Origin of the sequence: Neoalteromonas flava (genome assembly GCF_002807685.1) — a bacterium.
In the GTDB taxonomy this organism is placed as follows: domain Bacteria; phylum Pseudomonadota; class Gammaproteobacteria; order Enterobacterales; family Alteromonadaceae; genus Alteromonas_E; species Alteromonas_E flava.
Genome location: NZ_PEAX01000001.1, coordinates 692,058 through 807,400 on the forward strand (window position 1 = coordinate 692,058; position 115,343 = coordinate 807,400).

Sequence of the window (115,343 nt, forward strand, 5' to 3'; positions counted from 1 at the left end):
AGCCGTTAGACTCGCGAGCTAGCGGCAGAAACACTCAATTTCAACTAACAAATCATGGCGACAAATATCGGCTAACGTGAATACCATATCGACATTCGGATAGCGCGCTTGCAACCACTGCTCGGTTTGCTCTTTATGCTCCGGATAGCGCAAGTAAACCTTCAATGTGCGCAGCTGGCGTTCATAGGGGTTAGCGGTTTGCAGCAGATGCTCTATATTACTGGCAGTTACTTCAAGTTGTCGCTCAAGATCACCCTCTGCAACTGTCTTGTGACCAATGATGCTGGCGGTTCCAGAAATAAACAAAAAGGGTGTTTCACGCAGTTTTAAGGCGGTTGCACGGGTAAATGATGGACTACTTATCCCGTACTGACGTGGGTAGTCATACGCATTTACCTGCTTGTCGTTTTTTAGGTGGATTGGTTCCGCTTTACTGGCGAATACATAAATAACCGCGCCGTCGGTATGATGCCCAAGGGCTGAAGCTGATGGAAAGCTATTCGGAGCAATCGCTAGGGATTCGAAGGCGCGCAAACGCCCGGTACAAAAACGCTTGTAAATCTCCGCATCCCCATCGCCCTTGTTGATGTTGGGTAAGTAGTTCCAAAATCGAAAAGGTAACGGGAACCCATGCGCATACATAACCTCAAAGATGGCTAAATACGCCGCACAAACGTTGGCCTCAATATCCTCACAGTCCGCTTTACTCAACCACCGCGAAACGCAAATAATGTCAGATGTCTTAGACCAAAAAGTGCCATCTGTATGGCCTCTTTCTACAGTATCCTCAGTCGTCCAGACCTCATTCAATTGCTGTCCGGTCAAATCGGCGATGCCGGAGTGGATAACACCTGTTTCGGAGGGTATGCATTGATCCGACAACGGCATTACGGCAAGAACATCTTCCCTCGCCAACAATTCAGTTGTGGGGGTATTTGAAAAAATTTGGGTTAACATGTTTTACTGTAGGAGTTTACTTCTAATCCGTTAAGAGCTGTTGTGCTTGAGAACACAACCTGACCGGCACAAAAAAATTGAGCTTCAACGCCGTATCATACTATACTAGCGCGCTTAAAATCAAAGACGCAGTAGGATTTAATCGATAATGACACAACAAACCGAAGCCGAACTTAAAATGGCTAATGTTTTAGTTGATGCCCTTAATTTAGAGGACATCGAGCCAGAAGAAATCAATCCAGAAGAACCACTTTTTGACGGTGGTCTAGAGCTTGATTCGATTGATGCTTTGGAAATTGCGGTCGCCATTTCACAAGAGTACGGCGTTAAATTAAAAGCCGAAGATGAATCTACACGGGAAGCATTTGCTACGCTTCGCAGCCTGACCCAATATGTGGAAAATCATCAGTAAATTTTGCCGGAATGGACGCTGCATATCCGCTTGTTAATCGTGAACTGAACTCTGCTTTTGCTTTTCTCGCTAGACCGATCCCCAATTTTGGTCTAGCTGCAGGGTATGTTGACGTAAAAACCTTTCTGCACCATGTCGCACTAGTCGCAGGCCAATTGCCCGACAGCCCGCATGTCATCAATATGTGCGCAAACCGCTACCTTTTTGTGGTGACGTTTTGCGCCACCATTGTTGAGGGCAAAACCAATTTATTGCCTGCCAATAAGAACAAAGTGACTCAATGCGAACTGGCTGATAATTACGGCGGTTGTTGTGTTGTCCATGATGGTGCAGAAGTAGACTCATCATTACATAGTGTGAATGTAGCTACCCTACAGTTCAATCTTACCGCAGCAGCCATGAATGATGCTGCATCATCAATACCGACAATCGTAGATAGCCACCTAGCATGCATTAGCTTTACCTCAGGGTCTACAGGGCGTTCAAAACCGAACTTAAAATATTGGCGCACCCTACGCGAAAGTAGCGCGATCAACTTTCGACACATGCTTGGCGAGATTGATAGGACCCTTTTTCAGCTGGCTACCATGCCAGCCCAGCATATGTGGGGCCTAGAAACGTCTGTATTACTTCCGATGTTTTTCGACGTCTGTCTGTGCGATGCACAACCGCTGTTTCCCCAAGACATCGTTGATATATTGCATCAGTTACCCGAGCCGAAAATGTTGGTGTCGACCCCGGTACATTTGCGCGCACTGCTTAGTGCCAAACCTGAGGCAATAAAGCTACGTACAGTATTGTGCGCTACCTCGCCGCTGACCAATGAGTTAGCAAACCAAGTTGAGTCCACCTTTACTTGTGAGCTGCGCGAGGTTTATGGCTGCAGTGAAGTGGGTTCGATGGCAGTTCGTCGCACGGCAAAAGAATCATGTTGGCGACGTTTTGATGGCATTGATTTCACGGCTAAAGGTGAAGTCACTTGGGCCAGCGCCGACCATTTGCCAGAAACTATTGAGCTACAAGACCAAATCAATGCAGTCGATGAGGATCACTTTGAACTCTGTGGCCGAACGTCAGACTTAATTAAAATTGCAGGCAAGCGCGGCTCTCTGTTTGCGATTAATCAGACCTTACTGAAGTTTGACGGATTGCAAGATGGTATTGTCATTAAATCAGACCGTGCCAGCGAAACTGCCCGCCCTTGCGCCATAGTTGCGCTGCAAGCAACCTCATCGAAGGCGGCGTTACTGGCATATTTACGCGACCATCTGGATAGCGCTTTCGTACCTCGCCCAATTTACGTTGTGGATGAGCTACCTCGAGAGAGTAACGGTAAATTGGTTAAAGCCAAGTTGGCCGAGCTGTTGGAGCAATTAAGAGGTTAAGCGAATTAGCCACCATTCAGTCGAGATCGACTAAGCGTGATTAAAGCGCTACACTAAATGCTAAACCGGCGAGTCTATTAAGTCAGGAATCCACAAGTAAACTATGCAACAAGCACGCGTTGGACGCCCTAAAAGTCAAGAAAAACGAGAAGCCATTTTACGAGCCGCGACCGAATTGTTTTTGCAGCATGGTTTCCAACAAACCTCAATGCAACAGGTTGCAGCGCGCTCAGACGTGTCTAAGCAAACAGTTTACTCGCATTTTAGTAATAAAGACGCACTGTTTTCAGCCGTGATCAACTTCAAGTGCGAAGAATACCTGATCAAAATCGAACACTTAGCCGACCATGATGGTTCATTAAAAAGCGCCTTAACTGTGGTTGCCACTCGCTTCTTAGCGCTGTTTCAAGACCAAGCAGTAGTGGATATGTTTTCGATTATTATCGCCGAAGCCAGAAATACCCCGCGTGCAGCTGAGCTCTTTTATCAGGCCGGCCCTCAGGCCAGTGTCACAGCTTTGGCTGAAGTTATCTTTAGCGCCAAAGAAACTCAACTAACGAAGAAGCAGGCGCAGTTATTAGCGATAGATTTTTACACACTGCTGAAAGGGCACTGGCATATGCGCAGTTTGATGAACTTACCTTACGTGCTGAGTGACGCCGAGCGCGAGGCTCATGTGCAAAATGTCGTTAACAAAACGCTCAGTCTGCTACAACACTACTACGTCTAAAGAAATAAAAAAGCCAGCGCATTTACATGCACCGGCCTTTTTACGGGACACAATATTGTTACTTAGAAATCGTACTTGTACGATAAACTAAAGCCCATTCCGCGCGTTTCAGACTGGAAGGTTACCCCTTCAAACTCCAACTCTTTAGATTCATCTAAAATGTTCTGCAGTTTTAACGTCACGGTTGTATTAAAGTCTGGATAATACTTATAAACCATATCCAATGAATGGAATGGTTGTTCAAAGTTATCATCGAAGAAATCAATACCCGGGATAATGATCCGCTCCCCAAATACGTTGTATACCAACGAGGCTGAATGCTCGCCATTATCCGAATCATAGCCGAGTTGCATGTTTACCACGTACTCTGAATGACCAGTTAAGCGGCGAGTCGTATTAGTGATAGCGGCCGATACGCCGGTTTGCTCTTCAATGGCAACTGGATCAAGCTTGATCTCAGAGTCACTCAAGGTAACGTTGCCGCTTAAGAATAAGTTATCCCAAATTCCATCACCGATAACTTCCAAGCCTTGCAGGAACTCGATTTCAACCCCGTATAACTCACCGGTTTCAGCGTTTGCGATCCGGATCAGCGGGGGTCCATCCTGTGCTGGCGATTGTACTGACTCAATCGGATCGGTCATATCTTTATAGAACAAACCGACTGACAGGTTATTGCCTGCTTCACGGTACCACTCCCAGCGAATATCGTAGTTTTTCACTGACGTAGTGCGCACACCCGGTGTACCTGCTATCGGATTATCCGTTAACGGATCTAGGTAAGTTGCCGAAGAAACCTCACGTAAATCCGGCCTAACTACAGTTTGACTGTAACTCGCGCGTATTTGCATGTCTTGGTCGATGAAATAGGTAATTGCTAAGGCCGGGTAGAAATCGTCCTCAACAAACGCCAATTGACTGCGATCTGCGCCATCTACAATGTCGAACTGATTAGTACGCGGGTCAAACGGCACAACTGCTTGGCGGAAATCTTCAAATCTAACTCCGCCACTAAGACGCCAAGTGTTGTCATAGAATAGATCAGCTTCAATGTAGTAAGCATCAATCTTCTGTCCCGCTTGATAATCGTCTCCTGCAATCGTGGTATCACGAATTATTGGCTGATTCGAGAAATCTGCCGAAGCCAATACTTCGTCGCTCAATATATCTGAAAATACGAAACCATTGAGTAAGCTGGAATCCACAAAAGCCCGCGTATTGACATCAAAACGGCGATTCTCTGCCGAACGTGTTTTGGTGATAAAATCAGCACCCGCTTTGAATTCCATTTCCCACTTACCTTCATAGTAAGGCAAGTTGAAGTTATAGCCGTAGTTTTCAACCCGATCGTGCAAGGTTTGGAAAGAGTAGCGCGCTGCCGTTGGGGCATTGCTTAAGCTGCTCTCCAGTTCGCGATCAAAGAATCCATCTTGATTCTCATCTTCCAAAATAAAACGTGATTGGAAGTTACCCGGTGCGTCACGATTTGAACGTCCAAGTGAGTATTTCCAGTCAAAGCCTAAGAAGCCGAGTTCAGGGAATGTATGCACACCACGCAACTGATTAGTGTACATCTGGCGCTCTTCATAGATAACTTCAACGTCACGTACTCGTTGATCGTCAACCAATTGAATATTGTTGGTGTTACCAATCTTCTCACGCAACTCATCACGAGTGTCATTAAGCGCTACCAAGCTGTAATCAATGCGGTGATTACGCTTATAGTCAATCCCTAAGTTCAATAAGCTCGACCATTTAACCGATTTCTCGGTCGCATCCACTTCGTCAAAAAAGCGCAAGAAACGAATATTCTCGCCATCACGGCTTTGCTGTTCACCTAAGAACTGCTCAGACACTTGTACCGAATTGTCGTAGCCAGCAGTGAACAAGAAACCGTAACGCAAGTCATCATTGTAATCAAAACTGTTACCCACCGCTAAATTAAAGCTGGTATCAGGATTGACACTTTCTAGCTTGGGGTCATAGTTGCGCTGCACATCATTAAACAAACCCAAAGCAACGGCAGGATCTAAATTATCAAGAAAGTTTCTACTGTCCCAACGTTCTTGGATAGCGCGTGGCGCAGCGCGGAAACCGTCATCTTGTCCTTCCCAGTCGTTACTTCCACCCGAGTATTGATAGGCATCGTCGAAGTTTTCGGTGTTGCCACCGATACTGCCACCCACGTTAAAAATAAATTGGCTGGGAATGGTTTTAAGGCGGATATCCACATTACCGCCACCAAACGACGCTGGCATTGACGGCGAAAACGCCTTTTGCACTGATAATGATTCAATGATATCGGAAGGGAATAAGTCCAGCGGAATAACGTTTCGTGTTGGATCCGGTGAAGGTACTGATGCACCGTTTAACTGCGTACTCGAATAACGTTCACCCAGACCACGAACATAAATAAACTTGCCATCAACCAGCGTTAGGCCCGTCACCCGGCGAAGTGCTGATGCAGCATCACCATCACCTGTACGCGAGATTTGCTCAGCACCGAGAATGTCTGCTACGAACGCTTGATTCTTACGCTCTTCTAAAACCGCAGTTGCGGTTCCTTTAAGGCGCGTCCCAGTGGACACAACCTCTTCAATCACCTGATCTTCATCTGCAGCAGATTGTGCGTGTGCAACGGTCGTGAATGGTTGCAACAACAACCCCGTAGCAATCGCAACCGATACGCGATTAAACGGAAAACGCTGTGCTGTCTTGCTCATTATTAACCTCATATTAAAGCGTTATTATAGCTACAGCGCATGCAAGCATGCGCTGTATTTTCACTGTGGTTAGTTAATAACAAACCTTACTCTAGACCAACTGTCCAGCCTGCGGTCCAATTAGCATCCGCTTTAACACCACCAACGAAGTCGGCATTATCGAAGAATGCATCGCCAGAGAAATCTTTAGGCGAAGCAGTGCTAATGCTGAAGATACCGTCTAGTACCGCTGCACCGTTAGCTTCAACAGAGTTACCTGCTTGTGCGTTCAAGAACCAATCTTCTAGGTTTACGTCACCATCACCGAACTTAAAGTTTTCACCGTTTTCACAGGCAACCACTGAGTTAGTAAAGGTCGTTGTGCCGTCGCCCAGGTTCGTTTGCGATTCAGAAGAACCTTCAACCTCAAAACACTCACCCATGCCAGCAGGACCTGTGATGATAAAGTTAGCGAGTTGAGCACCTGTACCTTCACGCAAGTAAACCCCCTCAGAATCATCTGCACCATCGAAATTATTGCCGATAATCGTTACGTTCGCGATGGCAGGGTTTGACTGTGGTTCAATTGCTGGGTTTGAGCCGTCATTATCGGCTTCGATTGCGCGGTTAGCATCAGAGTCGTCTGTAGCTTGCTTAACGACTACATACTGCATGCGACCTTGATAACCGTTATCCCAATCGATACTGTCATCTTGAATGTCAGTCAATACGAGGTATTTAACGTCAACGTTACCACCGAAGAACTCAACACCATCATCAGCGTTTTTATGTACTTGTAGATATTCAACCGTTGTACCAGAGCCAACGCCACCAAAGGTTACACCATTAAGTTCGTTATCAGGCGCAACCTCAAAACCACCATGCATGACGCGGACGAAGCGTAATGTACCTGAGTTGTCGTCAGTGGCAGTACCACCAAATACCGCTCCTTCCTGCACGCCTTCCACCTGCAGTGAGCAATCGCCAGTAGTTGGACACTTGTTAGATGGCGCGTTACCCAAGATAACCATACCACCCCATTGACCCGCTGCACCGGCGTTATTAACCAAGTCATCGCGTGACGTGAAGGTAATTGGCTCAGCAGCAGTACCATTCGCATTGATTTGAGAACCACGGCTAATGACCAAATAGTCATTGCCTGAAACACCAAATACCGTAACACCTGGTTCAACCGTCAAGGTAGCGCTATCAACGTTATCACCGCCCACAAAAACAGCTCCAGAAAGTGCGTATAAGTTTCCATCAGTAAGAGTCAGGTCAGACGTTATACGACCAGATACTTCACAGGTAGTCGTTACGCCGTCGACTGATGCGATGGTTGTGGTTCCCGCAGGACAGCCTGATTCAGTTACAACGACACCGACTTCACCGCCGCCGAAACCAAAGGCCCAGCCTTGACGCCAGTCAGCACCGTTATCCAGTGCACCGATAAAGTCAGTAGCTTCAAAGAAACCATCCACTTGTGATGCATCTGTACCTGCACCTAACAGTGGGCTTTCTGCTGTTGGTGTACCATCATTATTAAGGCCTACAGACTCAGAAACAAAGTTGTTGGCTTGTACATTTAAGAACCAATCTTCAAGATCTACTGCACCGTTTGCAGTGTCGGCTTTAAAGCTCTCACCATTGGCACAAGCGATAACAGAGTTGCTAATGGTAATTGTGCCATCACCTAGGTTAGCTTGTGATTCAGTTGAGTTCTCAACTTCGAAACACTCACCCATGCCCGCAGGGCCAGTCACTAACATGTTATAAATTTGTGCGCCAGTGCCTTCACGCAAGTACACACCTTCAGAATCATCTTCACCGTCGAAGTTGTTGCCGATGATGGTCAAGTTTGCAATCATTGGGTTTGACTGTGGCTCGATATCTGGCGTTGAGCCATCGTTATCCGCTTCGATACCGCGGTTCGCATCACCTGATGCGCGATCTTGTTCCACATAAACGTATTGCATCTTACCTTTAAAGCCGTTATCCCAATCGATGCTGTCGTCTTGAATGCCTGTTAGTACTAAGTGCTTAACATTAACATTACCGCCGAAGAACTCGACACCGTCATCGGCATTAGCGTGAACCTGAAGATAGTCAACCGTAGTGCCTGAACCGACACCGCCGAATGTAATACCGTTGAGTTCGTTGTCAGGAGCAATTTCAAAGCCGGCATACTTAACCACAAGATAATTTAAGGTCCCTGAATTGTCGGTCTCATCAGTGCCACCGAAGACCGCACCTTCTTGTACACCTTCAACCTGCAATGAACACTCTCCCGTGAGCGGGCATTTGTTTGACGGTGCATTACCTAAAATAACAACACCACCCCATTGGCCGGCGCCCACTTCGTCGCCCAATACGTCAGCGAAAGACGTCATAATTACTGGTGCACTTGCTGAGCCCATCGCTTCAATTTGTGAACCACGGCTTACCACTAAGTAGTCGTTACCCGTACGACCAAAAATAACCGTACCTTCTTCGATTTCTAGTACTGTGCTGTCAGTGTTATCACCACCGACGAAAACCGGACCTTCAAGTGCCCAAACTGTATCGTTTGTTAGGGTTACTTTACCGTTGGTCGCATCTGCGTCGGTTAAACGGCCTGTAATAACACGTACGCTAACGTCACGGCCAAATGCCGCTGATACTTCGTTACTAAGGAATGTACTAGCTTCACCTGGAGCAGTGTCTGTCACCGGTGGAGGTGTAGGAGTACCACCGTTATCACCATTGTTATTAGTCACGTTGTTCACAACACTGTTATCAATATCGCCTTCGCTGATGTTGATATCACCGCCACAACCGGCAAGTACCAGAGCTGTCGCGATCGCTGACGCTTTAAAAAGGTGCTTAACTTGCATTCTTAACTCCAAATCAGGGCTATATTAATTAAAAAACGCAAGCAGAGTAATAGAGCTAAGTGACACATTTGTTACAAGTGAAAAATGTCACAAAAGTTTCACATAGTGAGGGGTGAAGGAAATAAAAAAAACGCGATCAACGCTTCGCAATAGGCTCCAAAATAAAATCGGAGGCTTCAGCTTCTTGATTCGACAGTAAACGCAACTGTCGCGCCAGAATATCATCGGGAATTGGGAAATAACCATCTTCGCGCACTAATGCTTGACCTTCCTGAGAAAAGACTAAGCGTAAGAATTCACGCTCTAGAATAGGTAACGGTTGATTCGGCGCCTTGTTGATCATGATGTATAAAAAACGGGTAAATGGATAACGGCCATTCAGCACGGTTTCCTGCGTTAAGGCGACTTCTTGACCCGCGTTATTAATTAGCGCGAGTGCTTTTACCCCTGCGGTTTTGTGACCATAGGCCGCATAGCCGAGGGCGCCGCGTGATGATGCAACAGAGAGCACCACTGATGAGGAGCCGGGTTGTTCATTCACTGTGGCTCTAAAGTCGCCATCACACAATGCCATGGATTTAAACAAACCATAAGTACCCGACACTGAGTTTCGGCCAAACAAACGAATCGGATGCTCAGCACCCCAATAATCAATACCTAACTGCCCCCACTGCTCAATTGATGCTGGAGCTCCACAAAAGCGGGTTTGTGAAAAGATCGCATCGACCTGCTGCAGACTCAATGCCATAAGAGGATTTTTACGCTCAACAAATAAGGCCATTGCGTCAACGGCGACTAATAAAAGCGTTGGTGCATAACCATAATTACGCTGAAAGGCACTGGATTCACTCAGTTTCAACTGGCGACTCATTGGACCGATGGTGGCAGTACCTTCGGTCAGCGCAGGCGGTGCAGTGCTTGAGCCAGAGGCTTGAATTTGTATTTTTACATGCGGGTAATAAGTTTTGAATTGTTGCGACCAGCCTGCCACCAAGTTAGCAAGGGTGTCTGAACCGACTGAGGTTAAATTACCGTCCACCCCAGGGTAGCGCTGATAGGGCTGGGGCCCTGAATCTGACGGCTGTGCCGCATGCGTAACACTAAACCATAAGGCACAAATTAAGGCGCTAATTCTCATGCCGGCGTAACGTCTGTGGATTTGATTAACTCTGCTGAAAGAGTAAAGCCAAATTCGCTGCCTTCGCCAACCACACTGGCGATTTCTAATTCGCTGTTATGATGGCTCAATACGTGTTTAACGATCGATAAACCAAGACCAGACCCACCCGTTTTGCGTGAACGCGCTTTATCAACCCGGTAAAAGCGCTCGGTTAAACGCGCTAAATGTTTTTCTTCAATCCCGTCGCCATTATCGCGCACCGCAAACCGCACGCCATCCTTATGGCGCTTCCAATACACATCAATCTGCCCGTTCTCCGGCGTGTAATTAATCGCATTAAAGATTAAATTAGAACATGCGCTACGCAATTCTGTTTCGACACCAAACACCTCAATGTCCGCATCGATGTGGTAATTTATGGTATGCCCGCGCTCTTGATTCAGGGTATCAGCCTCATGCCGAATAATTTTTATTAACTGCGCCATATTGACCGTGTTTTCGTAGATCCGTTCTGCACTTGACTCGATCCGCGACAGGATCAATAAGTCTTCAATCAGGTTGCGCATGCGCAACGTTTGGGCACTCATTTCGGTTAACGCTTTCGCAGTAAGCGGATCATTCTCTGGGTCACTGGGCAATAGCTCTAAATATCCATTGATCACGGTTAACGGAGTGCGCAATTCGTGCGACACATTGGCAACAAAATCACGGCGCATATCCTCTAACTGTGAAACTCGCGTTACGTCACGGGCGATTAATAAAAAATGATCTTCACCGTAGCGCATGATCCGATATTCGAAAATCTTACGAATGTTGGCTGGCGAAGGCACTTCGATGGGATAACGGTAATTTCCCGCATGGAAGTATTCGATGAATTTGGGGTGTCGGATCAGGTTGTCGATTCGCCGTCCTGCATCGTCAGGCCAGCGCAATCCCAGGTCAATGCGAGCCAATCGATTGCACCAAACAATTTTCGCCTGTTCATCAAGTACCACAACCGCATCAGGTAACGCTTCAGAGCCTTCACGAAAGCGTTTAACTAATTGCCCTAATTCTTTGCGCTTTTTTCGGTTCTTGCGTGAAAGATGATAAATCCCCTCATAAATGTGCTCCCACACACCAATTGCTGTGGGAGGAGACATTTTCTTGCTGTGCCACAACCATTTATTGAGTTTAAACAACTGCGCATAATGCCACAGTAACAAACCTGCCGCGCCAATTAAGAGCACTTCCAGCATGGCGTCAACATACCAGCCGAGCACCCAAAATATTGCCACGTAACCGGTGACAATGAGTGTGGTTTTTAGCCATGAAAAAGGGTAGTACACAAAAACCTCTTGGCCGAATGCGGCGCAATGGATAGTTATATTTTAGCTGAAAACCGATAGCCTGCGCCACGTACAGTTTGGATCATACTATCATGGCCATGGCCACCGATGGCTTTGCGTAAACGACGAATATGCACATCTACGGTACGATCCTCTACATAAACGTTAGTACCCCACACGTTATCAAGTAACTGCTCACGACTATAAACCCGCTCCGGGTGCGTCATGAAAAAATGCAGGAGTTTAAATTCTGTTGGCCCCATATCGACCGGTTCATCATTGGCCGTTACACGATGTGATACAGGCTCGAGGATAAGACCATTAAACTCAATCGGTTCCTCTTTACTGGTAGGCGTCACCCGACGCATGACCGCTTTGATTCGAGCCACCAATTCTTTCGGCGAAAAGGGCTTGGTAATATAATCATCAGCGCCTGCATCCAGACCACGGATCTTGTCATCCTCTTCGCCACGCGCAGTTAACATTATTACCGGTATATCACGGGTAAATTCGTGCTGCTTGAGACTTTTAGCTAGCTGCACGCCACTTCCACCGGGCAGCATCCAGTCTAATAGGATCAAATCGGGATAAGGCTCTTTAATTTTCGCTTGAGCAATATCAAAATCTTCTGCTTCTTCCGTTTTGAAACCCGCCTGCTCCAACACCAATTTTAACATTTCGCGGATCGGCGCTTCATCTTCAACTAGCAATACCGTTCTAGACATACTTGTCGCTCTGTTCATAAAAACGCCGTTATTATTGTGACAGTGTGTGACACTTTTATTAAATTGAAATAATTCTCAAGTCAAGGCGTATACCTTCCATTGTTTCAGACAATGATTAAACTTTCGACAGCAAACCTTGTTAATTGAAGCATTTACGCATATTCTTCAAATTAACCTATCCACGTGACGAGAGATTAAGGAAGCTATGTCGTTGGGGTCACCTAGCCTTTCTCGCAAACTACTAACACGCGTTTTTTCGGTGTATTTCGTGTTGACGTTGGTTGTCACTGTGACCCAAATTATTGCCGAATATGCCAGTACAAAAGGTCAGATTGAAGATGAACTGCAAACCTTGCGCAGTACCTTCAGTGACAGTCTGACGCGCGCTATTTGGGAGCTGAATAATCCGCAAGCCATATCGATTGCACAAGGATTAATGGAACTACCCATTATAGAAGGTGTTCACATCCGTGATGAGTCTGGTACCTACGTGGTTGAATTGGGGCGAACTGCGCCACAAATTGCGGCAGCCATCGGGTTGGAGGGTTTACGCAATCACCAAGGCGGGCTTTTCAGTTACAGTTTTCCATTAGTCTTTGAGTTTTCTGGGCGCCAATCCCAAGTGGGCGATGTCGCTTTGTATTCCAGTTTTGAGATTGTACTTGACCGTATCGAAGTCGGCATTTTCTTCTTAGTCGGTAACGCCATGGTCAAAACTGCGTTTCTGATTTTTTTGTTTGTGACAGCCTTCAGGAAAATGCTTTCAGTTCCACTTAATTCAGTTACCGAGCAAATGCAAAACTTCGATCAGAATAACCTCGAAGACAGTAAGCTCAATCTGGAACTAGAGGATGACAATGAGCTTAAGCAACTGCAAATTTCTTACAACCACGTCATCGATGACCTAATTACCTCTCAGGAAAAGTTACAATTAACTCAAGCCGAGCTAAAACGCGCAAATCGTAAACTCGATGACCAAAACCTCCTGTTAGAACAAGAGGTTGCTAAGAAAACAGCGGCGATGAGTCAAATTATGTTGGACTTGGAGGCACAGAAAGACGAGCTACTGAGTCGCCAATTGGATTTGCGCCAAGAAATTGATAACCGTCAGTATGTTGAACAAGAGTTGCGTAAACGCAATGATGAATTAGCTAGTTCCATGGATACCTTGCAAGCCGCGCAGAATCAGTTAATTGAATCTGAACGTATGGCGTCGTTGGGTGGTTTAGTCGCCGGCATTGCGCATGACGTTAACACGCCATTGGGTGTTGGGGTCACTGCTGCCAGTTTCTTACAAGAACGTATCGACCGACTGCAAGAAGCATTTGAAGAAAAATCCATCACCCAATCACAACTAAGTAGTTTTATTGAAGAGGCGCGGCAAACTTCAGTACTGTTGATGAATAATCTTAATCGCGCTTCAGAGTTGATCGCCAGCTTCAAGCAGGTCGCAGTCGACCAAACTAGCGAAGCCGAGCGCACCATTAACCTGCTCGATTATTTGAATGAAATTCTGCAATCGCTAAAACCGAGCTTCAAACACGCCAAACATACGATCAATGTTACCTGCGATCCAAATTTGACGATATTTTGTGCGCCAGGTGCCATTGCCCAAATTATCACTAATTTAGTCATGAATTCGGTTAATCACGGCTTTGAACATCAAGTTAAGGGCACTATTGACATCGATGTTGAGTTGCTTGGGGATGATATCAAGCTGCGCTATTCAGACAATGGCATCGGTTTGAAGCCGGAGTATCTCGACAGTTTATTTGATGCTTTCTTTACTACTAAACGCGCTAAAGGCGGAAGTGGTTTAGGTACCCACATTATTTATAACTTAGTGACACAAACGCTTAATGGTCAAATAGAGGCTACTTCGGAGCCTGGCAAAGGCCTTCATTACATCATTCGCTTTCCGCAACGCTAAAGAAAGTACGCTTAATAATTCCAGCATCCAAGGACAAGTGAAGTGGGCTTGTGCTACCATGCGCGTCCTCAATTTTTGCAACTATTTAAAACAACATGTGGTTTAAAAATCTAAAAGCGTATCGCTTGAATACGCCCCTTTCGCTCGATCCAGAATCCGTTGAATCCAGCCTAGGCGAACTTGCTTTTCGCCCCTGCGGCAAGCATGAGACTGCCAGCATGGGGTTTGAACCTCCTTTCGCTGCCTCCGGCATGCGTAATGCCAGTATGCTATGCCATGTAGTAGAAGGTCGCTACTGGATATGTCTGAAGAAGCAAGAGCGGATCTTACCGGCATCTGTGGTGAACGCAGAACTTGCCGAGAAAGTTGCTTCTATCGAAGCAGAAACCGGCAGCCCCGTGGGCAAGAAAGCGCAATCCGATTTACGTCAAGAGATCATCACGCGTTTGTTACCACAAGCATTCACGAAAAATAGCTACACCCATGGGTTTATCGCCACGCAACATGACCTAGTATTAGTTAATGCCAGCAGTGATGGTGCCGCTGAAGCTTTTCTCGCACACGTGCGCAAGGCCTTGGGGTCGCTCCCCGTGGTTCCGCTGGTGCGCCATAGCCTGCAAGCAGCTCTCACAGAATGGGTCAGTGATAAGCCTCCACATGAGATTATTCTGCAGGACGAAGCTGAATTAAAATCAGTGAACGATGATGGCGCAATTATTCGCTGTAAACATCAAGACTTGTTCAGTGATGAAATCAAGTTGCATCTCAATTCTGGCAAATTGTTACAGAAAGTCGCTATCGAATGGGACGAGCGATTACAATGCGTTATCCAAGAGGATGGTGCCATAAAACGCTTGAAATTTACCGATGTAGTAAAGGAGCAAAATGCCGACATTCCTAAGGATGAATTGGCGGCGAAACTGGATGCTGATTTTGCGCTAATGTCGGGTGAAATCCTGGCCTTTATGGAAGCATTCAAGGCAATGTTTCAGCTTGATAAAGAAGTTTGACCGGGTCATTCCGAGCCACACTTTAGTGGCTTGACTATTAATATTGGGGGTAGACAAGGTCGCTTAGTTTAGCCCCCAACGAGCCATGATCTGTTCATACTGACCAGTCGCTTTCAGTTCTGCCAAGCCTTTTTGTAATGCCATGACTGTGTTGACTGGTGTTTTCGTTCCCGTTGCCATTTCTAAGTCTACAGTAAGTTCGTCAATGTGTAGCAACGGCTTAACTGCATCAGGATCGTGTCCAGCCGCAATGATTTCAAAAGGACTTGTGGTGAAATTCATCAACACCGCATCTACACGACCAAGAAAAAGCATTGACCACAATTGTTCGACACGCACGAATAAAGTGAGATTTTCACCTTCAACAAACCCTTTCTGCATAAGATAATTGGCTGCGCCATAGCCGCGGATAGTCGCTATTCGCAGTGACTTTGCTTGGTCAATATTATCCAGCGCCTCTAGTTGACGATTTTTTAAGCCAATGAGATGCGCATCGGCAACCCCAACTTTGCCGATCCACTGTAATGAGTCGAGCCTTTGGGGCGTTTTTAGTGCAGTCAACAGCACAATGTTCGGATGCTGACGGGCTTCAACGATAGCTCGTGCCCACGGCAAATGCGAAATCGTAGCATCGATTTGGGTTTCAGCCAGTAACGCTTGCGCGAGTTCAAATGCTGCACCTTGTGGGCGACCGTCTTTATCTAACCAGTAGTAGGGCGGAACAATTTCAGAATAAAAACGTAATTGAGGAGGAGTTTCAGCGGCACGACAAAGGGAGCTCCCGATGACAAGGGTGCAAATGACCAATAAACCTTGGCAAATTATATTGCGCAATTGAACCTCTCATATCGAAACACGCAACGCCTTAAATATAGTCTGCGTAAAGCGCTATAAAAGCAAATTAAATTCGAGTTGCGAGTTTCACAATGAAAGGCTCCACGTTCACTTGCGGCTAGGTGGAGCCAATTGATATTAGGAGAATATTACTTTTGCTTGGTCGCGCATGTCTTTAAATTCGTCGCTGTCTAACTCTTTTACATCGGCGACTACACCGCGTTGCAATGCGAGGTTGAATACAGCATCTTTCTGACTTTCCATCTGGCCACTAACGGAAGCGCCAACACGCACAAAATCAAGGTAGGTCAGATTTGCAGGAATGATTGATAAATCTTTCCAACTTGCCGCGACACTGGAAAAGTCAGTTGAGAATCCCCACGCATCCATTATCGCTGCGCCGATCTTGCCCGACATTTTGTCGATTGCATCCTCAAGAAACGTTGGATTGGCAAAGACTTCAGCATGGCGCTCAGCCTCTGTGAGAATTGGCAATACTCCAATTTTGGATACCAATGCCGCCAATGTTGCTGAATCCAGTTGCAACTCGCGTTTTTTGGTACGCTGAGTATACATCTGTAGCGCTGCCATCGTATTCGCTGCAATATCCACGGTTTTTTCCCACTCGCGTTTGAGATATTCAGCAACCACGTCATTTTTCGAAACGAAAAGTTGTTCCATCGCTAACGCAGTTGCAATGTTCTTTATCTGGCGCAAACCAATTCGGGTTACCGCTTGGCTCACGGAACTCACTTTTACCGTGCGTCCCATATAAGCGCTATTTGAAATTTTTATCATGCGAGCGCTTAAAGATGGATCCTGCGAAATGACATCTGACATTGCATTTAGGTTAATTTCAGGATCATCCGCCGCCTTCCTAACCTTTAGAGCTATCGCCGGTAAAGTCGGCAAAACCAGAGTATCGTTATTAATTTTTTCGGTAAGAATCGTTAACAGAGCGTTTTGTGTTGACATGTTTTTGCCTTATGTAACCGCGAATGGCGAGACTGACTTTTTTTGTTATCTGGTTATAGCGTAAACGATTCAGCATGACAGTCAATTGGAAAGTGCGTTTGATGCTTGATCAAAATCAACTCAGACGACGCTTGCGACAATTGCGATAGCAATACAATGACTCGCAATGCGGTTTACCTAATTTACTGAGAGACATCTAGCGGCGCATTGGATATTAGTCAAATGAGCTACAATTCAGGTATGCTAATAACTCAATATAACAATAACGACAAAAGAGAACTTTATCGTGCGAACGTCCTTTAAAACAACCCTACTGTGCAGCAGCGTAATCGCTGCCTGTGCGACACTTTTTGCGTGTTCGAAACAACCCGCTCCTGACACTAATACCGGTCCCGTTGCGGCAACGCCCAGCAGTATTGAGTATTTAGGTTCACCAGAACGACTATCCATCTATTATCCAGTCGATCTAACCGCTGATTTAAGCCATTTGTCAGCAAACCAGAAAGCGATGGTGGGTTTACTGATCGATGCGTCTGAAATAATGGACGACCTGTTTTGGCAACAGGCATTTGGTGGTGATAAAAATACTTTCTTAGCAAACCTAGAAGATAATGCCGTGCGTCATTTTGCGACGATTAATTACGGCCCTTGGGATCGCTTAGCCGGAGACCAAGTATTTTTAAGTGGGTTTGACAAAAAAGCGGCTGGCGCTCAATTTTACCCTACAGATATGACCAAGAGTGAATTTGACGCGGCAGAATTTACCGATAAAGCAGGGTTATACAGCATGGTTGAACGCGATGCCGCAGGCAACCTTATCGCCGTTCCCTATTCACAAAAATTTACTGAGGAATTAACTCAAGCTGCTAATTTATTGCGCCAGGCAGCTGAACTTGCCGACGATCAAGAATTTGCCAATTACCTTAATCTTCGTGCTGACGCTTTACTCACTGATCAATATCAAGCGTCTGATATGGCTTGGATGGATATGAAGAATAATCCAATTGAGTTGGTGTACGGTCCAATTGAAACCTACGAAGACCAGCTCTACGGTTATCGCGCCGCATTTGAATCGTATGTACTGATTAAGGATCTTGCGTGGAGCGAGCGTTTGGCTAAATTCGCGGCATTTTTACCCGCATTGCAGCAGGGCTTGCCGGTTCCAGATGCCTACAAAGCGGAAATGCCGGGCGCGAACGCCGATCTCAATGCCTACGATGTGGTTTACTACGCTGGGCACAGCAACGCAGGTAGCAAGACAATTGCAATTAATCTGCCCAATGACGAAGAAGTTCAGTTAGCCAAGGGCACACGACGCTTACAACTAAAAAATGCTATGCGTGCCAAGTTCGATCATATCCTCGTCCCCATCGCTGAAGAGTTAATCGTACCAGAGCAACGCAAGCACATTACCTTTGATGCTTTTTTTGCCAATACCATGTTTCATGAAGTTGCGCACGGCCTAGGTATCAAGAATACCCTGAATGGTGAAGGTACTGTTCGGGCTGCGTTAAAAGAGCATGCGTCTGCGCTCGAAGAAGGCAAAGCCGACATTTTAGGCTTGTACATGGTGCAACAACTTTTAGAACAAGGTGAAATCACTGAGGGTACTTTGGAAGACTATTACACCACCTTTATGGCTGGCATCTTCCGTTCTGTGCGTTTTGGCGCTTCTTCCGCACATGGTCGGGCGAACATGATCCGATTTAATTTCTTCGCTGAACAAGGTGCATTCACGCGCAACGCTGAAGGCCAGTATCGCGTAGACATGGAAAAGATGGACGCTGCTATCGCGGCACTATCTCAGACCATATTGGTTCTACAAGGTGATGGCGATTATGCTGGGGTTGCTGGGTTAGTGGCTGACAAAGGGGTCATCAAAGAACAGCTGGCAGCTGATCTGGAGCGCCTTGCACAAGCGAATATACCAGTGGATATTCACTTCGAGCAAGGCAAGCAAATCTTAGGGTTATAAATCACTCAAGTTTTTTCGGCCGCTCTGTATAGGGCGGCCAGCCCAACAGTTTGCCTGCCAATACATGCAAGTGAATGTGATAAACCGTCTGACCGCCAAATTCATTGCAATTCATCACTGTGCGAAAGCCTTCGGTAGCAAAACCCTTTTGTTTGGCCAGCTCGGCTGCAACCCAATAGAGATGCCCCACCAGCTCGCGATCGGCTTGTCCGATATCGTTGATGGTAGCGATCCGTTTTTTGGGGATAACCAAAAAGTGCACAGGCGCTTGCGGATTGATGTCATTGAACGCCAGTGCAATGTCATCTTCATAAATTATATCCGCAGGAATGCTACGGTCGATGATCTTATCAAAAATGGTTTCGCTCATTTACTCTGCTCCGAAAACGATTATCCAAACACAAACCATAGCAGGATAACACCCAGCGCCAAACGATAAATCACAAACGGCAACATACCGATCCGCGATATCCAATTTAAAAACAAGTAGATACACAAATAGGCGCTAATGAATGAGAACCCAGCGCCGTAGAACAAAGCCGTCCAATCGACGCCCTCACCTTCCTTGAGCAGATCGAGCGTAGCCAGCAAACCCGCGCCTAAAATAGCAGGGATAGATAACAAAAAAGAGAAGCGTGCAGCACTTTCGCGGTCAAAACCGAGCATCAAGCTGGCTGTCATCGTAATACCAGAGCGCGAGGTTCCGGGGATTAACGCTAAAATTTGAGCTACACCGATAAAAATCGCATGTCCCCAGCGCATTTGTGACATTTTACGGCTCAACTTGGCTGTTGCGTCCGCGTACCACAGCAATAAACCAAAGCCAATCGTTGTTGCAGCCATCACTAATGCAGTTCGCGCATTCACTTCGATCCAATCTTTGAGTAGAAAGCCAACCACAATGATAGGTAAGGTCGCAATAACAATTGACCAGGCAAGTCGACTGTCATCCGATTGTTGACGAGTAAAGCCAGATTGCACAAAACCTACGGTCAGACGCATAACATCTTGGCGCAGGTAGATAAGCACAGCGAGGAGACTGCCAACATGCACCGCCACATCAAAGGCCAAGCCTTGGGTTCGCCAACCCAACAGTTCCGCAGGCAATAATAAGTGCGCAGAGCTGGATATGGGCAGAAATTCAGTGATCCCCTGAATGATGGCTAAAATGATAATTTCAAATAGCGTCATAACGTGGCGAACTCCAGTCGAAAACTACGGGCCATAATTTTTGTTTACTCTTATCGTATGCTTGCCACATTTGCTGATAAGTTTCACCCAATACGGGATGTTGATGCTTGGGTACTAGCTCAGCCAGCGGCTGCAAAACGAAGGCATTGTGAAGTATTTCTTCGCGCGGCAATACCACTGGCGAAGAAATTACTAATGAATCATAGGTGAGTAAGTCTAAATCCAGTGTGCGCGAGGCAAATTTCTTTTCACTGCGCTTGCGGCCATTGTCCTGTTCGATTTTCTTCAGCACTTGGCACACTTCTATGACCGACTTATCGGTATATGCGCCAACCACAAGATTATAAAACGCTGCGCCAGCGAACCCCACCGACTCACTTTCGTAAACCGACGAGACCTCAATATCAGCGAACATTTGAGACAAAGCGTTAACACCCGCACGGGTGTGTTTTTCACGTTCAATATTCGAACCTAGGCTGATTAATATGTAATGTTCGTTCACTGACCACGCACCAATCGCACAGCAACCACTTGAGCCTGCGGCAAAATGCCGGGCTTTTCAATCGTCATGTCAACACGAGTTAGCGGATACTCTGCTAAGAGTTTATCGCACAGTGTCTGCCCTAGTGCTTCTAACAATTCGAAATCACTGCCTGCCGCCACTGCTTCTAAGGTTGCTGCCACCGCTGCATAATCCACGGTATCGTTAACGTCATCGCTATGACAGGCGCGAGTAAGATCAGCGTCCATGACTAAGTCAACTCGAAGCTTGGTCAATTGGGTTCGCTCCCAATCATAGACCCCAATAATAGTCTCCAGCTCCAACCCTTTAATCAGTATTTGTTCCATGTTAAATCATACACTTGCGCACGTTAACCGCCAGAGGTTTGCAAGACTGCTCAGACTAGTCTTACTGGCGGCTTTCTTGTAATGTGCCGGTAGTTTAACTTGAACTCATGAACGATGACATGGTTGCATTGATAATTTTACTGGTTTGTGTGGCCTACCTGTGCGGTTCTCTTTCCAGCGCAGTGATGATTTGTCGTCTGTTTCAGTTACCCGATCCACGCTTTACTGGCTCAGGCAATCCCGGCGCAACCAATGTCTATCGCATTGGAGGACCAATCCCCGCAGTGCTGGTATTGGTCAGCGATATTCTTAAAGGCACTCTACCTACGTATGGAAGCTATTGGCTCGGCGTTGAACCCCTTTACCTAGGACTGATCGCAATTGCCGCCTGCTTGGGACATATTTTCCCACTGTTTTTTGGTTTTAAAGGTGGTAAGGCTGTCGCAACTGCCTTTGGTGCGATGCTCCCTATTGGGCTTGGTCTTGCGGGCTTATTAATTGTATGTTGGATAGCGGTTGTCGCATTGACCGGTTATTCTTCGCTTGGTGCTTTGGTCGCCGTTGGATTAGCGCCACTTTTTGTTTGGTTTATTAAGCCAGCCTATACGCTGCCAGTGGCCATGCTGAGTATTCTGATTATCGCCCGCCACCATGAGAACATTGCGCGTTTATGGCAAGGTAAAGAAAGCAAAGTGTGGCAAAAAGGTAAAGCGCGCGAATAATACCAACGGTTCGATTAAATCGGTAATAGGCTGTCGAGCGGCCAACGCGGCTTTGCCTTGCAGTCATAAGTGGTGCGCTCTCCTGCGAGCAGACGTTGGGCTCCCGCGTACGCAATCATTGCGCCATTGTCGGTACAAAACGCTAAGTTTGGGTAAAACACTTCGCCCTTCAACTGCTGCATTAAATCAGCCATTTTCTCGCGCAGGACCAAATTGGCGCTGACGCCACCAGCGATCACCAAGCGGTTACCGTTAACCTGTTTGAGCGCACGCTTGCACTTTATGATAAGCGTGTCTACCACCGCCTCTTGAAAGGCATACGCAATATTAGCCTTGGTTTGTTGATCCTCAGCGGCATCACGGATGGTATTGGCGGCAAAGGTTTTTAAGCCACTGAAACTAAAATCCAGTCCAGGGCGATCGGTCATTGGACGTGGAAATTGATAATGGCCAGGCTCACCTTGCTCAGCCAATTTCGCCAACATTGGGCCGCCAGGGTAGTCCAAACCCAGCAGTTTTGCGGTTTTATCAAAGGCTTCTCCGGCCGCATCATCGATAGATTCACCCAATACTTCATAATTACCGAGCCCTTGCACATTAACTAGCATGCTGTGACCGCCCGATACGAGTAATGCAACGAAAGGATATTGCGGCTGCTCTGCTTCGAGCATGGGGGCCAACAAATGTCCTTCCATATGATGCACCCCAACGATCGGGATATCCCACGCATAGCCTAACGCTTTGGCAACTGACGCTCCCACTAGCAATGCTCCCACGAGGCCCGGCCCTTGGGTAAAAGCAATACCTTCGATATCCTTGGCTTGCAGCTTAGCGTCATCGAGCGTTTGTTGGATAAGAGGGAGGATTTTGCGCACATGGTCGCGAGAGGCCAATTCAGGCACTACACCACCATAGTCAGCATGCAACTTCACTTGACTATACAAGCAATGGGCTAACAAGCCTTGTTCGGTATCATAAATGGCAATACCGGTTTCGTCACATGAGGTTTCTATTCCTAAAACGCGCATCTTTTTTCTTACCTACAATCAACTTTCGCGCGTAGTGTACGTGTTTGGCAGTTTTTAGCAAATACGACTTTACTTCTGCGTCAGATATGATTAGAATTTCGCACCATTTTTAACCCGGGTGGAGTTTTCTCCTCAAATTAATGCCCGGTAGAACACATTAAATTTTGAGGTGAAATCTTAGATGCCTATCGTTAAAGTTAGAGAAAACGAGCCGTTTGACGTTGCTCTTCGTCGTTTTAAACGTTCATGTGAAAAAGCTGGTGTGCTTTCTGAAGTTCGTCGTCGCGAATTTTTCGAAAAGCCAACTTGGGAACGCAAGCGCAAAAAAGCTGCTGCTAAAAAGCGTCACATGAAAAAATTGGCTCGTGAAAACGCGCGTCGCGTAAAACTCTACTAAGATAGAACGTTTTTACGATCAAACGCGCCGTTAAGGCGCGTTTTTGTTTGTGTTGATAAAAAGGATCGCTGCATGCCGTTAATTGATGAATTAAAAGAAGCGCAAAAAGATGCAATGCGCGCGAAAGATAAATTACGTTTAGGAACAATCCGCATGGCTCTAGCAGCCATAAAACAACGTGAAATTGATGAACGGATCACGTTAACGGATAGCGATATTCTTGCTGTGATCACCAAGATGGTCAAACAACGCAAAGACGCTGCACAACAATTTGACGATGCCAAGCGTGCGGATCTCGCCGACAATGAACGCGCCGAAATAGTGATCTTGGAAACCTTCCTACCCCAGCCTCTTAGCGAAGATGAATTGGCCTATTTGATCAACCAAGCCATGACTGAAACTGGCGCAAGCGGGATGCAAGACATGGGTAAAGTCATGGGTTGGTTGAAGCCAAAAGTCCAAGGGCGGGCTGATATGGGCGCACTCAGTGGCAAAATAAAAGCCAAACTCGGTTAGTTTTACCCCTAGCGACCAGGCGCCAAAGGCGCTTGGCAGCTGATTCGAGTACTGCTACAGTTAGTCCCCTTTATTTATAGGAATCTCCTTTCTGCATGGCTGGCTTAATCCCGCGCGATTTTATTGAGGACATGATTGCCCGCACTGACATTGTGGAAATTGTGGATAGCCGGGTAAAACTCAAAAAAGCAGGGAAGAATTATCAAGCCTGCTGTCCTTTCCATAACGAAAAGTCACCCTCTTTCACGGTTAGCCAAGATAAACAGTTTTACCACTGTTTCGGTTGTGGTGCGCACGGCAACTCAGTCTCATTCTTAATGGAGTTTGACCGTTTAGAGTTTCCTGAGGCCATAGAAGAGTTGGCCCGCTATCACGGGGTTGAAGTGCCACGTGAAAAATCCAATTCGCCACAGAAACCCTCAGTCGGCAGAGAACAACTTGACGATGACTTTGCCTTAATGGAAAAAGCCACACGCTTTTTTCAACACCAACTCAAGCAGCATGCACAATCTAACCGTGTTATCGAGTATCTTAAGCAGCGTGGTCTAAGTGGCGAAACAGTTAAGCATTGGGAAATCGGATACGCCCCCTCCGAATGGGACGGTGTGCTCAAACAATTTGGTCAGGGGCCTAAACAGCAGCAACAGCTGCTGGACTTAAAACTGATCAGTGAAAACGATCGTGGCAAACGTTTTGATTTTTTCCGCGATCGCTTAATGTTTCCAATCCGCGATAAGCGTGGCCGCGTGGTCGGTTTCGGCGGACGGGTTTTCGAACAAGACGGTCCTAAATACCTGAATTCTCCAGAAACCCGGATTTTCCATAAAGGCAGTGAACTTTATGGCTTTTATCAAGCTCGCCAAGCGCACCGTAACTTGCCCCAAGTATTAGTGGTCGAGGGCTACATGGACGTTGTTGCTTTGTCGCAGCACGGTATTGACTATGCAGTCGCTGCGTTAGGCACCGCAACGACACCAGAACATATCCAAATGTTGGTGCGTGCTACCGATGATATTATTTGCTGTTACGACGGCGACCGCGCCGGCAGAGAAGCTGCGTGGCGAGCTATGGAAAATGCTCTGGCTTACTTAAAAGACGGGATCACCATGCGCTTTTTGTTTCTCCCCGACGGTGAAGATCCCGACAGCTTGGTGCAAAAGATAGGAAAAACCGCGTTTGAAGAAAAGCTTAAAGACGCCCAACCGCTGTCAAAATTTCTATTTGATCGCCTGATGCAACAACACACCACCAGCACTTCCGAAGGCAAAGCGGCGTTAAAAGCCCACGCCCAGCCTTTAATTGATAAAATTTTAGGTGAAAACCAGCGCGACATTTTAAATCAAGAGCTTAGTCGTTTATGTGGAGAGCGCGATCGCTACCAACGCGAACGTGATATTCAGCAAGCTAACGCGCGTTCAACGGCGCCGCAAAAGTCTAGCTATGGTGCCCCAAAAGCCAGTATCTCTCCCGTTCGCACCATGATCCGACTATTATTGGATAATCCAGCTCTTGCTGCACAATTGCCCGATATTGATTTTGCCTTCTTAAGTGACAGCCCAATTCTGGGCATGCCATTGCTCCAGTCTGTGCACACATTTTGTCAGCAAAATAGCCATGCCCACACAGGGATGGTACTAGAGTACTTTCGCGGCAAGCCTGAAGCCAGTCATCTTGCCAAGTTATTGCAACAAGAATTCTTAATCGATGACAGCGCTGCAAGTAAAGTCTTCACTGACAGCTTTAAAAAGTTAATCCACTGGCATTTTGAGCAGCGCATGGATGTATTAATGAGCAAAGATCGCGTCCACGGACTGAGCCAAGCGGAAAAGCAAGAGCTGAATTTGTTAATGCAGGCTAAAAAGCCCGTTTGATGACCTTGAAATTGAACATTTGATAACCATATTGTCTGGCAAGAATGGTGATTTATCTGCTATACTGGTCAATTCGCCAGAGTCCCTGTAAAAGTAAACTAAACTTACTTTCACGCTCGGCCGTAAAGGTTAGAACTGAGTGTCTGGCCGAGGCAACAAAACCATTTAGCACTCAGCGTTTCAGCTAAATGCGTATGATGACATTGAATAGCGCTATTCAAATGAGAGAAGTGTAAAATTTATGCCGCAAAACAAGCAGTCTCAGATCAAACTTCTGATTGCCAAAGGAAAAGAACAAGGTTACTTAACTTTTGCCGAAGTTAATGACCACCTTCCACAAGATATCATCGACTCGGATCAGATTGAAGATATCATTCGAATGATCAACGACATGGGTATTCAGGTATCTGAATCTGCGCCAGATTCAGACGAATTGCTCATGCAAGAAACTACGGCTGATGAAGAAGTTGCCGAAGCGGCAGCGCAAGCACTTGCCACCGTTGAAAGCGAAATAGGACGCACCACCGATCCAGTCCGTATGTACATGCGTGAAATGGGTACAGTTGAACTGCTTACTCGAGAAGGCGAGATTGAAATCGCGAAGCGCATTGAGGACGGCATCAATCAGGTACAATGTTCTGTTGCCGAGTATCCAGAGGCCATCACTTACTTGTTGGATCAATGGGACTTGTATGAAGCAGAAGAAATTCGCTTAAGTGACATTATTATCGGGTTTGTTGATCCTAACGAAGAAGACGTAGCACCTACAGCAACCCATGTAGGGTCAGAGTTATCACAGGAAGATCTGGATGACGAAGACGATGATGAAGATGACGACGACGATTCTGATTCAGAAGAAGATGATAACAGCGTAGATCCAGAGGTTGCGCGCGAAAAGTTTACTGAACTACGTGAGCAATATGTAAAAACTCGTGAAATGATCGAGAAAAAGGGCCGCGCGCACAAAGATGCTCGTGCTCAGATCAATGCGCTTAGCGACGTGTTTAAAGAATTCCGCTTGGTTCCAAAGCAGTTCGACCGAATGGTGAAGAACATGCGTGACATGATGGACCGCGTGCGTATTCAAGAGCGTTTAGTGATGAAATATTGCGTTGTTAACGCAAAGATGCCAAAGAAAGATTTCATCAAAGCCTTTGCAGGTAACGAAACTACTACCGATTGGTTAGACGTATTACTGGCTACCGACAAAGATTATGTACCTGCATTGCGCGATCAAAAAGAAGAAATTGAGCGCAGCGTCAGCAAAATGAACCAAGTAGAAGCTGAAACAGGCTTAGTTATCGCTGATATCAAAGATATCAATCGCCGGATGTCAATTGGCGAAGCGAAGGCTCGTCGCGCGAAAAAAGAAATGGTCGAAGCAAACTTGCGTTTGGTTATTTCAATTGCGAAGAAATACACCAACCGTGGTCTACAGTTCTTGGACTTGATCCAAGAAGGTAATATCGGTTTGATGAAAGCGGTAGATAAGTTCGAATACCGTCGCGGTTACAAATTCTCAACCTATGCAACGTGGTGGATCCGCCAGGCAATCACTCGCTCTATTGCCGACCAGGCGCGTACTATCCGTATCCCGGTACACATGATTGAGACTATCAATAAGTTGAATCGGATTTCACGCCAGATGCTGCAAGAAATGGGTCGTGAACCGACACCAGAAGAACTATCTGAACGCATGTTGATGCCAGAAGATAAGATCCGTAAGGTGCTGAAAATTGCCAAAGAGCCAATCTCAATGGAAACGCCAATCGGTGATGATGAAGATTCGCACTTAGGTGATTTCATTGAGGATAATACCATTATCCAGCCGCTCGACTCTGCCACTGGTGGTAGTTTGAAAGATGCTACTCAAGAAGTTTTGGCGGGCCTTACGGCACGAGAAGCGAAGGTGTTGCGCATGCGTTTCGGTATCGATATGAATACTGACCATACCCTTGAAGAGGTGGGTAAGCAGTTTGACGTAACCCGTGAGCGGATCCGTCAGATCGAAGCGAAGGCATTGCGTAAATTGCGCCATCCTAGTCGGTCAGAGCAGCTCAAAAGCTTCCTTGACGACTAAATACTTCTGACTAGTGTATCGATTCAAAAAACCCGCAAATGCGGGTTTTTTTATACTCTAATTCTCATGCATAGAAGTAGTTTATCAACTTAAATAATTAACCTAAACTAAACGAATCATCCTTTACTAGTGCATCACCTACTTTTTATGTGCCGTACTGCTCATCCGTTTCGCTTGCTACTTGGCTTGTCTCTAGCCATTACACTGACTTGTGGTACCTGCAGAGCAGCCAGTGTGGAAGAGGTCCAGCAAGCCAGAGCTAACGGCGATATAGCCTTAGCAGATGACCTCGCCCAGCAATTGTTAACACAAAGTAAGCAAATGAATGACTTGCAGATTCAAGCAGATGCACAGTATCAGCTGGGTCGCAATGCAATGGAACGCAATGTCTATCCCGATGCACAGCACTGGTTACAAGCCGCGCAAACCTTGTATCAGGATTTAGATAATCTAACGTCTTTAGCGCATACGTACCGGCAACTCGGCTTAACTTATCGTTATCAGTCGAACTATTCAGTTGCGTTAGAGTATCTGTACTTGGCTCTCGCTATATTTCAACAGAATGATAGTGAGCGAGAGCTTGCTTCGGTACATAACAGTATCGGTGTGGTTTTAGAAAAAATGGGCCAATTTAATGAAGCTGCCACCTATCACCAACAAGCACTAGAAGCGAATTATCGCCTCAACGACCAAGCAGGCATCGCTTCTGCGCTTTACAATCTGGGTGACATTCGGCGCATCATGGGCGATCTGGCCCTTGCTTTGGATTATTTTCAACAGGCGCTAGCACTCGACGAAGCCAGTGGTAATCGCAAAGATATTGCCTACAGTAGTTACAAAATTGGCTACGTGAGTATGCAGATGGGTGACTTCACCCAAGCGCGCGAATTTATGCAACGAGCCTATGATTTATTTGTGCAGATCGAAGCTCAACGTGATATCGATTGGGCGCGCTCTGGCTTGGCAGAGTTGAGCTTGTTAGAAGGTAATGTAGAGCAAGCAGCTACGCTTGCTGACACCCTGATAGGCAATGCAAAATCGAATAATTACAACAGCTTATTATTGGATCTATATTTACTTAAAATAGAAATATTAACCGCGCAACAAGCCTATGCTGACGCATTACTACTGATAGACGAAGCCCTGCCCTTCGCACAATCGATCGACGAATCACACAAGGTATCGCAACTTCTGGCGTTAAAAGTCACAGTATCAGAGCAGCAAAGTGATATTGCTCTCGCCTATTCAGCATTGAAACGTCAGAAAGCCTTAGACGATAATCTGTTTAATCAAAAGCGTTTAGATGCTATCGCCAGCACTCAGGCACAAACAGAGTTTGTTCGCCGAGCTAACCAAATTGCTTTACTGGAACAGCAGCAAGCATTGGCACAAGTTCAGGCGCAGCAGCGCAGTGAGCAGAGGCAGTTTATGTTAGCTGGCGTGATTGCTGCGCTAACAATTGGATTTCTTGCTTACTCTAGAATGATGCAAACCCGGTACACTCGTAAACTGGAAAGTGAAGTTAAAAGTCGCACTGCAGATTTACAAGCTGCTAATGAAGAGTTAGCCGCACTCAGCCTTACCGATAAACTAACAGGTTTAAAAAACCGGCGATTTTTTGAACACCAAATAACCGCAGATATCCAGTCAGTTTTGCGTAAGCACCAATCAGTACGCAATCAAAGTAAAGCGCCGATAGAGGCTGATTTATGCCTTTTCGTGATCGATATCGATAATTTCAAGGCAGTTAACGACACCTACGGGCACGTTGCTGGAGACCGCGTGTTACAACAAACTGCACACAGGGTACAGGGCGTTTTTCGTGCATCTGACTATGTTGTGCGCTGGGGAGGAGAAGAATTTGTTGCGGCAGCACGTTTCATCGAGCGGACTAAAGCTGAAGATATTGCTAATCGCCTCATTCATGATATGCAACGCCAACCCTTTGAGATTGACCAAGCCACGCAGCAAACGCTAACCTGCAGCATCGGTTTTGTGTGCTTCCCATTTAAACACAGTGATAGTGTTAGCAATGACTCCACAATGCGTGATCTGTTCAGTATCGCCGATAGTTGTTTGTATGCTGCGAAATCCTCTGGCCGAAATACGTGGGTTGGCATTACCGATGTCGCAAGCAACCCCAAATTACCACTGCCTGCCAGCATGGATGGACTTAAAGCACTAGCGGCGAAGGACTTGATAACGTTGGTTGTTGCTGAACGAGAAGCCGGAAATTCAAGCACTACTCAAGTGTAAACTAGCGCCAATCCAGAGCTGTCTAGACCGGCTCCAACAGAATTTGATATTAGGCTGGAATGATTCAGAGTGGCTTAACAATGGTTGAAGAAGTATGGTATTTAAACCGACTGATTTTTGGCAAGAATTGACAACTCCCAACCAACAAGTGTCACAGCATTGGTGGCCGCATGTGTTGTTAGTTGGAGTGATCGCCCTGCTTTCGATTCATTTTATTGGCCTAGACACCGGCCAGGTATATCAATCAGATTACTTCCGTTGGGTGCATTTAATATTTCTACCATTTCACGAGGCTGGACATATTTTCTTTGGTTTCTTTGGCCAATTTATGGGATCTTTGGGCGGCACGTTAGGACAGCTCATTTTGCCTTTGGTGTTTTGCTACGCGTTCTTTCGGCATAGGCATGATACCTTTGCTACCGCGGTTTGTGCTTGGTGGTTTGGGTTGAATTTTCTGGATATTGCACCGTACTTGGCGGATGCGCGAGCAGGCGTTTTACCACTTCTAGGTGGTAATTTTGGTCATTCCTCACCTTACGGGTTTCACGATTGGCATTATCTTCTTAATGAGACGGGCCTGATTGGCTACGACCAAGGACTCGCAACTATGTGTTTATGGTTCGGCCGGACCCTGATCATCGGATGTAATTATTGGCTACTAAAACTATTGGTTGCCGCTAAATAACTCCTATTTTTCAAGGTGGCTGTCTACCGGTGCAACAACAGGCGGCGTGCGCTCTTGCAGAAGTGGCTCATGGCCAATTTTTCCAATCGACGATAAGCGATTACGCGGGTTCACGATCGTAGGGCGCGTCAGCAGCAGATTGTTCGGATAAACAATCACTTCCCGCTCATCGGTGATCAGTTTTGCACTAAACAACGTGACGTCAGCAATGTAACCCTCGATATAATTGTCGCCGTCAATTATGCGAATGTAGTTCCCGCGTCGAAAAGACGGTTGAAATAACAAGACAAAATAACCGGTGACATTCGACAATAAAGACCAACTCGCAAATAACGCCACACCGGTTAATGTTAGCAATGACGTAGAGATGAGCAGCAAGCCACTGAAGTCGATACCCCAAACGACAAGTAGCGCCGATACTGTGACAATGCCGACGATCAAGCGAATGATATGGTAAGCCTTTTTTGCTGCTTCACTTTTAAGTTTAGAGCTGATGACTTTGCGTTCAATTAACGGCAAGGCCAATCGAGTAACAATAGTGTAAGCAATCAGTAATACACCAGACCAAATCAAATGCGACTGATAAACAGTCACCCATTGAGTGAGCTGATTTAGCCAGGGTGAATTAAACATAAAGCGCGCTCCCAACGCAGACAAATTAACGTTTGTAAACTTAAATGATTGTGCGCTCTGTTGCCCAATACAATGTGATTGCAGAGTCGCCGAACACTGATTTGAACCGATCATAGCACTTAGGTTTAGGGTTAACCAAGAAGCGGTGCTGACATATTTGTAGCAATGGGATATCTGCTGCGCTATCTGAATAGCCATAGCGGACTTGCGCGTCCGCTAGATAGCCCCCGCCTTGCAACAATGCAACCTTATTTTCCTGATAGCAGAACACGTCACTAACACGCCCACCAAGATATGCCTTGTCACTCGACCCCAGCAGAACGTCATACTCTATTTCTAAAGCCCGGCAGATATCACGCGCCAACCAGCGAAGTGCGCCGGTTATCACGATAATCTGATGCCCTTGTTGACGATGCCATTCTAACGCTTGTCGCCCCTGAGGAAAAACGCTAACTCGCTTTTGTTCGATCACAAAACGAGCAGCCTTACGGCGCAGCTTTAATGTCTTGTTGTACCCGAGCCCAACCGTTGCGGCCCACAAATAAAGAGAATTCCGCACTGCTAACTTAACATTTAATTTATTGGCTAAATGGATAAAAGGTAGCAGTGCGATTATCAACAGCTTGCGTCGCCATGAGCGTGTCAACATGAAGCGTAACCAGTGCGCCGTGCAATCCGCCGATATCAAGGTGTAGTCAAGATCAAACAAAGCAACCGTCGGTTGCTTTGTTGTTTGCTTGAGGTTAGCCATTGGCTCCTTCAGTTTTGCCTTTGTCGTAGGGAATTTCTTCCTGTAAATGTTCTACTTTTTGCGTTCTTTCCAATGGCGATGTAGTGTTGCGTGCAAACCATGCATAAGCGGTTGGAACGACGTATAAGGTCATAAATGTCGCAACAATAACGCCCGCAAAAATAACCATCCCTATCACTTCCCGGCTTTCAGCCCCTGGACCAGACGCTAAAACTAGCGGTAAGGCACTGAACACTGTGGTAAAGCCGGTCATTACTATCGGGCGTAAACGTAAACTAGCAGCCTTACGCAGTGCCATTTCAAACTCTTCGCCAGCATCACGTAACTGGTTGGCAAACTCTACAATCAATATCCCGTTCTTAGCTGCCAACCCAATCAACATCACCAAGCCAATTTGGCTGTAAATATTGATACTCAATTCAGAGACATATAAACCAATAAAGGCACCTAGTAAGGCGAGTGGCACAGTTAACATGATCACCCACGGATGGATCCAGCTTTCAAACTGTGCAGCTAACACTAAATAGGTCACCGCTAGCGCTAGTACGAAAATGAAAATGAACGAATTACCCGACTCTTGATACAGCTGCGATTCACCCTTGTAGTCGATCGACACCGAATCGGGTAGCTCGGTAGCGACAACGTTCTCTAAATAAGCCAACGCTTCACCTACGGTATAACCGTCGGCAAGGTTAGCGCTGATGGTAATTGCCCGCATCCGGTTATAGCGATTTAATTGTGCCGACGTTGCTCGTTCTTCGAAGGTGAGTAGATTGTCCATTGGGATCAACTGACCTGTGCGCTGCGAACGCACATACAGGTTATCGATGCTACGGGGACTGCGGAAGTCATCTTCATCGCCCTCTAAAATCACATCGTATTCTTCACCGCGGTCGAGGAACGTCGATACTCGGCGCTGTCCGAGCATGGTTTCCAATGTTCGACCAATATCCGATATAGACACACCGAGGTCAGCCGCACGGTCACGATTAATGTTCACCAATAACTGTGGGGAGGTCTCTTTATAATCCGTATCAATACGGACTAGATTCTCATTTTCAGCCGCCTTCGCCACTACGGTATCAGCCCATTCCACCAGTTCTTCGTATGTGTTCCCTTGCAACACAAACTGTACCGGACGCCCAAATCCACGCCCAGCTATCGAACTGCGCATAATGGCAAATGCCCGAACGTCTGGAATTTGACTTAACCGCCCACTGATTTCGTTCATTAACGCAAAGGTATCGCGTTTACGCTCATCCCAATTGGCGGCACCAACTATCGCAATTCCTGCGCCGCCCCCAAAGCCGGGTGTACGCACCAAAACTCGCTGCGCCTCTCCCGCTTCACGGTATTCCAGTAAGATCTCTTCTATCTTGGCAAGGTTGGCGGAATTACTTTCATAACTTGCCCCTTCTTGTGCTTGCATAAGAATAAAGAAATTGCCGCGATCTTCGCGCGGGACAAACTCTTCCGGCACTAACTTGTAGAGTTGATAAACCGCGACGACCGAAAATACGAGCAAAATTGTCATCAATAACGGTTGATGCAAGGTTTTGCTTAAGCTTTCAAAATAACTGTTTTCCAGCTTTTTGAAATTGCGGTCAACAAAGCGCCCAAAGGCTGAACTGCGCTCACGCTTTTGCAAAAGTTTTGATGCCATCATGGGGGAGAGTGTCAGCGCGGTAAAACTGGAGAATACCACCGCGGCTGCAATGGCAATGGCGAATTCAGTAAATAGACGGCCAATGTTACCCTCAAGGAAAACCAACGGCATAAACACACTGACTAATACTAACGTTGTAGCAATAACCGCGAAGCCAACCTCACGTGCGCCGCGATACGCAGCCAATATCGGTGGCTCGCCCAATTCAATTCGGCGATATATGTTTTCTAGTACCACGATGGCATCATCTACCACCAGACCAATCGCCAAGACTAAGGCCAATAACGTTAACAGGTTGATTGAGAAGCCCATGATATACATCACGGTAAAGGCAGAAATCAGCGCCACAGGCACAGTTACCGCAGGGATTAGTGTCGCGCGAACGTTGCCCAAGAACACATAGATCACCACGATAACCATAAACATCGCGATACCAAGGGTGGTATAAACCTCGTTGATCGACTCTTCAATGAACAGCGAAGAGTCATAACTTGGCACAATAAAGATGTTTTCCGGCAGCGTGTCCTCGATACGCTGAATTGCCTCTCTGGCCGAACGCGCCACTTCAAGGGTATTGGCTTTGGATTGTTTCACAATACCCAGGCCAATCATGTTAACCCCATCACCGCGAAAATCGGTTTTATCATCCACCGAGGTTAGCTCAACATGTGCAACCTCTTTTAAGCGTACCAAGTAGCCATCATTACCCACAGCTACGGTTAAATTGGCAAAATCATCCGGCGTTAAAAACGTCCGTGCGACGCGGACTTCCAAATCACGGTCTGCTGACTCTACCTGACCTGCCGGTAATTCGACGTTTTCTGAACGCACAATCCGCTCAATATCGGCTACTGTGACGCCACGGGCTGCCATGGCATTACGATCAAGCCAGACTTTCATAGCATAGTCGCGGCCACCACCCACCTGCACGCGAGCCACGCCCTCCGCGATCGACAAACGATCAACGATGTAGCGGCGCGCGTAATCCGTAAGCTCCATAGTGTTTAAATTGGTACTACGTAAGTTGTACCAAATGATGACGTTTTCGTCCGAGTTCGACTTCGAAACTTCGGGCGGGTCGGCCTGATCGGGTAAGTTATTCAATGCTCGACTTACCCGTTCTCGGACGTCATTACTGGCAGCGTCGATATCGCGGCTCAATTTAAATTCAATATTGATGTTCGAGCGTCCATTGCGGCTGGTTGAGGTAATGTTCTTGATCCCCTCGATCCCGCTGATGCGATCTTCCAATATTTGCGTAATCCGCGTTTCCACTATATTTGCTGACGCACCCGGATAATTGGTTGATATAGAGACAATCGGCGGATCAATATCCGGATATTCACGCAGTGACAACAACGAGATAGCAACCAGGCCAAATACAATCAACAGCAGGTTTACAACCGAGGCAAACACCGGCCGTTTTACAGAAGTATCTGAGATCCACATACATTAGCCCCTATTTGGCGTTGAGCACATTAACCGCCGCACCATCGCGCAAGCGCAGCGTTCCTTCGGTTACAATTTGTTGCCCCGGTTGCAAACCAGAGAGGATCTGCACCATTCCAGGACGGCGCTCGCCCACCATTACTTCGGTTGACTTCACTTTGTCACCCTCTACCACAAAGACAAATTGCTTTTCCTGAATGGGAACTAATGCCTTTTCAGGAACTACAATTGCTTCTAACATTTTGCGTTGCACAGTAATCTGTAACAGCATACCAGGGCGCAACAAGCCTTCTATATTGTCGATAATCGCGCGTACCTGAATGGAGCGAGTGACAGGGTCAAGGCGCGCATCAATACTTGAAATTTCGCCGTCGAAAGTTTGCTCAGGATAAGCTACAGATGTCGCGGTTACTTTTTGTCCTTCAGCAACGGACGCCAAATAAGCTTCAGAAACATTAAAATCAACCTTAACCCGGCTAATATCATCCAGCGTGGTTATCACATCGCCGGGACGCACCAACGCTCCTATACTAACCTGACGGATCCCTAACTTACCGCTAAATGGCGCCACCACTCGTAACTCACTGAGAGCCGCATTGGCCACATCTAATTGTGCTTCTAAAGCATCCACGCGAGCTTGTTGTTCATCCAATAACTGCTGCGACGCCACGCCCTCCTTAGCAAGCCCTTGAATGCGTTTAAGCTGACGCTTAGCTTCCGCAAGATTAATCTCTAATTCGTTTACACGCGCTTTCTCTGCACGGTTGTTCAATTCAACAATTAAGTCACCTTCCTCGACCTGATCTCCGTCGTCAAACACCACAGAGGTAACGACTTCTGCTTGTTGCGCCGTTAACTCAACGGACTCATTCGCTTGTGCTGTGCCCAAAGCTTCAATCACGATCGCGAATGGTTGAATGCTAACCGTTTCAGCCACAACAGGGGTGGCACCGCCACGACGCTGCTGTTGTTGGGCTTCAGCCATACCCAACCAACCCATAAGCTGCGGCCAATTGATGTAAACCAGAAAACCTGCCAGCAAGATAGCACCTACTAGCAATGGTGAAATACGAAATGCACGAGCCATAGTGATCCTGATATTATTTATTAGTAGAGTATTGATGTGCTTACGAAGATAAGCAAAGTCATACTTTTTAGGTTGCTGTATTGTACTGCTTTTATGCTTAATAGGATTGCATTTGTCCGCAAGAATTAGTTGTTTACCGCTTTTATTGCTGCTTTTTGTTCAGGGATGCAGCGACCCTACCCCAAACCCTCCGGCCTGTCGCAGTAGTGTCACGGTGCCGTCCACCACCGTCAACCAAGCGGCTGGATGCATTATTGTCGCTCAGCAACAGTTACTGTTGGTGAAACACCGACTCAGCGGCCGATGGGACATTCCTGCCGGCGGTGTGCGAGCAGATGAATCACTCGCTTGTGCGGCGCATCGCGAAACCTTTGAGGAAACAGGGCTAAACGTTAGTGTGGAGAAATATCTTGGGACCACTCAAAGTGGCCTTGCTCTGTTCCAATGTGATGAACACAGCGGTTTAGGGCCCGATAAATATACAAGTCTGCCGGTGCCATTTTGGTCAAAAACTGAAGTTTCAGCGGTAAAATGGCAAGACCCATATAGTTTGCCGGTGCGGGAGTGGCGCTTTCTTGAGCAGGTCACGGAGATAAAAGATGCGTTCGTCGTTGCCCAGCAACAGCAAAAGAATAAATCCTAAAAGCTAAATAAACGCGTACTAATCCGACCAATTTGCCGTATAATGGCAAAATTAAAACGCTTGTTTGAATTTATTCGGAGGTGGCTATGCCGCAGTACAAAGCTCCAATCACAGATTTTCAATTTCTACTCCGTGACTGGTTACAGATTGATGCACATTATCAAACAATAGGCGCGAGCGATTACGACGCTGAGTTGGTCATGGAAGTCCTTAATCAAGGGGCCAAGTTCGCTGAAGAAGTCGTTGCTCCGCTCAACCGTGAAGGTGACGAAGAAGGCTGTAAATTGGTTGATGGTAATGTTTCAACACCCGCAGGATTTGCCAAAGCCTATCAAGATTACGTGGAAAATGGCTGGAATGCGATGCTCGGTGATCCGGACTTTGGTGGCCAAGACCTTCCATACTCTGCTGCGGTTCCTGTGCATGAGATGCTTAATTCAGCTAACTTAAGCTGGCGCTTGACTACTATGCTAACCGAAAGTGCAGTATTAGCGGTTACCAAGCACGCCACTGATGAGTTAAAAGCCCAGTACCTTCCTCAGCTAATCTCGGGCGAATGGACCGGCACAATGAACCTTACTGAACCACAAGCAGGCACCGATTTAGCGCTCTTAAGCACTAAAGCTGAGCCACAGGCGGACGGTAGCTATGCAATCACTGGCAACAAGATTTTCATTACCGGCGGCGATCAGGATTGGAGCAGCAATATCATTCATTTGGTGTTGGCCCGTCTACCGGATGCTCCTGCGGGAGTGAAGGGGATCAGTTTATTTCTTGTACCTAAGTTTTTACTTGATGAAAACAGTCAACCCGGTGAGCGCAATGCGGTAAGCGTGGGTAGTATCGAGAAAAAAATGGGAATCAAAGCCAGTCCGACGTGCGTAATGAATTACGATGGTGCCAAAGGTTGGTTGGTCGGCGAGGCTAATCAAGGTTTAGCATGTATGTTTACCATGATGAACGATGCACGCTTCCAAGTGGGGCTGCAAGGGCTTGGGGTTTGTGAAGCTTCGTATCAAGGCGCTTTGGCGTATGCCCGTGATCGCATGCAATCGCGCGCCCCACAAGGTGCTCAACAGCCCAATGAGAAGGCAGATGCTATCATTCATCAACCTGATGTGCGCCGCATGCTTTTAACCCAAAAAGCATTTGCTGAAGGATGCCGAGCCTTATCATTAGTCTACGCAAAAACCATGGACGTAGAAAAGTACTCAGACGGCGAAGCTAAACAGCAGGCAGAACATGTGTTGCAATACCTAACCCCGGTTTGTAAGAGCTTTATGACTGACATCGGTCTTGAAGTTGCCAGTCAGGGAATTCAGATCTATGGCGGGCATGGCTATGTCCGCGAATGGGGCATGGAGCAACTAATGCGCGATGCGCGTATTGCTCAGCTGTATGAAGGTACTAACGGTATCCAAGCGGTTGATTTAATTGGGCGTAAGCTAACCCGTAGCGGTGGCGTTATGATGCGTGCAACCCATGCGGAATTCATCAAATTGACCGATGCGATTGAAGATGACAGTGCACGCGTCAGCGCGCAGGCTTTATTGACTGAGTGGCGCGAACTGTCCGAGCAGATCCTCGCTTACAGTCCTGAAGATGTCGCTGGTGGCGCCTGTGATTATTTAAATTACACCGCTTATGTATTGCTTGGTGTATTGTGGTACAGCATGGCTGACGCCGCCGTCAAAACCGACAATGCAGCACTGGCTGCAGGCAAGGTTAAAACCCGTGATTTCTATATTAAGCGCTTGCTGCCGCGCAAAGATATGCACAAAGCAAGTTTAGTGGCGGGTGCAGAAGACTTAACCGCAGTAGACGATCGCGAGTTCGATTACTTATAAATCTGCTCATTGGTAAGGCTCGATGTTATTCGGGCCTTCTTTCTTATTTTAACCTGCCTTTGCCTGCGACCGCGGCAAAAATGCCACGCACACAAACTGACTCACCATCAAGGCAGCGAACCACCATTCAAACGCATTATCCCAGTTGTTATAGCCTGACCATGTGAAGCCTAATATTGCACTGATGATCCCCAAGCACCATAGTCCAGTGGTGATCCAAAACAAACGTTGCCGAACCGATTGCCTAATGTACTCTGCGTGATCAGAGCTGGAAATTATCCGAAGCACCCACAAATGTGCGAACGCGGTGAAAGCAAAGTATCCGACCACCCCCATACGCCTTGGTACTTGCCATGATTCGCCGATGGCCCCTAAGGTCAACGTATAAATACCAAGCGCCAGACATGCACTATAACCAAGTATACGAATGAGAAAAATGCCGCGTGGGGGCATAGCCTGCGACTGCAACCAAGCCGCTAACGAACGCCAATACATGGCCATGCACACAGCCGCGGGCAGCATGAACAGTTTAAAGATATAAAATTGCGGAACTTCACGCCCGGTCGCACTGATCGAATGGCAGTGCGACCAATATGGGTTACACCATTCCAACGCCTGAGTTGACGCTGCGGTTACCCAAGTAATGTGCACGGTCAGCGCAGGGATCAGTGCGCTTGCAAGGGCCCAGTGCCGCAGGGTCATTACGGCGGCACCGAAGCTAGTTTTTAGCGGTTGCTATATATTGGCCGAATTCATCAGCAAACCACTCATCTAACATGCGCTTCTCATAACGCAACGCCGTTGAACTTGCCCCACGGATTGAACGCTGTAAAAAGCCCATGTCTTTTAGCTCTACTTCGCCTTTCTGCAACAGCTCGCCTTCGGACGCCAACTCATAGGAAAATGACATGCGCGGAATATCGATATCTTTAATTAAACGCACATCTTGCCCACCTTGCCCCAAACCAACAAATGACGCTGGCCAGACTTGGCCGGCTAAATCGACATCAGTCACGGTAATCTTCCAAGTGGCGTTTTCTGGCAAGCGTTCTGCTAACTTAACAAAGTGTTGCTCGAATTGATGAAAAGTATTGTCCATGAAGCGCTTGCGTGATTCATTCGCAGGCCGCACATCAGTATAATCTTCCGGCGACTGCCATTCGACTGATACTTTTGTACTGACAGGTTGTTCCCCTGCCCATAAGGCAAAAGGCAAAAATGCCAGCGAGAATAAAGTTAGCTTACGAGAAAATTTCATAATTGCCCCTCTAACTGATTTACTTAAAAGCATACACGCAAACTGTCAGACAGTTATCGTAGTATTAAGTTTAGTTAAAGTATATGAACTGAGCCTGAATAAAATTGAGAGTAAGACTCGGCGAAGGACGGATTAGCTAGCGCGCTGCATAGACAGCAGCGCAGATTGAGTCATTTCACGACAAACCACTCGTAAGCTGGTGCCGTAAATAAAAGGATTCATATCGCCATTCACACAGTATTGACGATGAAAGTGTTCGACTGACTGACGATTGCGCATGACTTCGTCAAGGTATTCCCGTTGCTTTTCAGTCATACCGCCAACCGCAGGCTGAATGTTATCGTACAACTGCGATATCTCTTGCTTGTCAGGGATCTCAGCAATCACTGTCATCCATTCTGTTGCGGTGTCTTGCATATCACCCAGCCAATATTGCATGAACGGAGTACGTAACACCGTTACAAGCAAAACGACTTCAATGAATACAATAAATGCCTTAAACATAATAGTCACAATGGGTTATTCATGGGTGCCACAATACGCAGTGTAAGACCATAAAAAAATCCATTTGTTCATACTCGGGTATACAAAACAATAACGCCGATGCATCGCGAGAATAACTTAGAAAAATTGATCTAAGTTAACTTTTAAGTCGCACAATTAGGTATACTTGTCTGTATACCGTACGCCAGTGCGTAGCCTGCAAACTACGATTAAGGGCAATCCATGAACAGTCAAATTCCGGTTAAAGATGTCACACCGGTAAAAGTCCACAAGCCGAAAAAGAGCAATCAGGGTGAACACTATTCGCCACGCAGCCGTATTTATGTGCGCGCCGTAGAAGGTACCTTTGAAAATATTCGCCGTTTCTTTGGTCTCGTGTTTCTAGGGATCTTTGCCATTATTCCTTGGCTACAATACAACGGCAGCCAAGCGGTGCTATTGGACATTGCTGAGCAACGCTTTACTCTGTTCAGTTTAACCCTGTGGCCGCAAGATCTCACTTTGCTTGCATGGTTGTTAATTGTTTCTGCTTACGCATTGTTTTTTGTGACCACTTTTGCCGGTCGCGTCTGGTGTGGCTTCATGTGCCCGCAGACTACCTGGACATTCATTTACATTTGGTTTGAAGAAAAGATCGAAGGACCGCGCAACAAACGCATGAAGTTAGATGAGCGCCCTATGGATTTTGATAAGTTTTGGCGCAAAACCTTGAAACACACTGCCTGGGTCGCTGTGGCTTTACTCACCGCGCTGACTTTTGTTGGCTACTTTACGCCGATTGACCGGTTATTCGTTGACTTTTTCACCTTTAGCACCAGCTTTTGGGCGGCATTTTCGGTGATCTTCTTCACTGTTTGCACATACGGCAATGCGGGTTGGATGCGGGAAATTATGTGTACCCACATGTGCCCGTATGCACGATTCCAGTCGGCGATGTTCGATAAAGACACATTTACGGTTGCGTACAATCCAACTCGCGGTGAGCAGCGTGGACCAAGGCCGCGTAAACTGCCCCATAGTGAGCTTGCTGACAAAGGCTTAGGTGACTGTATTGACTGTAACCTCTGTGTACAGGTCTGCCCAACAGGAATCGATATCCGTAACGGCCTGCAGTACGAATGTATCAACTGTGGCGCCTGTGTAGACGCATGTAACGGGGTCATGGAGAAAATGGATTATCCTAAAGGACTTATCAGTTTCACCTCTGAACATGAACTTAAAGGCGGCACCACGAATATTGTTAGGCCTAAACTGATTGGTTACGCCATTGTGTTGGTAGTAATGACGGGATTGTTAGCCTTCGAAATGTTGACGCGCTCATCCGTTGAAGTTGACATCATTCGAGATCGAAATTCACTCTATCGCGAAAATAACGCAGGCTTAATTGAAAATGTTTATACCTTAAAGATTCTTAATAAATCGCAAGAAGACCGCGTTTACACGATTGCGGTAAAAGGCTTGGCAGAGTACGAATATCTTGGGGAGCAAGTGGTGAATGTTAGCGGTGGCGAAGTGTTTAGCTTACCCATTTCAATCGCTACCGCACCAGAAAACCTGGATGGTCGCGTAACTGACATTGATTTTTATGTACAAACGCAAGATGCAAAGGGTAATCTAATCGAAGTTGAAGAGCCCAGTAAGTTTTTATATCGGTGACCGCTATTTCAAATTCCACCTCTAGCAAAGCCAGCGCTTCTAGTGCTGGCTTTCAGTTTTCTGACCTGACCCCTGATCTGATCCTCAATGCGCTAGAGAGCATCGGCGTGTTCGCAGAATCGGGTTTACTCGCACTAAATAGCTATGAGAACCGTGTTTATCAATTTATCGACGAGAGCCGTACCCGTTGGGTAGTTAAATTTTACCGCCCTGAGCGCTGGACTGACGAACAAATTTTAGAAGAACACAGTTTCGCCACCGAGTTGATGGATGCTGAAATCCCAGTTGTTGCGCCCGTAGCGCTTAACGGCGACTCACTGCATCACTTTCAAGGATATCGCTTTAGTCTTTTCCCTTCGGTTGGTGGACGGCAATTCGAAGTGGATAATTTAGACCAGCTAGAACAGGTGGGGCGCTATCTTGGCCGCATCCATGGGGTAGGCAAAGCCAAACCATTTCAGCATCGCCCTGAGTTTAGCGTAGAGCAATACTTAACCCTGCCAACTCAGCAGTTACAACACAGTGAGTTTATTCCCGCAGCACTAGAAACCCCTTTTTTCACAATCCTAGAACAGGTGGTGCAGGCTGCCGGTGCACGTTTTCGTGCGCAAAATTTTATTCGCTTGCATGGCGACTGCCATCCCAGCAATATTTTATGGCGTGATGGGCCGAGTATTTTGGATCTAGATGACTGTCGCATGGGGCCCGCAGTCCAAGATCTGTGGATGATGTTATCAGGCGACCGCATGCAACAACAATTGCAACTGGAAGTGCTCGTGGAAGCTTATGAGGAATTTCATTCCTTTGCGACCGAGCAGCTCGACCAAGTCGAAGTACTGCGCGCCATGCGCATGGTGCACTATATGGCTTGGCTCGCCAAACGTTGGGGCGATGCGGCTTTTCCTAAAGCCTTCCCCTGGTTTGCCAGTGAAAAGTATTGGGAGCAACAGATCCTGAGTCTTAAAGAACAACTAGCCGCACTGGATGAATCGCCGCTTAAGTTGATGAGCGGGTTTTAGCTACTATGCAAAACTCAGTGATGGCCCTACGCAAACGCGAGATGCTTACTGCACAGCGCCCATTTCTTGCTCGTGGTTCAAAGATCATGCGTTGTGACGATTGCCTATTGCCTAAAAGCGCTTGCATCTGTGATGCGAAACCACAGTCAACGGCAAAAAGCGCGTTTTTGTTTTTAATGTATCGCGGAGAATACTATAAGCCGACTAACACAGGCCGTCTTATTGCTGATGTGGCGCAGGAAAATTTTGCCTTTGTTTGGAATCGAACCCAACCTGATCAAGCCTTGCTGGAATTGTTGAACAACGCTCGCTACCAACCTATCGTGATTTTTCCGCAACAGGATGTGGATGAGAAGCGCCGCATCTCACAGATCCCTGAGCAGAAAAACCGCATTCCACTCTTTATTATGCTGGACGGTACATGGCGGGAAGCGAAAAAAATGATGGCGAAAAGCCCCTATTTAAATGATTTTCCGGTACTCGGTATTACCCCCGAGAAATCCTCAAATTATATTCTGCGAGAGGCAGTGCACCAACATCAACTCTGTACAGCCGAAGTTGGAGTTGAGGTTTTGCGTTTGGCCGGAGAGCTCCAGTCAGCAGATAGTCTTGAAACTTATTTTAATCATTTCAGGACGCGTTACCTAAAAGGGAAAATGAATCAGACTATGCTATGAAACAGGTTTAAATGTTTTTTAAACAATGAAAAAGCGGTCATCCTCGCAAAAACGCAGATCTTCTAAATACAACTTCCTACCCGTCATCCTCGAGAAATCGAGGATCTCCTTCATACAATTACCGGTCGTTCAGATTTTAGGATTTTAATATTGGATAATTGCAGGTAAGAGACCTTGTTCGCTAAAGATATGAATGATCACTTTATTTGGAAAGCGGACGTTCAATCCTTGTTCGGTTTAGAGAGGAAATGAGGAAATTCTCACCATAGTCGTTTGTTATGCATTTTGCCACGTTAACCATTGCCTGATTCTGCTTTTTTAACATCTAAGATGTCGTAGATTAACTCAATGACCAACTCAGGGAAGCTATGCTCTACTAATTGTTGCGCTCTATTTATAGTGGGCCACATAGAGTCACCCTTATCACCTTGGCTAAGGCTCATCCAGTAGGTAGGGTAATACCTAACAAACATACCCAAAAAATAAGAGACCATGTATGTGAGACATAACTGAGAATATCTTGCCCCAGAAGGGAAGGGTTCAGTTAGGTGTAATGAGGGGATTGTTCCGAATGTTTTTCCTATGTAGGTATGAATAAACATTGGGAGGTTGTTCTTAAATGTTTTACTTTCACAAGTTAGCGTGACCCAATCTCCTTCAATAGTGCTTCTGTACCCTAATTTTTCGTATGTCTCACTAAAATGCGAGAAATTAGCCGCGCTAATTTTTGCAGAAAATCCGACCTCCTCAGTGTATTTCATCTGGTTTATTGATGAATATTTCTTCACTTGAGAAATATTTGAATAGTCCTTCTGTAGGTCTGGTATCCGAGAAAATAAATCATCCACAGTAAATTCATCCCCCGTCGCCGGTTTGACATAGTCAAGGCGCCAATCGACAGCAGATGAGTTTACGTGCAAAGATATACGGTTGTTAGTGTGAGTTATAAAGTCATTAAAGAGACCGGAGGTTGTACGTATTTTTAGATTTCTAAGGCTCCGTAATCCGGTGCTGATTTCACCAGAAAGGATGTCACCCCAGCCCACCGTTTCAAGCCCATGGCTACCGGTTAACCCTTCCTCGCCTCCATTTTTCTTCATGAGTAATAGGAGCGCTCGGCTCAACGAGGCAACACCATAGAAAGTAAGTAATGGTTTAACAGCGTAATTAGCATGTGCGGCGTTTCTAAAATATTCCCTAGCTTGTTTTGCCGCTGAGTTTATTTCTTTTGCCCTTCGAGCATTTAGCTCTCGGCCATGGATAGAATTAAACCATTGCTGAGTTAAATCTCGGCTCTCTAAAGAAAGTAGCTGCTGCCAGGTTTCATTATTCATTTGTATACTTGGACTTCCCGTATGTCTCAATCTATCTAAGGTGCATAACGCCACGCATAAAGGGCAGATAGCTGTGGGCTAAAATTGCGCGCAGCGCGAGCGTAGCGAGTTTTAATGCGATTGTTAGCTGTCAGAGCGCAAGACTTCCTAGGAACCCATTTAATAACCAACAAAAGACACCTCAGGTTTATAAACTAAAGCAACAATTACGAATACAACGATTAAAACGAAAAATAAGGTTTCAATAGTACTATTGAGTAGTAGCTCCTTGAAGATTTTCGCTTTATTTGGGTTTTTCTTCTTATGGGCTACATACAGTGAATAATAAACCTTCTTGTACTTCAAAACAGCCAGTAAGCCAACAACGCAACCGACAGTAAATAGAAGAACAGTAATCCATGAGCCGTACATTCAATTTCCCTTTGGCAGCTAACTTCCCACTAAGGGGCGATAACACATGGGCTAAAATTAGGAACGAAGTGACGCAGCCCATGTGTTAGCGTCCCAGCGAGCGAAGCGAGAGCCTTGAGTGGCTTGTTATGTCCACTTCTTTGCGTCAGCGAGCAACTTTTCATATTTCCAAGCATTTTCAAGAACTTCCTTCCATGCTTTATCTGCCTCAATTATCGCTTTTTTAACTAGTGCATCACTGACCTTTAGATTCATTTGTTCTACAAGTGTCACCATTTGGGGTAGTTCAGAAACTTTTGCCATTTCTAAAAATATCTCAATTGCCAATTTGATTTTGTCTGGCCTAGATCCAGAGAAAATACTGAAGTCTTTTACTATTCTGCAGTCGTAGGTATTTATCCCAGTCTCCCATACATTCGGCTGCCACACTGGAGATGTTTTCTTAATCTCATTTGCGGAAGCCTCAGAGTGACAGATCAAATTGACTATATTCAATCCTTTAACTTCTGACCCAGAATACAGTTTAAAACTACCTCTCATGACGCCATCTAACACCCACCCAAAAGGTCCACCAACCTCTACATTGAGCTCTTTGCTTCTAGCTTGGTCTGTGACGTCTTTGAAATTAAACCTTATTTCCCGAAATGCCATCTGCTCCTCCTTGGACATGACAATTTAATATCGACCCATTGGGTCGTTTTTCTACCGTGCTTGTGCTCGTTTTTATCCATAGTGCCACGATTACCAAGTTCCTGAAAGTCAAAGAATACAACGGATAAATAACAATTCCGCGGATTTCATTGCGGACAAAAACGCGCGATTGGGTCGTTTTCCTGAATATGGGAGCAAACACATGTTTGAAAAAGTCAGAATAGAATTATTTCTGCTTTGTATCCCTAAGCAGACATTTAAAAGCATTTAACCGGTTACCTTCAATTCGGGATTAAATAACAGCTATTTTAGAAATATATGAATGTCAGCTATACGTACACAGCAGATCCTGACTTTCGTCAGGATGACAGGCTGACAGGCTGACAAACGTACCATCCTGACTCTCGTCAGGATGATGGACTGATAGACGTACTAAGAGCATTCTTTCCACATAACTCTTTTTTTTATGTATTGGGTGAGACCACTTCACTGTTTAGCGTTATCTTCAGCGATAGCAAATAACTCATGATTCGTGTCTTTACTGATCTTTGCTGCACTCAGCGTTATGCGTTGATTTTGATCGACATTACAAATAACGCGAGATAAGCCATTATCTTGGTTCCTAGACAACAACCTAACACTCGCCGTCAGTCCGTCATTGTGAAGTCGCCGACTGGCATCGCGTTCCCAATCTACACGCTTGCGAACATACACAATCGCATCATTGCCATAAGCTTCACTAGTTGCCTCAACACATATTTCTGACGCCTGTTGTTTGAGTTCACTCTGACTCAGTTTCGCATTAGCTTGTGCATTAACGCTTACCAATCCGAGAACTAAAAAAAACATAACCGACTTGAATAATTTCATATTTACTCCGTTAACCCATTGGGTTTCATATTGGAACCTTAATTATGGTTGCAAAATGGAACCTGTCAAGTAAAATCAAAAAAATTAATTTTGTGAAAGTGGATATTTCATGCGTTGGGAAGATATCAATACTCAAACTTGCTCAATCGCGAAGGCCTCTTCGGTATTCGGTGACCGCTGGACTTTATTAATCATTCGTCAGATGTTTTTTGGTCTTAGGCGTTTTTCAGAGATACAAAAATCGTTGGGAATTACGAAGCACCGCTTAACCGACCGATTGAACCGGCTAATTGAAGAGGAGCTTGTGTTCAAGCATTTGTACGATGAAAACTATAATCGTTATGAGTACCTCCTTACTGAAAAAGGACTCGATCTTTACCCTGTGCTTATCACGCTAGGTCAATGGGGAGATAAGTGGATGCAGGATGCAGATGGCCATCCCCTAGAATACATTCACAAAGCGTGTGGAAAGGTTACTCGCCCTCAACTAAGTTGTTCCTGTTGTGGCGAGCCAATGAAGTTAAATGATTTCTCTTTGCAGCTCGGGCCTGGGTTAAGCGCAAAAAAAGCACGGGGTGAGATATCCGAAGCGGATCAATTGATGTATGAAAAAATTCCCTCCCCAATGAAGAAATAGAGTATTTGGCATATAGCAGAACAAAAAAGCTCTGTGATCAATTGTAATTTTCGTTACACTTCGAGCCTCAGGTGCTGCGTACGTTTTCGTGCGAGTTAAACGGGAAATTGGTGCAAAACCAATGCTGCCCCCGCAACGGTAAGTACTGTCGAAGCCTCGGCTAGCGACAGAAAGTCAGAAAATATGGCTGCTGAGCCTAATTTCAAACCACTGTGCATTGCATGGGAAGGTGACTTTTGACATGTGTAAACACATGAATAACGAGCCCGGATACCGGCCTGAAGTCGCCCGGTCAACCCGTTGACCGATTTTATCCCAGCGCACTCGGGTGGAGTGTATTAGGAACTCAATAATTTATGAAAAACACGTTGTTTAAGGCCAGCGTCAGCTTGGTCCTAGGGACATGTACGTCCCTTGCTTTATTCGCCAATGATAATTTAGAGCATATTTCAATAGTTGGCGCTCGACACGCAATTCCCATCTCTCAACTGGCAGCCAGTGTCTACGTTTTGGATGAGACCGCAATTCAACAATCCGGTGAGTTATTTTTAGTGGATTTATTGCGCGGCATGCCGGGTATCAGCATCAGCCGTTCTGGCAGTATTGGCGGATTGACTGAAGTTCGCTTACGCGGTGCCGAAACTAATCACCTTTTGGTAATGATTGATGGCGTTGTGGTTAATGACGAAAGTCAGGGCGGATTGTTTGACTTTGCCCACTTGACCACTGATAACATCGCACGCATAGAGCTCTTGTCCGGCGCGCAAAGTGCGCTTTGGGGTAGCGGTGCGGTGGCTGGCGTATTGAATATTTCCACGCGATCGCAACGCAAAAGCGTGACTCAAATGACTGTGAGTGCGGGTAATCATGGCCAGCGGCATGCGAGCGCATCTCTGACTCGACAGAGTACAGACGTAAACTGGAATTTCTCCGGATCACACCTAACGACCGACGGCGAAAATGTATCTCGCCAGGGGAATGAAGTTGACGGTTACCGAAATTCGAATGCCTCTTTGGGCCTGCAATGGCATCCCACTCAGGAGCATGATATAGCATTTAATCTGCGCTACACCGCATATAAGAATGATTATGATGGGGTCGATTTTGTGAATACTGGCTTGCCCACTGATGCCGATAATTGGACCGATGGCAAACAATGGTCGGGTAAGCTGAGCTGGCAGTACCGTCCGCATAAAAGCGCATTGACTCATCATGTAGAAGGACAAATCAGTCATCATCAAAATCATAACTTTACTGGCGGTATCGATGCAGGTGCAAGCGAGGCGGATAAGCTGGGAGTGCGTTATTATGCCTCATTAAATTTGGTCAATAATACCAGTATCAACGCTGGCTTAGAGCAAGTGCGTGATGACTTCGAGCAAGTCGGTCCGATCACCTTCGATGATCCTAACCAAACGCAGCAGATTGACACGCGCAGTGTGTTTGCTGACTTCAGTACTGCACTGAATGACAACATCACCTTGACCGCCAGTGGACGTTGGGACGACAACAGCGACTTTAATGACCAATCCAGCTACCGTTTCGGGCCGAATTGGCAACTCAATGAACATCTGAGCATTTATGCCAGCTATAGCAAAGCGATTAGAAATCCTACGTTCACTGAAAGGTTTGGCTTTTTCCCTGGCAGTTTTCTGGGTAATCCAGCCTTGGAGCCCGAGCAAGCATTGACGAGCGAGGTAGGTCTTCGGCTCAGCCAATGGCACCTCGATCAACTGACTTTGAGTTGGTCTGAAAGTCGGTTAAGCGATGAAATCAACGGTTTTGTGTTTGCACCTGAGCAAGGCATCTTTACAGCTCAAAATAAAATCGCTGAGAGTAACCGCACTGTCGCCGAAGTGAGCCTTACCCACCATTGGAACAGTATCTCGCTGCGCTCACACTACACCTATGTAGACAGTGACGAAGGAGTGCTTTCTGATGGTGTAGAGTGGGAGTTAACAGAGCTCCGCCGGCCTCGTCATACTGCTTCTGTAGCGTTAGCATACAGCCCACCAAACTCCGCCTGGAATGCATTTATTAAAGCTGACTACACGGGGTCACGCTTTGATCAATTTTTCCCGCCATTTCCGCAGCCCTCGCAACGAATAGCACTTGCCGCTTATTGGTTGGTTAATACCAATATTAGTTACGAAATCTCTGATTCAGCGTCGATTCAGCTCAGCACGCATAATCTGTTCGATGAAGACTACGAAGATATAGTTGGATTTGTGGGCAAAGGCCGCCAGTTCAGAGTGAGCTTGCAGTATTCACTTTAACCCCATTCAGTCGCGTGATATACGTATTCTATCGCGCGGCTGGTGAATCCGCTCTAGTCGCTGATATCCAGCTATGCTAGGCTATTGCGCAAAATTACTAAGGAACCCTTAAACATGAAGAAGTTGTTTTTAGGCTTATTGTTAGCCACTGTTTTACCGCTGCAGGCGTGTGCACAAGAATTATGGCAGGAAGGCAAGCACTACAGAGTTATCAGTGAAACCGCGACTGACAAGCCAGTAGTGACCGAATTTTTCTCTTTTTGGTGCCCAGGCTGCTATCGCTTCGAACCCTTAGTCGATCAGATCAAAGCGAAACTACCGGCTGACACCAAGTTTGATAAAGTGCACGTGAACTTTATGGGCTTCACCGGTCCAGAGACCCAAGAAGAAGCAACTCGCGCTATGATGATTGCGCGAGCAGTTAAACAGGAAGATAAGTTAAACGCCGCTATTTTTAACTACATTCATCAACAACGCGCCACTATTGCTGGCCGCGACGACTTGCGCAAAATCTTCATAGTGAATGGCGTGGATGCTGCGGAATTCGACAAACTCGCTTCTAGTTTCGGCGTTAATAGCATGGTGCAAAAGAACAACAAGCAAATCGAAGCGTTCCGAGAGTATGTAACCGGTGTGCCTAACTTTATTGTGAACGGTAAATATCAAGCGACATTTACCCGCGATATGACAGCCGATGATATCGTTGATTTGATTGTTTGGTTAAGCAAACAAAAGTAATCCTTGTTTCAGCTTAAGACTTAAAAAGCCGCTTAATGAAGCGGCTTTTTTTATTCTGCAAAATAATGTCGCGTCCGATTGGCAAACCAGACTAACGAAAGCATTACTGGCACTTCCACTAACACGCCTACTACAGTTGCTAAGGCAGCGCCTGAATTCAGCCCAAACATTCCAATTGCTACAGCCACTGCTAATTCGAAGAAATTGGATGTACCGATCATACAGGCCGGCGCCGCGATATTGTGCGGTAAACGGAACCGCTTCGCCATAAAGTACGCCAGAGCAAAAATACCATAGGTCTGTAACAACAACGGGATCGCAATCAAAACGATGGCTTGTGGTTGTTGCAAAATAGTTTGCGATTGGAAACCAAACAACAATACTACGGTTGCCAGTAGGCCTAAGATTGACCAAGGTTTCATTAGGGCTAGAAAAGCCTCAACCTTGCCAACTGAAGCGTTCTTTTCGAGCAACTTACGGGTGATCGCACCCGCCACCAAAGGGATCAATACGTACAATACTACTGACAACAACAGTGTATTCCACGGCACGGTAATATCACTGATCCCTAGCAGCAAACCTGCGATTGGGGCAAATGCAAAGATCATGATGATGTCGTTGATTGAGACTTGTACGAGGGTATAGTTTGCGTCGCCTTTGGTGAGCTGACTCCACACAAATACCATCGCCGTGCAGGGTGCGACCCCCAACAATATCATGCCCGCGATATACTCACTGGCAGTTTGCGCGTCAACCCAATCAGCAAACAGAACTTTAAAAAACAACCACCCAAGCAAAGCCATAGTAAACGGCTTAATCAGCCAGTTGATCACCAAGGTTAATACTATACCTTTAGGCTTCTTACCCACTTCACGTAACGCAGAAAAATCCACCTGCACCATCATAGGAAAAATCATCAGCCAAATTAAGCCGGCGACAACTAGATTGACTTGGGCCACCTCCAGCGTCGCAATCTGCTGAAAAACGTTGGGTAAAGTATTACCAAGGCCAATTCCGATAAGAATTGCAATCCCGACCCACAGTGAAAGATAGCGCTCAAAAAGTCCCATGCAGTTTACCTCTATTTCTGTACGGCACCGAAGTGACTAAGCGCCTCAGCCAAGACTTGCCCCGTTAGCCCTTGCTCAGCGAGCGCTTTAAGCTGCACTACGCGCTGTTTGATGATTGCTATACAGTTACGAAAAGCAGTGGCTATATCATCTTCTGAACCTTGAATTTTCGAGGGATCAGAAAGTCCCCAATGCAACTGCAATGCGTTACCAAACCAAACTGGGCAAACCTCCTGTGCTGCTGAATCACACACAGTGATAACCACATCTGGCGCATAATCAGCAAAATCATCCCACGACTGGCTGTGCAAACCAGTGGTCGCTATGCCAGCCTCATCCAAATACTTTAGTGTTAATGGATGCACTTCACCCACCGGTTGACTACCGGCACTACGCGCGTCCAAATCTGAGCCCGAGCTAATATGGTTGGTAATCGCTTCAGATAAAATACTGCGACAGCGATTGTGTGTGCATATATATAAAACTTTCATTTTAAACTCCGCTCTTAGCACATGCGTTGACTGCTTTTTTGCAGTGCTAGCTGTTGGATCAATGGTTTAATTTCTGCAGTGACCTGTGTCACTGTTTGGGCAAGAATGGCCCCGACCCATTCAGGCAAGCTGGGTGCGAGACGATAGTAAACCCACTTGCCGCGCCGGACACCCATCACTAAACCCGTACGACGTAATTCAGCTAAATGCCGTGAAATTTTGGGTTGGTCTAGGTCAAGTACGGACATCAAATCACATACGCAGGCTTCATCTACAGCACGTATAAGGAGAACGCAATACAGGCGTGTAGGCTCAGATAATGCCTTGAATAAATGCAGTGGTTTCATCAAAACACATTCGATTTTTCATATATGTGAAAAATCATATATAAAAGCTTATAGAACACAAGAAAAAAGTGCTCTTATGTCTTACTTTAGGACTAACGGTTGCACTCTCTCAAATTAAGAAAAAGCTTCCCAAGCCTACCGAGGGGAAAAAAGCTGACTATACTTGAATGGTAGTCACTGGTGTGAGGTTAGCTGTGCCGCGTTTTTTGCCGTTGTTGCTATTATATTTGGTTCCCTTGTGGGCATGGTCATCGCAATGGTTAGTTGTCACTGAAGACGCTCCGCCTTTACAGTATGTGGTTGAAAATGAAGTACGCGGTATCACCACAAAACTAGTCAAAGCCGTCGTCAAGGAAGCCAACCTGAATGCTGAGCTTAAAGTTTACCCCTGGGCAAGAGCGCTAAATACGACTATCCAGCGCGAGAACACCTTATTATATTCAACCATTCGCACACCTGAGCGCGAAGATGAGCTGATATGGATTGGCAAACTTGGGCGCTTCCACTTAAGTTTTATGGCATTGGCAAGTAACCAACAATTCTCCATTCGCACGCCTGCGGAGGCGAAATCTTCAGTCATTGGCGCGATGCGTCATGATTTCACCCACGAATACTTACGTATGCAAGGATTCGCCGACGAAAACTTGGTTATTCGTAGCTCATTACCTGAATTAATTGATTTACTGTACAAGGGACTGATCGACTCATTTGTCGTCGATCAGTATTTGATTTGCGACTTGGTTGAACACTACTCACATAGTTGTGATGAGCTGAAAGTTGCCCTAGCGTTGCCCGAACTATCGGTCGATGTTTATTTAGCAGCTAATCGTCGCTCTGAGCCTGCCGACTTAGCCCGCTTAATTGCTGCGTTCAAAAAGGTCAAAGCGCGGCCTGAATATCAAGCCGGCTTTTTTGGCGAATAAATCAACCCAACTTATCGGTAGCTACCTTGTAGCGAGGATCTTCGTTCACGTTCATCTCTACGTATTTATTCGCTTTAACGAGCAAAGTTCGACATTCAGGGCTGATATGCCGAATGTGTAACTTCTTGCCATTTTGCTCATATTTGTCGGCCAAACCATCTAATGCATCGATTCCGGACGAATCCCAAATTCGCGAATCGTTGAAGTCTATAACCACATCTTGTGGATCATTTTGCGGATCGAACAAACCTTTAAAGTAACTCACTGAACCAAAAAACAGTGGGCCTTCTAATTCATAAACTTTCCAGCCGTCTTTATCAGTATGGGTTTTTGCCACAATATGAGTGGCGTGTTTCCAGGCAAACACCAATGCCGATACAATCACGCCAACTACAACGGCAATGGCTAAGTCAGCGATAACGGTGACTGCGGTAACTAAAAATAAAACAAAAGCGTCTTCTTTGTTAACGCCGCGTATAATGCGGAAAGATGCCCACTCAAAGGTTCCTATCACCACCACAAACATAACGCCAACCAATGCGGCTAGCGGGATCATTTCAATCAATGGTGCGGCAAACAAAATAAAGCCTAACAAGACAACTGCCGCAGTGATGCCCGATAAGCGACCACGACCGCCTGAATTAATATTGATCATGCTTTGACCGATCATGGCACAACCACCCATACCACCAAAGAATCCATTGACCGTATTCGCAACCCCCTGACCAACACATTCACGGTTACCGCGACCACGCGTATCCGTCATCTCATCGATGAGAGTTAGGGTAAGAAGTGATTCAATCAAACCGACCAGCGCCAAAATAACCGCAGTAGGTAAGATAATATAGAGAGTATCAAGGGTTAGCGGCACCATAGGTATGGCAAAACTCGGTAATTCGCCAGCTAGCGTCGCGCTGTCTTTTTGCTCGGCCGGTAGCATGTCACGGACAAAATCGATCACCGTGCGCGCATCTAAATCCATGCCGTGCACAATAAGAGTTACCGTTATAATTGCTGCTAAGGACGCAGGAATAGCTGTGGTGATCTTGGGCAAGATATAAATAATTGCCATAGTGAGTGCCACCAGTCCTAACATGATCCATAGCATCTCGCCTTGCATCCACTGCATGTTACCGTCAGTACCAAGGATCTTAAACTGCCCCATCTGAGCTAAAAAAATCACGATGGCCAAGCCATTCACAAAGCCTAACATTACCGGATAGGGCACTAAACGGATAAACTTCCCTAGCTTAAATACGCCGGCGAGAATTTGCAGAATACCGGCCAAGATGACTGCAGCAAACAGGTATTGAATTCCATGTTGAGCCACCAATGCCACCATGACCACAGCCATTGCACCTGTCGCTCCTGAAATCATGCCCGGACGGCCACCAATTGCGCTAGTGATGAGCCCCATCATAAACGCTGCGTACAGACCTACCATTGGCTCAACCCCTGCTACAAACGCAAAAGCCACGGCCTCAGGAACCAATGCCAAGGCAACGGTTATTCCCGACAATACATCATTTTTGATATTGCCTTGTTGTTTGGTGATCAGGTCAAACATACTGTTTATCCACCATAAATTGAATGCTTAAAATTTAGCCGGCGATCCTAACAGGATTAAGCCGGGAAATCTTTTAACAGTTTGTTAATGATACTCGTATAGCCCATTTTACTGATATAGTCAGGTTTGTTTGGTAGCTACTTCTCGATTATGTCTGGCGAACTATTAAGTTTCAGTATTTATGTTATGGGTCCGGTTGTCTTGCTGCTTGCCTTAGGTAAATGGCTGATGCAGAGGGCATTTATTTCGCCAGAGTTTGTGGCCAATGGCTCAAGCTTGGTTTTTAACATCGCCTTACCAGCGCTGCTGTTCTTATCTATTAGTCAGGCAGACTTTCAACAGGCCGCCAATAGCGAATTGATCACTCTTGGCGTAAGCGCAACCCTGGGATTTTTTGTACTGAGTCTAGTTATCGTACAACGGACGTTTTCCTGTCGCGAAGATCGCGGTGTTATCGTTCAGGGCTGTTTCCGTGCGAATCTTGGCGTGATCGGCTTAGCGTTCGCAGCAAAAACCTTTAACCCTGCTGATTTTGCCCAAGCATCCGTGTACATGGGCGCGTTAATAGTTCTGTTTAATACTTTGTCAGTATGGGTACTGAGCATGTATTTACCGACGCGTATTTCCGCTTGGCAAACCCTAAACACCCTGAGTCGAAATCCGATTATGCTGGCTATTCTCGCTGCACTTTTGGTGAGCTACTTTCAGATTGATATGCCTAAGTTAGTAACAGCAAGTGTCGGTTATCTGGCCCAACTAACACTGCCATTGGCGTTGATTTGTACTGGTGCTTCCATTCGCTTTCGGGATATGCGTGGCCAAATTCCTGCGTTAGCTTTCACTGTTGTAAGTAAGTGCATACTTTATCCTGCAATCATGATTTTATTGGGCTTACATTTAAACCTTGAGGAAACAGAATTACTCACTGTTTTATTTATGTCAGCGGCTCCAACCGCTGCTGTGAGTTTTATCATGGTCAAGCAAATGGGCGGCAATGCTGATCTTGCAGCGAATATCGTCGCGCTTACCACAGTGATTTCGATCCCGACAACCTTGTTAGGCTATCAATGGGTACTGTCCGCTACCTAAGAACCTTCCGTCTGCGTAACTCAAGAGGTCGAGAATATTTTGCTAGCTTGCTGTTATGACAACGTCAGATTGGGCTTACTATCGTAAAAATTACTCGGTAATGCTTAGATTAACGCTTTGAACCTCCCAAGCATTGGGGTGAAGCGGGTACCTCAGCAGTTTTCGTCTGCCATTCCTGTGCAGTGTAGGTATGCAGTGCGAGTGCGTGAACCGGCCCTGCAAGCTCTTCAGCCAGCAATTGATTCACCATGCGATGGCGCTGAATTAATCGCTTGCCGTCAAATTCAGCACTAACCAGCGTCACTTTAAAATGGCTTTCGCTACCAGCGGGCACATTGTGTTGGTGACTTTCATTGACAACATCTAAGTGAATAGGCGCAAAATGAGCGTCTAATTTAGCGGTGATCTGTTGTTGTACTTGCATTGTGGATCCATCGATAGGTCAAGTTAATGCGACCTTGGGTTGGGCGCGCGGTTTTGTTGATGCCATGTTGCCAATAACGTTGGGTCGAACCTGCCATTATCAAGAGGCTACCATGAGCCAATTGCAATCTGTGCTGCTCACCGTTGCGCTTGTGTTTAAAAGTGAGCGTGCGCTCTGCCCCCAAACTGACTGACGCAATAGTCGGCATTGCGCCAAGTTCAGGCTCATCATCACTGTGCATGCCCATGCTGTGCTGTCCATGCTGGTACCAATTCGCCAATACGGAATTGAATTCAGTCGCGCAGGTCTGCTCACACTTTTGTTTGAGGAGCGTTAAGGTTGGCGTCCATGGTAATGGCGTTAATTGGATACCCGAATACTGGTAGCTGGCTTGTTTGTCACCCACCCACGCCTGTAACCGTGGAATAAGATGTGTCTTGCCATACAGCTTGATGGTATCCTGCGACCACGTTATTTCACTCACTAAAGATTGATAACAACGCTCAGCCTCTTGCGCAGATAACCACTGGGGAATATAGGTTATCGTTGCATCTGGCAGTGCAAGATCTATCTGTTCTGCGGTGTGGTGAACCTGATCAAAAAGCGATGATTGCATAGTACCTTGAGTAATTAACTGCCATGTCAACAACGACGTTAGCCTTTGCCGATAGAAGCCTTGAGTTATATCGTTACCCCGCACACAGCCAACATAAAAGTTTGCAAGCGTGGGATGCAGCCGATGTGTTAATATTAGAGCATCTGCTGAGTTTAGCGCCTGAAAACTTACCTAATTCCGTCACCTTACTCAACGACGAATTTGGGGCCCTTGCTTGTCTCCTCAGACAGCAGTTCGCAAACCTCACTATATACAGCCAGAGCGACTCTTGGATCAGTCACCAAGCAACCCGTGAAAACCTCGCACACAATCACCTTAGTAGTGAGATAGCCTTGCTAGACAGTTTGCAGCCGTTACCAGCAAGCGCTTTGGTCATTGTCAAAATTCCCCGTTCACTGGCATTCTTAGAATTCCAATTAAGCCAAATCCAGCAGCATTGTTCGCCCAATACACGCCTTATCGCTGGCGCTAAAGTGACTGCGCTGACACCGAATATATTTAAGCTGTTTGAGCGTTACATTGGGCCAGTAACAACCTCACTAGCCAAGAAGAAATCTCGACTTGTGTTTAGTGAGTTAGTGGTTACTCACGTAAAAACACCAGCATATCCAAGTACATTCACTACAGCTAAAAGTGAAACGGGCGTAGCACTGACGTTAGTCAATCATGCGAATGTGTTTTCACGACAAAGTTTAGACATCGGTGCTCGGGTGATGCTGCATCACCTGCCAGATGCCGAACGGTACGCTAATGCAAAAATCCTCGATTTGGGTTGTGGCAATGGTGTGCTTGGCATTGCCATGCTCGCCCAAGCACCGCATGCATCCATGACCTTTGTCGACGAATCCTACATGGCTTTAGCATCTGCTCAAGCAGGGGTTGCACAGAATTTGCCAGATCAGATAGCACAGTGTGATTATATCGCCAGTAATGGTTTAGATGCGCTTGATAAGGCATTGATGAACTCATTTGATCTAGTGCTCTGTAATCCCCCATTCCACCAACAAAATGTAGTGACCGAACATATCGCTCGGCAAATGTTTAAAGACGCTTTTCGTTTTCTGGCACGTGGAGGTGAATTACGCATTGTTGCTAATCGTCATTTGCCCTATGGCCATCAGCTGAAACGTCTGTTTGGCGGGTTCCGCGTACTTGCAAGTGAGCGAAAATTCGTTATCTTGAGCGCTATCAAACGCTAAGGAGGCAGCATGCGGTATTCAATCTTGATCACTTTTCTCACTCTTTTCATTGCAGTTGGCTACGCGCCGACGACGTTAGCTGAGCGTGTTGAAGACGGCTCACAGATCCAAAAGCGTAACTATTATCCGCGAGTTGAATTTAACACTAACATGGGCGATTTCATTGTTGAGTTAAATCGTCGACGAGCGCCGATTACGGTCAATAATTTTTTACGTTATGCTGACAAGGGATTGTTTAATAATACAATTTTCCATCGGATCGTGGTGAATTTTGTTGTTCAAGGCGGTGGTTACGATGTGGAATTCAACGAAAAACCGCAATATGACCCGATTTTTAATGAATCTGGCAACGGCCTAAAAAATGAGAAATACACCATTGCCATGGCGCGCCAAAACGACCCACATAGTGCTATGCGCCAATTCTTTTTTAACATGAATGATAATGAAAGCCTCGACCCAGGCCGAAATTGGGGCTATACCGTGTTTGGTAATGTAGTGTCGGGCTATGAGGTCCTGGACGCGATGGAACTAGTGGATACCGGTATTGATGAAATGACCGGCTTTCCCAACGTGCCTTTGGAGCCAATTGTGATCACCAAAGTCTCTATTTTGCCAGCAGAATAGCCATAGCTTTCAGCAAAGAAGTATAAACGCACCGCTTGATACAAACTTTCTGTGCATTCAGCGGCGAAAAAATAACCGATTAACTTTGTGATAGCCAGTTTGGATAATAGTCAAAGACTCGATGACATTGACGTGGATCTCGCTGGTTTAGATAGTTGAATAGGAGAATATCCATGCTACAGCGACTCTGCATTGCTCTGTGCTTTTTTTCCACTGCCACACTTGCCGATGTGCAACATGTCGACACCCATGGGTTTATCGTCGAAAACACCATAGTTAGTGCACACACTTCTGAACAGGTGTGGCAAGCACTGGTACAGAATGTCGATGACTGGTGGCCAAAAGACCACTCCTGGTGGGAGGGAACCTTTACCCTAGAAGCAAAGGCTGGCGGTTGTTTTTGCGAAACCCACACAAATAAAAGTGCTGAACATATGCGGATTGTGTATGTTGAACCTGGTAAAACCTTACGAATGTCCGGCGGTCTCGGGCCGTTGCAAGGCATGGGTATGAATGGGGCCTTGGATTGGCAATTAACCCCAACAGAGGATGGTACTAAGGTTACATTGACATACCGTGTGCATGGGGTAAATAGCGGCGGATTTGCTGAATTAGCCCCCATTGTTGCACATGTACAGGGAATTCAGCTTAACTCGCTTAAAGACTTCCTAAACAAATAAGACAGTTGGTCTTGCGGCGCAATGTCCGCTTCACGGGTAAATCCTAATCTTGTCAGCAATGCTTGTGAGGCATGGTTTTCTGGTGCGGTAAAGGCATAAATGGTGGTGAGTCCCTGTGCTTGAGCGCGCTGCAGCACGCGTTTGCTGGCCGCGTGCGCTAAACCAAGTCCACGCGACTCTGGCAGTAAAGCAAAACCAAGGTCCGGTGCCGGTAAGAAGTCGCGCTGCAGTAATCCACAAAGCCCTAATAACTTTCCGTCGTTTTCTTTAGTAATACCGTACAAACCAAGGCCGTCTTTCGCATATACCGGTTGGATACGTGTTTCTATAAATGCCTTCGCAGATTCGATATCACGGACTCCACGATCACCAATAAAATGCAGCCAGGCAGGATCAGTCACTAAACGAAAAATAAACTCAGCATCCGCGCTTGTCAGTTGGCGTAACTGCACTGGATTATTTAGCATAGCTGATCTCGATGTCTGCCTGCGCCAATAGCTCACTGATTACGCGTTGTTGTGCAGAAGAGACTTCGGCTCGGCGTGGATATTGTGGGTTAATACGATCATCTACGACGTGCTGCCAGCCAGCGGTAGTTTGGATAAAAGTAGTTGCGGCTGCACGGCCTTGCTGAGCGGTCGCAAAGTGGGTCAAACAGCCGGCCAAACAAGTATCAACATAACTGAGGTTAATTGGGTAGTCCGGCTGTGCCGGCAAACATTGCAGCGATTCACAAATCCACAACGTAACACCGGGCCGCTTCACATTGATAAACAAGCCATCATCGTCTTCTTCTAAAAGGGTAATTTGACTCGGCTCCACTACCGTGAAACGGTAGTCACGCTCACGGTCTCGCAACTTAGGGTTCAATGCAATTGGTGTACACAGCGCATTGAGTGTGGCGTTATTATCTAAGACCGCACCAACATACGTTTGTTGTTCGTGAAAGGCCCGGGTTATCCACTCCCGGGCAAATCCCGCAACTTCAACCGCAAGGGCCTCATGACCGTGATCGCTGTGATTGAGTCGACTATCAGCACTTAACAAAGAACCATAGCCGAGCAAAAAATGCTCGGCTTGGTGCCAGTCTGGGTGATGGTATAAGTCGCTGATAAACTCACCTTGTCTACGCGTTAAAAATAGGTGCGAACGCCCACTTGAAAGTTACGTCCTGGCAGCGGTGCTTCATCTTTTAAAAATGAGGTATGCACACGAGCTTCCTCATCGGTGATGTTCTCTGCCCTGGCGAAAAACTGCCACTCCATATCGTTACTCAGCAAGGTATAGTTAATTCCGGCATTCAGTAAAGTGTAGCCCGATGTAGCAGTTTCAAAGCGAGCGGTGTTGTCTTGATCATCATACCAAACCACTTCGATATCTGCATTCAAGTCTTGCCATTGATAATCCAACGAGGCCCCCAAACGCAATGGTGGAATACGTGGCAAATCATCAGAATCCAGTTTGGCGCGAATATAGTCACCAAACGCACTTAACCGCAATTGTTGATTGATATCCACATGACCTTCGAACTCAAAACCATACAGTTTTGCATCCGCCTGGTTGAACACCAAAATCGGATATCCATCTTCATCATGCTCATTGCCATGCTCGTCCATATGCTCGGCATCGTGATCATCCATGTGTTCGTCTTCAGCATGTTCTTCATGTTCATCAGCGAAGCTTAACCCAGTGTCAGCTTGGTAAATGTAGTCGCTAACATCGCTGTAAAAGATAGATGCTGAAAAGCCCCAGTCTTCATGGAATTGACGCCACGTTAGATCAATATTATGACTCACTTCCTCACGCGGTTGACGCAGTTCGGTGCCCAGATCGCCGTCCTCATGAAAATCAAACACCAGGCCGAGTTCGTAAGTGCGTGACGCTAAATGCAAGCCACCAGAAAACAACTCTTGTTGGCTAGGTGCACGTTCTGAACGACTCACAGAGAGCGCTAGTGCACTATTTTCGGAGTAGTGCCAGTTCATGCCTGCTGATGCTGAGAAGCTGGTGAAATCATAGGTATTGAAGCTAAACAACTGACCATGTTCTTCACCGTGCTCATCGTCATGCTCGTCGCCATGATCGTCTTCGTGGTCGTGTTCAGAGTGATCAACATCGGCGATGGCAAGATCAATTTCAACGTCACTGGCTTGGTATTCAGTGCGTTCCAAGCGAGCCCCTAATTGGAAAGTAAAGTCATCGATACGTTTTTCTTCAATTACAAATAGTGAAAACGCATCAGTTTCTACTGGCGGCGTAAAGGCTTCTTCACCATTCGCAATATAGTCACTGTTGGCATATTGCAATCCAAACACACCGTGCCATCCACCGACGTCCTCGTGGCGAATATCAATGCGCCCTTCCAAGGCATCATTGGCGAATTGCGTGCCCAATTCATCGCCTTCAATTTCGGCGTGCTGATATTCGCTGTAGGCTCCCATAAACTCGACAGAGGTGATCCCTTTGATCGGCGAATACCACTTACCAACCCATTGATATCGATCGAGCTTGGCATCTATGTTGACACTTTCTTCATCGCTATGCTCTTCGTCATGCTCATCGTGCCCTTCTTCTTCGCCATGCTCATCGTCGTGGCCATGCGCATGTGCGTGGCCTGGTACGCCATAAAAGTTATTCATTTGCTGGTAAGAAAAACCGAAAAAGCCGGCATCGCCAACATACGAAATACCTGCGACAACATTATCGGTGTCTACAGCTGACCCCTCGATAATACCCACCAGCGCGTCTTCTTCTGGTTCAAGAGCTGCGAATCCTGGCACGTCGATATCGTTGGTTTCGCGACTAAATGCGTCTAAATGAAACGCCCAGTTACCCGACCCCGTGGTCAAGTCAATCTTACCGAACTTTTCTTCGTTTACCGTGGCGTAACGAACTTCCGCTTCACCTTCAATGCCCACCGGCACATAGCTGGGGATGCGATTGTCGACGACATTTACCACACCGCCAATCGCGCCACTGCCATATTGCAAGGTTGCTGGACCACGTAAAACCTCGACTTGTGTTGCTGAACTAGCATCCGAGGCAACCGCGTGATCCGGACCGATTCTCGAGACATCGGAGACATCAAGACCGTTTTGCACAATCTTAACTCTAGGGCCGTCGTTACCGCGGATCACTGGGCTAGCTGCGACGCCGGCATAATACGTACTGTGCACACCAGGGGTGAACTTCAATGTTTCGCCAAGCGTTGCCGCTTGACGCTTACGTAAGGTTTTTTCACCTAATACCGTCACCGGTGTTATTGACTCCAATACCGATGTTTCAAGCAGATTGGCTGTCACCAATACGTTTTCAAATACCACTGGTTTCAGGGCAAAGTCCACTGTGGTATCCGCATCGATGTAACCTAAATCATTGTCACCGTGCACGTGATTCGGGGAGTATACGTGCAGATGCAAATGCGATTTTGACTCGCGCTCAGTAAGGTCAATGCGGTATTGACCGGTTGCATCGGTAAATACGACTCGACTCGTTCCCTCAATTTTTACCGTTGCCCCTTCCACCGGCTTACCTTTCACATCTAATACCGTGCCTTGTACCACGGTTGCCATAGCATTGGTGGCAACCGTTGCCCCCATTGCAGATGCGGTTAATATCGCAAGTGTCGTCTTATTAAAGCGCATAGCTCTCCCTCAGGATGTTATAATGTATCATTTGTGATGTGATATTATAACATTCTCTATAGATTGCAACTGCTTAAGCATCGAAGAATCCGAAAAATGTCGCAGAAATTTGCGTTTTTATCGTTTATTGAGATTGCTGTAATTGCTGTCGAACGCGGTTAAGTGACGATAAATACTTCGCCAACACTCAGTATTCTAATAAGGTGTCAAACTTAAGTATTTCAGTGGATTGATGGTCGCAATAAGCGTCATGCTCGCTCTGCAGGAAACGCTATAACCTCATCAATATGCTCAGCACCCATAACCAGCATCAATAAACGATCGAGTCCTAACGCCACACCAGCGCAATCAGGTAACCCTGCTTCAAGTGCCTGAAGCAGATGCTCATCAACGGGCATTTCCTCTTGCCCGTTTAGGCTACGTTGGTGATTATCCAACTCGAAACGCTGACGCTGCTCTTGGGCATGACTTAATTCATAAAATCCGTTGGCCAATTCGATCCCCCGATAATACGCTTCAAAACGGTCGGCAATGCGAGGGTCGGCGGAATTAACTCGAGCCAGCGCGGATTGTGAGGCAGGAAAACCGACAACCAATGTGGGCACGTGTTGACCGAGCTTGGGTTCAATGCAGTGACTAAACACCAGGTGCAGCAAATCATCATAGCTCATGGCATCCGCACCAGTTGCTAGCAGCTCTTGCTCGTTAACCCACGAGCGCAGCATTTCAATATCGCGAGTCAGTGGATCAATCCCGACATTATCAACGAAAGCCTGTTGATACGTGAGCGTTTCGGCAGGTCCGCAGCCTAACACCTTGCCCAATAACTCAGAGACTTCCTGCATGAGTTGAAAGTGATTAAAGCCCACCCGATACCACTCCAGCATGGTAAATTCAGGATTGTGCCAACGTCCACTTTCTTCATGACGAAAGGTTTTACAAATTTGGTAAATACTGCCACTACCTGCTGCCAATAAACGCTTCATGGCAAACTCAGGGGAGGTATGCAAAAAGCCATGCTGACAAGCAATCGATTGAATATGCGGATCGGTATTAGCGAATTGGCTCAGGATCGGCGTTTCTACCTCTAATACATCACGTTGGGCAAAAAAATCGCGGATCGCACAATAAAGTTTTGCTCGTTGTTGTAATGCGTTGAGGGAGGTTGAGGGCTGCCACTGCGCAGTTGGAGATTTGGTCATGCCGGCTAGCTATGTTGAAATGGCGCTCGGATAAAGGTTACCGAGCGCCTCGACCATTATTTTTGCGCGCGCGATGCGTATTCACCACTGCGAGTGTCTACTCTAATGACTTCGCCGGTTTGCACAAATAAAGGTACACGCACAACAGCACCGGTACTTAATGTTGCAGGTTTACCGCCGGTTCCTGCGGTATCACCTTTTAAGCCAGGATCGGTTTCGGTAATTTCTAGCTCAACAAAGTTGGGGGGCGTAACTGAAATTGGATTGCCATTCCACAACGTGATTGTACACACATCGTTTTCAACCAACCATTTAACATTATCGCCTACCGCTTTAGCATCGGCGGCAATTTGCTCGAAGGTTTCATTATTCATGAAATGGTAAAACTCACCATCGGTATATAAGTAAGCCAGTTCAGTATCTAACACATCAGCACCTTCTACAGATTCACCTGAACGGAAAGTCTTTTCCAATACTTTGCCTGAGATCAATTTGCGGATCTTGACGCGGTTAAAGGCTTGGCCTTTACCTGGCTTGACGTATTCGTTTTCAAGAATGTTACAAGGTTCGCCGTCGAGCATGATTTTTAGGCCCGCTTTGAATTCGTTAGTGCTAAAATTCGCCATGATGTTTATAACCGTAAGTAATGGGCAATAGAATTGGCGCAGATAATACCTAAAAAACTGGTTTCTGTAGAGTCTAACTGGCAAAAAGAATTGGCTTTTGCGTTTACCGATCCGGAAAAACTGCTGCGCTACTTGAGTTTGGACCCTCTAGACTATCAAGCAGATATCGCTGCAAGACGCTTGTTTCCGCTTAGAGTCCCGCGCCATTTTGCCACATTGATGCGCGCTGGCGATCCTGCCGATCCCTTGTTACTTCAGGTGTTGCCATTACAGCAAGAGTTTCAAGTGAGTCCGGACTATAGCTTTGACCCTTTAAACGAACAGAGCAATCCCACGCCAGGGCTCCTGCATAAATACCGTTCGCGAGTTTTACTTATCGTGCGTGGTGGTTGTGCGGTCAACTGTCGCTATTGTTTTAGGCGTCACTTCCCCTATGGCGACAATTCGCCAAGTCATAGGGAGTGGCAGTCAGTGATAACGCAAATCAGCGCTGATTCGAATATCAATGAAGTTATCTTTTCCGGTGGCGACCCGTTAATGGCGAAAGATCATCACTTAGCGGATTTAGCACAGCAAGTCAGTGCCATTCCCCACATCAAGCGGTTGCGAATTCATACCCGATTGCCCGTAGTGTTACCGGACAGGATAGACGACAGCTTTATTCAATGGTTTGGCACACTTCCATTGCAGCGCCTAATGGTGCTGCATATTAATCATCCCAACGAAATATCGCCTGAATTAGAACACCGTCTTTCGTTACTCGCAGACGCTGGCGTAACACTGCTCAATCAAGCCGTGCTACTCAAAGGAGTGAATGATTCTGCAGATACATTGACCTCGCTCAGCGAAAAATTGTTTGCTGCACGTATCTTGCCCTATTATTTGCACATGATGGACAAGGTGCAAGGAGCTGCTCATTTTGACGTTGATGCAAAAACAGCAAAACAGATCATGCACGAACTCAGTGCCCGTTTACCCGGCTTTTTGGTTCCCAAGTTGGTGCGTGAAATTGGCGGTAAAACCTCTAAGAGTCTTATCGATTTAGGCATGGCCGAGCAATAAAAAGACATAAAAAAACTGGCCAATCGGCCAGTTTTTGTGCGTTATCCTGAATCCTATGCAAAAGTATCGACGTTTCGACCGATTGCGGGATTTGCAGATGTCGCAGATGGTACGCCAGCGGCTGATTCCAGCAGCTGAAGCGACGCTTGACCTTCTTGCTCTTGCTGACTTTTAGCCAATTTGAGCGATGCAAGTTCGAGCGAAGCACCGGACGTTCCAGAGGTTTGTGCACCTTGTAGATCCATACCAATTTCCTGTTTGCTTGTAGCAGTAGTTAAAAGTAGGCACAATTGCCCACTTCTTACGGTATCGACCAAACATTACATAACTTTAGGTTTTTTTTATGCAAGCGCTTCATCAACAGTTAAACGACAATCTACAACTTATTTATCGCAAAGCTATTGATGCAGATGCAGCCATTGATAGCTTGCAACAACAAGGTAAAGGAAAATTTACCCAGATATTTGCCGCTGATGCTGGTTTCGAAACGCAAGCCAAACGTTTTACGCCTTATGTACAGGAACTTACTCAGCGTATTGAGGCATTGAAAACTATCGATGAATCAGAATTGAGTCAGGCGTTACCCGCCGTAGTAAAGCAAATGGAACTGATGTTTAGCACATTAGCAGAATTTAAAGCCACGCTAAAAGGGGAATGAGTGTTTGCTGCAAGCAAAATTGAACTATCGGTTCGAGCACTTTTACAGCTGAATTAACCAATCAATAAACTGTTTTGTTTCTCGCAGATTATTGAAGTCTACGCGCTTTAAGCGCTCGGAATCTGTAAATGCCACACGGTGTTTATTAACCGAAATCGCATACACAGGGGGGTGGGCCTCAATCGTGGCTCCGTTTTGAGTATTTATCATAAAATTTTTCTTGTTTTAGAGTTATAGCGCACCGCAGTGCATTGGCTTCGCGGTAAGAGAGTTTTTGGGTACAGTTTTGCGCAAGAAATAGAGAAAGTGTAATGAGAATGGGATCTGCTCAGCGCGTTAGCATTGAGCAAGATCCGCAAATGAAGACTTAAATCGCAACTACATTTGTCGCTTGAGGGCCTTTTTGACCTTGCTCAACCGAAAACTGTACTTGTTGACCTTCAGCAAGGGTTTTATAACCTTCTGAGGCAATCGAACGGAAGTGAACAAACACGTCCTTGCTGCCATCTGCAGGACTCAAAAAACCGAATCCTTTATCTTCGTTAAACCATTTGACCACACCAGTGATTGAATTAGACATATTTATAACCTTTTATTAATTTAAAAATCCGATGACATTCATCGTGCAAGTGTTAGGTAATACAAAGACATTAGCCAATAGTGCAAATGGAGACACACGTTCGACTTGAAATTAATAAAAGAAGAAAGAGAGACAAAGTGCAGTAATAGATAAGGAAATAATCCCTAACAGCGGCGCACTCTACGCTATGCCAAGCAGAATGTATAGCTATTTCTTTTTTTAATTGTGCCCCCTTCAACTACCGCCGCGGTTAAAACTGAGTTTTAGTCGCAAACTGGCCTAAAAGTATGCTTCACCGCGTATAAGGGGAAAATCATTTAAAGTTTACCCGCATGCTTGCAATACGACGTTTCCGCTCTAGCTCATCATTTTGGGTCGGTGCTTTGTTCAGCTTATTCGTTGTACTGGGAATCGGTTTGGTTAGCTATATGGTGATCAAGACTCATGATGACACCCTTATTTTTGAATCCAAGGTCGCCGTTGAAGCTGAGATCAAGCGGGTTGCACAAGTAGTGGAAAATAGTGAAAACGATTACATATTGAGCCGATTAGCAGCGGCATTTCAGCACACTGACCCCGTATTCCATTATGCAGTCAGCGATGCCCAAAGAAATATAATAGCGTCAACATTTCCGCGCACTGAAAAATCGCTTAGCGAAGTACCATTTACGCTGGAGCATGGCACAGCAGAGCGAAATGGGCCATGGGTTAGTACTTCCGTGCTTTTATCTTCTGGTAGCACCTTAACTGTTGCCCGCAATATTTCTTCAATACTAGACATCCAGTTTTTAAATCGGTTGTTCGCTACTTTCTTGATTATTATTTTTGTTTTGATCGCGCTAATTAGTTTATTCGTTGCCTACTATGTGGTCAGCCGCATCAACACCATCGCCGCGACGGCTGACAAGATCATTGATACTGGTAGTCTTTCGGCACGGCTTCCCATCGATAGTTCTTGGGACGACTTAAGTTCGTTATCCATCGCACTGAACCGCATGCTCGCAGAGCTTGAAAAACAAGTCTATGCGATCAAAACAGTGTCTGACAATATCGCCCATGACTTACGTACTCCGTTGGCCCGGATGCGCGCACAAATTGAAAGCGTCGAAGAGCCCGTCGTGCGCGAACAGTTAATGCATGACGCTGACGTTTTGCTTAGCATGTTCAATGGATTGCTGCGTATAGCTGAAGTCGAGAATACGAAGGTCAAAAGTGCGTTTGCGCAGCAAAACTTAACCACTGTTGTAGGCGACGTGATTGAACTCTATGGCCCTTTACTGGAAGAAAAGAACCAGCAGTTAATTGAAGAATTAACAGAACTAGACGCCGTCTTTGATCGTGATTTAATCTTTCAGGCGATAGCCAATGTGTTAGACAATGCCTATAAGTTCACACCCGATGGCGGGATTATCGCCATCCGCTTGTATAGGGATAACGAAAACTGCTGTGTGCAAATCTGTGACTCAGGGCGCGGTATTCCAGCTGATCAATACGAAAAAATTACCCAACGCTTTTATCGCATGGAGAAAAGCCGCTCTGCAGCCGGTTTCGGGCTAGGTATGGCTCTGGTGCAAGCGATACTGAAAATTCACGATGGCACATTAACCTTCCGTGCATCTGAACAATACGGTGGCTTATGCTGCACTTTAAGTTGGCCCAGTGGAGGTGGACGGTAAGCAACCTCATTGAGCTTGTTTCTGCGACTCAGCTAGCGCCTGAAACAGCGGTAGCCGAGTTATACGCGCGCGGATCTTTTCGACTTGTAACTGGTAAGCCGCACTTTCAACACTACTGTACTGTTGCGTGAACGTAGGTTTATCTAAACCTTCAGGTAAGTCATTAATTAGCGGGAAGAAGTCACTTTCAGTGATACCGTTAGCAATATATTGTTGTAACTGCTCCGCACGAGCGGGGTCAATTGCAGCAGCAGCAAATTCGACCCCTGCCATATCCGCTGCCAGATCCACAAAGCTGAAGCCACTGCCGCCCAAAACCCGATCCATCAATTCTTTAAACTCGCCGATTGCGTGAGTAATTCCTTGCTCAGATAAGAGTTTAATCCCTGCAGAAAGAATAAAATGTTGATTAAGATCTTGTCTTTGCGCCAGCAAAACTGGATGTGGTGGACGCACAGCTTTGTCTGGATCGACTTGTACCTGGCCGACCAAGTTACCAAAGCGGTGGTGGCCGGCAAAAACCGCGAGAGCTAACAGTGCAGCTTCGTTTTCCTCCGCTGCCGACCTTTGTGGCGCTTGCATGGTATAGGTGATGACCGCCTGAATATAAGGCGCTAGTGAGGGCCTAGGATCATTGTAAACAGTTAGATTATTAACTGAGTAACGGGCTAAAAAACGCAAATAGTAAGCGGTACGTTCACTTAACCACTCATCTTGATCAACATTTAAGCCATTTTGGATATTGGTCAGCTCGCGTAACAAGCCCTCCAGTGGTGCTAATTCCACAACTATAGAATCTTTTGTCATGGTAACGTGCCTGATTTGCTCAACAGCGTAAGTCGCAATATCACTGGCAGTCCAATAATCGACAACACCGGTTACCAACCCCAACGCCCAATCGCCCGGTAGGGTGATGCTTCCCACGGTAGCTCGCTCCAGTTGCAGGCCGCCCCCCGGCAGTACATGTAATTGGAGATTAGCAAAACGCTCCCAGCCCAACAGTGAAAAACGCACGCTTAAACGTAATTCTGTGCTTGCTTGCGTGATCGTTACAGCCCCAACGATCTGCGGTTTTGCGCGCTCAATAAAGGCCATCAGACTATCAGCTTGGGCCTGTGAAATAGGAATGGTATGCGCACGACTGCGCTCACTCACACTACGCTGTAACTGTTGCAGCAGAGCGGTTACTGACTCAGCCTCATCAAGGCCTTGCAGGCCTGATTCTGTTACAAGCGGTTTGCTATCAGTGAGTAAATATACCGTTAGAAGCCCCGCAAAAATCAAGATGCAAAGAGCGCCTAGCAGCGTGAAAAACAGTTTGCGCATAATGCTGATTAGATAACTTCGGCCAAGTTTCCTTTTGATTCTAACCATTGACGACGATCGGGCGAACGTTTCTTGGCTAAAAGCATATCCATTAACTCCATCATCCCTGCATCATCATCAATGGTTAGCTGTACCAACCGACGGGTATTCGGATCCATAGTGGTTTCACGTAACTGAATCGGGTTCATTTCACCCAACCCTTTAAACCGCTGAACATTGACTTTACCGCGCTTATTCTCGGCTTCAATACGATCGAGCACACCTTGCTTCTCGCCTTCATCGAGCGCGTAGTAAACATCTTTACCCACGTCGATCCGGAATAATGGCGGCATCGCCACATACACATGGCCGGAATCAACCAATTTACGAAAATGCTGGACGAACAAGGCGCATAATAGGGTCGCAATGTGGAGTCCATCGGAATCGGCATCCGCAAGAATACAGACTTTACCATACCGTAAGCCGGTTAAATCATCGCTGTCAGGGTCAATCCCTAACGCCACCGAAATGTCGTGAATTTCTTGCGAAGCAAGCACCTGTGAGGAATCCACTTCCCAGCTGTTGAGGATTTTACCACGTAACGGCATTATGGCTTGAAATTCTCGATCGCGGGCTTGCTTGGCTGAGCCCCCTGCCGAGTCACCCTCCACTAAAAACAATTCAGAACGGGTAATATCCTGCGAGGAGCAATCGGTTAATTTACCGGGCAATGCTGGCCCTTGAGTGACTTTCTTCCGCGCGACTTTTTTCGTTTGACGTAAGCGTCGCTGCGCATTGCTAATACACATTTCTGCAAGTAGTTCAGCAATGCTGGTGTGTTGGTTCAACCACAGGCTGAAGGCATCTTTCACTACCCCAGAAACAAAAGCAGCGGCTTGCCGTGACGACAACCGTTCTTTGGTTTGCCCAGCAAACTGTGGATCCTGCATTTTGGTTGACAGTATATAGCTGCAGCGATCCCAAATATCTTCTGGCGTCAACTTAACCCCGCGAGGCATTAAATTGCGAAACTCACAAAACTCGCGCATTGACTCCAAAAGCCCCTGACGCAAGCCGTTTACGTGGGTACCACCTTGTGCCGTGGGGATCAAGTTAACGTAACTCTCTGTCACCATATCGCCACCTTCCGGTAACCACATGACTGCCCAATCTGCTTGCTCAATACTGCCTGCAAAGGTACCCACGAATGGCACATCCTCAGGTAAAGTGACGGTGTCAGACAGAGAATCAGTCAAATAATCTTGCAAACCGTCTTCGTAATACCATTCCAGCGACTCACTATTAATTTTATCATCAAAGCGAATTCTCAACCCCGGACACAAAACAGCTTTCGCGCGCAGTACATGTTTTAATTTTGATACCGAAAATTTGGCGCTATCAAAATATTGCGGATCTGGCCAGAAGTGCACCCGTGTGCCAGTGTTGCGGCGGCCACAACTATCGATTACCGCTAAGTCTTCAATCTTGTCGCCATTAGCAAAGGCAATTTGATACACTTGACTGTCGCGCCGTATGGTAACTTCCACACGCGTCGATAACGCATTAACCACCGAAATTCCGACCCCGTGCAAACCACCCGAGAAGGCATAATTTTTGTTGGAAAACTTACCGCCCGCGTGCAGTTTTGTCATGATCAACTCAACCCCGGAAATCCCTTCTTCTGGGTGAATATCCACGGGCATGCCGCGACCATCATCAATAACTTCCAAGGAATGGTCCGGATGCAAAATCACCTTGATACTTGTTGCAAATCCTGCCAGCGCTTCGTCTACGCTGTTATCAATGACCTCTTGGCTGAGGTGATTGGGACGAGTGGTATCCGTATACATCCCTGGACGACGTTTAACCGGTTCAAGACCGTTTAAAACCTCAATGGCATCGGCATTATATTGATTTGACATAGTACAAGTATTCTCGGCGCTAAATGTTATTAGTAGGCATCTTCATCGACCATATAGAGTGGCGATTGAGGCGCGCGGTTCAGCTAACTTGATGGTACCAAGTGACCTAGCTTTGAGCAATTAACTAATCGGTTTTGTCGGCAAGTAAAAATTCGCATATTGCCGGCAAATGCGCTGCATAATTAACAAAGCTATGGTCACCGCCGGTTTCGATTACCAATTCAGCACCCGCATAGCGCTGCTCTGCAAGTCGATAATCCAGCGTTTCATCGCCGGTTTGTAACAGAACTTTATAAGCCGCTGGGCTGGAGATAGCAGGCGGCTCCATTTGGCGCAATTGTTCGGTGTGGGCTTGGGTCACTGTAAATGCTTCGCCGGTATAGGGATTTACATGTTCGCCCAAATAGTCGAGCATTAATCGATATGGCCCTACAGCGGGGTTAATTAATACGGCTTTGCCACCAAACTGTTCAACCAGCCAGTTGGATAAGAATCCCCCCATCGAACTACCAATCAGGCGCAATGATTCACCCGACGCCAGCAGTGGGCGAATGAGCTGTAATAAAAGTTTAGGGACTTGATCAATGGTATTGGGGATCTGAGGGGTGAGTAACGTTACTGCAGGATGGTGTTGCTCAATATATTGCCGCGTTTCCTGCGCTTTTTGTGATTGGGGAGAACTTAAAAATCCGTGTAAGTAGACAATTGTCGGCACGACAAAACCTCAACTAAAAAACCATAGGGTATTAAACCACTGAATTTGCCACAAAGTGAAGTGAATGACTGAATTGCCCCTCGTCATCTAGCTCAATCAGGCGCATACCTGGCGGCTCTTCAACTACACTAAACTCTGCAGTGTTGCCCCATTGCCAACAGGTGCTAGGGCATGCAAGTACGTCAACTTGCCCTACCTTGATGTGGCGCGCAGTGTGCACGTGACCATGCAAGATCAATTTCAAATTGGGTTGTTGAAGTAATGGTGTCAACACCTCAGGGTTGATTAGGGCGTGCTTGTCCATCCATACATTGGCATTCTGGATGGGATGATGCAACGCAACGATATGGTGTTGGGCAGAGTGTTGTTGCAAGCGAGCGATCAGTTGCTCAATGTCAGCCGTAGCAATTTCCCCACGCGTACCGACAAAGCGTGCTGGCAGACAATGTAAACGCCAACCTTGCGGGTTCAAGGCGTGCTCGGTCAAACTGTGTGTTGCAGCAAAGGCCTGCTGCCAACGATCAGTAGCGTCATGATTACCGGCCAAACTGAGCAACTTTACTGCTGGGCAGTATTGGTCCCATAGCGTGAGAAAATGCTGATAACTGGCTGCGCTTTCATCACCAGAAATATCACCACTCAACAATACACAATCGGGCTCTAAAGTACGCAACTTGATCAGTACCTGTTGCAGACTGCGATAGGGATTGATCCCCTGATAGCCGACTTTATCTCGATCAGCAAACAGATGGCAGTCACTTATCTGGATAAGTCGATAAGTATCAGACACTGGTCGAGGAAGCGTTATTATGTTGCAAACAAAACACCAACCATTCCGCCAAAAAGTGATTAACCATGTGCTTTTCGTTTTTCTGATGCATTTGCGTATTTGGGTAGGGGTAAGAGGCAGCTAATGCGCTAACCCTTTGCGCTTGCATCACCTCAGCAATCTGCGCATCGTGATACAGTCTCACCTGCATGCTCGGTTGCAGGTATTCTGGCAATTGGCTGCTATGCTGACTGATTTCCAGCGTGCTGGTATAAGGGGCGGAGTCGATGATCTGAATACTGTAGGATAATCCTTTGCCAGCATTAAAGCGATATTCCAGGGAGTGCGTATCCACATCTGGCAACAGGCGTATCATACGCGCATAGTTTGCTTCCCCTAACGCTAGTATAGAGGGTAAATGCGGTACATATTTGCGTTTATTGGCCTGCACTTTTTTGCCACTGCTCCAGCAATTCAGTTTTATTTAACATAAACCATTGTAACGCAATAATTGCCGCTGCGTTGTCAATGCGCCCGCTTTTTAGCCAAGTTATCGCGTCTTTTTCCGGCACTCGATGCACCAATATGTCTTCTGATTCGTGGTCAAGACCATGTACCCCTTGCGCTTGAGTTGCGTCAACTTGCGCCATGTAAATGTCCAATCGCTCAGTAGTACCGCCCGGACTGGCTAGGTAGCTCAGGGCTTTAGTTAACTGGGTTAAACTTATCCCAGCTTCCTCCATTGCCTCTCGATGACACACCGACTCTGGAGTTTCTCCCTCATCGATGATCCCGGCAATCACTTCGATTAGCCAGGGCGCATCCGTGGTTTCCAATGCACCAATACGTACTTGTTCAATCAACACGAACTCTGCACGCACTGGATCGTATGGTAACACTGCAACCGCATGCCCCCGCTCAAAGATTTCACGGGTGACGGTACCACTCCAACCACCATTATATAAGCGATGTTGGAACTGATACTGAACCATCTTAAAGTAACCATTGTACAAAGGGCTCAATGTTAGGTTTCGAATATCCTTTGCGGTAAACTGTTGAACTTTCGTCATAAACTCATTTATTGGTTGATTAGTCTTAATCGCCGCGCAGAGTGATTACATTCTGTTACACTTGATCGCAAAGTGTTACGACTAATTAATATTGATTGTTGCTTGAATTACGTAGACTGGTAAGCATATACCAGAACTGAACATTACACTAAGGCGCACACATGAAAAAAACCTTACTTTCGCTGTTAATCGGCATGAGCGTAACCAGTAGCGCTTGGGCGGACGATTTATTGCAAGTCTACCAACAGGCTATCGAAAATGATCCTGTTGTTAATCGAGCCAAAGCTGAGCGCGATGCCGCATTTGAAGGGATCAGCATTAGTCGAGCCAGTTTGTTGCCGCAAATTTCTGCCAATATCGGCTACACCTTAAGTACGCGTGACAACACTGACCCTATCACTATTGACGATGATGGCGATCCGGATACTGAAGAAGTGTTTGCTGGTTTCGCAGTCTTTGAAAATGAAACCGAAACCCTAAGCATGGGTGCGAACTTAACGATGTCGTTATACGATCATGCCAACTGGTTGGGGCTCGATCGCGCAGAATTGGTTGCCCAACAAAGCGAAGCAAGTTACTCAGCCGAATTGCAACGCCTAATTACGCGCACCGTTTCTGCCTATCTTTCGGTATTGCGCGCTAAAGATAATGTGGAGTTCGTGAAAGCGGAAAAGCGCGCCATTGAGCGCCAACTTGAGCAAACCCGTCAACGTTTTGAAGTCGGATTAACGGCGATTACCGATGTGCACGAAGCTCAAGCTAATTACGATAACACCATCGCCCAAGAGATCCGCGCCGAAAATCAGCTTGAACTGCGCCTAGAAGAACTGCGCGAGATCACCGGTAAATATCATGACCAGTTATACGTGCTAAATACTGAAAAATTCAGTGCACCGCGCCCTTCTCCTGCTTCAGCCGGTGAATGGGTTGAAATTGCTGAAGAGAAGAACCTTGATCTATTAGTGCAGCGGTTCGCCAAGGATATTGCGAAAGAAGATATTGACATCGCAACCTCTGGTCACTATCCAAGATTATCACTGAATGCAGATTACGGTCGTACCGATACAACCGTGGTTGCCACTGGCGGCGATATAGATGTACCCGCACTTAACAACCAGTCTATTGGTATTCGCCTCGATGTACCTATTTATCAAGGTGGGTCAGTCAGTGCAAGCGCCGATCAAGCACGCTTCCGCTACGTTTCAGCCTCAGAAAACCTTGAGTTAACGTATCGCCAAACCGTGCGCTCTATTCGCAGCTCGTATAATGATGTGATTGCCTCCATTAGCACGATTAACGCGCTACAGCAGGCAGTTGTTTCAGCCCAAAGTGCATTGGAAGCAACTGAAGCCGGTTTTGATGTTGGAACGCGAACCATTGTGGACGTGCTAAATAGCACCCGTAACCTATTTGATGCACGCCGTAATCTGGCAGGTGCTCGTTATGATTTCATTCAATCAATCGTGAGCCTGAAACAAGCAGCAGGTAATTTGACGCGCGAAGATGTGGAAAGCATCAACCAAGCACTAATGCCATCAGCATAAGTAATCTGGCACAAAAAAACCTCGACCACGTCGAGGTTTTTTTATGCTTAAATCTCACTGCTAGCGAGGTTCTTCCAATCTAGCTAACAAGTCTCGCAATTGTTCGCGCAAATGCTCCGCTTCCATACGTGAGGCTGAAAAGTTTAATAGTGAATCGGAGACTTCTTTTAATTTTTCTTGTAACGAATCTGAATCAGGCTTTGTTGAAGATACTGGCTCGTCCATGCAAATAACCCTCCTTGTTGGTTGCTATCTGACCGTGCAGAGTAAACCGCACGGTCTAATTATATGCTAGTTCTTATCGTCTTCCACCTTTTTAATGGAATTATCCCGAACCAGATCACTAACCATTCCCTTAAGCTCTTGAATTTCCCGCTGCAAGTCGGCAATACTCGGCTCTTTATTGTGCTTGGCTGCTTCTACCTTGTGTTCCTCTTCCATCACATTGACCACAATCCCTATTACCATATTCAGAAAGGCAAACGCCGTGAAAAAGATAAAACTCATGTAGAAGATCCAACTCATTGGGTACACTTCCATGGTTTCATACTGCACGTCAGTCCAATCTTCAAACGTCATGACACGGAACAAGGTGAGCATCGAGATCGCAATGTTACCCCATAAAAACGGGTTAATTTCGTTAAATAGGAAGCTACCAATCGCGGCGTAGATGTAGAAAATGATAAATAGCAGCAATACCACATATCCCAGCTGCGGCAGAGCTTTGAGTAAAGAATTAATCAACAGGCGAAGTTCTGGAATGATCGACACCATGCGCAGTACCCTGAATACTCTGACTAAGCGCGCTAACAGTGCCATTTCACTGTCTTGCACCGGGATCAGGCTGACCACGACGACCAGGGTATCAAAAACATTCCAACCCGATTTAAAGAAATCGCGTTTGTTTGGCTCTGCAATAAAACGAACGCTAATCTCAAACAGGAAAAATAAGGTGATAAAAACATCCAGCCCGGTCAGCAGGGTATAGGCAAAATCAGGCAGATCATAGGTTTTAGCGCCTATTTCTAATGCTGAAATAATGATGACCGCGACCACAAATAACTCAAAAGCGCGGTTGCTTTTTAGCCTAAATAAGCGTTCTTTGATTTGTTGATACATGTTTTATCAGTCGTCTGTAGTGGCTCCGCGATACAATGGAGCCACTGCTGATAAAATCAAGCGTTATTTGTCGATTCGAATGCCATATTGCTCAGCTAAGCGCGCCAGCGTTTGCTGTGACGTTGGCAGCTCCATAGTGCGCTGGTCGAGACGTCGTTGAGCTAGCACCGAATTTCCGGCAATTAAGAGCGTTTCAATGTAATTTAGAAAAATTTCTTCATTCCGCATTTGTGAGTTAACCACGCGGTCATACTCCGCCAACGCTTCATCTACTTTGCCTTGTGCACGGTAAATCTGGGCGAGCGTATCAGCAACCGCTGGATTATCGGGCGCTAACTCGAGGGCACGCTCCGCGTAAGTCAACGCAGAATCTAGATCTTTTTCCTGCATCAACAAATAAGCCAAATTATTTAACGCAACATAATTCGTTGGGTCAGCTTCTGCCAGCGCGGCATACTCTTTAATTGCCGCACTACTGTCTTGTTGAATCTTACGTTCTGCCAGCAGCATGCGCGCGCGCAAGTCATCTGGGTTTTCCTGCGCATGTGCCAACAATAATTCATACCCCGCTCGGGTATCGCCAGCGCCTTCAAGTGCAGCCAATAGGTTAAACAAATTTCTTAAGCTGTTGTTCGCTGTATACGCAACTCTTGCTGGCTCAACAGCTTCAGCAAAGCGCCGCTCAGCGAGAAAATTCCGCGCCTTAACACCTTGCGCAAATGGCGTACTTGCCACAGCCTCAGGCAGCTTGGTCAATTCCGTTCGAGACGCTGCCACGTCTGGTTTGAGATTGAAAAAATGGGCCCGCAATAGCTGGATTTGGGGGTCTTGTCGTTTCTCCAAAAACTGCTTTGTAATTGCCAACGCTTTGTCGATACCACCTGACATATCCAACATTAGCAACATGCCCAGTGCCGCATTCTTGTCATAGGGAAACAACGAAATCCATTGTTCAAAGTGTTGCTCAGCATCAGCAAACTGCCCTAATTGTACGAGCGTTTGCCCTTTTAATTGCCAAAAGTCGCGCGGCGTGGTGGGTCCTGGTGCTATGCGAGATAGGCTTGCTAAAGCAGCATCAAGCTCACCATCAGTAGCCTGCATACGAGCCAGCAAAAGTCGTAAATCCACATCGTTTGGCTTGGCTTGCAATTGTTGATTTATCAAGGCAAAGACATTTTGCGTGTTCCCCTGCTCACGCTCGAGTAAGTAAAGTAAAGCAAGGGCATTAGGGTTACCCGGAGACTGCTGTAGTACTTTTTGCGTGCCAGCAATACCTCCACTCGTATCGCCTTGCTGAGCGATAAAACGCGCATGAGCGAGCAAAACGGTGCTGTCATTTGGCGCAAGCTGCAACGCTTGTTGGTATTCTGCTAATGCAGCTGCATTGTCGTCGTTACGTTGCGCAATTTCAGCGGCGAGCAAGTAAGCCTGCGGCTCATTGGGCGACGTCGCCTTCCAATTGTCAGCTAGTTCAGTGGCTTTATCCAGCTGGCCGGTAGCTAAGTAGGCCGTGGCTAGGGTGGACTGAGCCGTTACTGAATCTGGCGCTTGTTCAGCAGCCTGCTCTAAATTAATAATGCCTTCGACTTGATTGAGTGATAACTGCAAAATCCCGGTGCGAAGTAGATTCTCAGTACCATCGCCGAGCTGTTGGGTGCGCTGCAACATGGTTTTAGCATCTGCAATGTTTCCCGCTTTCGCCAGCTCGTATCCCGCTCGGGAGAACAAACTCGCATCCTCACTATTTTGGGTTTGTAGGCGCTGTAACGAAGCCGAGGCATCGTTAGCCATTCCTAATTGCAATTGGCTCGCCGCCAATAGCTTCAGACCAGCATGATCATCCGGTAGCTGCGGCGCAATCAGCGATAAATGCAGGTTGGCCGATTCATAGTCTTTTAATTGAAACGCAGCATACCCTGCGACTAAGCGTAAAACAGGGTCACTACTGCCAGCATCCAGTGCAGTTTCTAAGTGACCATATGCACGTTCAAATTGCCCCTTTTCACTTAAAATAATCCCCTTTAGCTGATTAAGCATCGGGTTCTTTTCAGCCAATTCGAGTAAATCATCGACATAAGGCTCCGCTTGCTCAGTTTTACCCAGCTCAACCAATAATGAGGCCAGCATGAACTTGGTATTTGAATCTTCAGGGTACGCGCTTAAATATTCTGCATAGGTCGCAATAGCGGTTTCATTATCATTTGCTTGCAACTGCAAGCGCGCCAAGGTGAGTAACGCATCGCGGTTTAACGGCGCTTGTGCATAGGTGTCTTGGGCAATGGCCAAAGCAGCGGCATTATCGTCTTGCAAAACTGCATCCACTACTTTCACCAGCCCTAAGTAAGCAGAATTGGTGTCTACTTTAAGTAATTCGTCGGTCAACGCACGTGCTTGCTCGATATCGCCTAACTCCACCAATGATTGCAGTTTAAAAAAGCCAACTTCAACTTGCTCAGCTGGGGTCAGTTCAGCCATTTGATGGTCGACTTCGGCCAACGCATTCACTGCTCCCGTGCGGCGATAGGCTTGAGATAGAAAAGGAATAACTTGTGCTGGCGGGTGACCATTATCCAACGCTCGCTGCAATTCCTTTTCCGCGCTGGCAAAGTCACTTTGGGCTAAATAAAGTTTACCTAGCTGCACCCGTGCTTCTGTTGCTTTTGGATTAAGTTGAATGGCATTTTTCAGTTCAACAATGGCAGCTTTGGTATTGTCTTGTTGAATGTACGCTTGAGCCGCTGATATGTGTTCTTCAGGGGTCTTTTTTGAACAACCCGACAAACTCAAACTCACCGCCAAGGCCAAACCTGTCAAGCTGATGGTGAGGGCTTTATTACGTCGCTGCATACAAAATCCTTGTTGAACTTGTTTTTTTCGTCTTGGTGCTGACCAAAGACGCAGTATTCATGGTATAGGTTCAGGTTATCGAATATACTATTACCTTTGCAACACGCAAGCGGTGTTTGTTATTCAATCAACAGTCCATCATGGTGGGCGTGACATGACTGCTTGGTTTAGCCTCGCCCAATATCAGGATCCACAATGACTCAAAATGTCGATATCAGCTTTCGCGACCTTAAGCTTCCCGAAACCATCTTACAAGCCTTAGAGAAGGTTGGCTACGAGAAGCCTTCCCCTATTCAGGCTGAAAGTATTCCTTTGTTGCTTGAAGGGCATGACCTTCTAGGACAAGCTCAAACCGGTACCGGTAAGACGGCAGCGTTCGCATTGCCCATGCTCGCACAGCTCGACGTCGACGCAGTATTGCCGCAGTTATTAGTGCTAGCACCCACCCGAGAATTGGCGATTCAAGTTGCTGAAGCATTTCAAGTGTACGCCAGCTTTTCGAAAAAGATCCGCGTGTTACCCATTTACGGCGGCCAGTCCTATGACAACCAAATCCGCCAGCTAAAACGCGGCGTTCAAGTGGTTGTTGGAACACCAGGACGCGTAATCGATCATATCAATCGCGGCACCCTCAAACTGGGTGAGTTACGTTTCCTAGTTCTTGATGAGGCTGACGAAATGTTACGTATGGGCTTTATTGATGACGTCGAGCATATCTTAAGTCACGCTCCGAAGGAACGACAAACTGCGCTGTTCTCGGCGACGATGCCAGAACCGATCCGTAAAATTACCCAGCGTTACTTAAATGACCCTAAACACGTAAAGATTGCTTCGAAAGTTACTACCGCGAGTACCATCCGTCAGCGTTTTTGTCAGGTTGCTGGTCATCACAAATTAGAAGCTTTAACCCGGATCATGGAAGTTGAAAGCTTTGATGGCATGATCATCTTCGTGCGCACCAAAACTGCAACTGTAGAACTCGCCGAGAAACTCTCCGCACGCGGCTATGACGTGGAACCTCTGAATGGAGATATCCCGCAGAATGCACGAGAGCGCACCGTTGAACGTTTAAAGCAGGGCAAGATCGATGTTCTCGTGGCAACTGACGTGGTAGCCCGTGGTTTGGATGTTGAGCGTGTCAGTCACGTGATCAACTTTGATATCCCGTATGATTCTGAATCCTATGTACATCGTATCGGCCGTACGGGTCGAGCGGGCCGTCAGGGTGACGCAATCTTATTCATTAACTATCGTGAAAAGCGCCTGTTAGCGTCAATTGAAAAAACCACTAAGCAACGTATTGAGCAAATGGACATTCCATCCATCAATGAGTTAAATCAATCACGTTTATCACGCTTTAAGCAAAGTGTGATAGATGCGTTGCAGGATGATTCCATAGAGCAGTTCTTGCCGGTTATCGAGGCGATCCAAAGCGAAAATGAAGTCGCGCCCGAGCAATTACTGGCGGCACTGGCTAAACTGGCGCAGGGCGATGAGCCACTGCTGTTAAACGAATCTGATCGACCCGACCTGCACAGTAAACCGAAACGCGACGATACCCGCGGCCCCCGTGCAGATCGAGGCGAACGCAAAGATCGTGGCGAGCGTGGTGAGCGTGGTGAGCGCCGTAAGCCAGCTCGTAGTAGCCAGCCGGATGCAGATAAGCAACGTTTCCGTATCGAATGCGGGCATGCACATGGTGCTAAGCCAGGGAACATTGTTGGCGCGATTGCCAATGAAGCGAATATTAGTAGCAAACATATTGGCGCCATCGAAATTTACGACACTTTTAGCACCGTAGACTTACCCAAGGGTATGCCACCAGAAACTCGTGAAGTTTTGAAAAATACCCGTGTAGCAGGTCAGCGCCTGAATATTCGCGAATGGTCAGATCAACCTCCTCGTAAAGGTGGGAAAGGAAAACCTGAGCGCGGCGGTCAAGATAAGCGACGTAAACCTAAAATTGACTAGAGCATGCGCTATTTTCCACTGTTTATTGATACTCAGCACAGTGATGTGCTGATTGTTGGCGGCGGCGAGGTTGCCGCCCGCAAACTTGAATTATTGTTAAAATCAGAAGCTACTATCACGCTCGTCTCGCCTTGGTGTTGCGAGACAGTAGAACGACTTGCCTTAGCAAATGACATTACGCTGATCCGACGCGTGTTTAACGATAATGACATTGCCGACAAGCAGCTCATTTTCGTAGCCACCGATGACCCTGAGGTCAATCAACATGTGCACGATCTTGCTGTCGCTAAGGGTATCTTAGTCAATGTGGTCGATAATACCCCGCTGTGTAAATTTATAACGCCGTCGATTGTTGATCGCTCACCGATTGTCATTGCTATGAGTTCAGGCGGCGTAGCACCCGTACTATTGCGTTATCTGCGCCAAAAGCTGGAAAGCATTATTCCTCAGAATATCGCCGCGCTCGGTGCGTTTTCGGAGCGCATGCGCGAATGGGTAAAAGCACGCACTCGCTCTGTGACCGAACGACGCTATCTTTGGGAAGACGTATTTGATGGCGATATCGCTGAGGACATTGTGCAAGGGAGAGAAGTAAATGCCGAGCGCAAGCTGACCGCATTGGTAGAGCAATATCAGCAGCAAAACCGCATAACAGGCCAGGTCTATTTAGTCGGCGCGGGGCCGGGCGATCCCGACCTACTCACATTCAGAGCACTGCGCCTGATGCAAAAAGCCGACGTAGTCATCTATGACCGCTTAGTCTCTCCACAAATTTTGGAATTGGTGCGCAGAGACGCAGAAAAGATTTACGTTGGAAAGGAAAAAAGCCGTCATACATTACCCCAGGATGAAATCAATCAACTGCTGGTGAAGCATGCCTTAGCCGGTGAACGTGTGGTGCGGTTGAAAGGCGGAGATCCGTTCATTTTTGGCCGTGGTGGCGAGGAAATACAAGCATTGTTGGCGCATAAGATTAGCTTTGAAGTCGTTCCAGGCATTACTGCTGCGACCGGTGCATCAACCTACGCAGGGATCCCTTTAACCCATCGCGACCATGCTCAATCGGTAGTCTTCGCTACCGGGCATTTAAAAGACGACAGTATCGATTTAAATTGGTCAGCACTCGCACACAGTAATCAAACCATCGTTTTTTACATGGGGCTCACAGGGCTGCCGATTATTGTCAAAGAGCTCATGGCGCATGGGATGGCAGCGACAACGCCGATCGCGCTAGTCGAATCTGCAACCTTATCACACCAACGCGTGGTAACAGGTACCTTGGAAACGATTGAAAATTCTGCAAATCAGGTTGACATTAAGCCGCCAACATTGATTATTGTAGGCGGTGTGGTGAGTTTGCACCAACAACTCAATTGGTACCAAACATGCGAAAATATGGGATCACAACATTAACCGTTGTCACTATAAGTCTATTGATAGCGCCATGGTCTGTCGCTACGCAAACCAACTTTAGTCGCTCTGCCCAACCCACTGCGATCCAGTATAGTTACACGTGGTTAGATGAAACTCGAAAGCCTCATCAGTTGACGTTTGCGCTCGACAGGGATGCCATCGCAACATTACCTACGACGCAGCGCAGCTATCAGCCCACAATCGCCCAACGTCATGTGATTGTTTCACTGTATCATCATGCGCGCACTTACGACCCACGTGAAGTAAGGGTTGATATAAAGCCCCATGGAGAAACCATTGATATTACAGTAGCCAGCCGGTTCCCTGAAAAAATCGCTGAATATCAGCGCGATATGCGCGAACAGGAGAAGGCAGCGTTTGCCGAATACCTTTACAAAAATTATTACGAGCAGTACCAAACACGCTTTAATGAAAACGCCATTAAACCTGACCATATTCGTTATATTCAAGAAAGCACCCGCGCCCTGATCCCGCTTTCTCAAGCGCTATACGAACAACTCGATCAACAAAGCGATGCGCGCAACTACATCAATTTGCTACTGGGTTGGATCCAAAGTATCCCCTATTCCACCTTAGAGGATCGTATAGAAACCAACGGATCCGGTTTTTTGCCACCCATCACATTGCTGAATCAGAATAAAGGGGATTGTGATAGCAAGTCGGTGCTGGCTGCAGCGATTATTCGCGCCTTTTTACCGAACGTACCAATGAAGATGGTCTTACTAAGGGATCACGCTCTTCTGGCCATTAGCCTAACTGTTAAAGGCGACGATGAAAGTCTTATGATTGATGGTATACCTTTTGTGTTACTGGAACCCACCGGCCCGTTGCAATTACCTCTCGGTCAAATTGGTGATACTACTTTATTAGCCATCCAACAAGGCGGCTATACCACGCAAACCATTCCAGTATTAACATTGAATTAATCCGAGAGGTGCTGGTTTCGTGAGTGAATTTGGAAGCGATAACACTGCCCGTGATTTATCGCTTGGAGCGATCATATTGCAGATTTATTAGTCACTTTGAACGTTTCAATACACGTCTGGTTACGCCCATTTTCCTTGGCTTTATATAGCAGTTTGTCGGCCTCATCGTAGAGGTCGCTATCGTGGCTGAAAGTCGTTGGTCTGACGTGAAGCGCGCCAATACTCACTGTTAAGCGGTCTTCTACTTTGGATGCTGCATGTGGAATATTCGTATCGTTAATTGCCATGTGGATGCGCTGGGTAATCGCCTCAAGTGCGCCCTGATCCACATCTGGCAATAGTAAGGCAAACTCCTCACCGCCGACGCGGGCAGCCAGGTCCTGACTGCGTTTAGCTATCCGGTTTAGCACTTTCGCTACTTCTTTAAGGGCTTCATCACCTTTACCGTGGCCATAGTGATCATTGAATTGCTTAAAATAATCAATATCCAGCAAAATTAAGCCTAAATCGCGCTGTTCGGCAACACTGTCAGTCACCAGCTCTGCTAGGTATTGGTCAAATTTACGCCGATTAGCAATGCGTGTAAGGCCATCCGCATCTGCATAAGCTTTGAGCAGATCATTCTTAAGTTTTAACTCGATCTGCATACCTATACGTGCCATTGCTAAGGGCAACTGAAATGGCTTGCGCACATAGTCCACGGCACCTAACTGTAATCCGCGCAACTCATCATCGGTGGAACCCTCGCCAGTGACAAAAATGACGGGAATGGATTTAGTCGATTCGTGCCGTTTAAGGTGGCGCAGCACCTCAAATCCATCCATATCCGGCATACGAATGTCCAACAGAATAAGGTCAACCACTCGATGACTCAAAAAATCCAGGGCTTGCTGGCCCGAACCGGCAATGTGCACCCAATATTTTTGTTGCAGCGCAAGACTAAGAATTTCAGCGTTGATAGGCTCGTCGTCTACGATCAACACGGATGCTTTATGACTCTCTAACTTTTCAAACAAAAGCTCGGTCATTTATAATTCTTCCTCAACTCAAACTCCATGCAAAGTGACAAATTTTCTATTCCAGCGAAATGTTTGATTATAGCTCTTGTTCCGCAAACTCAGCCAAGCGACTGCGCACTACACCGTCGAGATTTATCGTTGCGCTGCCAGAGAAATTTTTAAACTTCTCAACAATATACGTTAAACCAGAAGTTACCGCACTCAAATAATTACTGTCTATTTGTGCCAGGTTACCGCTACAGATGAGTTTAGTCCCTTCACCACAACGGGTGATAATCGTTTTTAATTGCGAAGCTGTCAGGTTTTGCGATTCATCCAACAGCACAATGGCATTTTGCAAGCTGCGCCCGCGCATGAAATTTACCGACTTAAACTGAATATTGGCTTTTTCCATGATATAGCTCATTGAGCCTTTGGTGTTTTCGTCGTTTTTATGTAGGACTTCAAGGGAATCGGTAATTGCCGCCAACCAAGGGGCCATCTTTTCTTCTTCGGTACCCGGTAAGAAGCCAATCGATTCTGCGATTTCTGGTGTGCTACGTGTGACGATGATCTTGTCATACATATTACGTTCCACGGTCATTTCCAGTGCTGCGGCTAGAGCCAATAAAGTTTTACCGGAACCGGCAGGGCCGGTTAAAATGACCAAATCAATATGCGGGTCGAGTAAGGCATGGAAAGCTAATGCCTGACCAATATTCTTTGGTGTAATGCCCCAGGCATGCCGACCCATTAAGCGTTCATAACCGAGATCCAGCACGTCCATGGTATCTTCATCCATCGACTCCACTAAACCAGCAAAATGGTTAGTATCATCGAGTAGAAACTCGTTGATGTAGGCTTCTGGTAAAACTTTGCGGGGTAACGTATGAATAGTATCACGTCCCTCAGTGCGGCTATCTACAGATTTAATCTGACTCCAGAAATCCCCTTCAAAACGATGGTAACCTTTGGATAAATATTTAATATCACTGATCAATTGGTCAGTACGATAGTCTTCCACCAAAGCCAATCCAGCCCCTTTGGCTTTAAGGCGCATATTGATATCTTTAGTTACTAAAATGACCGGCCTTGGTGCGCAGGTACGCTGCAAGTGCAACGCAACATTTATAATGCGGTTGTCATTTTCATTACTGGTGAATACTTGTTGGGATTCCGGCATATTTAGATCAGCAAAGATCGACAATGTCCCCGTCGGCGCAGACTCGCCTGCGGTCATGCCTGCCATCGACACACCCTTTAGCATATCGTCAGGTGTGGCATCATGGAGTAGGTCTTCCATTGCGCGAATAGAAACACGCGCGTCCCGCGCCACATCTTTCTTGCTGTCTTTGATATAGTCCAGTTCTTCGAGAACTGTCATCGGTACAACAACATCATTTTCTTTAAACGAGAGAAAGGCGAGCGGTTCGTGTAGAAGAATATTAGTATCAAGCACATACAACTTTGTGGTGGGTACTTTCTTTTTTGGCATCCGTTACTCCAGTTAGTTACCACGACAGCTGTTGCGACGTTGAAAGAAAATCGCTCCAGCGATACCTTCACAATAGTAAAGTTTGCGTCGCTTCGCACCTGATTTTTTCGAGTTTTTTTCACCATCCACCGATTAACAGTGACTTTGCTACACTTATCGCTACAATACCGCCGCTTTGATATTGAGACGGAGTTAGTGGAATGGGCAATAATGACACATTTGCAGTCGGGCAACGCTGGATCAGTAATACCGAACCGGACCTCGGATTGGGTGCGATCATGGCGACCTCGCACCGCACTGTCGACATTCTATTTCCAGCTACCGAAGAACAACGCACCTATTCATTAATGGATGCTCCATTAACACGACTAACCTTCGCGGTGGGTGACACCATTAAGAGTCATGAAGGTTGGGACCTGCTGGTTAGCCACATTGAGGAACAAGACGGTGTGTTGAGTTACCATGGCATTCGCGAAGACACCAAGCAAGATGCCAAACTACACGAAATCCAACTCGATCATCATATCCGCTTAAATCAGCCAGAAAAACGCTTATTCAGTGGTCAACTGGATGATCCCAAATGGTTTGACTTACGCCATGATTGCTTGCACTACCAACATCAACATTACACATCACCAACCTTGGGGCTCGCGGGAGCGCGATTAGAGCTCATTCCGCACCAAATCCATATTGCCTCAGAAGTTGGAAAACGTTATGCCCCTCGAGTATTACTCGCCGATGAAGTTGGCTTGGGCAAAACCATCGAAGCTGCGCTTATCGCCCACCAACAAATCCAAACCGGGCGAGCCCAACGAATTCTGATCGTGGTACCGGACAGTTTAGTGCATCAATGGCTGGTTGAAATGCTGCGTCGAGTCAATCTTAGTTTTGCCGTATTTGATGACAGTCGCTACACAGCCATTCAAGAAGAGCAAGGCACCACGAGCAACCCATTTGAAACCGAACAGTTGGTGCTGTGTTCATTGGATTTTTTCACCGCTAATCCAGATGTCTGTACTCAAGCAGTAGCCGCTACATGGGACTTGCTGATTGTGGATGAGGCGCATCATTTACAGTGGCAACCGAATAATCCTTCATTGGGCTACCAGATCGTCGAACAGTTAGCCAGTGCGACTAAAGGGGTATTACTGCTAACTGCTACACCAGATCAGCTTGGCCATGAAAGCCATTTCGCGCGCTTACGCTTACTTGATCCTGCACGCTTTCATGATTATGCCGCATTTCTGCAGGAAGAGGCCCACTATGGTGAGCTTGCAACGGCTGTGGAGCCATTACTGAATCACACCATTCCCAGTGCCAGTGAAGCCGAGAAATTACAGCAGGTCGCCGGCGACTGGCTTACTGACGAAATGGATCTCAGCGATGCCACAATACGAGAAACCGTGATCGACCGGCTGATTGACCAACACGGCACGGGCCGCGTGTTATTCCGCAATCGACGTGCGGCTATCCAAGGATTTCCTTCGCGCCGAGTGCATCCGCATCCACTCGAAGTCCCCAGCGTTTATCAAACACTATTGCAACAACATGGTGAAGACCTTGCTGTACAGTTGCATCCTGAGCAACAAGCTGAAGTGTTTGAGCAGTGGCTGACTGAAGACCCGCGAGTCGCTTGGTTACTCGACTTTTTAGCTGGCTGCAAACCGCAAAAGGTACTGGTTATTTGCGCCAGTGCGGTCACTGCGCAGCAATTGGCTGAACATGTCCGAGTTAAAACCGGGATCCGCCAAACTGTGTTTCATGAAGGTATGTCACTGCTCGAGCGTGATAAAGCCGCGCACTACTTCGCCCAAGTAGAAGACGGCGCACAGGTACTGATCTGCAGCGAAATCGGCTCAGAAGGACGCAACTTTCAGTTTGCCAATCAGTTAGTCTTGTTTGACTTACCCATGGTGCCTGATCTGTTGGAACAACGCATTGGCCGCTTGGATCGTATCGGACAAACCCAAGACATTGATATTCATGTGCCATTTTTCAACAATGCCAGCCAAGCTCGCTTATTCGATTGGTATCAGAACGGCTTAAATGCATTTGAAAAAACCTGCCCTATTGGGACCCGCGTATTCGAAGAAGTTCGTGAACTGCTATTTACTGCGTTACTGGATCCGCTCAATACCGACCATCAACAAAGGTTGATTGAGGCTACGCAAGAACTGCATCAACAGTACACCAAACAGTTGGAGCAAGGGCGCGATAAATTACTCGAAATTAATGCTTCCGGATTGGGTAAGGTAGATCCACTGTTGGATGCGATAGCCGCGAATGACGTTGCCCAGACCTTACCCAACTTTATGAATCGCCTACTCGATGCGTTAGGTGTACAGCAAGAAGAAAAAGACGCACACAGTTTTGTTTTAATGCCTACTGAGTCCATGGTCAATCATCTACCAGGCTTGGATCATGAGGGCATGGAAGTTACCTATCGACGTACTACTGCGACTCGAATGGAGCACCTGCAATTCATCAGTTGGGATCACCCATTAGTGCACAATGCCATGGATGTAGTACTGACCGATGTTTTGGGTAAAAGCAGTATGGCCTTTATTAAACAGCCAGAGCTGCCCAAAGGGGCCTACTTTGTTCAGGCTAGCTTTACCATCAGTGGCAAAGCGCCGCGTCATCTGCAACTAGAAACCTATCTGCCCGCGACACCAATTTTGGTTACCTTGGATGCCAAGGGGCAAGCGGTAGACTTAACGCCCGAGCGTTTATTCAGTGTTAACAAAAAGGTGGCAATGAAACTACTTGGCGCACTAAAACCTGCCATTCAACAAAACCTTGAGCATGCTGAGCGTATCGCGCACCAACAGGCCAATCAGATCCAGCATGATGCTATCGCTGCTATGCACAAACATTTGGGGGGGGAAGCTGAGCGCTTAAGCATGTTAGCTAAACACAATCCGTCTATTCGGCCCGAAGAAATCACCTTTATTGAAGCGCAAGTAAACGCCCTGAATGACGTGATGCAAAGTGCCCAATTACAGCTCGATGCAATCCGTTTATTGGTGAATAACCCCTAATGGTGTTGTTACATTACGAACCGCCAACGGATCCGTATTTATCTATCGTTTATCGCGACGATGATATTATTGTGCTCGACAAGCCCAGCGGATTACTCAGTGTGCAAGGTCGAGCAGCGGCTCACTTTGATAGTATCCAAACACGGGTACAGCGAGTTTTCCCTACCGCTAGCGTTGTCCATCGCCTTGATATGGCTACCAGCGGACTTCTGGTAATGGCCTTGAACAAACCCGCCAATAGTCATCTATCACGGCAATTCCAGCAGCGTAAGGTGAGTAAAACCTATTATGCTCGCGTGTACGGACAAGTAACCCCGGCACAAGGCAAAGTCGAGTTGCCATTAATTTGCGATTGGCCCAATCGCCCGAAACAAATGGTAGATCATGAGCACGGCAAACCCTCTGTGACGGAATACACGGTAGAGCAACAGGACGCGTTCAGTGCATTGGTGCGCCTCAACCCGATAACCGGGCGTTCACATCAATTGCGCGTGCACATGCAAGCACTCGGATATCCGATATTGGGCGATCGCTTATACGCTGAAGGCGAAGCTTTGCGCGTGTCGCCGCGTTTACTTTTGCATGCCACAACACTTGAATTTGATCACCCAACTCAGCCAAAACGCATGCAGTTTCGTTCAGAGCATCCTTTCAGCTGTGAACCAACTCCAGACAGCTATTATCAACATCAAGGATTTATTCGGGTTGATCAAAATGCAGAAATCGCGACAAGCGCCGATAACAAAACATCCACTTAAATCTGCGCCGCGAGAGTCTGAGTAGTTGTGCTTAGGATCGTACTGACAATTCTGCAAGTTTTGCTACTTAGCCTTATGCTGAGCTGGCTGAGCGTGCATGCACAAGCGCTGCCAAACGCGGAGCTATTGCATACCGATACGCAAAATCGATTGCCGCAAGCCAGTGTTGAAACCATTCTAGCCGGCACAGAACAAGTCCCAGTCACCTCCACGTCAGCAAGCCTGCCCCTTACCCGAGGCGTCGCCATCATTATCAGTGATCACCTCGATGGAGTGTTTGGCGATGATGGCATTAGCGTTATCGCCCAGTCGCTGAATGAGTGGGGTTGGCATACGGTAATCTTGCCTGCGCCGGTACCGAATTTAAGTAGCGAAGAAATAGCTGATGCTGAAGCTATGAATGCGTTGAGCGCGCAGGTTACCTTTACCAGTGAAGCCCGGACGCGTTATGGGTTGTCATTGAGTCAACGTATGCAAGGGGTCGCCGAATTAGTGCAAACAGTACCGGGATATCGGCTTGTCATCGCGCGTGGCATTGCGGCTGCTGGTTTGATCTCACTGTATCAGCAAGGGGCGTTAGCCGAGCCCGACAGTTTAGTTATAACGGGGCCTTTCTGGCCAAACCAAAGCTTTAATCAACAACTCCCAGTGGAACTCGCTCAAACTCCTTTTCCAGTGCTTGATATTACCAGTGAGTGGGATAATCGCTGGAGTCTGCAGACGATTGATGCGCGGCGCAAAGCTGCAGTTACCGAACTTAAATTGCACTATCGTCAACGTGATATCGTTGGCACCGTCTACACTGAACAACAATATTTAGCCCTCGCCAAGCAAATCTATGGCTGGATCACCTATTTGGGCTGGTAAATATTCAATTATTTTTCAAATGCTTTTTCAATATTCGGTGCTGCAACTCGGGCTCTTCAGGTAATTTTTTAAAAGCCGTCTATACTCTTCTTATACGATTAATATTTAGATGTCATAGGCGTGCAAATAGCATCATTTATCGACCAAAAGTCACAACAGCTCATCTACTATCTCAGTGCGTATTGGCGACGTGAACTGCCACACGCTGAGTTAGAGCTATTCTTTTGGGATACTCTAGAAGAATGGAGCCAAGTTGACGATAGAACCCAACCTTACAGTCAAAAGGAACGGGTATTTTGGCACGTGTTGCATCAGATGCATTTCTGGCCCGACAGCAAATTAGCCAGTGACCCTATCTTGCATGATGAACTAAGTAACTGTCTGCATTACCTTGAAGGGCGCGGTTTATGCCCGTTTGATTGCATTGGTATTCGTCCTTAAACATCTCTCGCTCGGTTTCTATCGATAAACCAAGACTACCGCGCAAATTTTTGCTAACGTTTTAGTCGTTTACATCAGCCTTCACGAGCGTGTTTTTTGTCTACCGTTTTATCTCCCTTGATCACTGCCATTAAGAACTATGGTGATAAGCGTATTCTAGCGATTTTCTGTTTTGGCATGGCCAGCGGTATGCCGTGGGTCATGATCGGCTCGGCGTTATCAGCATGGTTAAAAGACGGAGATTTATCACGCAGTTCAATCGGTTTATTTGGGGTTTTATTCGCCGCTTATAGCATCAACTTCCTTTGGTCACCACTGCTTGATAGAGTCAAGATCCCATGGTTAACCGCGCGTATGGGGCAACGTCGCAGTTGGATTTTAGTGACCCAATGGGGTGTTATTTTAAGCTGCTTGAGTATGGCGAGTTTGGATCTGGAGCAACACTTATTTAGCATCGCCGTTGCAGGTCTTTGTATCGCCATTGCCAGTGCAACACAAGATATTGCTATTGATGCCTTTCGTATCGATGTAATTGAAAGTCACGAGAAACAAAAACTAAGTGCCGGTTCCGCCATGGCGACTGCGGGTTGGTGGACAGGCTATGGCGGTCTCGGCGCGATACCCTTTTTCTTGGCTGATTTACCTGGCTGGCAATGGCAAGATGTTTACTACGTATTGGCAGCTGTCATGCTGCTGTTACATCTTACTGTGTATTGGATTACCGAGCCCATTACGCAACGTGAAAACGTGCAGTTACGAGCAGCAGCGTATTACAGCCAGCGCTTAGAATCTCACTCTAAGCGATGGTATGCAGCTGCGTTGGCTTGGATTGCAGTAACCCTAGTCGAACCGTTCAAAGACTTCTTTTCGCGCAATGGCGTCAAGCTGGCGTTAACCATGTTGTTGTTCATTTTCTTATTTAAGATCGGTGAAGCCTTTTTGGGGCGCATGAGTATCGTGTTTTATAAGGAAATAGGTTTTACCAACACCGAAATTGGTACTCTGTCAAAGCTGCTCAACTGGTGGGTAACCATCATCTTTGCGGTGATAGGCGGTATGGTTAATATGCGCTACGGAATCTATCGCGGATTGATGGTGGCCGGTATTGCCATGGCGGCGAGCAATCTGATGTTTTCGGTGATTGCCGAAGTGGGTCCGAGTAAACCGTTATTTATTGCTACCATCATTGTTGATGGTTTCACCGCCGCATGGAGCACCGTTGCGCTGGTAGCCTTTATTTCGTTGCTGTGCAATAAAACATTTTCAGCGACTCAATATGCACTAATGGCGTCATTAGGTAATTTCAGCCGCACGTTGTTGTCTTCCAGCAGCGGCTTTATGGTCGATGCACTGGATGGTAATTGGAGTCTGTTTTTCATTATCACCGCGATGATGGTCACGCCAAGCTTGGTCTTGCTGTATAGCGTACGACACCGCATTACTGCGCTGGAGCAGGCGGATAAGCAGTAAGTCAAGCCCAATTACTACTGTTTGGTAAAAATTTGAACCTGATTGCGCCCGCCTTCTTTGGCAGCATACAATGCTTGATCAGCATCTTCTAACCAAGCTAAAGCAGTGGCATAACCCGGATTGAACTCTGCTGCGCCAACACTGATGGTATAAGTGATTGTGGTGTCATCGTGCTTGACCTGAACCTTCTCAGCAGCTTTACGTAAACGTTCAGCCACATAATTGGCATGTGAAATCGGCGTATCGGGGAGCAAAATAGCAAACTCCTCACCGCCATAACGGCCAGCGTAATCGGTTTCACGAATAGATTTTTTGATCACTTCAGCTAACGATTGGATGACCTTGTCGCCCGCTTGGTGTCCGTAGGTATCATTGACACGCTTGAAGTGGTCAATGTCGAGCATGATCACCGTTGCGGCTTCTTCCGTACGTAATGAACGCTTGAACTCACGTTCAAACTGTTCTTGCCAAAACCGGCGATTAAACAAGCGCGTTAATCCATCGACCCGACTCATCTCTTCAAGCTCTGAGTTCAAGCGTTCAATATTCAATTTACCTAACGCTTGGTCGGTCACGTCATAAACCATGATGCAGACTTTTTCGATGCTTTCACCTAAAGAAGCTAAGGGGAAGATCGTAATGTTTTGATACATGTGATCAGACGCTGAGGTAATGGGTCGATTGGTACTAAATTTAAACAGAAATGGCCGCTGCTCCCAGATTAAAAAAGCAGGGGTTTGCAGATCAAACACAGGTTGAGCCTTGCGCTCTAACCATGCTTTATCGATTTCAGGAAACACAGAAAACAGGTTTTTGCCGACCACTGTGCTGGGTAGTTTCCCGCTGTGGTTCTCCATGAACTGATTCCACATTTCTACTTTGAAATCTCGATTGATCACTACAATGCCAACTTCGATTGAGCCCAGCAAATCATATTGCCAATGCAATTCAGCGACTTCTTTTGCAGAATGGCTCATTCAAAACGCCCCTCGTTTACATTAATCAAGCGAGTGTAAACCTGCTCCATGGCTGAGCCAGGTATTAACAATAGCAAATCAAATTGAACATCGTGCTTTTCAATCGTGTAGGCAATTTCTATGGCCATCACCTTACCCCAGCGCGAAATGGTAGACTCTAACAACACGTCCAGATCACAATGACGGCCCAAAATAATTGGGTGATTGTGACTAAATTTAACATTCAATTGCTCAGAAAGCGCGTTTAAACAGGCGCCAATTAAGATGTTTGACACATCCATCAAAGCTTCAATTTCAAGCTGCTCGGTGACCTCATTAGCTTCGTACTTAAGCAATTCAACCAAGCTGGCAAAATTATTATCGTTAAATAATAACAAAGCTTCACCGGTGATACCCGCGCTCACAAAGCCTTTGGACACTGCCGATAGCATCGTGTTGCGCTGAACCTCGGCAATCGCCATGTGCAATTCGTTGGTTTCGAGTACATTTACATTCGGGATTGGCAAATGAATAAACTCACCAAACAACTGCGCTAAGCTTTCACCTGCACGTCCCATGGCAACATTAACCAGCTCCCGATACGCATCAATGCGGTCAATCGCTTTAGGCGTCGTTTCGGCTTTCTCACTGGATTCTTGTTGCTTAGCAATTTTACCGGTGGTCTCAGGTGCCCCTGTATAAACGCCGTATTGGGCGAGAATAGTGGTCAGTTTTTCATTATCGATAGGCTTGCGAATGAAATCGAGTGCACCGAGCGACATCATCCGATTACGTGCTTCAGGTTGAACGTCACCTGAAACAACAATCACTAACGTGGGTAAATCATGCTCACGAATGTACTGCATGGTCTCATAGCCGTCCATAACCGGCATGTTGAGATCGAGGAAAAGCACATCACCCTTACCCGCTTTGATCTGGGTAATCGCATCTTCACCGTGTTCGGCAAAACTGACATCGACGTCCCAACCATCGGGGATCGAACGTGCCATTTGCCGGCGGGCAAATCCAGAGTCATCGCATATCAACACATTTGTGGTCATCGCTTTCCTACTACCGTTTCTACTACGCCTATCAAATCGCTACAGGTGCTTTAATATGCGGATGAGCTTGATAGTTACATAGCTCAAAATCGGCATATTCAAAGGCAAAAATATCTTTCACCGCGGGATTTATCTGCATCGTCGGGAGCGGATAGGGTTCTCGGCTGAGCTGTTCATTCGCCTGCTCTAAATGGTTCACATATAAATGGGCATCACCTAAGGTGTGTACAAAATCACCCAATTTTAGATCACACACTTGTGCCACCATCATGGTCAGCAAGGCATAGCTGGCGATATTAAATGGAACGCCAAGAAACACATCGCCACTGCGCTGATACAGCTGGCAAGACAACTTTCCGTCCAGCACGTAAAACTGAAACAGGGTATGGCACGGTGGTAAGGCCTGCTTGCCGTGCGCCGCATTTTCTTTGGGTGACATAGAAGTATCTGGCAGCACCGCTGGATTCCAGGCACTAACAATAAGGCGGCGAGAATCCGGATTATGCTTAATTTGTTGAATAACGTCGGCGATTTGGTCAATAACTTCGCCGTTTGCACCGGTCCAGCTGCGCCATTGCTTACCATAAACCGGCCCGAGTTCACCCTCGTCAGTCGCCCATTCATCCCAAATGGAAACGCCGTTTTCAGTCAAATACGCAATATTAGTTTCGCCTTTCAAAAACCACAGTAGTTCATGAATGATGCTGCGCATATGGCATTTTTTGGTGGTCACTAAGGGAAATCCCTCGGCCAAATCAAAGCGCATCTGATAGCCGAAAACACTAATAGTGCCGGTGCCTGTGCGATCATCTTTGCGCACCCCGTTGGCTAAAATGTGTCGCATTAACTCGTGATACTGTTGCATTTACTTCTTTTGACCTTGCTGTTTCATTGGACTATCAATTTGTCCGTGACGGTAGCCATACACTATCAACCCAGTGCCTAAGGCAATCATTGGGATACATAATAACTGACCTTGCGACAATCCAAAAGAATAAAGACCTAAGTGGCTGTCTGGCTCCCTAAAGAACTCAATAATAAAGCGGAAACAACCATAGCCTAAGAGGAAAAGTCCGCCAATCGCCCCTCTGGGCCGGGGCTTCGCTGAATACCACCACAACAACACAAAGAGCACCACACCTTCTAAAGCAAATTCGTATAACTGCGAGGGATGGCGCGGATAATTTCCGGCACCGGGGAATATGACTCCCCACGGAACGTCTGTGGTACGCCCCCACAACTCGGCATTAATGAAGTTGCCAAGTCGACCCGCACCTAATCCAATCGGCACCAAGGGGGCGACAAAATCACCGAGCGTGAGAAAGCGCATATTCATCTTGCGTGCATACAAAGCGATAGCCGTGATCACCCCCAAAAGGCCACCATGGAAAGACATTCCCCCGGTCCATATTTTTACCAAATAGAGTGGGTCGGACAGGAATAAGTCAAATTGATAGAACAGGACATAGCCGACTCGACCACCGATGATAACGCCGAGAAAACCCCAGAATAAAAAGTCACTCAGTTGCTCTTTGCTCCAGCCCACTCTGGCTAGGCGCTGCTTGGCGAGAAAAAACGCAGCTACAAAGCCAATTAAATACATCAGCCCATACCAGCGCACAGCCAGCGGGCCAATGGAAAAAATGATCGGGTCAATGTTAGGGAATACCCAATACTGTTGTTCTGTCACGTTGTTATAATCCCCACAGCATACGAATGCTGACTAAAACTAAAAAGACTGCGAATACTTTTTTCAGTCGCTGTGTATTCAGGCGTTGACCGAGCTTAGCGCCCAGCGGGGCGGTAAAGACTGATATTGCCGCAATGCTGAGTGTTGCTGGCCAGTAAACATAGCCCAAGTATCCCTGAGCAAAAGTGCTATATGACCAACCTGACACTACAAAGCTTAGGCTGCCAAAAATCGCGATAATGATACCACTAAATGCGGCGCATCCTATGGCTTGACGAATGTTAACACGATACCAAACCAAGGCGGGTACTAACAGCGCACCACCGCCAATCCCCATCAATGCTGAGAAAACTCCCGTGCCAAGACCTATAGTGGAGAGTTTGCGCGGATTGACTGAATTTAATGAGGTCACTTGCTTGCCAAAGAGCATATACGTTGCGATTAACATTACCAGACCAGCAAAAATCCCCTTCAGGATTTGACCGGGCAAATAGCTCGCCAAGATAGCCCCAGCAATTGCGCCAGCGGCAATGCCAACACCGCACCAGGTAACAATTTCACGATTGAGGTTTCCCAAGCGATAATGAGCTCGAGCAGAGGATAAACCGGTAAAAATAATGGTTGAAAGCGACGTAGCGATGGCAATTACAATAGTTTCTGTCGCCGGCACAGCCATCACATCAGCTAACAAATAGGTCAGAGCTGGAACGATAATCAGGCCACCACCGATGCCGAGCAATCCTGCCATCACACCCACGACAGCACCTAGCAACAAACACGCAATAATGACTAAAGACAAAACTTCCAACGTTAACTTACAGACCCGCTCGGGTCAGACCTCCCAGCTGCTTGCTATCGAGATAGCGATTCACAATGGCAAACACATCCTGTGGGTGTTCCGCAGCTAGCGCTTGCGGTAATAATTCTTCCAGTTCTGCAATATTCACATGGCGGATAACCCAATTAATTTTGCGAATATTGTGTGCGTTCATACTGAGCTTGCGATACCCCATCGCCAGCAGCAGCAAAGCACCGCCCGGTTCACCAGCAAACTCTCCGCACACAGTCACAGGGGTATGCGCGGCGGTACACTGCTGGGCAATACTGTTTAAAGCGTTTAAAACCGCGGGATGATAGCTATTATACAAACTCGCAACCCGCGCATTGTTGCGGTCCACAGCTAACAGATACTGAGTTAGGTCGTTACTGCCGACCGAAAAGAAGTCAACTTTGCGCGCGATATGCCAGATCTGATAAATCACCGCAGGGACCTCCAGCATTACCCCAATTTTCGGCCGCTGCAAGGTCTGCTCAGTGGCTTTTAGTTCCTCTGACACCTCATGAAATGCTTGGTCAATTAACCGGTTAGCATCATCCACTTCGGATACTGAAGTGATCATGGGCAGGAGTATATGTAAATTTTGCATCCCCGCGCTGGCTCTAAGCATCGCTCTAATTTGCACCAGGAAAATTTCCGGGTGATCGAGGGTTAATCTGACGCCACGCCAACCCAAAAAGGGGTTTTCTTCATTAATGGGGAAGTAAGGCAAGGGTTTATCGCCCCCGACATCCAGGGTACGCAACGTAATCTCTTGGGTCGGCGCACTGTCAAGAATTTGCTTATACAGCGCACATTGCTCGGATTCCGATGGGAAGCGCTCGCGCAGCATAAAAGGAATTTCGGTGCGATATAAGCCAATCCCTTCGCCTTGTATGTTTTGCAATTCTAATTCAGCTGAAAGACCCGCATTGATAAGCAATGAGACCGCTTGTTCATCAGTGGTTACCGAAGGCTCTCCGGCATGTGTCTCTATGCGCTCAGAAAGTTCAGCTTCTTCAGCAATCAGTTGCTCAAACTCAGCTTTTATAGCGCGCTGGGGATTAACGATCACTTCGCCTGAATAACCATCCAACAAAATAGACTTGCCATCGAGGAGTTGAGGTGACACCTTGTCTAGCCCCATCACCGCCGGCACGCCCATCGCACGTGCTAAAATCGCGGCATGGCTGTTGTTCGACCCACGGATGGAAATAATCCCAGCCAGAAACTGACGTGGAAACTCTGCCAACATAGGCGCTGTGACTTCCTCTGCTAACAAAATCGACGGTTGTTCGACATGCCGAGCGATCGGTTCGACCCCCTTAGGCCCACTCACAATGTTACGCAGTATGCGGTTGGATAAATCGATTATATCGATCGCCCGCTCTTGCATGTAGGGGTCTTCCATATTAGCAAAGCGGGCAGCATAGGCATCCACAACCAGTTTTAAGGCAGACCCAGCATCCCATTCTTGCTGCTTTATCTTGGCTTCGACTTCGCGCCCCAAGCTGTTTGCATCAAGTAATTGATTGTAAAGCTGGAAGATGGAACGCACGTCATCGGGAATAGCCCCTTCCAGACTGGTTGATAATGAGGTTACTTCCTTGCGCGTAACCTCAACGGCTGCACGATATTGCTCTATTGCGGTGGTGATATCATCGGTATGTCGCAGTTGCCAATGCGCGAGATCAATCTTAATGTTGGGCTGAAAGCCTATTCCCATCGCCAGCCCTGGCGAGCCTGCTACCCCATGTAAATTCTTTTGACTCGCCGCCTGATTAAGTGTTGCCTGGGCGCGCAACGCACCGCGGATTTCAGCATTCGTAATCTCCAGCGCAACTTGCGCGGCTAGCGTCACTAAAAAGGCCTCTTCGTCTTCGCTAAAGCGACGCTTTTGACGTTGCTGTAAGGTGATAACCCCCAACACTTTACGTTGATGAATGATAGGGGCACCGAGGAAAGCATTAAAGCGTTCTTCTTTCACTTCATCATAGTGTTTAAAGCGAGGGTGACTGTGGGCATCATCGATATTAAGGGGTTCTTCACGTTGGCCAACCAATCCGATCAAGCCCTCGGTAAAACCAATCTTTACCACTCCTACCGCTTCAGCAGCGAGGCCTTCTGTGGCAACTAAGGTCAATTTTTGGGTCTGATAGTCGGCTAAATACATAGAACACGCATCGACCGACATAGTCTGTTTAACGCGGGCAACCAAATGCGCGATGGCATCATCCAGCACAGGGATTTGATTAACTTCTTGTACGATACGTTTGAGCGTTGTTAGCATAAAGTTCCGTGGCCGCGACTGCCCCAAATTTCAAGCGTTAATCGTTTGCCCTAAAGGCAGTGATTGACTCAGTTTGATTGCTGACGACGTTGCTTTTTGCGACGTGGCTGTCCAAACACGGCTTTATTATTTGCCGGCATCGCTACGGGCGAGAATTCTTTCATCACCCGCCGATACACATCACGCTTGAAGGACACTACATTGCGCACGGGATACCAATAGCTAACCCAGCGCCAGTCATCAAATTCTGGGTGCCCCGATTGCAACACATCCACGTCCCGCTCGTCACAGCGCAACTGGAGCAAAAACCATTTTTGTTTTTGTCCGATACAAACTGGGTTCGAACCTTGTCTTATAAGCCGTTTGGGCAATTTGTAACGCACCCAGTTACGGGTGGAAGAAAGGATTTCTACGTCGTTTGAACGTAAGCCTACTTCTTCGTACAACTCACGGTACATCGCTTGTTCAGGTGTTTCACCATCGTCGATACCGCCTTGCGGAAATTGCCAAGAATGTTGTCCGTATCGTCTCGCCCAGAACACTTGCCCTAAACGATTACAAATGACGATACCCACATTCGCACGGAATCCGTCTGCGTCTATCACGAAGACTCCATAGTGCGTAATTCATTATCAATGATTTCATTCTTCCATAAACGAGTTGAATTGCATAGCATTAGAAACAAATAGTTTACCCTCAGACAACGAGCTCTATTGGTGCAAGTACCAAACACGCCCCCACAAAACATTGAAGACCTTATCAAGCGCGCTAATCAATTGGCAGGACTGACCCTTGGTGACTTAGCGGCATTAGCGAATATTGCGGTGCCGGCCAATTTTCAGCGTCAGAAAGGTTGGAGTGGTCAACTGCTTGAATTATGGCTCGGCGCCACGGCGGGATCACGCCCACAGCACGATTTCCCAGAGCTCGGCGTAGAGCTAAAAACCTTACCCATCGATCACGCTGGGCGCCCAGCAGAGACAACCTATGTGTGTTATGCCCCCTTACTCGGGCAAGAAGGGGTTAACTGGGAAACAAGTAGCGTTTACCACAAGTTACGCACCGTATTATGGATCCCGATTGACGGTGAGCGCAGCATTCCTCCAAGCGACCGGATGGTGGGCAGCCCGATTTTATGGCAACCCAATGCCGCACAAAGTAGCCAATTAAAGGCCGATTGGGAAGAAATCATGGAGCGCATCAGCTTAGGGGCGGTTGAGTCAATCACCGCGCGCTTAGGCGAGGTATTACAGCTTCGCCCCAAGGCCGCCGATGGCTCACAGACTACTGCTGCGATTGGTCCTAATGGCGCCCTAATCCAAACCCGACCGCGCGGCTTTTATCTACGCAAAGCATTTACTCAAGAAATACTGCAGCAGGCTTTTACGTAGTTTGCGGTTGCCAGAGACTCTGCGCGCACAGCACACACCTAATTGCCCATCGGTTCTATGCAGACTTGATATACGTCAATATCCGCTCATCCACGCACTGTTAGCATGACTAATAGCTAATACGTTATCGGAGTGAAGAAAATGGCCTTGCGAATCACTGAAGACTGTATCAATTGTGATCTTTGTCCGGTTGAATGTCCCAACGAAGCTATCAGCATGGGCGCTGATTTTTATCAAATCGACAGCAACCGTTGCACTGAGTGTGTCGGGCATTACGATGAACCAAACTGTGTTGCGGTTTGTCCTGTGGGTTGTATTGAACCGGACCCCGACAAGCGCGAAAGCATTGATGAGTTAGCGGATAAATTTACCCGACTGCACTGCTAGTTTGCTTTTGATGTTTGCGCCTGCACAGCACCATTACTGGCCGCGGTGTTGGGTGTTTGAATTTTGGCCAAAGGGTCTAGGAAAATCGGTTCATCATGAGCATCCAGTGGGTCATCAAACTCACTGGCACTGCGTGCGCCCATCGTTGTGATGTACTTAATAAACATATCTGACAAAAACTTTTCCGACTCAAACCCTAAGCGCCGTGCCACAGCAGTCACTTTAGCATCCGTTCGCATTAAGACCTTTTTGGCGTATTCCAAGCGATAATGATAAACAAATGCGCGGAAATTGCGTTTCAATAGAACATGAATAGCGATGGCCAAATCGGTTGGATCAACGCCTGCAGCATCGGCTAATTGTTCAATACGCAAACCAATCACCTTATAGGCTTTACGTTGGATCATGGCTTTTTCAGCCCGTGCCAAGGCCTCACGTAAGCGCCATTCCTCGCCTTGTTTTTTCTCCAAGCGCACCAAGTCCAGAGGCTGTGGTGAGTAGCGGCGACGTTCCAGCAACAAGATAAAAATCATCAAAAAGACCAAACCATAAGCATAATGCAGTGTGGTCTGCCACCAACTGAATTGGACAAAGTTGAATGCCACCAATGCGGTGAGTATGGTCGCGGCAAAACCTATGCCCACCATCGTCGCTAAGAGACTAATAATGGTGGGAACGCGGTAATAACTTACGTCGACCACTTGCTCAGACAAGGTATTCTGGTAAGTTTGCATCGCTTCAACCAACTTAATGCCAATGCCAACAATCATCAAACCTGTCAGGCCATAAACGAAATAGACCGGGGCATACGTTAATGGGTTGCCTTGTGGTTGTTGCATGAGTAAGTTAATTTTTTCACTTGCTGGTAGTAATAGGGTCGGCACTTGCAGGCCGACCACGAGAACTACACCGAGATACATCAGCGGCCGCCATCGAATAGGCTGTTTTTGTACCATCGGAAAACTCATCAACGCAACGGCAACCATCATTAGCAATGGCACACAATAAAACAGGCCAACTAACACTGCCAACCAATGCGCAGCACCAGATAATCGCAATAGGTCTTCGGCCAGAATAAGCGGCCACAGCGCGCTAATTGCATACAACAGCTTACCGTGCGGCAACACGTCAAAACGGGCCCAGGCAAAGGCCATCAAGCCTAGCCATAAGACAAACAGCAAGGTTGTTAAGAACTCTAAAAGTTCAGCCATAGTTTACCAGTAAGCCTCTTGCTCAATTGCTGCAGCTCGGGTTCGTTCAATCACTAATAGTAGGTTATGAAGTTTATCGGCGGTCCATGACTTTAATGCAGGAATATCCTCAAATTCAGCTTCATTGAGTAACTTTTTCAATGTGATCAGCGCCTTCATTTCCTCTACACCGATCAAGATATCGTGCCAGGGAGCACGAAAATCACCGCGTTGATCACTGAACAAGTCAGCGAGTAAATACCCATTGGTCAGTGCTTGGCGCAACACCGCCTCGGTTGCAATATAGTGTGTTTGGGACAGTGGTTCCGGTTGTGCTAACGTCTGCATTACGTTTTGCCAGCCTTGTGACAACCACCCGCGAGCATGCTCCAATACAGGCTTATCGTATCCCGTTGCTTCATTTCGCCACGGCTTTTTGACCATTAGCTCGCTGGTCAGAATTTTGATTTCATTGGCTTCACTGGAAAAAAATAATTGCTCTGGGGAACGGCCTTGCAGTAAGCCGACTTTACGCCCTTGCAAATAGCTCATCAGGGCTTCATGTTCGGTCAAGAAATGGGTAAAAGGGCCCTTTTTCGAGCGGAGAAAACGTAAATTATGTAATTCGGTTAACCAGGACCATTTTTGCGTGTAACTGATCAGCCGCTTGTGCAGAGTCAGTAGCGGTGCGCATTGTAATACCGGTAAATACAGCGAAACACTTTGCACCAACAAATATAAACCTTCCTGCACATTATCCAAGTACTTTAACGCCTGAGTGTTCATATAGACTTGTTCGTGGTGCTGCCAATGCCCTAGCGCAGCCTCAACAGCGTTACAAAATGCCTCCTCAGTGGTACTTTCAAATTCGAGTGGCAAATAATCGGGCAATGGGTGCCGGCCTTGGCGCGTTTCACCGAGCAAGGTATACCCCATCGCGGCTTTAGTCGTATCGCTCAAGCGCAACGATAAATGCTGATTGAGCACCCGCGCTAGTTGAAACACCCGCTGCACATCACCCTGCTTGAGCTCAATTTCCACCTCGTGGATAGGATGAGAGTCTTTTTCCGTGGTGACTTCACCATGATCAAAGACAACTTCTACGCAATCATCTCCCAAGGTTAGGCGATATTCATGCCGCGTAAAATCAGTGGCAAAGCGCTTTACTAAGGCGCTTTGCAACGCTTCCGAGGTCATTTCTGCAGGCCAGCGCACATCATTAAACAAGCGCAAATCCGGATGCTCTGAACTTAACGGGATATTGTATTCACCACGCTGATGCAAGCCACCAATCGTAGACCCCTGCGTCTTCAGGGTTTGCTCATACTGCCCGTTGCAGCCACGCACGCGAAAACCAAAGCGATGCGTAGCGAAAAAATGATCATCGGTATCATAGTATTGATTACTCAGTTGCTTCTGCTCATGGGCGATGGTTAGCTCACTGGCACTACCGAGCAAATTGCTCAGGTCAGGCAATAAGCGCTGAAAACGCTCGTGGCCGTCACCATTGACCACAAATTTCATCTCAACTTCGTTATTCACAACATTTTTTTATGATTAAGCATAGATGCGCATAACCTTACTCTTGAGGCTTTGACTTGGCAATCAGTTCACCATCGAATACCATCGGCATATTAAATGATAATTTGCACAAGGCTTTAGCAACTATGCGTTCAGCTTTTTTCATGGCTCTGTTGATTTCGATTGGATTGCTGATGAGTCCATCAGTTACAGCGCAATCAGCAGACGACTCGGCGACTATTATGGATGACCTTACGGTCTTCTTGCACACGGGGCCGAGCCGCAACTACCGAATAACAGGCACAATCGTGGCGGGTTCACCAATCACCATCCTAGCTCGTGAAGGTGACCCCGAGTTCGTTCAAATCAGTGATGATGAAGGCCGCACAGGCTGGGTTGAAGCGCGCTTTATTTCAACTTCCGGCTCGATCCGTGCGGAGCTACCGGCGTTGCGTCAAGCCATAAATGACGTGCGTGCCAGTAACACAACATTGCAACAACAAAACCAGCGTTTACGCGAGGAAAACGCCACATTAACTCAGCAAAGCCAGCGCCTAGCGCAACAGCTGGAAGGTGCGCTGCAAGAGCAGCAAACCTTGCAAGAACAGCTGCAGCGTGTCGATCAAAAGGAAATGATCGATTGGTTCACGCGCGGTGGCATTGTCGCGGTAGCGTGTATTTTGTTGGGGATCTTAATTACTTTTATCCCCAAGAAGCGCCGCCGCAACGACCAGTGGATGAATTAATCATCATCCACTAGTGTCATCAGCGAGGTATTTCCGCCCGACGCTGTAGTATCGATACTGATGGTTTTCTCCGTCATCAAACGGATGATCAGATTGTCCATATATTCTGACGTGATAACAGGCAGAATAGGTCCTTCACGTTGCGCTAATTGCGCACAGAAGAACTCGTTATGGTTATTCTGACTATCCACCACAACCGCATTTAGCGCGGGGTCAGCCAGCAACTGAGTGAGATGCTGAGTACGCGCAATCTGTAAAATACTGGCTGGCGCGCCCGCATCTACCAAGTAACCTTTAATCGCTTCGATCTCTGCATAATATGCATCCGATACCACTGCCACCATGGTATTGCCCGTCGCCAGTGCTGTGACCAGTGACAACACCCAGTACTCAAAGGTAACACTACTATCACCATAGCCAAGGATCACTCCGCGCGGCTCTAAGCGTAGTTCATTTGACTCGCCAGTTGGGCCTGGCAATTGGGTATGCTTCTTGAGCATTTTCTCGATTAATGTCAGCTGCTTGCGCGCACTTGCCAGGGTAGTGTCGAGTTCATCTACATAGCGATTACTGACGTCTTCCTTGGCCAATTGTGCCAGCATTTGGCGGATATATGACAAGCGATCATTTAGCGATGTTAAGCGCCATTTATCTTCAGCCTTAGTGGCGGCCTGCATCAACTCAACAACCGACGAATAGTGATCATCAGCAGAACCAAAATCGATCTTGCGACTATCATCCGAGGCGTACCAGATTTCCGCAGGCGTTTTGCGCTCAAGTAGCAAGCGCGGGAGGTAGTTCGGGCCACCCGCTTTCGGTCCTGTACCCGACAAGCCTCGCCCACCAAAGGGCTGTACCCCGACAATCGCGCCGATCATGTTGCGATTGATATACACGTTACCCACTTTCGCACGCGCGGCAATGTAGTTGGCACGTTCTTCGATGCGCGAGTGGACGCCTAAGGTCAAACCGTACCCGAGTTGATTGATTTGCTCGACCACATTATCTAAATCTTTAGATTTAAACCGCACGATGTGCACGATTGGGCCAAACACTTCTTTCTCAAGCACGTCTAACGACGGGATCTCATACAATGTCGGCGCAAAGAAGTGACCTTTCGCAGCCAACTCGTCGTTGAGTTCAGTCTGATAAATTAGCTTCGCCTGGTCCGCCATTTTTTGCGTGTGCGCCTGCAAAGTTTTTAATGCTTTTTCATCAATAACCGGACCCACATCAGTGTGTAGCCAGGTAGGGTCACCGATTTCCAACTCTTGCATAGCACCGGATAGCATTTCGATGACATCGTCAGCGATATCTTCTTGCACAAACATCACGCGCAGCGCTGAGCAGCGCTGTCCCGCGCTTTGAAAGCCAGAGTGCACTACATCGTCCACCACCTGTTCTGGCAATGCGGTGGAGTCAACGATCATGCAGTTTTGCCCACCCGTTTCGGCAATCAATGGTACCTGCGCACCGCTGCGCTTGGCCAACGTACGCGAGATAAGTGTTGCCGTCTGGGTTGAGCCGGTGAACATGACTGCACTCACCCGCTCGTCCGGTAATAAGGTTTCACCCACCGGCTGCCCGGTGGCAACAACAAGCTGTAAGGCATCTTCAGGCAAACCTACGCCGTACATGATTTCAACTGCACGACGCGCAATCAATGCGGTTTGCTCAGCCGGTTTGGCGATCACCGTATTACCTGCAGCTAAAGCTGCGACGACTTGCCCCAAAAAGATCGCTAAAGGGAAGTTCCATGGGCTAATCGCTAACACGACACCCCGCGATAATAATCGCTCGTCTTTACTCACTTCTTGAATCTGTACCGCGTAGTAGCGACAGAAATCCACCGCTTCGCGGATCTCATCAATACCATCTTGCGTGACTTTACCCGCTTCTAACATACACAAAGCAATCAACTCATCGCGGTGACGCTCAAGCGCATCAGCAATTAGATTCAAAATTTCAGCGCGCTCAGAAACCGGTGTTTCACTCCACTTGGCATAGCCATCACTGACTTTACCCAACTTGGTGAGCATCTGCTCTGGCGTATCATAAATGTGATAACCCACCACGTGGTTGAGGTCAGCTGGATTGCGCACGGCAACTGCGCCTTCAGGTAGCTCACCGTCAATGCGATATTCGTTGGCAGCGCGCTCGACGCCAAGCTTTAACGGCACAATTTGATTAAACTCGGCGATATCAAGCCCGCGGGAGTTGACGCGACTAGGCGCATACAGGTCCGCTGGCATTGTGATCTTGGTATTGACTCGCTCGTCAAGGCGCTGGGTGCGCTCGACCGGATCTTCGAGGAGGGATTCTACCGGCTTCTTGTCGTCAATAATCGCATTCACAAAAGACGAGTTCGCACCGTTTTCTAACAAACGACGCACTAAATAGGCCAAGAGATCTTCATGATCGCCCACCGGCGCATAGATCCGGCATTGAATGCCTTCATCACTGACCACACTGTCGTACAGAGTATCACCCATACCGTGCAAACACTGGAATTCAAAACCACTGTGATCGCCCCCTGCCAGTTCAATAATGACCGACGCGGTGTAGGCATTGTGGGTCGCAAATTGTGGGTAAATCGTGTCACGATAAGCCAACAAACGATTGGCGCAGGCATGATAAGACACATCGGTTGAAGATTTACGGGTAAACACCGGATAGTGCTCAACGCCAGCTTGCTGACTGACTTTAATCTCACTATCCCAATAGGCACCTTTCACCAAACGCACCATCAATTGACGGTTGTGCTTCAGGGTCAAATCTCGCAGCCACTCAATAACATGAATAGCCCGTTTTTGGTAGGCTTGCACCGCTAGACCAAAACCTGACCAGTCTTCTAATTGCGGGTCTGCAAAGACTTTTTCGATAATATCGAGGGATATATCCAAACGCTCAGATTCTTCAGCATCAACCGTTAAACCAATATCATATTGCTTGGCTAACAAACACAACGCCAACAGCTTTTCGGGTAACTCTTTCATCACGCGATCGTAATGAGTCAGCTCATAGCGCGGATGGATAGCCGACAGTTTTACTGATATACCAGGGCTCTTACGCGGCCCTCGGCCAGCGGCTGCTTTACCTATGGCATGAATGGCAGTTTCGTAAGCTTCGTAATACCGCTGCGCATCTTTACTATTGCGAGCACCTTCGCCAAGCATATCGTATGAATAGGCATAGCCTTTCTTTTCTTTCTCAGTAGCCCGCTTGATGGCATCTTCAATCGATTCACCCATCACGAACTGACGGCCCATCACTTTCATGGCGATATTCATTGCACGCCGGATCACTGGCTCCCCCATGCGGCCCATGGTCTTTTTCAGTAGGTTAAACTGGTCACTTTTAGAGCGATCAGCATAGTTCACCATGTTACCGGTTAGCAGTAGCCCCCACGAAGATGCATTCACAAATAACGAGTCACTATTGCCCAAATGCGGAGCCCATTGTCCGCGTGACAATTTGTCGCGGATCAACGATTCTTGATTCGATTTATCCGGCACGCGCAGTAGCGCTTCCGCCAAACACATCAACACCACACCTTCGGAAGTGGACAGAGAATACTCGTTAAGTAAGGCATCTACGCCACCATGTCCTTGCTGCTCTTTGCGGATCTGCAACACCAATTTTCTGGCGCGATCCCAAGCACGACTCCTTGCACGCATATTGATCTCGGCCTCAGGCAGAATAAAGTCAATGGCTTTATCCTCATCAATCCTGTGGTAATCGCGGATCACTTGGCGCAATGGCGTCGTGGTACAAAGTTCATCAGAAAACAGCATAGGTGCCTCATCATATGGTTGATTTGGGCGCCACGATAACGCTGAACGCCCAAGAAAAAAAGAGTCTCGGTAAAAACTTGCTACGCAAAAGTGTCAATTAACGATTACCCTATTTTAGAGACAGCATGCATAGCGTGATTTATAGCCATTACGGCTTGGCTACAGCGAGCTAAATTTATTCTGGCAAGACTGGCTGATGAGCCCCAAAACCTAGCGTTAATGAACCAAACAGTGCGACTCTGTCTAATTAGAATACGGAGTAAAAGTGCTATTCTTTACTTATCAGTCAAATCTGATCGGTCGATGTTGAGCTCTAAGAGCTATCTTCTTGACGGCTGGATTCGAAAACGCGCGGCGATAGGACGCGAGTGGCTCGTTTCGCGACTGTCTATCCGGCGGAGTTCGCCCGTGGAATAGGTAGCATTGATAATAAAGCTGTGCCATAAACTTTACGTCAACCAGCTACACTAAAGTTTGATAGTGAGAGCAATTTGAGCAGCGATAAAGCTTGCTGCGGGCGCTAGGCTTAGCGAGTTCGTCTTTGAACTCAGTTCTGTGCAATTGCTCAAACGGTGCATCAACGTATGGTTAGTCAGGTTGATTGTTGAATAACAGGATAGTTGGATAGTTGGATAGTTAATACAGAGTCAATATTGTAAGGATGAATATGAAAACATTTCGTAATGCACTAATAGGTCTATTGATAGTTATCATCGCCGGGTATTTTCTGTTTGCCGACTGGTTGATCAAAACCATCGCCGAAGAAGAAATTGGCAAAGCTTATGGTGCCGAAGTGAATATTGGCGCAGTTAGCCACTCCTTGTTCCCGACCACCATCACCTTTAGCGATATTCAATTGACTGATCCAATACAACCCACCACCAATAAAGTTGCAGTGCAGCAAGCCTTTGCCGACGTTGAGTTTGGCCCTTTGCTCAGCAAAAAATTGATCGCCAACGAAGTGAATATTGATGGCGTCGCATTTGGTACTGCGCGCGCATCTGCCGGTGCCGTGTATCGCCAACCAGAGCCCGCCGGTAACTTTGGTTTTCCGAGTTTAGAAGACGTGCCGAGCGTGGATGAATTACTGCAAAACTCACCGTTAAAAACCACGGCAGCGGTAACACAAGCGCAACAGACGGTACAGAAGCATGAAGCCATTTTAAAGGAACAATTCGAAGCCCTGCCCAGTAAGGCGCGGATCGACGAATACAAAGCACAAATAAAAGCGCTACAAGCGCAAGATCTCAAAGATCCACAGGCAATGCTGCAAGCTAAAAATCAGTTTGATCAACTAAAAGAACAAATACGCGCCGACAAAACCCAACTAGAAAGCTTTACAACGGCTGTGCAAGCAGCCAAGGAAGACCTAAGCGCAGCAAAAACTGCATTAAGCCAAGCCAGTAAAGAGGATTATCAGTTACTGCAAGGTTTGGTAGGCGGAGACCAAGCGGCACTGGCGCAAATTACCCAAAGCTTGTTCGGCGAAAAGGCCGCCCAATATACCCAATATATTACCTTGGCGATCCAAACCCTGGCCCCCATGTTAAGCGGTGAAAGCGCCGCTGAAGAGACACCCAAAGAGATTCCCGCCGATGGCTTACCGAATGTATGGATCAAGCAAGCGCGGGCTTCAGTGCTCGTCAATGGAGAATCCATTGCGAGCGAATGGCGCAATATCACCGATCAACACGCATTGGTGAATGGCCCCACTGAATTTGTCATTGATGCCGCGCAAAGCGCTTTATGGCAAGTATTTTCAACGTCTGGGCAATTCGCGGTTACCGCCGATGGTGTCAACGCTGAGCAACAGTGGTCGATTAAAGGCATTAATCTCAAAGATTTAAACCTGTCGGACAGTCAACGCATGAGTGCTCAGATCTTGTCAGCGCTCGCCACCACAACGGGTCAACTCAGTGTGATCAATAGTCAACTGGACGGCACCGGTTCGATTGATTTAGCTCAATTAAGCATGGCCCTCACGGGGAGTGACGATTTTACCTCCGCAGTGGCCAGCGCCATGGATGATATTTCAGCGCTATCGATGCGGTTAAATTTAAGTGGTGATTTACAATCGCCTAACTTCAGTTTGCGGTCGGATTTAGATCGTCAGTTAATGAGCGCGATTGCCACAAGCTTCAGTCAGGATGAAACTGGCAAGCTGGCCGAGTTACGCAATAAATTAGAAGCCAAAACGGCGGATTCGTTGGGTGATACCAGTGGCCTCCTCAGTCAACTGACGGGCTGGCAAGACCAAACAGCGGGACAAAGCGCTACGCTCAACGAACTCTTGGCTGCGCCGCTGAATAACGCGGTGGAAAAAAAGAAAAACGAGTTGTTAGATAAACTTAAAGGCAAACTGGGCGGCTAACGCCCGTCACCTCTTGCTTGCACGATAAATCACGGCATAATGGCAACATTCGATTAATTGAGGTTGCCTATGTCGCGCGATAAAGTGATCCCGCTAATACTGTTGGTATTATTGGCTGCGTTACAGTATCGCCTGTGGTTTGGTAAACACAGCATCCCCGACCTTTGGGAACTACAAAGTAAAATCGATGAGCAAGTTCAACAAAACGCTAACCTTACCCAACGCAATGAACTGCTCAAGGCAGACATCAATGACCTCAAAATTGGTTTGGAAGCCATAGAAGAGCGCGCTCGTAATGAGCTTGGTCTGATCAAGCAAGGTGAAACTTTCTATCGTATCCTTCCCGCTGAGCAATAAGTATGAATGAGCGTTTTCCAGTAGTTATTCCTGCCGCGGGAGTGGGTAAGCGTATGCAGGCCGATCGCCCTAAGCAGTACTTGCTGCTTAATGGTGAGCCGTTATTGGCACACACGCTTAAGAAACTGCTAGCGCATCCTAAATTGGGGCAATTATTTTTGGTCGTCAATGATGACGATGGTTATGTGGATGAGTTAAACCTAGCGCAAGAACCGCGCATCACCCGCGTCAGTGGTGGCAGCGAACGGGTTGATAGTGTGCTGAATGGACTGCGTGCTGTCGCGCAGCACGCAAAAGCTAATGAGTGGGTTTTGGTGCACGATGCAGCGCGCCCTTGCGTGTCAGCAACTGACATTGATGCTCTGATCCAACACGTCACACACCACCAGCAAGGCGGGATCCTTGCTTACCCGGTGCGCGACACGATGAAGCAAGCCAGCGCTGATCAACCCAATCTCGTCGCGCAGACCCAACCGCGCGAACATTTATGGCATGCGCTTACGCCGCAAATGTTTCGTCTAGATGAGCTCACACGTGCGATTGAGCAAGGGCTAGCACAGGGCGCAAGCATAACTGATGAGGCTTCCGCGATGGAGCAGGCAGGCTACAGAGTAAGTTTAGTCGAAGGCTGCGTAAGCAATATTAAAGTCACTCGCCCGCCTGATTTAGCCTTGGCAGAATTTTATTTAACTGATTACACCCCCGCAGATAAGAAGGTACAACAGTAGTATGCGTATTGGTCACGGTTTTGACGTTCATAAATTTGGTGGCGAAGGCCCAATCACCATTGGCGGTGTAAGCATTGATTATCCGCAAGGATTGCTAGCGCACTCCGACGGTGACGTTTTGCTGCATGCATTGTGCGATGCACTGCTTGGCGCAGCGGCTTTGGGGGATATTGGTAAACACTTCCCCGATACCGACGCAGCCTACGCCAATGCCGATTCGCGGGTATTATTGCGTCATGTAGTGGGTCTGCTTGCCGAGCGAGGCTTCCAGCTGTGCAATGCAGATATGACTATCGTGGCTCAAGCACCCAAAATGGCCAGCCATATTGACGCGATGCGCGCCCACATCGCAGCGGATTGTCAGGTTGAACTGGATGCCATCAATGTCAAAGCCACTACTACTGAAAAGCTCGGTTATACCGGTCGCAAAGAAGGCATTGCTTGTCATGCTGTGGTGTTAATTGAGCGTATCGCATGAGTCTAACACTCGCTACCGATTGGTATTATTTACATGGTAAACCCCAAGCCTCAGCTCGCTTTAAGGCCATTGCCGACGATTTTATTGTGACTGAAGAACTGGGTTATGCGACCAGTGGTGAAGGTGAACACATTTTCTTGTGGGTCGAAAAGCAAGACCTAAATACCGCATTTGTGGCTGAAGCTCTGGCTAAATTTACTGGGCTACCGCTACGAGCCGTAAGCTACGCAGGGCGCAAAGACAAGTTTGCCCTAACCCAGCAATGGTTTGGCGTACATATGCCGGGTAATCAACAACTGGATTGGAGTGCGTTTTCGCTGCCCGGTGCGCGCATTCTGGATAACCAACGGCATCATAAAAAGTTGCGTACCGGACAGTTAAAAGGCAATCGTTTTACTATCCGTCTGCGCGACCTCACTGACATGCCCTGGGCTTTGGAGCGCGCAGCATTGATTAAAGCGTATGGCGCGCCAAACTACTTTGCCGAGCAGCGCTTTGGCGTGGTGCGTGGCAGCGATGGTCAACTGCACACGGGCGGCAATCTTGCCATGGCACAGCGCATGATGGACGGTGAAACCATTCGCAATCGAAATAAGCGCTCAATGGCAATATCTGCATTACGCAGTTGGTTATTCAATCATGTCGTCTCTGCTCGCATCAATGCAGACTGTTATGATGAAATCCTCGCCGGTGATGCGATGCAATTAAGCGGCAGTAATAGCTTTTTCATTGTACCCGCTGTCGATGAGACGCTGCGCCAACGCTTAAGCGAAGGGGACATTGCCATTACTGCGCCGTTGGCGGGCAAAGGTAAATGGCTCACTCAGGATGCTGCTGAGGAATTTGAACAGCAATCGTGTCGTAACTTCCAACCCGTACTGGATACATTAACCGCGCTTGACTTGAAACAAGAAAGGCGCGCCATAAGCCTGCGCCCCGAGAACTTTGAATGGGACGTGGATGGAAACGATTTGTGCCTACAATTAAGTTTACCCGCGGGTTGCTATGCGACTGCAGTGATCCGCGAACTGGTGAATGTGGAGGAAGGCTAGCATGCGTATTTTATTAAGTAACGACGATGGGGTTTTCGCGCAAGGACTGCATGTAATGTATGAAGCCTTGAGTCAGGAGCATGAAGTGACGGTAATCGCTCCCGATCGCAATTGCAGTGGCGCCAGTAACGCGCTTTCGCTGCATTCTCCGCTGCGTATCGAGGCCATGAAGAACGGTTTTTATGCAGTCAATGGTACCCCTTCCGATTGTGTACACTTGGGGGTCAATTGCTTCTTAGAGGAAGAACCTGATTTAGTTGTTTCCGGTATCAACCATGGTGCCAATTTGGGTGATGATGTGGTCTACTCTGGTACGGTGGCGGCTGCTACTGAAGGCCGCTATATGGGCTTACCGGCACTTGCAGTATCGCTAACCAGTAAAAGTGGTGAGTACTTTACTACCGCCGCTCAGGTCGTGGTAGATGTGATCCGCCAGTTGTAACAGCACCCGTTACCGGCTAATCAAATTCTGAACATTAACGTGCCCAACGTCCCCTTTGAACAGCTCAAAGGTACCCAAGTCACGCGCCAAGGCCGGCGACATCGCGCCGAAACCATGGTTAAAGATAATGATCCCTTTGGGCGGACGATTTATTGGTATGGTAAAGTGGGCGAAGAACAAGATGCCGGACCGGGTACCGATTTTCATGCGATTGCTAACGGATTTTGTTCGATCACGCCACTCA

Annotated in this window: 102 protein-coding genes, 2 pseudogenes and 1 riboswitch (1 of these 105 only partly in view); of the genes and pseudogenes, 47 read left to right on the forward strand and 57 right to left on the reverse strand. The window is 47.1% G+C overall.

Annotated features, from left to right (window positions below):
• Window positions 1-18: 18 nt before the first annotated feature.
• Window positions 19-957, reverse strand: a complete 939-nt coding sequence (locus tag CSH92_RS03250; protein WP_100656153.1) for a chorismate transformation FkbO/Hyg5 family protein — start codon at window positions 955-957, stop codon at window positions 19-21.
• Between the two features lie 148 nt (window positions 958-1,105).
• On the opposite strand from CSH92_RS03250, the gene CSH92_RS03255 reads away from it, so the two are divergent.
• The 3 genes from CSH92_RS03255 (at window position 1,106) to CSH92_RS03265 (ending at window position 3,484) form a co-directional block, all read left to right on the forward strand.
• Complete coding sequence (locus CSH92_RS03255) at window positions 1,106-1,369, forward strand: phosphopantetheine-binding protein (RefSeq protein WP_100656154.1); 264 nt, start codon at window positions 1,106-1,108, stop codon at window positions 1,367-1,369.
• A gap of 11 nt (window positions 1,370-1,380) precedes the next feature.
• Window positions 1,381-2,754, forward strand: coding sequence for an AMP-binding protein (locus CSH92_RS03260; protein WP_100656155.1), 1,374 nt, complete (start codon window positions 1,381-1,383; stop codon window positions 2,752-2,754).
• 103 nt (window positions 2,755-2,857) lie between these two features.
• Window positions 2,858-3,484 (forward strand): TetR/AcrR family transcriptional regulator, encoded by a 627-nt coding sequence (locus CSH92_RS03265; protein WP_100656156.1) that lies wholly within the window; start codon window positions 2,858-2,860, stop codon window positions 3,482-3,484.
• Window positions 3,485-3,546: 62 nt separating this feature from the next.
• Here the strand turns inward: CSH92_RS03265 and CSH92_RS03270 are convergent, their stop codons facing one another.
• The 5 genes from CSH92_RS03270 to phoB all read right to left on the reverse strand — a co-directional run bounded on the left by CSH92_RS03270 (window position 3,547) and on the right by phoB (window position 12,232).
• On the reverse strand, window positions 3,547-6,207 hold the full coding sequence (locus CSH92_RS03270) for a TonB-dependent receptor domain-containing protein (RefSeq protein WP_100656157.1): 2,661 nt from the start codon (window positions 6,205-6,207) through the stop codon (window positions 3,547-3,549).
• A gap of 86 nt (window positions 6,208-6,293) precedes the next feature.
• A complete protein-coding gene (locus tag CSH92_RS03275; protein ID WP_100656158.1) occupies window positions 6,294-9,059 on the reverse strand; it encodes a hypothetical protein in 2,766 nt (921 codons plus the stop codon).
• A gap of 136 nt (window positions 9,060-9,195) precedes the next feature.
• Window positions 9,196-10,197 carry a PstS family phosphate ABC transporter substrate-binding protein gene (locus tag CSH92_RS03280; protein ID WP_100656159.1) on the reverse strand — a complete coding sequence of 334 codons (1,002 nt, stop codon included), beginning with the start codon at window positions 10,195-10,197 and terminating at the stop codon, window positions 9,196-9,198.
• A complete protein-coding gene (gene phoR, locus CSH92_RS03285) occupies window positions 10,194-11,507 on the reverse strand; it encodes a phosphate regulon sensor histidine kinase PhoR (RefSeq protein ID WP_100656160.1) in 1,314 nt (437 codons plus the stop codon). Before phoR ends, CSH92_RS03280 begins: the two co-directional genes overlap by 4 nt.
• A gap of 35 nt (window positions 11,508-11,542) precedes the next feature.
• Window positions 11,543-12,232, reverse strand: a complete 690-nt coding sequence (gene phoB / locus CSH92_RS03290) for a phosphate regulon transcriptional regulator PhoB (protein WP_100656161.1) — start codon at window positions 12,230-12,232, stop codon at window positions 11,543-11,545.
• Between the two features lie 205 nt (window positions 12,233-12,437).
• Between phoB and CSH92_RS03295 the strand changes: the two genes are divergently transcribed.
• The gene (locus CSH92_RS03295; RefSeq protein ID WP_100656162.1) at window positions 12,438-14,162 is read left to right on the forward strand and encodes a sensor histidine kinase; all 1,725 of its coding nucleotides are present in this window, start codon (window positions 12,438-12,440) and stop codon (window positions 14,160-14,162) included.
• Window positions 14,163-14,257: 95 nt separating this feature from the next.
• Window positions 14,258-15,172 carry a recombination-associated protein RdgC gene (rdgC, locus tag CSH92_RS03300; protein ID WP_100656163.1) on the forward strand — a complete coding sequence of 305 codons (915 nt, stop codon included), beginning with the start codon at window positions 14,258-14,260 and terminating at the stop codon, window positions 15,170-15,172.
• 63 nt (window positions 15,173-15,235) lie between these two features.
• Here rdgC and CSH92_RS03305 read toward each other — a convergent pair whose 3' ends face one another.
• Together CSH92_RS03305 and CSH92_RS03310 are read right to left on the reverse strand one after the other, a co-directional pair.
• Window positions 15,236-16,006, reverse strand: coding sequence for a substrate-binding periplasmic protein (locus CSH92_RS03305; RefSeq protein ID WP_100656164.1), 771 nt, complete (start codon window positions 16,004-16,006; stop codon window positions 15,236-15,238).
• 138 nt (window positions 16,007-16,144) lie between these two features.
• Window positions 16,145-16,981, reverse strand: coding sequence for an HDOD domain-containing protein (locus CSH92_RS03310; RefSeq protein ID WP_100656165.1), 837 nt, complete (start codon window positions 16,979-16,981; stop codon window positions 16,145-16,147).
• Between the two features lie 283 nt (window positions 16,982-17,264).
• Here CSH92_RS03310 and CSH92_RS03315 point away from each other — a divergent pair, with 283 nt between their 5' ends.
• Window positions 17,265-18,956, forward strand: coding sequence for a dipeptidyl-peptidase 3 family protein (locus tag CSH92_RS03315; protein WP_420807488.1), 1,692 nt, complete (start codon window positions 17,265-17,267; stop codon window positions 18,954-18,956).
• Between the two features lies 1 nt (window position 18,957).
• Here the strand turns inward: CSH92_RS03315 and CSH92_RS03320 are convergent, their stop codons facing one another.
• From CSH92_RS03320 to folB, 4 genes are read right to left on the reverse strand one after another with little or no spacing between them, the layout of a single operon-like run.
• On the reverse strand, window positions 18,958-19,326 hold the full coding sequence (locus CSH92_RS03320; RefSeq protein ID WP_100656167.1) for a histidine triad nucleotide-binding protein: 369 nt from the start codon (window positions 19,324-19,326) through the stop codon (window positions 18,958-18,960).
• 20 nt (window positions 19,327-19,346) lie between these two features.
• Complete coding sequence (locus CSH92_RS03325; protein ID WP_100656168.1) at window positions 19,347-20,147, reverse strand: undecaprenyl-diphosphate phosphatase; 801 nt, start codon at window positions 20,145-20,147, stop codon at window positions 19,347-19,349.
• Window positions 20,134-20,649 carry a 2-amino-4-hydroxy-6-hydroxymethyldihydropteridine diphosphokinase gene (folK, locus tag CSH92_RS03330; RefSeq protein WP_100656169.1) on the reverse strand — a complete coding sequence of 172 codons (516 nt, stop codon included), beginning with the start codon at window positions 20,647-20,649 and terminating at the stop codon, window positions 20,134-20,136. The genes CSH92_RS03325 and folK overlap by 14 nt, the downstream gene beginning before the upstream one ends.
• On the reverse strand, window positions 20,646-20,996 hold the full coding sequence (folB, locus tag CSH92_RS03335; protein WP_100656170.1) for a dihydroneopterin aldolase: 351 nt from the start codon (window positions 20,994-20,996) through the stop codon (window positions 20,646-20,648). The genes folK and folB overlap by 4 nt, the downstream gene beginning before the upstream one ends.
• A 119-nt stretch (window positions 20,997-21,115) precedes the next feature.
• On the opposite strand from folB, the gene plsY reads away from it, so the two are divergent.
• Window positions 21,116-21,718, forward strand: coding sequence for a glycerol-3-phosphate 1-O-acyltransferase PlsY (gene plsY / locus CSH92_RS03340; protein WP_100656310.1), 603 nt, complete (start codon window positions 21,116-21,118; stop codon window positions 21,716-21,718).
• A 14-nt stretch (window positions 21,719-21,732) separates the two neighbouring features.
• Here plsY and tsaD read toward each other — a convergent pair whose 3' ends face one another.
• A complete protein-coding gene (gene tsaD / locus CSH92_RS03345; protein WP_100656171.1) occupies window positions 21,733-22,746 on the reverse strand; it encodes a tRNA (adenosine(37)-N6)-threonylcarbamoyltransferase complex transferase subunit TsaD in 1,014 nt (337 codons plus the stop codon).
• 181 nt (window positions 22,747-22,927) lie between these two features.
• Between tsaD and rpsU the strand changes: the two genes are divergently transcribed.
• From rpsU to CSH92_RS17150, 6 genes are all read left to right on the forward strand, one after another.
• Window positions 22,928-23,143, forward strand: coding sequence for a 30S ribosomal protein S21 (gene rpsU, locus CSH92_RS03350; RefSeq protein WP_070123829.1), 216 nt, complete (start codon window positions 22,928-22,930; stop codon window positions 23,141-23,143).
• 72 nt (window positions 23,144-23,215) lie between these two features.
• Window positions 23,216-23,659 (forward strand): GatB/YqeY domain-containing protein, encoded by a 444-nt coding sequence (locus tag CSH92_RS03355; protein ID WP_100656172.1) that lies wholly within the window; start codon window positions 23,216-23,218, stop codon window positions 23,657-23,659.
• Window positions 23,660-23,754: 95 nt separating this feature from the next.
• A complete protein-coding gene (dnaG, locus tag CSH92_RS03360; protein WP_100656173.1) occupies window positions 23,755-25,530 on the forward strand; it encodes a DNA primase in 1,776 nt (591 codons plus the stop codon).
• 241 nt (window positions 25,531-25,771) lie between these two features.
• Window positions 25,772-27,610, forward strand: coding sequence for an RNA polymerase sigma factor RpoD (gene rpoD / locus CSH92_RS03365; protein WP_100656174.1), 1,839 nt, complete (start codon window positions 25,772-25,774; stop codon window positions 27,608-27,610).
• A 147-nt stretch (window positions 27,611-27,757) separates the two neighbouring features.
• On the forward strand, window positions 27,758-29,866 hold the full coding sequence (locus CSH92_RS03370) for a tetratricopeptide repeat-containing diguanylate cyclase (RefSeq protein ID WP_100656175.1): 2,109 nt from the start codon (window positions 27,758-27,760) through the stop codon (window positions 29,864-29,866).
• 94 nt (window positions 29,867-29,960) lie between these two features.
• The gene (locus CSH92_RS17150) at window positions 29,961-30,551 is read left to right on the forward strand and encodes a hypothetical protein (RefSeq protein WP_205662118.1); all 591 of its coding nucleotides are present in this window, start codon (window positions 29,961-29,963) and stop codon (window positions 30,549-30,551) included.
• 3 nt (window positions 30,552-30,554) lie between these two features.
• On the opposite strand, the gene CSH92_RS03380 is transcribed toward CSH92_RS17150, so the two are convergent.
• Genes CSH92_RS03380 through CSH92_RS03395 form a run of 4 tightly spaced genes read right to left on the reverse strand, consistent with a single transcriptional unit; the run spans window position 30,555 to window position 36,137 of the window.
• Window positions 30,555-31,184: a mechanosensitive ion channel domain-containing protein gene (locus tag CSH92_RS03380; protein ID WP_100656176.1), complete on the reverse strand. Its 630-nt coding sequence runs from the start codon at window positions 31,182-31,184 to the stop codon at window positions 30,555-30,557.
• A gap of 40 nt (window positions 31,185-31,224) precedes the next feature.
• On the reverse strand, window positions 31,225-31,935 hold the full coding sequence (locus CSH92_RS03385) for an HAD-IB family phosphatase (RefSeq protein ID WP_100656177.1): 711 nt from the start codon (window positions 31,933-31,935) through the stop codon (window positions 31,225-31,227).
• The gene (locus tag CSH92_RS03390) at window positions 31,928-35,050 is read right to left on the reverse strand and encodes an efflux RND transporter permease subunit (protein WP_100656178.1); all 3,123 of its coding nucleotides are present in this window, start codon (window positions 35,048-35,050) and stop codon (window positions 31,928-31,930) included. The genes CSH92_RS03385 and CSH92_RS03390 overlap by 8 nt, the downstream gene beginning before the upstream one ends.
• 10 nt (window positions 35,051-35,060) lie before the next feature.
• Window positions 35,061-36,137 carry an efflux RND transporter periplasmic adaptor subunit gene (locus CSH92_RS03395; protein WP_100656179.1) on the reverse strand — a complete coding sequence of 359 codons (1,077 nt, stop codon included), beginning with the start codon at window positions 36,135-36,137 and terminating at the stop codon, window positions 35,061-35,063.
• 112 nt (window positions 36,138-36,249) lie between these two features.
• On the opposite strand from CSH92_RS03395, the gene CSH92_RS03400 reads away from it, so the two are divergent.
• Window positions 36,250-36,780, forward strand: coding sequence for an NUDIX hydrolase (locus CSH92_RS03400; RefSeq protein WP_164084645.1), 531 nt, complete (start codon window positions 36,250-36,252; stop codon window positions 36,778-36,780).
• Window positions 36,781-36,866: 86 nt separating this feature from the next.
• The gene (locus CSH92_RS03405; RefSeq protein ID WP_100656181.1) at window positions 36,867-38,627 is read left to right on the forward strand and encodes an acyl-CoA dehydrogenase family protein; all 1,761 of its coding nucleotides are present in this window, start codon (window positions 36,867-36,869) and stop codon (window positions 38,625-38,627) included.
• A gap of 48 nt (window positions 38,628-38,675) precedes the next feature.
• On the opposite strand, the gene CSH92_RS03410 is transcribed toward CSH92_RS03405, so the two are convergent.
• From CSH92_RS03410 to CSH92_RS03420, 3 genes are all read right to left on the reverse strand, one after another.
• Window positions 38,676-39,329 (reverse strand): hypothetical protein, encoded by a 654-nt coding sequence (locus tag CSH92_RS03410; RefSeq protein WP_100656182.1) that lies wholly within the window; start codon window positions 39,327-39,329, stop codon window positions 38,676-38,678.
• A gap of 16 nt (window positions 39,330-39,345) precedes the next feature.
• Window positions 39,346-39,885, reverse strand: coding sequence for a DUF3016 domain-containing protein (locus CSH92_RS03415; protein ID WP_100656183.1), 540 nt, complete (start codon window positions 39,883-39,885; stop codon window positions 39,346-39,348).
• 132 nt (window positions 39,886-40,017) lie between these two features.
• A complete protein-coding gene (locus CSH92_RS03420; RefSeq protein WP_100656184.1) occupies window positions 40,018-40,389 on the reverse strand; it encodes a hypothetical protein in 372 nt (123 codons plus the stop codon).
• A gap of 222 nt (window positions 40,390-40,611) precedes the next feature.
• On the opposite strand from CSH92_RS03420, the gene ccoG reads away from it, so the two are divergent.
• The 3 genes from ccoG to CSH92_RS03435 are packed head-to-tail and all read left to right on the forward strand — an operon-like array spanning window position 40,612 to window position 43,741.
• A complete protein-coding gene (gene ccoG / locus CSH92_RS03425; protein ID WP_100656185.1) occupies window positions 40,612-42,045 on the forward strand; it encodes a cytochrome c oxidase accessory protein CcoG in 1,434 nt (477 codons plus the stop codon).
• A complete protein-coding gene (locus CSH92_RS03430; RefSeq protein WP_276307852.1) occupies window positions 42,042-43,064 on the forward strand; it encodes a serine/threonine protein kinase in 1,023 nt (340 codons plus the stop codon). The genes ccoG and CSH92_RS03430 overlap by 4 nt, the downstream gene beginning before the upstream one ends.
• A 5-nt stretch (window positions 43,065-43,069) precedes the next feature.
• The gene (locus CSH92_RS03435) at window positions 43,070-43,741 is read left to right on the forward strand and encodes a tRNA-uridine aminocarboxypropyltransferase (protein WP_240612716.1); all 672 of its coding nucleotides are present in this window, start codon (window positions 43,070-43,072) and stop codon (window positions 43,739-43,741) included.
• 293 nt (window positions 43,742-44,034) lie between these two features.
• Here CSH92_RS03435 and CSH92_RS03440 read toward each other — a convergent pair whose 3' ends face one another.
• From CSH92_RS03440 to CSH92_RS03455, 3 genes are all read right to left on the reverse strand, one after another.
• Window positions 44,035-45,075 carry a YaaC family protein gene (locus CSH92_RS03440; RefSeq protein ID WP_100656186.1) on the reverse strand — a complete coding sequence of 347 codons (1,041 nt, stop codon included), beginning with the start codon at window positions 45,073-45,075 and terminating at the stop codon, window positions 44,035-44,037.
• 537 nt (window positions 45,076-45,612) lie between these two features.
• Complete coding sequence (locus tag CSH92_RS03450) at window positions 45,613-46,137, reverse strand: hypothetical protein (RefSeq protein ID WP_100656188.1); 525 nt, start codon at window positions 46,135-46,137, stop codon at window positions 45,613-45,615.
• A 486-nt stretch (window positions 46,138-46,623) separates the two neighbouring features.
• Window positions 46,624-47,007 carry a hypothetical protein gene (locus CSH92_RS03455; RefSeq protein WP_100656189.1) on the reverse strand — a complete coding sequence of 128 codons (384 nt, stop codon included), beginning with the start codon at window positions 47,005-47,007 and terminating at the stop codon, window positions 46,624-46,626.
• A 109-nt stretch (window positions 47,008-47,116) separates the two neighbouring features.
• Between CSH92_RS03455 and CSH92_RS03460 the strand changes: the two genes are divergently transcribed.
• From CSH92_RS03460 to CSH92_RS03470, 3 genes are all read left to right on the forward strand, one after another.
• Entirely contained in the window at window positions 47,117-47,644 is a 528-nt protein-coding gene (locus tag CSH92_RS03460; RefSeq protein WP_100656190.1) for a winged helix-turn-helix transcriptional regulator, read from the forward strand.
• A 52-nt stretch (window positions 47,645-47,696) separates the two neighbouring features.
• A riboswitch (cobalamin riboswitch) is annotated at window positions 47,697-47,940 on the forward strand.
• A 60-nt stretch (window positions 47,941-48,000) separates the two neighbouring features.
• A complete protein-coding gene (locus tag CSH92_RS03465) occupies window positions 48,001-49,920 on the forward strand; it encodes a TonB-dependent receptor plug domain-containing protein (protein ID WP_100656191.1) in 1,920 nt (639 codons plus the stop codon).
• Between the two features lie 114 nt (window positions 49,921-50,034).
• Window positions 50,035-50,658: a thiol:disulfide interchange protein DsbA/DsbL gene (locus tag CSH92_RS03470; RefSeq protein ID WP_100656192.1), complete on the forward strand. Its 624-nt coding sequence runs from the start codon at window positions 50,035-50,037 to the stop codon at window positions 50,656-50,658.
• 50 nt (window positions 50,659-50,708) lie between these two features.
• Here the strand turns inward: CSH92_RS03470 and arsB are convergent, their stop codons facing one another.
• Genes arsB through CSH92_RS03485 form a run of 3 tightly spaced genes read right to left on the reverse strand, consistent with a single transcriptional unit; the run spans window position 50,709 to window position 52,566 of the window.
• Window positions 50,709-51,728, reverse strand: coding sequence for an ACR3 family arsenite efflux transporter (gene arsB / locus CSH92_RS03475; protein WP_100656193.1), 1,020 nt, complete (start codon window positions 51,726-51,728; stop codon window positions 50,709-50,711).
• 11 nt (window positions 51,729-51,739) lie between these two features.
• A complete protein-coding gene (locus CSH92_RS03480; protein ID WP_100656194.1) occupies window positions 51,740-52,219 on the reverse strand; it encodes an arsenate reductase ArsC in 480 nt (159 codons plus the stop codon).
• Between the two features lie 14 nt (window positions 52,220-52,233).
• A complete protein-coding gene (locus CSH92_RS03485) occupies window positions 52,234-52,566 on the reverse strand; it encodes a metalloregulator ArsR/SmtB family transcription factor (protein ID WP_100656195.1) in 333 nt (110 codons plus the stop codon).
• Between the two features lie 194 nt (window positions 52,567-52,760).
• Here CSH92_RS03485 and CSH92_RS03490 point away from each other — a divergent pair, with 194 nt between their 5' ends.
• Complete coding sequence (locus CSH92_RS03490) at window positions 52,761-53,489, forward strand: substrate-binding periplasmic protein (protein ID WP_164084646.1); 729 nt, start codon at window positions 52,761-52,763, stop codon at window positions 53,487-53,489.
• Window position 53,490: 1 nt separating this feature from the next.
• Here the strand turns inward: CSH92_RS03490 and CSH92_RS03495 are convergent, their stop codons facing one another.
• Entirely contained in the window at window positions 53,491-55,056 is a 1,566-nt protein-coding gene (locus CSH92_RS03495) for a SulP family inorganic anion transporter (protein WP_100656197.1), read from the reverse strand.
• A gap of 150 nt (window positions 55,057-55,206) precedes the next feature.
• Here CSH92_RS03495 and CSH92_RS03500 point away from each other — a divergent pair, with 150 nt between their 5' ends.
• Window positions 55,207-56,145, forward strand: a complete 939-nt coding sequence (locus CSH92_RS03500; protein WP_100656198.1) for an AEC family transporter — start codon at window positions 55,207-55,209, stop codon at window positions 56,143-56,145.
• 109 nt (window positions 56,146-56,254) lie between these two features.
• Here CSH92_RS03500 and bolA read toward each other — a convergent pair whose 3' ends face one another.
• Window positions 56,255-56,569, reverse strand: a complete 315-nt coding sequence (gene bolA, locus CSH92_RS03505) for a transcriptional regulator BolA (protein ID WP_100656199.1) — start codon at window positions 56,567-56,569, stop codon at window positions 56,255-56,257.
• Entirely contained in the window at window positions 56,541-57,185 is a 645-nt protein-coding gene (locus tag CSH92_RS03510) for an alpha-ketoglutarate-dependent dioxygenase AlkB family protein (RefSeq protein ID WP_100656313.1), read from the reverse strand. The genes bolA and CSH92_RS03510 overlap by 29 nt, the downstream gene beginning before the upstream one ends.
• Before the next feature lie 23 nt (window positions 57,186-57,208).
• Between CSH92_RS03510 and CSH92_RS03515 the strand changes: the two genes are divergently transcribed.
• The 3 genes from CSH92_RS03515 to CSH92_RS03525 all read left to right on the forward strand — a co-directional run bounded on the left by CSH92_RS03515 (window position 57,209) and on the right by CSH92_RS03525 (window position 59,688).
• Window positions 57,209-58,384: a methyltransferase gene (locus tag CSH92_RS03515; protein WP_100656200.1), complete on the forward strand. Its 1,176-nt coding sequence runs from the start codon at window positions 57,209-57,211 to the stop codon at window positions 58,382-58,384.
• A gap of 9 nt (window positions 58,385-58,393) precedes the next feature.
• On the forward strand, window positions 58,394-59,008 hold the full coding sequence (locus tag CSH92_RS03520; protein ID WP_100656201.1) for a peptidylprolyl isomerase: 615 nt from the start codon (window positions 58,394-58,396) through the stop codon (window positions 59,006-59,008).
• A 173-nt stretch (window positions 59,009-59,181) separates the two neighbouring features.
• Window positions 59,182-59,688, forward strand: a complete 507-nt coding sequence (locus tag CSH92_RS03525; RefSeq protein ID WP_100656202.1) for an SRPBCC family protein — start codon at window positions 59,182-59,184, stop codon at window positions 59,686-59,688.
• Here the strand turns inward: CSH92_RS03525 and CSH92_RS03530 are convergent.
• From CSH92_RS03530 to efp, 5 genes are all read right to left on the reverse strand, one after another.
• The gene (locus CSH92_RS03530; RefSeq protein WP_100656203.1) at window positions 59,652-60,155 is read right to left on the reverse strand and encodes a GNAT family N-acetyltransferase; all 504 of its coding nucleotides are present in this window, start codon (window positions 60,153-60,155) and stop codon (window positions 59,652-59,654) included. The genes CSH92_RS03525 and CSH92_RS03530 overlap by 37 nt on opposite strands.
• Entirely contained in the window at window positions 60,145-60,735 is a 591-nt protein-coding gene (locus CSH92_RS03535; RefSeq protein ID WP_124916909.1) for a gamma-glutamylcyclotransferase, read from the reverse strand. Before CSH92_RS03535 ends, CSH92_RS03530 begins: the two co-directional genes overlap by 11 nt.
• A gap of 86 nt (window positions 60,736-60,821) precedes the next feature.
• Complete coding sequence (locus CSH92_RS03540; RefSeq protein WP_240612717.1) at window positions 60,822-63,332, reverse strand: TonB-dependent receptor; 2,511 nt, start codon at window positions 63,330-63,332, stop codon at window positions 60,822-60,824.
• Window positions 63,333-63,580: 248 nt separating this feature from the next.
• Window positions 63,581-64,534 carry an elongation factor P--(R)-beta-lysine ligase gene (gene epmA / locus CSH92_RS03545; RefSeq protein WP_100656205.1) on the reverse strand — a complete coding sequence of 318 codons (954 nt, stop codon included), beginning with the start codon at window positions 64,532-64,534 and terminating at the stop codon, window positions 63,581-63,583.
• 56 nt (window positions 64,535-64,590) lie between these two features.
• Window positions 64,591-65,160: an elongation factor P gene (gene efp / locus CSH92_RS03550; protein WP_100656206.1), complete on the reverse strand. Its 570-nt coding sequence runs from the start codon at window positions 65,158-65,160 to the stop codon at window positions 64,591-64,593.
• Window positions 65,161-65,193: 33 nt separating this feature from the next.
• On the opposite strand from efp, the gene epmB reads away from it, so the two are divergent.
• Window positions 65,194-66,222, forward strand: a complete 1,029-nt coding sequence (epmB, locus tag CSH92_RS03555) for an EF-P beta-lysylation protein EpmB (protein ID WP_100656207.1) — start codon at window positions 65,194-65,196, stop codon at window positions 66,220-66,222.
• Window positions 66,223-66,275: 53 nt separating this feature from the next.
• Here the strand turns inward: epmB and CSH92_RS03560 are convergent, their stop codons facing one another.
• Complete coding sequence (locus CSH92_RS03560; RefSeq protein ID WP_100656208.1) at window positions 66,276-66,467, reverse strand: hypothetical protein; 192 nt, start codon at window positions 66,465-66,467, stop codon at window positions 66,276-66,278.
• 98 nt (window positions 66,468-66,565) lie between these two features.
• On the opposite strand from CSH92_RS03560, the gene CSH92_RS03565 reads away from it, so the two are divergent.
• Window positions 66,566-66,880, forward strand: coding sequence for a hypothetical protein (locus tag CSH92_RS03565; RefSeq protein ID WP_100656209.1), 315 nt, complete (start codon window positions 66,566-66,568; stop codon window positions 66,878-66,880).
• A 367-nt stretch (window positions 66,881-67,247) separates the two neighbouring features.
• Here CSH92_RS03565 and cspE read toward each other — a convergent pair whose 3' ends face one another.
• On the reverse strand, window positions 67,248-67,460 hold the full coding sequence (gene cspE / locus CSH92_RS03570) for a transcription antiterminator/RNA stability regulator CspE (protein ID WP_100656210.1): 213 nt from the start codon (window positions 67,458-67,460) through the stop codon (window positions 67,248-67,250).
• Between the two features lie 332 nt (window positions 67,461-67,792).
• Between cspE and CSH92_RS03575 the strand changes: the two genes are divergently transcribed.
• The gene (locus tag CSH92_RS03575) at window positions 67,793-69,136 is read left to right on the forward strand and encodes a sensor histidine kinase (RefSeq protein ID WP_100656211.1); all 1,344 of its coding nucleotides are present in this window, start codon (window positions 67,793-67,795) and stop codon (window positions 69,134-69,136) included.
• A gap of 6 nt (window positions 69,137-69,142) precedes the next feature.
• On the opposite strand, the gene CSH92_RS03580 is transcribed toward CSH92_RS03575, so the two are convergent.
• The 6 genes from CSH92_RS03580 to nudF all read right to left on the reverse strand — a co-directional run bounded on the left by CSH92_RS03580 (window position 69,143) and on the right by nudF (window position 74,917).
• On the reverse strand, window positions 69,143-70,462 hold the full coding sequence (locus CSH92_RS03580) for a YfiM family lipoprotein (protein WP_100656212.1): 1,320 nt from the start codon (window positions 70,460-70,462) through the stop codon (window positions 69,143-69,145).
• Between the two features lie 8 nt (window positions 70,463-70,470).
• Window positions 70,471-72,363 (reverse strand): DNA topoisomerase IV subunit B, encoded by a 1,893-nt coding sequence (gene parE / locus CSH92_RS03585; RefSeq protein WP_100656213.1) that lies wholly within the window; start codon window positions 72,361-72,363, stop codon window positions 70,471-70,473.
• Window positions 72,364-72,487: 124 nt separating this feature from the next.
• Window positions 72,488-73,078, reverse strand: a complete 591-nt coding sequence (locus CSH92_RS03590; protein WP_100656214.1) for a YqiA/YcfP family alpha/beta fold hydrolase — start codon at window positions 73,076-73,078, stop codon at window positions 72,488-72,490.
• A 31-nt stretch (window positions 73,079-73,109) separates the two neighbouring features.
• The gene (locus CSH92_RS03595) at window positions 73,110-73,868 is read right to left on the reverse strand and encodes a metallophosphoesterase family protein (RefSeq protein WP_164084647.1); all 759 of its coding nucleotides are present in this window, start codon (window positions 73,866-73,868) and stop codon (window positions 73,110-73,112) included.
• A complete protein-coding gene (locus tag CSH92_RS03600; RefSeq protein WP_240612718.1) occupies window positions 73,861-74,298 on the reverse strand; it encodes a DUF1249 domain-containing protein in 438 nt (145 codons plus the stop codon). Before CSH92_RS03600 ends, CSH92_RS03595 begins: the two co-directional genes overlap by 8 nt.
• Entirely contained in the window at window positions 74,285-74,917 is a 633-nt protein-coding gene (gene nudF / locus CSH92_RS03605) for an ADP-ribose diphosphatase (RefSeq protein ID WP_100656216.1), read from the reverse strand. The genes CSH92_RS03600 and nudF overlap by 14 nt, the downstream gene beginning before the upstream one ends.
• 161 nt (window positions 74,918-75,078) lie before the next feature.
• Between nudF and tolC the strand changes: the two genes are divergently transcribed.
• The gene (gene tolC, locus CSH92_RS03610; RefSeq protein ID WP_100656217.1) at window positions 75,079-76,461 is read left to right on the forward strand and encodes an outer membrane channel protein TolC; all 1,383 of its coding nucleotides are present in this window, start codon (window positions 75,079-75,081) and stop codon (window positions 76,459-76,461) included.
• A 60-nt stretch (window positions 76,462-76,521) separates the two neighbouring features.
• Here the strand turns inward: tolC and CSH92_RS17095 are convergent, their stop codons facing one another.
• The 3 genes from CSH92_RS17095 to prsT form a co-directional block, all read right to left on the reverse strand.
• On the reverse strand, window positions 76,522-76,686 hold the full coding sequence (locus CSH92_RS17095; protein ID WP_164084648.1) for a hypothetical protein: 165 nt from the start codon (window positions 76,684-76,686) through the stop codon (window positions 76,522-76,524).
• Window positions 76,687-76,752: 66 nt separating this feature from the next.
• A complete protein-coding gene (locus tag CSH92_RS03615) occupies window positions 76,753-77,580 on the reverse strand; it encodes an ion transporter (RefSeq protein ID WP_100656218.1) in 828 nt (275 codons plus the stop codon).
• Between the two features lie 63 nt (window positions 77,581-77,643).
• Complete coding sequence (prsT, locus tag CSH92_RS03620) at window positions 77,644-80,427, reverse strand: XrtA/PEP-CTERM system TPR-repeat protein PrsT (RefSeq protein WP_100656219.1); 2,784 nt, start codon at window positions 80,425-80,427, stop codon at window positions 77,644-77,646.
• A gap of 195 nt (window positions 80,428-80,622) precedes the next feature.
• Between prsT and CSH92_RS03625 the strand changes: the two genes are divergently transcribed.
• From CSH92_RS03625 to CSH92_RS03635, 3 genes are read left to right on the forward strand one after another with little or no spacing between them, the layout of a single operon-like run.
• On the forward strand, window positions 80,623-82,398 hold the full coding sequence (locus tag CSH92_RS03625; protein WP_100656220.1) for a DEAD/DEAH box helicase: 1,776 nt from the start codon (window positions 80,623-80,625) through the stop codon (window positions 82,396-82,398).
• Window positions 82,399-82,401: 3 nt separating this feature from the next.
• Window positions 82,402-83,811 (forward strand): siroheme synthase CysG, encoded by a 1,410-nt coding sequence (gene cysG / locus CSH92_RS03630; RefSeq protein WP_100656221.1) that lies wholly within the window; start codon window positions 82,402-82,404, stop codon window positions 83,809-83,811.
• Window positions 83,784-84,758, forward strand: coding sequence for a hypothetical protein (locus tag CSH92_RS03635; RefSeq protein ID WP_100656222.1), 975 nt, complete (start codon window positions 83,784-83,786; stop codon window positions 84,756-84,758). The genes cysG and CSH92_RS03635 overlap by 28 nt, the downstream gene beginning before the upstream one ends.
• Window positions 84,759-84,829: 71 nt before the next feature.
• Here CSH92_RS03635 and CSH92_RS03640 read toward each other — a convergent pair whose 3' ends face one another.
• Together CSH92_RS03640 and CSH92_RS03645 are read right to left on the reverse strand one after the other, a co-directional pair.
• Complete coding sequence (locus tag CSH92_RS03640) at window positions 84,830-85,786, reverse strand: diguanylate cyclase domain-containing protein (protein WP_100656223.1); 957 nt, start codon at window positions 85,784-85,786, stop codon at window positions 84,830-84,832.
• Between the two features lie 67 nt (window positions 85,787-85,853).
• Window positions 85,854-87,251, reverse strand: coding sequence for a PhoH family protein (locus CSH92_RS03645; RefSeq protein ID WP_100656224.1), 1,398 nt, complete (start codon window positions 87,249-87,251; stop codon window positions 85,854-85,856).
• A gap of 200 nt (window positions 87,252-87,451) precedes the next feature.
• Between CSH92_RS03645 and rapA the strand changes: the two genes are divergently transcribed.
• The 5 genes and pseudogenes from rapA (at window position 87,452) to CSH92_RS03670 (ending at window position 93,828) form a co-directional block, all read left to right on the forward strand.
• Entirely contained in the window at window positions 87,452-90,292 is a 2,841-nt protein-coding gene (rapA, locus tag CSH92_RS03650; protein WP_100656225.1) for an RNA polymerase-associated protein RapA, read from the forward strand.
• A pseudogene (locus CSH92_RS03655) lies at window positions 90,292-90,945 on the forward strand (RluA family pseudouridine synthase); the annotation flags it as partial. The gene rapA and the pseudogene CSH92_RS03655, both read left to right, overlap by 1 nt.
• 132 nt (window positions 90,946-91,077) lie before the next feature.
• Window positions 91,078-91,917: a DUF3530 family protein gene (locus tag CSH92_RS03660; RefSeq protein WP_124916910.1), complete on the forward strand. Its 840-nt coding sequence runs from the start codon at window positions 91,078-91,080 to the stop codon at window positions 91,915-91,917.
• A 120-nt stretch (window positions 91,918-92,037) separates the two neighbouring features.
• Window positions 92,038-92,358, forward strand: coding sequence for a hypothetical protein (locus CSH92_RS03665; protein WP_100656228.1), 321 nt, complete (start codon window positions 92,038-92,040; stop codon window positions 92,356-92,358).
• Between the two features lie 96 nt (window positions 92,359-92,454).
• Window positions 92,455-93,828 carry an AmpG family muropeptide MFS transporter gene (locus CSH92_RS03670; protein ID WP_276307853.1) on the forward strand — a complete coding sequence of 458 codons (1,374 nt, stop codon included), beginning with the start codon at window positions 92,455-92,457 and terminating at the stop codon, window positions 93,826-93,828.
• A gap of 14 nt (window positions 93,829-93,842) precedes the next feature.
• Here the strand turns inward: CSH92_RS03670 and CSH92_RS03675 are convergent, their stop codons facing one another.
• The 7 genes from CSH92_RS03675 to rppH form a co-directional block, all read right to left on the reverse strand.
• Window positions 93,843-94,805 (reverse strand): GGDEF domain-containing protein, encoded by a 963-nt coding sequence (locus tag CSH92_RS03675; RefSeq protein WP_100656229.1) that lies wholly within the window; start codon window positions 94,803-94,805, stop codon window positions 93,843-93,845.
• The gene (locus tag CSH92_RS03680) at window positions 94,802-95,845 is read right to left on the reverse strand and encodes a response regulator (RefSeq protein ID WP_100656230.1); all 1,044 of its coding nucleotides are present in this window, start codon (window positions 95,843-95,845) and stop codon (window positions 94,802-94,804) included. Before CSH92_RS03680 ends, CSH92_RS03675 begins: the two co-directional genes overlap by 4 nt.
• Window positions 95,846-95,876: 31 nt before the next feature.
• Window positions 95,877-96,710, reverse strand: a complete 834-nt coding sequence (locus tag CSH92_RS03685) for a thymidylate synthase (RefSeq protein WP_100656231.1) — start codon at window positions 96,708-96,710, stop codon at window positions 95,877-95,879.
• On the reverse strand, window positions 96,711-97,535 hold the full coding sequence (gene lgt / locus CSH92_RS03690) for a prolipoprotein diacylglyceryl transferase (protein ID WP_100656232.1): 825 nt from the start codon (window positions 97,533-97,535) through the stop codon (window positions 96,711-96,713).
• A 4-nt stretch (window positions 97,536-97,539) separates the two neighbouring features.
• On the reverse strand, window positions 97,540-98,343 hold the full coding sequence (locus tag CSH92_RS03695) for a sulfite exporter TauE/SafE family protein (RefSeq protein ID WP_100656233.1): 804 nt from the start codon (window positions 98,341-98,343) through the stop codon (window positions 97,540-97,542).
• 7 nt (window positions 98,344-98,350) lie between these two features.
• Window positions 98,351-100,642 carry a phosphoenolpyruvate--protein phosphotransferase gene (gene ptsP / locus CSH92_RS03700; protein WP_100656234.1) on the reverse strand — a complete coding sequence of 764 codons (2,292 nt, stop codon included), beginning with the start codon at window positions 100,640-100,642 and terminating at the stop codon, window positions 98,351-98,353.
• A 68-nt stretch (window positions 100,643-100,710) separates the two neighbouring features.
• The gene (gene rppH, locus CSH92_RS03705; RefSeq protein ID WP_100656235.1) at window positions 100,711-101,247 is read right to left on the reverse strand and encodes an RNA pyrophosphohydrolase; all 537 of its coding nucleotides are present in this window, start codon (window positions 101,245-101,247) and stop codon (window positions 100,711-100,713) included.
• Between the two features lie 111 nt (window positions 101,248-101,358).
• On the opposite strand from rppH, the gene mutH reads away from it, so the two are divergent.
• Window positions 101,359-102,033, forward strand: coding sequence for a DNA mismatch repair endonuclease MutH (gene mutH / locus CSH92_RS03710; RefSeq protein ID WP_100656236.1), 675 nt, complete (start codon window positions 101,359-101,361; stop codon window positions 102,031-102,033).
• Between the two features lie 141 nt (window positions 102,034-102,174).
• The gene (locus CSH92_RS03715) at window positions 102,175-102,420 is read left to right on the forward strand and encodes a YfhL family 4Fe-4S dicluster ferredoxin (protein ID WP_100656237.1); all 246 of its coding nucleotides are present in this window, start codon (window positions 102,175-102,177) and stop codon (window positions 102,418-102,420) included.
• On the opposite strand, the gene CSH92_RS03720 is transcribed toward CSH92_RS03715, so the two are convergent.
• Both CSH92_RS03720 and CSH92_RS03725 read right to left on the reverse strand, forming a co-directional pair.
• On the reverse strand, window positions 102,417-103,631 hold the full coding sequence (locus CSH92_RS03720) for a helix-turn-helix domain-containing protein (protein ID WP_100656238.1): 1,215 nt from the start codon (window positions 103,629-103,631) through the stop codon (window positions 102,417-102,419). The genes CSH92_RS03715 and CSH92_RS03720 overlap by 4 nt on opposite strands.
• A gap of 3 nt (window positions 103,632-103,634) precedes the next feature.
• Window positions 103,635-105,134: a CYTH domain-containing protein gene (locus CSH92_RS03725; RefSeq protein WP_124916911.1), complete on the reverse strand. Its 1,500-nt coding sequence runs from the start codon at window positions 105,132-105,134 to the stop codon at window positions 103,635-103,637.
• A 143-nt stretch (window positions 105,135-105,277) separates the two neighbouring features.
• On the opposite strand from CSH92_RS03725, the gene CSH92_RS03730 reads away from it, so the two are divergent.
• Window positions 105,278-105,877, forward strand: a complete 600-nt coding sequence (locus CSH92_RS03730) for a TIGR04211 family SH3 domain-containing protein (RefSeq protein ID WP_124916912.1) — start codon at window positions 105,278-105,280, stop codon at window positions 105,875-105,877.
• Here CSH92_RS03730 and putA read toward each other — a convergent pair.
• The gene (gene putA / locus CSH92_RS03735; RefSeq protein WP_100656241.1) at window positions 105,874-109,671 is read right to left on the reverse strand and encodes a bifunctional proline dehydrogenase/L-glutamate gamma-semialdehyde dehydrogenase PutA; all 3,798 of its coding nucleotides are present in this window, start codon (window positions 109,669-109,671) and stop codon (window positions 105,874-105,876) included. The two genes, CSH92_RS03730 and putA, sit on opposite strands and share 4 nt — an antisense overlap.
• Window positions 109,672-110,338: 667 nt before the next feature.
• Between putA and CSH92_RS03740 the strand changes: the two genes are divergently transcribed.
• The 6 genes and pseudogenes from CSH92_RS03740 to surE form a co-directional block, all read left to right on the forward strand.
• On the forward strand, window positions 110,339-112,042 hold the full coding sequence (locus CSH92_RS03740) for a TIGR03545 family protein (RefSeq protein WP_164084649.1): 1,704 nt from the start codon (window positions 110,339-110,341) through the stop codon (window positions 112,040-112,042).
• A 69-nt stretch (window positions 112,043-112,111) separates the two neighbouring features.
• A complete protein-coding gene (gene ftsB, locus CSH92_RS03745; protein ID WP_100656243.1) occupies window positions 112,112-112,399 on the forward strand; it encodes a cell division protein FtsB in 288 nt (95 codons plus the stop codon).
• 2 nt (window positions 112,400-112,401) lie between these two features.
• The gene (gene ispD, locus CSH92_RS03750; RefSeq protein ID WP_100656244.1) at window positions 112,402-113,127 is read left to right on the forward strand and encodes a 2-C-methyl-D-erythritol 4-phosphate cytidylyltransferase; all 726 of its coding nucleotides are present in this window, start codon (window positions 112,402-112,404) and stop codon (window positions 113,125-113,127) included.
• A 1-nt stretch (window position 113,128) separates the two neighbouring features.
• A complete protein-coding gene (gene ispF / locus CSH92_RS03755; protein WP_100656245.1) occupies window positions 113,129-113,605 on the forward strand; it encodes a 2-C-methyl-D-erythritol 2,4-cyclodiphosphate synthase in 477 nt (158 codons plus the stop codon).
• On the forward strand, window positions 113,602-114,657 hold the full coding sequence (truD, locus tag CSH92_RS03760; RefSeq protein ID WP_100656246.1) for a tRNA pseudouridine(13) synthase TruD: 1,056 nt from the start codon (window positions 113,602-113,604) through the stop codon (window positions 114,655-114,657). Before ispF ends, truD begins: the two co-directional genes overlap by 4 nt.
• Window position 114,658: 1 nt before the next feature.
• Window positions 114,659-115,343 (forward strand): annotated as a pseudogene (gene surE / locus CSH92_RS03765) (5'/3'-nucleotidase SurE); it runs 65 nt beyond the window's last position.

Excerpts from the sequence above, each read along its gene's own strand:
- CSH92_RS03685 (WP_100656231.1), bottom strand. The coding sequence starts at position 96,710 with ATGCAACAGTATCACGAGTTAATGCGACACATTTTAGCCAACGGGGTG.
- CSH92_RS03480 (WP_100656194.1), bottom strand. The coding sequence starts at position 52,219 with ATGAAAGTTTTATATATATGCACACACAATCGCTGTCGCAGTATTTTA.
- CSH92_RS03355 (WP_100656172.1), top strand. The coding sequence starts at position 23,216 with ATGCCGTTAATTGATGAATTAAAAGAAGCGCAAAAAGATGCAATGCGC.
- CSH92_RS03615 (WP_100656218.1), bottom strand. The coding sequence starts at position 77,580 with ATGTATCAACAAATCAAAGAACGCTTATTTAGGCTAAAAAGCAACCGC.
- CSH92_RS03580 (WP_100656212.1), bottom strand. The coding sequence starts at position 70,462 with ATGCGCAAACTGTTTTTCACGCTGCTAGGCGCTCTTTGCATCTTGATT.
- CSH92_RS03390 (WP_100656178.1), bottom strand. The coding sequence starts at position 35,050 with ATGTGGATCTCAGATACTTCTGTAAAACGGCCGGTGTTTGCCTCGGTT.
- CSH92_RS03725 (WP_124916911.1), bottom strand. The coding sequence starts at position 105,134 with ATGAAATTTGTGGTCAATGGTGACGGCCACGAGCGTTTTCAGCGCTTA.
- CSH92_RS03385 (WP_100656177.1), bottom strand. The coding sequence starts at position 31,935 with ATGGCTAACCTCAAGCAAACAACAAAGCAACCGACGGTTGCTTTGTTT.
- CSH92_RS03250 (WP_100656153.1), bottom strand. The coding sequence starts at position 957 with ATGTTAACCCAAATTTTTTCAAATACCCCCACAACTGAATTGTTGGCG.
- CSH92_RS03575 (WP_100656211.1), top strand. The coding sequence starts at position 67,793 with ATGCTTGCAATACGACGTTTCCGCTCTAGCTCATCATTTTGGGTCGGT.
- CSH92_RS03560 (WP_100656208.1), bottom strand. The coding sequence starts at position 66,467 with ATGGATCTACAAGGTGCACAAACCTCTGGAACGTCCGGTGCTTCGCTC.
- parE (WP_100656213.1), bottom strand. The coding sequence starts at position 72,363 with ATGTCAAATCAATATAATGCCGATGCCATTGAGGTTTTAAACGGTCTT.
- CSH92_RS03720 (WP_100656238.1), bottom strand. The coding sequence starts at position 103,631 with ATGGCTGAACTTTTAGAGTTCTTAACAACCTTGCTGTTTGTCTTATGG.
- putA (WP_100656241.1), bottom strand. The coding sequence starts at position 109,671 with ATGCTGTTTTCTGATGAACTTTGTACCACGACGCCATTGCGCCAAGTG.
- rpoD (WP_100656174.1), top strand. The coding sequence starts at position 25,772 with ATGCCGCAAAACAAGCAGTCTCAGATCAAACTTCTGATTGCCAAAGGA.
- CSH92_RS03405 (WP_100656181.1), top strand. The coding sequence starts at position 36,867 with ATGCCGCAGTACAAAGCTCCAATCACAGATTTTCAATTTCTACTCCGT.
- bolA (WP_100656199.1), bottom strand. The coding sequence starts at position 56,569 with ATGCAAGTACAACAACAGATCACCGCTAAATTAGACGCTCATTTTGCG.
- CSH92_RS03530 (WP_100656203.1), bottom strand. The coding sequence starts at position 60,155 with ATGCTAAATAATCCAGTGCAGTTACGCCAACTGACAAGCGCGGATGCT.
- CSH92_RS03640 (WP_100656223.1), bottom strand. The coding sequence starts at position 85,786 with ATGACCGAGCTTTTGTTTGAAAAGTTAGAGAGTCATAAAGCATCCGTG.
- CSH92_RS03465 (WP_100656191.1), top strand. The coding sequence starts at position 48,001 with ATGAAAAACACGTTGTTTAAGGCCAGCGTCAGCTTGGTCCTAGGGACA.
- epmA (WP_100656205.1), bottom strand. The coding sequence starts at position 64,534 with ATGACCAAATCTCCAACTGCGCAGTGGCAGCCCTCAACCTCCCTCAAC.
- plsY (WP_100656310.1), top strand. The coding sequence starts at position 21,116 with ATGGTTGCATTGATAATTTTACTGGTTTGTGTGGCCTACCTGTGCGGT.
- CSH92_RS03380 (WP_100656176.1), bottom strand. The coding sequence starts at position 31,184 with ATGTTTAATTCACCCTGGCTAAATCAGCTCACTCAATGGGTGACTGTT.
- CSH92_RS03525 (WP_100656202.1), top strand. The coding sequence starts at position 59,182 with ATGCTACAGCGACTCTGCATTGCTCTGTGCTTTTTTTCCACTGCCACA.
- CSH92_RS03635 (WP_100656222.1), top strand. The coding sequence starts at position 83,784 with ATGCGAAAATATGGGATCACAACATTAACCGTTGTCACTATAAGTCTA.
- CSH92_RS03415 (WP_100656183.1), bottom strand. The coding sequence starts at position 39,885 with ATGAAATTTTCTCGTAAGCTAACTTTATTCTCGCTGGCATTTTTGCCT.
- CSH92_RS03265 (WP_100656156.1), top strand. The coding sequence starts at position 2,858 with ATGCAACAAGCACGCGTTGGACGCCCTAAAAGTCAAGAAAAACGAGAA.
- tsaD (WP_100656171.1), bottom strand. The coding sequence starts at position 22,746 with ATGCGCGTTTTAGGAATAGAAACCTCATGTGACGAAACCGGTATTGCC.
- folB (WP_100656170.1), bottom strand. The coding sequence starts at position 20,996 with ATGGAACAAATACTGATTAAAGGGTTGGAGCTGGAGACTATTATTGGG.
- CSH92_RS03440 (WP_100656186.1), bottom strand. The coding sequence starts at position 45,075 with ATGAATAATGAAACCTGGCAGCAGCTACTTTCTTTAGAGAGCCGAGAT.
- CSH92_RS03680 (WP_100656230.1), bottom strand. The coding sequence starts at position 95,845 with ATGACCACAAATGTGTTGATATGCGATGACTCTGGATTTGCCCGCCGG.
- CSH92_RS03470 (WP_100656192.1), top strand. The coding sequence starts at position 50,035 with ATGAAGAAGTTGTTTTTAGGCTTATTGTTAGCCACTGTTTTACCGCTG.
- CSH92_RS03325 (WP_100656168.1), bottom strand. The coding sequence starts at position 20,147 with ATGACGCTATTTGAAATTATCATTTTAGCCATCATTCAGGGGATCACT.
- efp (WP_100656206.1), bottom strand. The coding sequence starts at position 65,160 with ATGGCGAATTTTAGCACTAACGAATTCAAAGCGGGCCTAAAAATCATG.
- CSH92_RS17150 (WP_205662118.1), top strand. The coding sequence starts at position 29,961 with ATGGTATTTAAACCGACTGATTTTTGGCAAGAATTGACAACTCCCAAC.
- CSH92_RS03730 (WP_124916912.1), top strand. The coding sequence starts at position 105,278 with ATGCGTTCAGCTTTTTTCATGGCTCTGTTGATTTCGATTGGATTGCTG.
- CSH92_RS03520 (WP_100656201.1), top strand. The coding sequence starts at position 58,394 with ATGCGGTATTCAATCTTGATCACTTTTCTCACTCTTTTCATTGCAGTT.
- arsB (WP_100656193.1), bottom strand. The coding sequence starts at position 51,728 with ATGGGACTTTTTGAGCGCTATCTTTCACTGTGGGTCGGGATTGCAATT.
- dnaG (WP_100656173.1), top strand. The coding sequence starts at position 23,755 with ATGGCTGGCTTAATCCCGCGCGATTTTATTGAGGACATGATTGCCCGC.
- CSH92_RS03410 (WP_100656182.1), bottom strand. The coding sequence starts at position 39,329 with ATGACCCTGCGGCACTGGGCCCTTGCAAGCGCACTGATCCCTGCGCTG.
- CSH92_RS03495 (WP_100656197.1), bottom strand. The coding sequence starts at position 55,056 with ATGTTTGACCTGATCACCAAACAACAAGGCAATATCAAAAATGATGTA.
- rapA (WP_100656225.1), top strand. The coding sequence starts at position 87,452 with ATGGGCAATAATGACACATTTGCAGTCGGGCAACGCTGGATCAGTAAT.
- cspE (WP_100656210.1), bottom strand. The coding sequence starts at position 67,460 with ATGTCTAATTCAATCACTGGTGTGGTCAAATGGTTTAACGAAGATAAA.
- CSH92_RS03320 (WP_100656167.1), bottom strand. The coding sequence starts at position 19,326 with ATGAGCGAAACCATTTTTGATAAGATCATCGACCGTAGCATTCCTGCG.
- CSH92_RS03715 (WP_100656237.1), top strand. The coding sequence starts at position 102,175 with ATGGCCTTGCGAATCACTGAAGACTGTATCAATTGTGATCTTTGTCCG.
- CSH92_RS03455 (WP_100656189.1), bottom strand. The coding sequence starts at position 47,007 with ATGAAATTATTCAAGTCGGTTATGTTTTTTTTAGTTCTCGGATTGGTA.
- CSH92_RS03645 (WP_100656224.1), bottom strand. The coding sequence starts at position 87,251 with ATGCCAAAAAAGAAAGTACCCACCACAAAGTTGTATGTGCTTGATACT.
- CSH92_RS03275 (WP_100656158.1), bottom strand. The coding sequence starts at position 9,059 with ATGCAAGTTAAGCACCTTTTTAAAGCGTCAGCGATCGCGACAGCTCTG.
- CSH92_RS03295 (WP_100656162.1), top strand. The coding sequence starts at position 12,438 with ATGTCGTTGGGGTCACCTAGCCTTTCTCGCAAACTACTAACACGCGTT.
- truD (WP_100656246.1), top strand. The coding sequence starts at position 113,602 with ATGAGTCTAACACTCGCTACCGATTGGTATTATTTACATGGTAAACCC.
- prsT (WP_100656219.1), bottom strand. The coding sequence starts at position 80,427 with ATGCAGCGACGTAATAAAGCCCTCACCATCAGCTTGACAGGTTTGGCC.
- CSH92_RS03395 (WP_100656179.1), bottom strand. The coding sequence starts at position 36,137 with ATGGCTCGTGCATTTCGTATTTCACCATTGCTAGTAGGTGCTATCTTG.
- ispF (WP_100656245.1), top strand. The coding sequence starts at position 113,129 with ATGCGTATTGGTCACGGTTTTGACGTTCATAAATTTGGTGGCGAAGGC.
- CSH92_RS03485 (WP_100656195.1), bottom strand. The coding sequence starts at position 52,566 with ATGAAACCACTGCATTTATTCAAGGCATTATCTGAGCCTACACGCCTG.
- CSH92_RS03420 (WP_100656184.1), bottom strand. The coding sequence starts at position 40,389 with ATGTTTAAGGCATTTATTGTATTCATTGAAGTCGTTTTGCTTGTAACG.
- CSH92_RS03740 (WP_164084649.1), top strand. The coding sequence starts at position 110,339 with ATGAAAACATTTCGTAATGCACTAATAGGTCTATTGATAGTTATCATC.
- CSH92_RS03460 (WP_100656190.1), top strand. The coding sequence starts at position 47,117 with ATGCGTTGGGAAGATATCAATACTCAAACTTGCTCAATCGCGAAGGCC.
- tolC (WP_100656217.1), top strand. The coding sequence starts at position 75,079 with ATGAAAAAAACCTTACTTTCGCTGTTAATCGGCATGAGCGTAACCAGT.
- ftsB (WP_100656243.1), top strand. The coding sequence starts at position 112,112 with ATGTCGCGCGATAAAGTGATCCCGCTAATACTGTTGGTATTATTGGCT.
- CSH92_RS03260 (WP_100656155.1), top strand. The coding sequence starts at position 1,381 with ATGGACGCTGCATATCCGCTTGTTAATCGTGAACTGAACTCTGCTTTT.
- phoB (WP_100656161.1), bottom strand. The coding sequence starts at position 12,232 with ATGTCTAGAACGGTATTGCTAGTTGAAGATGAAGCGCCGATCCGCGAA.
- CSH92_RS03500 (WP_100656198.1), top strand. The coding sequence starts at position 55,207 with ATGTCTGGCGAACTATTAAGTTTCAGTATTTATGTTATGGGTCCGGTT.
- CSH92_RS03565 (WP_100656209.1), top strand. The coding sequence starts at position 66,566 with ATGCAAGCGCTTCATCAACAGTTAAACGACAATCTACAACTTATTTAT.
- cysG (WP_100656221.1), top strand. The coding sequence starts at position 82,402 with ATGCGCTATTTTCCACTGTTTATTGATACTCAGCACAGTGATGTGCTG.
- rdgC (WP_100656163.1), top strand. The coding sequence starts at position 14,258 with ATGTGGTTTAAAAATCTAAAAGCGTATCGCTTGAATACGCCCCTTTCG.
- nudF (WP_100656216.1), bottom strand. The coding sequence starts at position 74,917 with ATGACGAAAGTTCAACAGTTTACCGCAAAGGATATTCGAAACCTAACA.
- CSH92_RS03625 (WP_100656220.1), top strand. The coding sequence starts at position 80,623 with ATGACTCAAAATGTCGATATCAGCTTTCGCGACCTTAAGCTTCCCGAA.
- ispD (WP_100656244.1), top strand. The coding sequence starts at position 112,402 with ATGAATGAGCGTTTTCCAGTAGTTATTCCTGCCGCGGGAGTGGGTAAG.
- CSH92_RS03255 (WP_100656154.1), top strand. The coding sequence starts at position 1,106 with ATGACACAACAAACCGAAGCCGAACTTAAAATGGCTAATGTTTTAGTT.
- CSH92_RS03510 (WP_100656313.1), bottom strand. The coding sequence starts at position 57,185 with ATGCAATCATCGCTTTTTGATCAGGTTCACCACACCGCAGAACAGATA.
- CSH92_RS03280 (WP_100656159.1), bottom strand. The coding sequence starts at position 10,197 with ATGAGAATTAGCGCCTTAATTTGTGCCTTATGGTTTAGTGTTACGCAT.
- CSH92_RS03310 (WP_100656165.1), bottom strand. The coding sequence starts at position 16,981 with ATGTCAACACAAAACGCTCTGTTAACGATTCTTACCGAAAAAATTAAT.
- CSH92_RS03450 (WP_100656188.1), bottom strand. The coding sequence starts at position 46,137 with ATGGCATTTCGGGAAATAAGGTTTAATTTCAAAGACGTCACAGACCAA.
- rpsU (WP_070123829.1), top strand. The coding sequence starts at position 22,928 with ATGCCTATCGTTAAAGTTAGAGAAAACGAGCCGTTTGACGTTGCTCTT.
- ptsP (WP_100656234.1), bottom strand. The coding sequence starts at position 100,642 with ATGCTAACAACGCTCAAACGTATCGTACAAGAAGTTAATCAAATCCCT.
- CSH92_RS03270 (WP_100656157.1), bottom strand. The coding sequence starts at position 6,207 with ATGAGCAAGACAGCACAGCGTTTTCCGTTTAATCGCGTATCGGTTGCG.
- CSH92_RS03515 (WP_100656200.1), top strand. The coding sequence starts at position 57,209 with ATGTCAACAACGACGTTAGCCTTTGCCGATAGAAGCCTTGAGTTATAT.
- CSH92_RS03675 (WP_100656229.1), bottom strand. The coding sequence starts at position 94,805 with ATGAGCCATTCTGCAAAAGAAGTCGCTGAATTGCATTGGCAATATGAT.
- CSH92_RS03540 (WP_240612717.1), bottom strand. The coding sequence starts at position 63,332 with ATGCGCTTTAATAAGACGACACTTGCGATATTAACCGCATCTGCAATG.
- CSH92_RS17095 (WP_164084648.1), bottom strand. The coding sequence starts at position 76,686 with ATGGACGAGCCAGTATCTTCAACAAAGCCTGATTCAGATTCGTTACAA.
- CSH92_RS03435 (WP_240612716.1), top strand. The coding sequence starts at position 43,070 with ATGCAAAACTCAGTGATGGCCCTACGCAAACGCGAGATGCTTACTGCA.
- CSH92_RS03370 (WP_100656175.1), top strand. The coding sequence starts at position 27,758 with ATGTGCCGTACTGCTCATCCGTTTCGCTTGCTACTTGGCTTGTCTCTA.
- ccoG (WP_100656185.1), top strand. The coding sequence starts at position 40,612 with ATGAACAGTCAAATTCCGGTTAAAGATGTCACACCGGTAAAAGTCCAC.